This is a genomic window from Streptomyces sp. NBC_00019, assembly GCF_045041015.1.
GTDB lineage: Bacteria > Actinomycetota > Actinomycetes > Streptomycetales > Streptomycetaceae > Streptomyces.
Genome location: NZ_CP108303.1, coordinates 230,018 through 343,225, shown reverse-complemented (window position 1 = coordinate 343,225; position 113,208 = coordinate 230,018). Strand labels below are relative to the sequence as shown.

Annotated in this window: 100 protein-coding genes and 6 pseudogenes (2 of these 106 only partly in view); 57 read left to right on the top strand and 49 right to left on the bottom strand. The window is 69.4% G+C overall.

The annotated features are described in order from the left end of the window. On the bottom strand, positions 1–280 hold the 5' end (the start) of the coding sequence (locus OHU89_RS54165) for an MFS transporter (RefSeq protein WP_331737740.1). The gene continues 1,142 nt to the left of window position 1, outside the view; the window shows 280 of its 1,422 coding nt (coding positions 1–280); it begins with the start codon at positions 278–280; its stop codon lies off the left edge, out of view. A gap of 195 nt (positions 281–475) precedes the next feature. Then, the gene (locus OHU89_RS54160; protein ID WP_331737738.1) at positions 476–2,065 is read right to left on the bottom strand and encodes an AAA family ATPase; all 1,590 of its coding nucleotides are present in this window, start codon (positions 2,063–2,065) and stop codon (positions 476–478) included. Between the two features lie 188 nt (positions 2,066–2,253). Between OHU89_RS54160 and OHU89_RS54155 the strand changes: the two genes are divergently transcribed. Next, complete coding sequence (locus OHU89_RS54155; RefSeq protein ID WP_331737737.1) at positions 2,254–2,811, top strand: TetR family transcriptional regulator; 558 nt, start codon at positions 2,254–2,256, stop codon at positions 2,809–2,811. A gap of 81 nt (positions 2,812–2,892) precedes the next feature. Here OHU89_RS54155 and OHU89_RS54150 read toward each other — a convergent pair whose 3' ends face one another. Further along, on the bottom strand, positions 2,893–3,783 hold the full coding sequence (locus OHU89_RS54150) for a LysR substrate-binding domain-containing protein (RefSeq protein WP_331737736.1): 891 nt from the start codon (positions 3,781–3,783) through the stop codon (positions 2,893–2,895). Between the two features lie 117 nt (positions 3,784–3,900). On the opposite strand from OHU89_RS54150, the gene OHU89_RS54145 reads away from it, so the two are divergent. The 9 genes from OHU89_RS54145 (at position 3,901) to OHU89_RS54105 (ending at position 14,808) form a co-directional block, all read left to right on the top strand. Next, positions 3,901–5,067, top strand: coding sequence for an L-talarate/galactarate dehydratase (locus tag OHU89_RS54145; protein WP_331737735.1), 1,167 nt, complete (start codon positions 3,901–3,903; stop codon positions 5,065–5,067). 99 nt (positions 5,068–5,166) lie between these two features. After that, positions 5,167–6,114, top strand: coding sequence for a 5-dehydro-4-deoxyglucarate dehydratase (locus OHU89_RS54140; RefSeq protein ID WP_331737733.1), 948 nt, complete (start codon positions 5,167–5,169; stop codon positions 6,112–6,114). A 167-nt stretch (positions 6,115–6,281) separates the two neighbouring features. After that, positions 6,282–7,622, top strand: a complete 1,341-nt coding sequence (locus tag OHU89_RS54135) for a gluconate:H+ symporter (protein WP_331737732.1) — start codon at positions 6,282–6,284, stop codon at positions 7,620–7,622. Between the two features lie 374 nt (positions 7,623–7,996). Further along, positions 7,997–8,194 (top strand): carboxymuconolactone decarboxylase family protein, encoded by a 198-nt coding sequence (locus OHU89_RS54130; RefSeq protein ID WP_405655305.1) that lies wholly within the window; start codon positions 7,997–7,999, stop codon positions 8,192–8,194. Between the two features lie 126 nt (positions 8,195–8,320). Beyond that, positions 8,321–9,784 carry a catalase gene (locus tag OHU89_RS54125; protein WP_331737811.1) on the top strand — a complete coding sequence of 488 codons (1,464 nt, stop codon included), beginning with the start codon at positions 8,321–8,323 and terminating at the stop codon, positions 9,782–9,784. A gap of 111 nt (positions 9,785–9,895) precedes the next feature. After that, positions 9,896–10,282: an ankyrin repeat domain-containing protein gene (locus OHU89_RS54120; protein WP_331737730.1), complete on the top strand. Its 387-nt coding sequence runs from the start codon at positions 9,896–9,898 to the stop codon at positions 10,280–10,282. Positions 10,283–10,519: 237 nt separating this feature from the next. Further along, the gene (locus OHU89_RS54115; protein ID WP_331737728.1) at positions 10,520–12,241 is read left to right on the top strand and encodes a phospholipid carrier-dependent glycosyltransferase; all 1,722 of its coding nucleotides are present in this window, start codon (positions 10,520–10,522) and stop codon (positions 12,239–12,241) included. Positions 12,242–12,269: 28 nt separating this feature from the next. Beyond that, complete coding sequence (locus OHU89_RS54110) at positions 12,270–13,022, top strand: response regulator transcription factor (protein WP_331737727.1); 753 nt, start codon at positions 12,270–12,272, stop codon at positions 13,020–13,022. Next, positions 13,012–14,808 (top strand): HAMP domain-containing sensor histidine kinase, encoded by a 1,797-nt coding sequence (locus OHU89_RS54105; RefSeq protein WP_331737726.1) that lies wholly within the window; start codon positions 13,012–13,014, stop codon positions 14,806–14,808. Before OHU89_RS54110 ends, OHU89_RS54105 begins: the two co-directional genes overlap by 11 nt. Positions 14,809–14,902: 94 nt before the next feature. Here OHU89_RS54105 and OHU89_RS54100 read toward each other — a convergent pair whose 3' ends face one another. Next, on the bottom strand, positions 14,903–15,673 hold the full coding sequence (locus OHU89_RS54100; protein ID WP_331737724.1) for a glucose 1-dehydrogenase: 771 nt from the start codon (positions 15,671–15,673) through the stop codon (positions 14,903–14,905). A gap of 162 nt (positions 15,674–15,835) precedes the next feature. Beyond that, positions 15,836–16,921, bottom strand: coding sequence for a hypothetical protein (locus tag OHU89_RS54095; RefSeq protein ID WP_331737722.1), 1,086 nt, complete (start codon positions 16,919–16,921; stop codon positions 15,836–15,838). A 183-nt stretch (positions 16,922–17,104) separates the two neighbouring features. Here OHU89_RS54095 and OHU89_RS54090 point away from each other — a divergent pair, with 183 nt between their 5' ends. The 4 genes from OHU89_RS54090 to OHU89_RS54075 are packed head-to-tail and all read left to right on the top strand — an operon-like array spanning position 17,105 to position 20,715. Then, complete coding sequence (locus OHU89_RS54090; RefSeq protein WP_331737720.1) at positions 17,105–17,704, top strand: hypothetical protein; 600 nt, start codon at positions 17,105–17,107, stop codon at positions 17,702–17,704. After that, positions 17,688–18,773 (top strand): hypothetical protein, encoded by a 1,086-nt coding sequence (locus OHU89_RS54085; protein WP_331737718.1) that lies wholly within the window; start codon positions 17,688–17,690, stop codon positions 18,771–18,773. Before OHU89_RS54090 ends, OHU89_RS54085 begins: the two co-directional genes overlap by 17 nt. A gap of 11 nt (positions 18,774–18,784) precedes the next feature. Continuing rightward, a complete protein-coding gene (locus tag OHU89_RS54080; RefSeq protein ID WP_331737717.1) occupies positions 18,785–19,498 on the top strand; it encodes an ABC transporter ATP-binding protein in 714 nt (237 codons plus the stop codon). Continuing rightward, positions 19,495–20,715, top strand: a complete 1,221-nt coding sequence (locus OHU89_RS54075; protein ID WP_331737716.1) for an ABC transporter permease — start codon at positions 19,495–19,497, stop codon at positions 20,713–20,715. Before OHU89_RS54080 ends, OHU89_RS54075 begins: the two co-directional genes overlap by 4 nt. A gap of 24 nt (positions 20,716–20,739) precedes the next feature. Here the strand turns inward: OHU89_RS54075 and OHU89_RS54070 are convergent, their stop codons facing one another. The 3 genes from OHU89_RS54070 to OHU89_RS54060 all read right to left on the bottom strand — a co-directional run bounded on the left by OHU89_RS54070 (position 20,740) and on the right by OHU89_RS54060 (position 22,993). Continuing rightward, on the bottom strand, positions 20,740–21,711 hold the full coding sequence (locus OHU89_RS54070; RefSeq protein WP_331737714.1) for a quinone oxidoreductase: 972 nt from the start codon (positions 21,709–21,711) through the stop codon (positions 20,740–20,742). A 34-nt stretch (positions 21,712–21,745) separates the two neighbouring features. Beyond that, positions 21,746–22,126: a nuclear transport factor 2 family protein gene (locus OHU89_RS54065; protein WP_331737712.1), complete on the bottom strand. Its 381-nt coding sequence runs from the start codon at positions 22,124–22,126 to the stop codon at positions 21,746–21,748. 96 nt (positions 22,127–22,222) lie between these two features. Next, complete coding sequence (locus OHU89_RS54060; protein WP_331737710.1) at positions 22,223–22,993, bottom strand: glucose 1-dehydrogenase; 771 nt, start codon at positions 22,991–22,993, stop codon at positions 22,223–22,225. Between the two features lie 206 nt (positions 22,994–23,199). Between OHU89_RS54060 and OHU89_RS54055 the strand changes: the two genes are divergently transcribed. Then, a complete protein-coding gene (locus OHU89_RS54055) occupies positions 23,200–23,811 on the top strand; it encodes a helix-turn-helix domain-containing protein (protein ID WP_331737708.1) in 612 nt (203 codons plus the stop codon). A 136-nt stretch (positions 23,812–23,947) separates the two neighbouring features. Further along, complete coding sequence (locus tag OHU89_RS54050) at positions 23,948–24,727, top strand: GNAT family N-acetyltransferase (protein WP_331737706.1); 780 nt, start codon at positions 23,948–23,950, stop codon at positions 24,725–24,727. A 61-nt stretch (positions 24,728–24,788) separates the two neighbouring features. Here OHU89_RS54050 and OHU89_RS54045 read toward each other — a convergent pair whose 3' ends face one another. Continuing rightward, the gene (locus OHU89_RS54045; RefSeq protein WP_331737704.1) at positions 24,789–26,024 is read right to left on the bottom strand and encodes an epoxide hydrolase family protein; all 1,236 of its coding nucleotides are present in this window, start codon (positions 26,022–26,024) and stop codon (positions 24,789–24,791) included. A gap of 132 nt (positions 26,025–26,156) precedes the next feature. On the opposite strand from OHU89_RS54045, the gene OHU89_RS54040 reads away from it, so the two are divergent. After that, positions 26,157–27,125, top strand: a complete 969-nt coding sequence (locus OHU89_RS54040; protein WP_331737703.1) for an alpha/beta hydrolase — start codon at positions 26,157–26,159, stop codon at positions 27,123–27,125. A gap of 34 nt (positions 27,126–27,159) precedes the next feature. On the opposite strand, the gene OHU89_RS54035 is transcribed toward OHU89_RS54040, so the two are convergent. Then, a complete protein-coding gene (locus tag OHU89_RS54035) occupies positions 27,160–27,630 on the bottom strand; it encodes a nuclear transport factor 2 family protein (RefSeq protein ID WP_331737702.1) in 471 nt (156 codons plus the stop codon). Between the two features lie 172 nt (positions 27,631–27,802). Here OHU89_RS54035 and OHU89_RS54030 point away from each other — a divergent pair, with 172 nt between their 5' ends. Further along, positions 27,803–28,747 carry an NADP-dependent oxidoreductase gene (locus tag OHU89_RS54030; protein WP_331737700.1) on the top strand — a complete coding sequence of 315 codons (945 nt, stop codon included), beginning with the start codon at positions 27,803–27,805 and terminating at the stop codon, positions 28,745–28,747. Positions 28,748–28,827: 80 nt separating this feature from the next. Here the strand turns inward: OHU89_RS54030 and OHU89_RS54025 are convergent, their stop codons facing one another. After that, a complete protein-coding gene (locus OHU89_RS54025; protein ID WP_331737698.1) occupies positions 28,828–30,549 on the bottom strand; it encodes an MFS transporter in 1,722 nt (573 codons plus the stop codon). 61 nt (positions 30,550–30,610) lie between these two features. Beyond that, positions 30,611–31,060, bottom strand: a complete 450-nt coding sequence (locus OHU89_RS54020; RefSeq protein WP_331737809.1) for a MarR family transcriptional regulator — start codon at positions 31,058–31,060, stop codon at positions 30,611–30,613. Positions 31,061–31,169: 109 nt separating this feature from the next. Between OHU89_RS54020 and OHU89_RS54015 the strand changes: the two genes are divergently transcribed. Then, positions 31,170–32,114: a 2-dehydropantoate 2-reductase gene (locus OHU89_RS54015; protein ID WP_331737696.1), complete on the top strand. Its 945-nt coding sequence runs from the start codon at positions 31,170–31,172 to the stop codon at positions 32,112–32,114. Positions 32,115–32,223: 109 nt separating this feature from the next. On the opposite strand, the gene OHU89_RS54010 is transcribed toward OHU89_RS54015, so the two are convergent. After that, positions 32,224–33,891, bottom strand: a complete 1,668-nt coding sequence (locus OHU89_RS54010) for a thiamine pyrophosphate-binding protein (RefSeq protein ID WP_331737694.1) — start codon at positions 33,889–33,891, stop codon at positions 32,224–32,226. Positions 33,892–34,034: 143 nt separating this feature from the next. Between OHU89_RS54010 and OHU89_RS54005 the strand changes: the two genes are divergently transcribed. From OHU89_RS54005 to OHU89_RS53990, 4 genes are all read left to right on the top strand, one after another. Continuing rightward, positions 34,035–34,631, top strand: coding sequence for a TetR/AcrR family transcriptional regulator (locus OHU89_RS54005; RefSeq protein ID WP_331737691.1), 597 nt, complete (start codon positions 34,035–34,037; stop codon positions 34,629–34,631). Positions 34,632–34,743: 112 nt separating this feature from the next. Next, entirely contained in the window at positions 34,744–36,189 is a 1,446-nt protein-coding gene (locus OHU89_RS54000; protein ID WP_331737689.1) for an MFS transporter, read from the top strand. 104 nt (positions 36,190–36,293) lie between these two features. Next, a complete protein-coding gene (locus OHU89_RS53995) occupies positions 36,294–36,737 on the top strand; it encodes a nuclear transport factor 2 family protein (protein WP_405655295.1) in 444 nt (147 codons plus the stop codon). A gap of 61 nt (positions 36,738–36,798) precedes the next feature. Then, positions 36,799–38,028 carry an epoxide hydrolase gene (locus OHU89_RS53990; protein WP_331737684.1) on the top strand — a complete coding sequence of 410 codons (1,230 nt, stop codon included), beginning with the start codon at positions 36,799–36,801 and terminating at the stop codon, positions 38,026–38,028. 136 nt (positions 38,029–38,164) lie between these two features. Here OHU89_RS53990 and OHU89_RS53985 read toward each other — a convergent pair whose 3' ends face one another. The 3 genes from OHU89_RS53985 to OHU89_RS53975 form a co-directional block, all read right to left on the bottom strand. After that, positions 38,165–38,365 (bottom strand): hypothetical protein, encoded by a 201-nt coding sequence (locus OHU89_RS53985; protein WP_331737682.1) that lies wholly within the window; start codon positions 38,363–38,365, stop codon positions 38,165–38,167. 118 nt (positions 38,366–38,483) lie between these two features. After that, positions 38,484–39,512, bottom strand: coding sequence for an alpha/beta hydrolase (locus OHU89_RS53980; RefSeq protein WP_331737679.1), 1,029 nt, complete (start codon positions 39,510–39,512; stop codon positions 38,484–38,486). Positions 39,513–39,753: 241 nt separating this feature from the next. Beyond that, entirely contained in the window at positions 39,754–41,196 is a 1,443-nt protein-coding gene (locus tag OHU89_RS53975) for an aldehyde dehydrogenase (RefSeq protein WP_331737677.1), read from the bottom strand. Between the two features lie 257 nt (positions 41,197–41,453). Here OHU89_RS53975 and OHU89_RS53970 point away from each other — a divergent pair, with 257 nt between their 5' ends. The 8 genes from OHU89_RS53970 to ilvC all read left to right on the top strand — a co-directional run bounded on the left by OHU89_RS53970 (position 41,454) and on the right by ilvC (position 50,911). Continuing rightward, positions 41,454–44,207 (top strand): AAA family ATPase, encoded by a 2,754-nt coding sequence (locus OHU89_RS53970; RefSeq protein WP_331737675.1) that lies wholly within the window; start codon positions 41,454–41,456, stop codon positions 44,205–44,207. Between the two features lie 253 nt (positions 44,208–44,460). After that, on the top strand, positions 44,461–45,528 hold the full coding sequence (locus OHU89_RS53965; protein WP_331737673.1) for an alpha/beta hydrolase: 1,068 nt from the start codon (positions 44,461–44,463) through the stop codon (positions 45,526–45,528). A 116-nt stretch (positions 45,529–45,644) separates the two neighbouring features. Next, on the top strand, positions 45,645–46,403 hold the full coding sequence (locus OHU89_RS53960; protein WP_331737672.1) for a creatininase family protein: 759 nt from the start codon (positions 45,645–45,647) through the stop codon (positions 46,401–46,403). A gap of 231 nt (positions 46,404–46,634) precedes the next feature. Beyond that, the gene (locus OHU89_RS53955; protein ID WP_331737671.1) at positions 46,635–47,495 is read left to right on the top strand and encodes an alpha/beta hydrolase; all 861 of its coding nucleotides are present in this window, start codon (positions 46,635–46,637) and stop codon (positions 47,493–47,495) included. A 106-nt stretch (positions 47,496–47,601) separates the two neighbouring features. Continuing rightward, the gene (locus OHU89_RS53950) at positions 47,602–48,477 is read left to right on the top strand and encodes a helix-turn-helix domain-containing protein (RefSeq protein ID WP_331737669.1); all 876 of its coding nucleotides are present in this window, start codon (positions 47,602–47,604) and stop codon (positions 48,475–48,477) included. Between the two features lie 70 nt (positions 48,478–48,547). Beyond that, on the top strand, positions 48,548–49,267 hold the full coding sequence (locus OHU89_RS53945) for an alpha/beta fold hydrolase (protein ID WP_405655289.1): 720 nt from the start codon (positions 48,548–48,550) through the stop codon (positions 49,265–49,267). Further along, entirely contained in the window at positions 49,158–49,877 is a 720-nt protein-coding gene (locus tag OHU89_RS53940) for a glutamine amidotransferase-related protein (protein WP_331737668.1), read from the top strand. The genes OHU89_RS53945 and OHU89_RS53940 overlap by 110 nt, the downstream gene beginning before the upstream one ends. A gap of 35 nt (positions 49,878–49,912) precedes the next feature. Then, the gene (ilvC, locus tag OHU89_RS53935; protein ID WP_331737665.1) at positions 49,913–50,911 is read left to right on the top strand and encodes a ketol-acid reductoisomerase; all 999 of its coding nucleotides are present in this window, start codon (positions 49,913–49,915) and stop codon (positions 50,909–50,911) included. Between the two features lie 12 nt (positions 50,912–50,923). Here ilvC and OHU89_RS53930 read toward each other — a convergent pair whose 3' ends face one another. Together OHU89_RS53930 and OHU89_RS53925 are read right to left on the bottom strand one after the other, a co-directional pair. Next, positions 50,924–51,388, bottom strand: coding sequence for a hypothetical protein (locus tag OHU89_RS53930; protein ID WP_331737662.1), 465 nt, complete (start codon positions 51,386–51,388; stop codon positions 50,924–50,926). A 74-nt stretch (positions 51,389–51,462) separates the two neighbouring features. Next, the gene (locus OHU89_RS53925; protein WP_331737660.1) at positions 51,463–51,807 is read right to left on the bottom strand and encodes a hypothetical protein; all 345 of its coding nucleotides are present in this window, start codon (positions 51,805–51,807) and stop codon (positions 51,463–51,465) included. A gap of 204 nt (positions 51,808–52,011) precedes the next feature. Between OHU89_RS53925 and OHU89_RS53920 the strand changes: the two genes are divergently transcribed. After that, positions 52,012–52,584, top strand: a complete 573-nt coding sequence (locus OHU89_RS53920; RefSeq protein WP_331737658.1) for a helix-turn-helix domain-containing protein — start codon at positions 52,012–52,014, stop codon at positions 52,582–52,584. On the opposite strand, the gene OHU89_RS53915 is transcribed toward OHU89_RS53920, so the two are convergent. The 3 genes from OHU89_RS53915 to OHU89_RS53905 all read right to left on the bottom strand — a co-directional run bounded on the left by OHU89_RS53915 (position 52,578) and on the right by OHU89_RS53905 (position 56,154). After that, positions 52,578–53,573 carry a Bax inhibitor-1/YccA family protein gene (locus OHU89_RS53915; protein ID WP_405655285.1) on the bottom strand — a complete coding sequence of 332 codons (996 nt, stop codon included), beginning with the start codon at positions 53,571–53,573 and terminating at the stop codon, positions 52,578–52,580. The two genes, OHU89_RS53920 and OHU89_RS53915, sit on opposite strands and share 7 nt — an antisense overlap. Positions 53,574–53,653: 80 nt before the next feature. Beyond that, a complete protein-coding gene (locus OHU89_RS53910; RefSeq protein WP_405655338.1) occupies positions 53,654–54,394 on the bottom strand; it encodes a GNAT family N-acetyltransferase in 741 nt (246 codons plus the stop codon). Positions 54,395–54,750: 356 nt separating this feature from the next. Next, the gene (locus OHU89_RS53905; RefSeq protein WP_331737653.1) at positions 54,751–56,154 is read right to left on the bottom strand and encodes an FAD-binding oxidoreductase; all 1,404 of its coding nucleotides are present in this window, start codon (positions 56,152–56,154) and stop codon (positions 54,751–54,753) included. A gap of 367 nt (positions 56,155–56,521) precedes the next feature. Here OHU89_RS53905 and OHU89_RS53900 point away from each other — a divergent pair, with 367 nt between their 5' ends. The 3 genes from OHU89_RS53900 (at position 56,522) to OHU89_RS53890 (ending at position 60,643) form a co-directional block, all read left to right on the top strand. Next, a complete protein-coding gene (locus OHU89_RS53900; protein ID WP_331737651.1) occupies positions 56,522–59,308 on the top strand; it encodes an AAA family ATPase in 2,787 nt (928 codons plus the stop codon). A gap of 160 nt (positions 59,309–59,468) precedes the next feature. After that, complete coding sequence (locus tag OHU89_RS53895; RefSeq protein WP_331737649.1) at positions 59,469–59,957, top strand: SRPBCC family protein; 489 nt, start codon at positions 59,469–59,471, stop codon at positions 59,955–59,957. Positions 59,958–60,154: 197 nt separating this feature from the next. Then, positions 60,155–60,643 carry a TetR/AcrR family transcriptional regulator gene (locus OHU89_RS53890; RefSeq protein WP_331737807.1) on the top strand — a complete coding sequence of 163 codons (489 nt, stop codon included), beginning with the start codon at positions 60,155–60,157 and terminating at the stop codon, positions 60,641–60,643. Positions 60,644–60,665: 22 nt separating this feature from the next. On the opposite strand, the gene OHU89_RS53885 is transcribed toward OHU89_RS53890, so the two are convergent. The 8 genes and pseudogenes from OHU89_RS53885 to OHU89_RS53850 form a co-directional block, all read right to left on the bottom strand. Then, positions 60,666–61,583, bottom strand: a complete 918-nt coding sequence (locus tag OHU89_RS53885; protein ID WP_331737648.1) for a TIGR03619 family F420-dependent LLM class oxidoreductase — start codon at positions 61,581–61,583, stop codon at positions 60,666–60,668. A 10-nt stretch (positions 61,584–61,593) separates the two neighbouring features. Further along, positions 61,594–62,244: an HAD-IA family hydrolase gene (locus tag OHU89_RS53880; RefSeq protein WP_331737646.1), complete on the bottom strand. Its 651-nt coding sequence runs from the start codon at positions 62,242–62,244 to the stop codon at positions 61,594–61,596. A gap of 179 nt (positions 62,245–62,423) precedes the next feature. Next, positions 62,424–63,260, bottom strand: a complete 837-nt coding sequence (locus tag OHU89_RS53875; protein ID WP_331737643.1) for a prephenate dehydratase — start codon at positions 63,258–63,260, stop codon at positions 62,424–62,426. Then, the gene (locus OHU89_RS53870; protein WP_331737642.1) at positions 63,235–64,131 is read right to left on the bottom strand and encodes a hypothetical protein; all 897 of its coding nucleotides are present in this window, start codon (positions 64,129–64,131) and stop codon (positions 63,235–63,237) included. Before OHU89_RS53870 ends, OHU89_RS53875 begins: the two co-directional genes overlap by 26 nt. Positions 64,132–64,135: 4 nt before the next feature. Beyond that, positions 64,136–65,107, bottom strand: a complete 972-nt coding sequence (locus tag OHU89_RS53865) for an NAD(P)-dependent oxidoreductase (protein ID WP_331737640.1) — start codon at positions 65,105–65,107, stop codon at positions 64,136–64,138. 147 nt (positions 65,108–65,254) lie between these two features. Further along, positions 65,255–66,310, bottom strand: coding sequence for a class I SAM-dependent methyltransferase (locus OHU89_RS53860; protein WP_331737639.1), 1,056 nt, complete (start codon positions 66,308–66,310; stop codon positions 65,255–65,257). A gap of 172 nt (positions 66,311–66,482) precedes the next feature. Beyond that, the gene (locus OHU89_RS53855) at positions 66,483–66,779 is read right to left on the bottom strand and encodes a WhiB family transcriptional regulator (RefSeq protein WP_331737637.1); all 297 of its coding nucleotides are present in this window, start codon (positions 66,777–66,779) and stop codon (positions 66,483–66,485) included. An 83-nt stretch (positions 66,780–66,862) separates the two neighbouring features. Continuing rightward, a pseudogene (locus OHU89_RS53850) lies at positions 66,863–67,517 on the bottom strand (NAD(P)-binding protein); the annotation flags it as partial. Positions 67,518–67,831: 314 nt separating this feature from the next. Here OHU89_RS53850 and OHU89_RS53845 point away from each other — a divergent pair. Then, positions 67,832–70,588: an AAA family ATPase gene (locus OHU89_RS53845; protein WP_405655336.1), complete on the top strand. Its 2,757-nt coding sequence runs from the start codon at positions 67,832–67,834 to the stop codon at positions 70,586–70,588. An 18-nt stretch (positions 70,589–70,606) separates the two neighbouring features. Here the strand turns inward: OHU89_RS53845 and OHU89_RS53840 are convergent, their stop codons facing one another. Continuing rightward, the gene (locus OHU89_RS53840) at positions 70,607–71,413 is read right to left on the bottom strand and encodes an alpha/beta fold hydrolase (RefSeq protein WP_331737634.1); all 807 of its coding nucleotides are present in this window, start codon (positions 71,411–71,413) and stop codon (positions 70,607–70,609) included. 322 nt (positions 71,414–71,735) lie between these two features. Here OHU89_RS53840 and OHU89_RS53835 point away from each other — a divergent pair, with 322 nt between their 5' ends. Further along, positions 71,736–72,188, top strand: coding sequence for an SsgA family sporulation/cell division regulator (locus OHU89_RS53835; RefSeq protein WP_331737632.1), 453 nt, complete (start codon positions 71,736–71,738; stop codon positions 72,186–72,188). Between the two features lie 85 nt (positions 72,189–72,273). On the opposite strand, the gene OHU89_RS53830 is transcribed toward OHU89_RS53835, so the two are convergent. The 3 genes from OHU89_RS53830 to OHU89_RS53820 all read right to left on the bottom strand — a co-directional run bounded on the left by OHU89_RS53830 (position 72,274) and on the right by OHU89_RS53820 (position 74,139). Beyond that, positions 72,274–72,546, bottom strand: a complete 273-nt coding sequence (locus OHU89_RS53830) for a hypothetical protein (RefSeq protein ID WP_331737630.1) — start codon at positions 72,544–72,546, stop codon at positions 72,274–72,276. Beyond that, the gene (locus tag OHU89_RS53825; protein ID WP_331737629.1) at positions 72,519–72,998 is read right to left on the bottom strand and encodes a hypothetical protein; all 480 of its coding nucleotides are present in this window, start codon (positions 72,996–72,998) and stop codon (positions 72,519–72,521) included. The genes OHU89_RS53830 and OHU89_RS53825 overlap by 28 nt, the downstream gene beginning before the upstream one ends. Before the next feature lie 139 nt (positions 72,999–73,137). After that, positions 73,138–74,139: a M28 family peptidase gene (locus OHU89_RS53820; protein ID WP_405655278.1), complete on the bottom strand. Its 1,002-nt coding sequence runs from the start codon at positions 74,137–74,139 to the stop codon at positions 73,138–73,140. Positions 74,140–74,554: 415 nt separating this feature from the next. On the opposite strand from OHU89_RS53820, the gene OHU89_RS53815 reads away from it, so the two are divergent. The 3 genes from OHU89_RS53815 to OHU89_RS53805 all read left to right on the top strand — a co-directional run bounded on the left by OHU89_RS53815 (position 74,555) and on the right by OHU89_RS53805 (position 77,306). Then, positions 74,555–75,241, top strand: coding sequence for a transglycosylase SLT domain-containing protein (locus tag OHU89_RS53815; RefSeq protein WP_331737625.1), 687 nt, complete (start codon positions 74,555–74,557; stop codon positions 75,239–75,241). A gap of 65 nt (positions 75,242–75,306) precedes the next feature. Then, entirely contained in the window at positions 75,307–76,272 is a 966-nt protein-coding gene (locus tag OHU89_RS53810; RefSeq protein ID WP_331737622.1) for a sigma-70 family RNA polymerase sigma factor, read from the top strand. A 122-nt stretch (positions 76,273–76,394) separates the two neighbouring features. Then, the gene (locus OHU89_RS53805; RefSeq protein WP_331737621.1) at positions 76,395–77,306 is read left to right on the top strand and encodes an alpha/beta hydrolase; all 912 of its coding nucleotides are present in this window, start codon (positions 76,395–76,397) and stop codon (positions 77,304–77,306) included. A gap of 148 nt (positions 77,307–77,454) precedes the next feature. Here the strand turns inward: OHU89_RS53805 and OHU89_RS53800 are convergent, their stop codons facing one another. The 3 genes from OHU89_RS53800 to OHU89_RS53790 form a co-directional block, all read right to left on the bottom strand. After that, on the bottom strand, positions 77,455–77,835 hold the full coding sequence (locus OHU89_RS53800) for a DUF6009 family protein (protein ID WP_331737620.1): 381 nt from the start codon (positions 77,833–77,835) through the stop codon (positions 77,455–77,457). Between the two features lie 202 nt (positions 77,836–78,037). Continuing rightward, on the bottom strand, positions 78,038–79,588 hold the full coding sequence (locus tag OHU89_RS53795) for a phage/plasmid primase, P4 family (protein ID WP_331737617.1): 1,551 nt from the start codon (positions 79,586–79,588) through the stop codon (positions 78,038–78,040). Further along, positions 79,585–80,619, bottom strand: a complete 1,035-nt coding sequence (locus OHU89_RS53790) for a bifunctional DNA primase/polymerase (protein WP_331737614.1) — start codon at positions 80,617–80,619, stop codon at positions 79,585–79,587. The genes OHU89_RS53795 and OHU89_RS53790 overlap by 4 nt, the downstream gene beginning before the upstream one ends. A gap of 1,388 nt (positions 80,620–82,007) precedes the next feature. Here OHU89_RS53790 and OHU89_RS53785 point away from each other — a divergent pair. Further along, positions 82,008–82,265 (top strand): annotated as a pseudogene (locus OHU89_RS53785) (IS110 family transposase); the annotation flags it as partial. Positions 82,266–82,492: 227 nt separating this feature from the next. Here OHU89_RS53785 and OHU89_RS53780 read toward each other — a convergent pair. Beyond that, the gene (locus tag OHU89_RS53780) at positions 82,493–82,690 is read right to left on the bottom strand and encodes a zinc ribbon domain-containing protein (protein WP_405655274.1); all 198 of its coding nucleotides are present in this window, start codon (positions 82,688–82,690) and stop codon (positions 82,493–82,495) included. A 13-nt stretch (positions 82,691–82,703) separates the two neighbouring features. Here OHU89_RS53780 and OHU89_RS53775 point away from each other — a divergent pair. Next, positions 82,704–83,419 (top strand): annotated as a pseudogene (locus OHU89_RS53775) (transposase); the annotation flags it as partial. Between the two features lie 2 nt (positions 83,420–83,421). Here OHU89_RS53775 and OHU89_RS53770 read toward each other — a convergent pair. Continuing rightward, positions 83,422–83,604, bottom strand: a pseudogene (locus tag OHU89_RS53770) (hypothetical protein); the annotation flags it as partial. A 1,359-nt stretch (positions 83,605–84,963) separates the two neighbouring features. Here OHU89_RS53770 and OHU89_RS53765 point away from each other — a divergent pair. Together OHU89_RS53765 and OHU89_RS53760 are read left to right on the top strand one after the other, a co-directional pair. Then, positions 84,964–85,800, top strand: coding sequence for a hypothetical protein (locus OHU89_RS53765; protein ID WP_331737612.1), 837 nt, complete (start codon positions 84,964–84,966; stop codon positions 85,798–85,800). Next, a pseudogene (locus tag OHU89_RS53760) lies at positions 85,797–86,415 on the top strand (IS5 family transposase); the annotation flags it as partial. The gene OHU89_RS53765 and the pseudogene OHU89_RS53760, both read left to right, overlap by 4 nt. A 33-nt stretch (positions 86,416–86,448) precedes the next feature. Here the strand turns inward: OHU89_RS53760 and OHU89_RS53755 are convergent. Then, positions 86,449–87,256: pseudogene (locus OHU89_RS53755) on the bottom strand (class I SAM-dependent methyltransferase). Between the two features lie 607 nt (positions 87,257–87,863). Between OHU89_RS53755 and OHU89_RS53750 the strand changes: the two are divergent. The 5 genes from OHU89_RS53750 to OHU89_RS53730 all read left to right on the top strand — a co-directional run bounded on the left by OHU89_RS53750 (position 87,864) and on the right by OHU89_RS53730 (position 92,921). Further along, positions 87,864–89,129 (top strand): ParA family protein, encoded by a 1,266-nt coding sequence (locus tag OHU89_RS53750; protein WP_331737611.1) that lies wholly within the window; start codon positions 87,864–87,866, stop codon positions 89,127–89,129. Next, on the top strand, positions 89,126–90,307 hold the full coding sequence (locus OHU89_RS53745) for a ParB/RepB/Spo0J family partition protein (protein WP_331737610.1): 1,182 nt from the start codon (positions 89,126–89,128) through the stop codon (positions 90,305–90,307). The genes OHU89_RS53750 and OHU89_RS53745 overlap by 4 nt, the downstream gene beginning before the upstream one ends. 867 nt (positions 90,308–91,174) lie before the next feature. Next, positions 91,175–91,627 (top strand): MarR family transcriptional regulator, encoded by a 453-nt coding sequence (locus tag OHU89_RS53740; RefSeq protein ID WP_331737609.1) that lies wholly within the window; start codon positions 91,175–91,177, stop codon positions 91,625–91,627. Next, on the top strand, positions 91,624–91,935 hold the full coding sequence (locus OHU89_RS53735; RefSeq protein ID WP_331737607.1) for a replication initiation protein, RepL2: 312 nt from the start codon (positions 91,624–91,626) through the stop codon (positions 91,933–91,935). The genes OHU89_RS53740 and OHU89_RS53735 overlap by 4 nt, the downstream gene beginning before the upstream one ends. 353 nt (positions 91,936–92,288) lie before the next feature. Further along, complete coding sequence (locus tag OHU89_RS53730) at positions 92,289–92,921, top strand: peptide deformylase (RefSeq protein ID WP_331737606.1); 633 nt, start codon at positions 92,289–92,291, stop codon at positions 92,919–92,921. Positions 92,922–92,962: 41 nt separating this feature from the next. Here OHU89_RS53730 and OHU89_RS53725 read toward each other — a convergent pair whose 3' ends face one another. After that, the gene (locus OHU89_RS53725; protein WP_331737604.1) at positions 92,963–93,964 is read right to left on the bottom strand and encodes a helix-turn-helix domain-containing protein; all 1,002 of its coding nucleotides are present in this window, start codon (positions 93,962–93,964) and stop codon (positions 92,963–92,965) included. A gap of 114 nt (positions 93,965–94,078) precedes the next feature. After that, on the bottom strand, positions 94,079–97,837 hold the full coding sequence (locus OHU89_RS53720; protein ID WP_331737602.1) for a S8 family serine peptidase: 3,759 nt from the start codon (positions 97,835–97,837) through the stop codon (positions 94,079–94,081). Between the two features lie 276 nt (positions 97,838–98,113). Between OHU89_RS53720 and OHU89_RS53715 the strand changes: the two genes are divergently transcribed. Next, on the top strand, positions 98,114–98,542 hold the full coding sequence (locus tag OHU89_RS53715) for an organic hydroperoxide resistance protein (protein ID WP_331737600.1): 429 nt from the start codon (positions 98,114–98,116) through the stop codon (positions 98,540–98,542). Positions 98,543–98,638: 96 nt separating this feature from the next. Beyond that, on the top strand, positions 98,639–98,827 hold the full coding sequence (locus OHU89_RS53710) for a hypothetical protein (protein WP_331737599.1): 189 nt from the start codon (positions 98,639–98,641) through the stop codon (positions 98,825–98,827). Positions 98,828–98,902: 75 nt separating this feature from the next. On the opposite strand, the gene OHU89_RS53705 is transcribed toward OHU89_RS53710, so the two are convergent. Then, a complete protein-coding gene (locus OHU89_RS53705) occupies positions 98,903–99,805 on the bottom strand; it encodes an SGNH/GDSL hydrolase family protein (RefSeq protein WP_405655334.1) in 903 nt (300 codons plus the stop codon). A gap of 218 nt (positions 99,806–100,023) precedes the next feature. On the opposite strand from OHU89_RS53705, the gene OHU89_RS53700 reads away from it, so the two are divergent. The 3 genes from OHU89_RS53700 (at position 100,024) to OHU89_RS53690 (ending at position 102,585) form a co-directional block, all read left to right on the top strand. Next, complete coding sequence (locus OHU89_RS53700; RefSeq protein WP_331737597.1) at positions 100,024–100,470, top strand: VOC family protein; 447 nt, start codon at positions 100,024–100,026, stop codon at positions 100,468–100,470. Between the two features lie 73 nt (positions 100,471–100,543). Next, on the top strand, positions 100,544–101,989 hold the full coding sequence (locus OHU89_RS53695) for an NAD(P)/FAD-dependent oxidoreductase (RefSeq protein ID WP_331737596.1): 1,446 nt from the start codon (positions 100,544–100,546) through the stop codon (positions 101,987–101,989). After that, entirely contained in the window at positions 101,986–102,585 is a 600-nt protein-coding gene (locus OHU89_RS53690; RefSeq protein WP_331737595.1) for a GPP34 family phosphoprotein, read from the top strand. Before OHU89_RS53695 ends, OHU89_RS53690 begins: the two co-directional genes overlap by 4 nt. A 229-nt stretch (positions 102,586–102,814) precedes the next feature. Here the strand turns inward: OHU89_RS53690 and OHU89_RS53685 are convergent, their stop codons facing one another. The 4 genes from OHU89_RS53685 to OHU89_RS53670 all read right to left on the bottom strand — a co-directional run bounded on the left by OHU89_RS53685 (position 102,815) and on the right by OHU89_RS53670 (position 105,671). Further along, on the bottom strand, positions 102,815–103,363 hold the full coding sequence (locus OHU89_RS53685) for a hypothetical protein (protein ID WP_331737803.1): 549 nt from the start codon (positions 103,361–103,363) through the stop codon (positions 102,815–102,817). Positions 103,364–103,666: 303 nt separating this feature from the next. Next, positions 103,667–104,431, bottom strand: a complete 765-nt coding sequence (locus OHU89_RS53680; RefSeq protein WP_331737594.1) for an MBL fold metallo-hydrolase — start codon at positions 104,429–104,431, stop codon at positions 103,667–103,669. A 68-nt stretch (positions 104,432–104,499) separates the two neighbouring features. After that, positions 104,500–105,000, bottom strand: coding sequence for a cupin domain-containing protein (locus OHU89_RS53675; RefSeq protein WP_331737592.1), 501 nt, complete (start codon positions 104,998–105,000; stop codon positions 104,500–104,502). Positions 105,001–105,122: 122 nt separating this feature from the next. Next, a complete protein-coding gene (locus OHU89_RS53670; RefSeq protein WP_331737591.1) occupies positions 105,123–105,671 on the bottom strand; it encodes a YbaB/EbfC family nucleoid-associated protein in 549 nt (182 codons plus the stop codon). A 205-nt stretch (positions 105,672–105,876) separates the two neighbouring features. Here OHU89_RS53670 and OHU89_RS53665 point away from each other — a divergent pair, with 205 nt between their 5' ends. Beyond that, positions 105,877–106,275 carry a 6-carboxytetrahydropterin synthase gene (locus tag OHU89_RS53665; protein WP_331737589.1) on the top strand — a complete coding sequence of 133 codons (399 nt, stop codon included), beginning with the start codon at positions 105,877–105,879 and terminating at the stop codon, positions 106,273–106,275. A 13-nt stretch (positions 106,276–106,288) separates the two neighbouring features. Here the strand turns inward: OHU89_RS53665 and OHU89_RS53660 are convergent, their stop codons facing one another. After that, complete coding sequence (locus OHU89_RS53660; protein WP_331737588.1) at positions 106,289–110,383, bottom strand: discoidin domain-containing protein; 4,095 nt, start codon at positions 110,381–110,383, stop codon at positions 106,289–106,291. A 106-nt stretch (positions 110,384–110,489) separates the two neighbouring features. Here OHU89_RS53660 and OHU89_RS53655 point away from each other — a divergent pair, with 106 nt between their 5' ends. After that, positions 110,490–110,993, top strand: a complete 504-nt coding sequence (locus OHU89_RS53655) for an MEKHLA domain-containing protein (RefSeq protein WP_331737587.1) — start codon at positions 110,490–110,492, stop codon at positions 110,991–110,993. 88 nt (positions 110,994–111,081) lie between these two features. Here OHU89_RS53655 and OHU89_RS53650 read toward each other — a convergent pair whose 3' ends face one another. After that, on the bottom strand, positions 111,082–111,528 hold the full coding sequence (locus OHU89_RS53650) for a cupin domain-containing protein (protein WP_331737586.1): 447 nt from the start codon (positions 111,526–111,528) through the stop codon (positions 111,082–111,084). A 359-nt stretch (positions 111,529–111,887) separates the two neighbouring features. Between OHU89_RS53650 and OHU89_RS53645 the strand changes: the two genes are divergently transcribed. Beyond that, a complete protein-coding gene (locus OHU89_RS53645) occupies positions 111,888–112,385 on the top strand; it encodes a sigma-70 family RNA polymerase sigma factor (protein ID WP_331737584.1) in 498 nt (165 codons plus the stop codon). Positions 112,386–112,467: 82 nt separating this feature from the next. Here OHU89_RS53645 and OHU89_RS53640 read toward each other — a convergent pair whose 3' ends face one another. Beyond that, on the bottom strand, positions 112,468–113,208 hold the end of the coding sequence (locus tag OHU89_RS53640; RefSeq protein ID WP_405655263.1) for a BTAD domain-containing putative transcriptional regulator. It continues 1,338 nt past the right edge of the window; only the last 741 of its 2,079 coding nucleotides appear in the window; its start codon lies beyond the right edge, outside the window; it ends in the stop codon at positions 112,468–112,470.

Below are 113,208 nucleotides of genomic sequence, written 5' to 3'. Positions count from 1 at the left end.
CGACGACCAGGACGGGCAGGCTGGTCGCCAGCGCCGCGACCACGCTTCCGATCGTCAGGAGCAACAGGACGGCGACCAGGATGCGGCGTTTGCCCATCTGGTCGCCGAGCCGGCCGAGGATAGGAGTCAACACGGCGCTCGCCAGGAGAAACGCCGTGAGCACCCAGCTGACGCCGAGCTGGTCGGTGTGGACCTGGTCGCGCAGGGCTTCCAGCGCCGGGTTCACCATCGACTGCACCAGCGCGTAGGACACCGAGCAGACCGAGAGAATCACCAGCACTGCGCCGGCACCACGCGAGGTGGCGGAAGGGCTCGCCGTAGGGGTGCCGGAAGGGTTATAACTGGACTTCATAGTCCAATAATGGGTCCTCAAAACTGGATCGTCAAGTCCAATCTTCAGTTCGTGGCTACTCTCTCCGAACCCTCTCCGAACTCTTTCCGCGGTGAACGACCGTCGCCGGTCACCGCCGCGCTGTCACCGGATCACCGCTGGTGATACCCCGTCCAGCCGGGCCAGAGCATCACGGAGCGCGCTCCGCGACGTGACGCCCAGCACGGGGAAGATGCGGTAGAGACGGGTGCTGACGGTGCGTGGCGACAGCCGCGTTCGCGCGGCGATCTCCTCGTTCGTCATGCCGCTGGCCGCCAGGGCGGCTATCTCCCGCTCCTGCGGCGTCAGCGCCAGCGGGGCGCGCACTGACGCACGGGGCCGAGTTCCGGTGGCCCGCAGCTCGTCGCGGGCCCGGTCGGCCCCGGTTGCGAGGCCGGTCTGCACGAACCTGTGCTCCTGGCCGAGCCGGGCCACATGCCCTGCGACGACCGCCGCGTCGTCCAGTCGCCGGAGCCGGTCGGCGCGATGGCCGCTGAGCTCGGCGGCCCGGGTCAGCCAGGTCGCAGCCGTGAGGGCAGCGCCACGCCGGGTCGCCGACTCGGCCGCCGCCTCCAGGACCGCGGCCACCTCCTCGTCGGGGTCGACCGTGGCCGCCGCCAAGTGTGCGGCGCGCCGGTCGAGGTCCTCCCGGTGGGTCCGTGCCAGCGCTTGATGGGCGGCGTGGCGCTGGTTGGGGGTGGCCGACCGCACGACACTCGTGCGTACGAGGGGATGCCGGAAGGCGAGCTCGCCGGTGGCCGGTTCGTCCACCAGCAGACCGCACGCCACCGCCTCCTCGACATCGTGCATGCGGTACCGCGGGGACGGGGGCACGCCGTAGCCCGGCCCGGCTCCCGCTCCGTCGAGAGCGCCTTTCAGCAGTTCCGCGCGCACGCTGTCGGCCAAGGCCGCGATGCGCGTGCCGTAGATGTGTTGCAGTCGCGTGGGCAGTGGTTCGCCGGGCCGGCCGAGCAGCTCCTCCGGCAGGCGGTCACCGTCGTGGCCGGCGAGGTGGGCAGGCAGTTCCAGTAGCGCCAGCGGGTTGCCCTGGGCCTGGCTCAGCACGAGTCGGCGGACCTGCTTGCTCAACGCCGGGCGGTACCGGTCCAGCAGGAGCGCGGCGTCGTCCGCCGCAAGTGGGGTGACTGGTGTCTGCCTCGGCGCGACGGCAGGGAAGCGCGCAGCGACGTCGCTGCGTTCGGCCACCAGCAGCTTCATCGGGGTGCCGGACAGTCGGCGGGCCACGAATCCGCATACCGCGGCGCTGGCGTCGTCCAGCCAGTGAGCGTCGTCGAGGACCAGCAGCAGGGGCCGTTTCGACGCGGCCGACGACAGCAGGCGGAGCACCGCCAAGCCGAGGGTCATGGCTGACGGAGGTGTGCCCTCGGTCTGGCCGAAGACGGTGTCGAACTCCGCGCCGATGTCGGTGGCCGGTTGCGAGGCGTCGCAGATCAACGGGTGGAGCAGCTGGTGCAGCCCGGCGTAGGGCAGCCCGGACTCCGTCTCGACTCCCGTGGCCCGGATCACGAGGTGGCCTGCCTGGGCCGCCCTTCCTGCCGCGTAGTTCAGCAGGGTGGTCTTGCCGACTCCCGGCTCGCCAGTGAGGGCTAGGCACTCTCCCTCGCTGGCTTGTACGAACGCGGACAGCTGCGTCTGCTCACCGTCCCGGCCGACCATCGTCATGACTGATTCCACGTTCCAGCTCCCTCACCGCGGGCCCCCACGCCACGGGCCCCGTGCCGATGAGTGCTGCGGCCCTTGTCGCTGTGGGCGGGACTCGAGGTTCTGTGGCGTCTAATCAACTACCCGGTTAGTTGATTAGACTCCGGAGCAAGAGGGCTGTCAAGTAAACGGTTAGTTAGGAGCTGCGCTACGCTCGGCGCATGCAGCGCGACGCCGAAGCCACCAAGCAACGACTCATCGCGGCCGGTCGGGCCGAGTTCGCCGCGTACGGGCTCAACGGCGCCCGCGTCGACCGCATCGCCGCCGCCGCACAGTGCAACAAGGCGCAGATCTACCACTACTTCAAGAACAAGTCCGGACTGTTCGAAGCGGTATGGAACGGCCTGGTCGAGCACATCATCGCGAACCTGCCCCGCAATGCGGAGGACCTCCCCGAGGTGGCGGCACACCTGAGTGACATCTACGCCGCGTATCCGGAGTTTCCCCGGCTGATCACCTGGCAGCGCATGGAGCGGGACGAGACGATCAACGAGCAGGGAGTGGAAGACGTCCGCAACAGGAGCGCGGCCATCGCCGCGGCGCAGGCCAAGGGCGTGGTCTCCACCCGGTTCGAGGCCCGGGTGCTGCTGACCCTGGTGATTCACATCGCGATGCTGTGGGAGGCGGCCAATCCCGAGGTGTTGGCGGTGGTGGACATCAACGACCGTGAGGAGCGCCGCGAGATCGTCCGGCGGGTGACCGCCGCGCTGGTGAACTGAACCGGCCGAGCGGCTCTGGACAGGCAGCGGAGCGGCACAGTTCCGACTACAGCTACAGCTACGTGCTCGTTGCCGGCCGGTTCACGGCATCCGCTCCCGCAGACGTGCGAGCAACGCGTGCAGCGCCGGGGCGTCGTTGGTGCGGCGCCACACCAGGTCGAGTTCCACGGGTGCGGGCGTGGACAGTTCGAGCGGTTTGAAGACGACCTCGGGGTAACGCAGCTGCGCGGCGGCCTCCGGCACCAGAGCCACACCCAGTCCGACATTGACGAGCGCGAGGATGCTGTGGACCTGGCTCAGGTACTGGGAGTAGACAGGTGTGACATGGGCGGACCGGAAGACGCTGATGAGCAGTTCGTGAAAGTAGCGGGCCTCGACGGGTGAGTACATCAGCAGTTCCTGGCCCTCGAAGTCCGTGACGCGGAGCGCTCCTTGACGTCTCGTCAGTTTGTGTGCCGACGGCAACGCGGCGACCAGCCGTTCCTTCACCGCGGGTGTGGACACCAGGTCGGGGCCGATGGCCGAGGGGCGGACGAGTCCGAGGTCGAGGCTGTTGCCGGCGAGCGAGGCGAGCTGGTCCCGGGTGATCATCTCCCGCAGGACGATCTCCGCGCGGGGCATCGTCTCGCGGGCGGTGCTCAGCAGGGTGCCGAGCACGGAGTGGGCGCTGGCCGCGGTGAACCCGACGGTGATGCTGCCCGCCTCCCCCGTCGACACCTGCCGGACGGCGAGTGCGGCGTGCTCGGAGTGGCGCAGGATGCTGCGTGCCTCGGCCAGGAAGGCCCGGCCCGCGGGCGTCAGTTGCACCGATTTGTTCGTACGGTTGAGCAGCTGAGCGCCGAGGTCGTGCTCCAGCTGCCGTATCTGCCTGCTCAGCGGGGGCTGGGTCATCCTCAGCCGCTGGGCCGCGCGCGTGAAATGCAGCTCCTCCGCTACGGCCACGAAACTCGTGAGTTGCGTAAGTGTGAACAACGATGTTCTCCAGGTATCAACGTATGCAAATTTTGAGTTAGACGGGAATTCTCCGTAGTCCTAGCTTCAAGGGGCAACCAACCCTGCAAGGCACCGGAGCTTCGAGTGGTGAGTACGATGAACACGACGCCGCATGTCACACACCAGGGCGAGGCCACGCGGGACCGGATCTCCTGGCTCAAGGTGTCGTCGGTCACCCTTCCGCTGGCCACGCCGGTGAGCGACGCCAAGGTGTTGACGGGGCGCCAGACACCTATGACTGAGGTCGTCTTCCTCTTCGTCGAGGTCGGCACCGAGCAGGGCCACGAGGGTGTCGGGTTCAGCTACTCCAAGCGCGCGGGCGGCCCCGGTCAGTTCGCACACGCCAAGGAGATCGCCCCCGCCCTGATCGGCGAGGATCCCAGCGACATCGCCAGGATCTGGACGAAGCTGGTGTGGGCGGGCGCCTCGGTCGGCCGCAGCGGCCTCGCCACCCAGGCCGTCGCCGCCTTCGACATCGCCCTGTGGGACCTCAAGGCCAAGCGCGCCGGCCTGCCCCTCGCCAAGCTGCTGGGCGCCCACCGTGACTCCGTGCGCTGCTACAACACCTCCGGCGGCTTCCTGCACACGCCGACCGAGCAGGTCCTGGAGAACGCCACCGTCTCCCTGGCCGGCGGCATCGGCGGCATCAAGATCAAGGTCGGCCAGCCCGACGGCAAGGCGGACCTGCGCCGGGTGACCGCCGTACGCGAGCACCTCGGGAACGACGTGCCGTTGATGGTCGACGCCAACCAGCAGTGGGACCGGCCCACCGCGCAGCGCATGGGGCGCGCCCTGGAGGAGTTCGGTCTGGTCTGGATCGAGGAGCCGCTCGACGCGTACGACGCCCAGGGGCACGCCGCTCTCGCCGCTTCGCTGGACACGCCGGTCGCCTCGGGCGAGATGCTGGCGAGCGTGGCCGAGCACCAGGAACTGCTGCGCCACAACGCGGTGGACATCATCCAGCCGGACGCGCCCCGCATCGGCGGCATCACGCAGTTCCTCCGGCTGGCGGCGCTCGCCGAGCACCAACACCTGCAACTCGCACCCCACTTCGCCATGGAGATCCACCTGCACCTGGCCGCCGCCTATCCGCACGAGCCGTGGGTGGAGCACTTTGACTGGCTGGAGCCGCTGTTCAACGAGCGGCTCCGGATCAGCGGCGGCCGGATGCACCTGTCGTCGCGCCCCGGCCTCGGCATCACCCTCAGCGAGCAGTCCCGCGCCTGGACGCAGGCGGTGCACGAGGTGGGCACGCGGCCCTAGGCGCCGTACCAGGTGCCTCGCAGCCATTGACCAGGCATGTGCATAACCCTAACTCCATCCTCATATGTAGATGGAGTTCATATACATGGAGATAAATTCATGTCACTGAACGTGGCGGCCCAAGACGCTGCCCGACGCCTGCGGGACGGCATGGCGCGCGGTGTGCTGTCCTTCCCGCTGACCAGCTTCACAGACGACGGCAGCCTCGACCCGGACGGCTACCGCGCCTACTTGGAGGGCCAGCTGGCCACCCATCCCGGCGCGGTCTTCCCCGCCTGCGGCACGGGCGAGTTCAGCGCGCTGGACGAGGACGAGTACCGCCAGGTCGTCACGATCGCCGTGGAGGTGGCCGACGGCCGCATACCCGTCGTCGCCGGCATCGGCTACGGCTGGGCCCAGGCCCTGCGCTTCGCCCGGATCGCGGAAGAAGCCGGCGCGGACGCCGCGTTGGTACTCCCCCACTACCTGCTCAAAGCCCCGCAGGAGGGCCTGGTCGAGCAGGTGCGCCGGATCGCCACGGGCACCGGCATCCCGCTCATCGTCTACCAACGCGACCAGGTCGCCTTCAGTGTCGAGAGCCTGCACCGCATCGCGCAGCTGCCCACGGTCATCGGTCTCAAGGATGGCCACAGCGATCTGGACCGGCTCCAGCGCCTCACCCTCGCCGCCCCCGACCACCTGCTCTTCTTCAACGGTGCCGCCACCGCGGAGATCCAGGCCCGCGCCTACGCCACGGTCGGCGTCCCCGCGTACTCCTCGGCGGTCCACGCCTTCGCCCCCGAGATCGCGGACGCGTTCTTCGCCGCCCTGAAGAACGGCGACGACAGCACCGTCGACCACCTGCTGCGCGACTTCTACGTCCCCCTGGTCGAACTGCGCGACCGGGTACCGGGCTACGCGGTCTCCCTCGTCAAGGCCGCCGCCCGGCTGCGCGGCAGGCCGGTCGGCCCGGTCCGGGCCCCGCTCACCGATCCCGGCCCGCACGACCTCGGCGAGCTGGAAAAGCTCCTGGAGACGGGCCTGGCCCTGGTCGGAGCCACCCGCTGAACCACCCCCGGCGGGGCGCCCGGCGACACCTCGCCCTTCGCTGAGCCTCATACCGGCCAGGGCATCCCGCCCGGCCGTTTCGCCCCCACCTCACCACGACAGACGACCGCCGCTCGCCGGACGGGTGGCGGTCGTCATCTGCGCACAGTTCAAAGGGGAACTGATCCATGCCTCTTGTCGTCGTCGGAATCAGCGTGCTGGTCCTGCTGTTCCTCATGACCAGACTGAAACTCAACGGTCTCGTCGCTCTCCTCCTCGTGGCCGTCGGGGTCGCCCTGGTCCAGGGGATTCCGTCCGCGGAGATCGGTGACGTCCTCGGTGAGGGAGTCGGCGACCAGATCGGCGACACCCTGCTCGTCATCGGACTCGGCGCTATGCTCGGCCGCGTCATGGGCGACTCGGGCGCCGCCCAGCGCATAGCCAGCCGGCTCATCGGCGCCTTCGGCCCGCGCTACGTCCAGGTCGCCATGGTCATCACCGCCATGCTCATCGGCGTGACGATGTTCTACGAGGTCGCCTTCGTCATCATCGTGCCGGTCGCCTTCACCATCGTCCGGGTCACCCGCAAGAACCTGCTGTGGGTGGGCCTTCCGATGTCGATCGCCCTGTCCACGATGCACAGCTTCCTGCCGCCCCACCCCGGCCCCACCGCCGTCGCCGCCACCTTCCACGCATCCGTGGGCCACACCCTCCTCTACGGTCTCTTCTTCGCCGTACCCATCGGCGCGGGCATCGCGCTGGTGTGGCCGCGTCTGCCGTTCATCCGGCGGATGGACCCCACGATCCCCCAAGGGCTGGTCACCGAGAAGGTGTTCGAAGACGATGAGATGCCGGGCATGGGCTGGTCCCTGTTCGTCTCCCTGGTCCCCATCGTGCTGATCGCGGGAGCCGCCGTGGCCGACATGTCGGTCTCCGACGACAAGAACCCGGTCCTGCACGCCGTCGACTTCATCGGCTCGCCCCCCATCGCCCTGCTGCTGACCCTGTGCCTGGCCATGTGGGCCTTCGGCCCGCGCATCGGCCGCAGCTTGGAGGAGGTGAGTGCCTCCTGCGTCTCGGCGGCCAAGTCCATGGCAATGATCCTTCTGGTCATCGGCGCCGGCGGCGCCTACAAGGGGGTCCTCGTCGAGGGCGGGATCGCCGACTACATCAAGGACTTCACGGACGGCTGGAACATCTCGCCGATCATCCTGGCCTGGCTCATCGCCGCGATCCTGCGCATCGCGCTGGGGTCCGCGACGGTCGCCGTCGTCACGGCCGCCGGTGTCGTGGCCCCGCTCGTCGCGGGCAACGGCGTCCACCCCGAGCTCATGGTGCTGGCCGTCTCCTGCGGCTCCATCGCCTTCAGCCACGTCAACGACCCGGGCTTTTGGATGTTCAAGGAGTACTTCAACCTGTCGGTCCTGGACGCGATCAAGGCACGCACCACGTACACGACCGTGCTCGCGATCCTCGGCCTGGGCGGCGTACTCGCCGTCGAACACGCCCTGGACGCCCTCGCCATCTGACCCGCCTCCCCTCAAGGAAACCGATGACAGGCGGAAACCAGCCCACCGTCACCGCATTCGCCGTCTATCCCGTCGCCGGCCGGGACTCGATGGAAGTCAACTACTCGGCCGTGAACGTGTGGTGCGTTGAAATGTGTTGCACAAGACCCCTGTTCAGGCGGGCCAGGCCGGAGAGGCGGGGTTTTGTTGAACGTCTCCTCGCAGGCGCGGCCTGCCTCGGCGTCGCGTCCGTGAGCCGGCGCCGGGGGTTCGTGTCCCGGGGCGTGGCTTGCGTGCGGCGGGGCACGGTGTTTGTAGCGCCCCATGGCCGATGACGCACGCCACATCACCGCGCCGTCACAAGGACAGGGACGTCGGCGTCATGTGTTCGTCCAGTGCAACCGCACGCAGCGCCAGAGCTGCGAGTCGGCCAGCTCAGCGGCTGCGGTTTCTGCGTCGACATCCACACCAAGGAGGCGGCGGCAGCCGGTGAGACCGCGCTCACACCGAATAGGCTGCTACCACGTGTGACTCCGCCGGGTGGCGAGGGCGGATCGTTTTGGGAACATGTGTGTCCCTGGATCGCACCTTGACGTAGATATGTTCCAACATAGGATGTCTTCCGGTACGAGCCGCAGAGCTCCGTGGACGGACACCCGACTGACCAGGACCGCCATGCCTTGAACACAGGCAAGGAACCACTCACCGAGGAGCGAGCTTTGCCCGAGACCAACCAGAAGCCGTTGACGACGGCTGCCGGCGCACCGGTTCCCGACAACCAGAACTCTCTCACATCCGGTCCGCGTGGCCCGATGCTCCTACAGGACGTGTGGTTCCTGGAGAAACTCGCCCACTTCGACCGCGAAGTGATCCCGGAGCGCCGCATGCACGCCAAGGGCTCGGGCGCGTTCGGCACCTTCACGGTGACCCACGACATCACGCGGTACACAAGCGCGAAGATCTTCTCCGAGATCGGCAAGAAGACCGCCATGTTCGCCCGGTTCTCCACCGTCGCGGGCGAGCGCGGCGCCGCCGACGCCGAGCGTGACATCCGCGGCTTCGCCCTGAAGTTCTACACGGACGAGGGCAACTGGGACCTGGTCGGAAACAACACACCCGTGTTCTTCTTCCGCGACCCGCTGAAGTTCCCCGACCTCAACCACGCGGTGAAGCGCGACCCCCGCACCAACCTCCGCGACCCCGAGAACAACTGGGACTTCTGGACCCACCTCCCCGAGGCCCTGCACCAGGTCACCATCGTGATGTCCGACCGGGGCATCCCCGCCTCGTACCGGCATATGCACGGCTTCGGTTCCCACACCTACAGCCTGGTCAACGCCGAGGGCGAACGGTTCTGGGTCAAGTTCCACCACCGCACCCAGCAGGGGATCAAGAACCTCACCGATGCCGAGGCCGAGTCCCTCATCGGCAAGGACCGCGAGTCCCACCAGCGCGACCTCTTCGAGGCGATCGAGAACGGCGACCTCCCGAAGTGGAAGCTGTTCATCCAGGTCATGCCGGAAGCCGACGCGGAGAACTATCGCTTCCACCCCTTCGACCTCACCAAGATCTGGTCGAAGAAGGACTACCCGCTGATCGAGGTCGGTGAGTGGGAGCTCAACCGCAACCCCGCCAACTACTTCGCGGACGTCGAGCAGGCCGCCTTCAGCCCGGCGAACGTGGTTCCGGGCATCGGCTTCTCCCCCGACCGGATGCTGCAGGGCCGCCTCTTCTCCTACGGCGACGCCCAGCGCTACCGCCTCGGTGTGAACCACCACCAGATCCCCGTCAATGCCTCGAGGAACCCGGTGAACTCCTACCACCGCGACGGCAGCATGCGCGTCGACGGCAACCAGGGATCCGCTCCGGGCATCGAGCCCAACTCCTACGGACGCTGGCAGGAACAGCCCGCCTACCGTGAGCCGAGCCAGGCTGTGGGCGCTGTCGCCGACCGGTTCGACTTCCGTACGGACGACGACAACTACTTCGAGCAGCCTGGCAACCTGTTCCGCCTGATGAGCCCCGAGCAGCGGCAAGCCCTCTTCGAGAACACGGCACGCGCGATCAACGGCGCCTCACAGCAGACCGTAGAACGGCACATCGCCCACTGCACCCAGGCCGACCCGGCCTACGGCGAAGGCGTCCGCAAGGCGACCGAGGCCCTGGCGGCCGGCAACCTCTGACCCCGGTGGCCGGACGAAGCACGCGGGACGCCACACTCCCTGCCCGGCGTCGACAAGGAACACGTCCACGCCGGGCAGAACCCGGACACCGGGGACCAGGAGAAGGTACGTATGAACAGCGGCGGTCTGACCACTGAGCAGACCCGACGTGTCGTGACCATCGCCCTGCACCTGGCGCGGGAGGGCAACACGGATCAGCTGCTGGAGTTCGTGGCACACGGCCTCCCGGTGAACGCGAGCGACACAGCCGGCAACACCCTCCTCATGCTCGCCGCCTATCACGGCCACGCCGACACCGTGCGGGCCCTGCTCCGGCTCGGCGCCGACCCGGACCAGCGCAACGCCCGGGACCAGGCCCCCATCGCCGGCGCCCTGTTCAAGGGCGCGGACGACGTGGTGGTGGTACTGCGGCAGGCCGGCGCAGATCTGGACTCCGGCACGCCGACGGCGCGAGCCGCCGCGTCCCTGTTCGGCCGCGCCCACCTCCTGGCGAACTGATCCGCGGACACATCGGTGGCGTCGGCCTGCTGCTTCTGGCGGGCGCTTTCGCCCAAGGCGGGCCCAACGTCCTCAACCCCGCCCCGTCACCTCCGCCGAGTCGGCGACCATACCGTCGACGGCCCACCCCGCCTCCACCGCCGGGGGGGTGCCTATGCCGACTCGAAGCTCGACCCCCCCCCAGGCAGCCACTTGGCCAGGTTCCGGGGGCCCCGATCAGTGAGAGCACACCACGTGATGCAAGAGAGCGCGCCCGCGTTGGACGACGAACCTCAGCAGGCGGCACAGCCCCAGGCGGTCTCCTGGGAGCAGCGGCTGCGCCGTTTCGGGTATGTGGAGCGTTCGCATCTGTCCGTGCGGGACCGCCTGGTCGTGCCGTTTCCCGAACCCGACCCTCGGCGGTGGCGTGCGCTCGGGCTGTCCCCGGTGGCGGCGGGCCGGTTGGCGCGCTGGTCGGGATGGGGCGGGCCGCTGCTCGTGGCGTTGTTTGCCGGGGTGCCGCGCTTTTGGCGTCTGGGCAGCCCGCGGGCGGTCGTGTTCGACGAGACGTACTACGCCAAGGACGCCTGGTCCCTGCTCCGGCTGGGCTACGAGGGCACCTGGCCGGACCGTAAGATCGCCGACCCGCAGCTCCTGGCCGACCCGCAGATGATATCGCTCTCCGACACCGGGTCCTTCGTCGCGCACCCGCCGACGGGCAAGTGGGTGATCGCCCTCGGCGAGTGGATGTTCGGTCTCACTCCGTTCGGCTGGCGCTTCATGACGGCGGTCCTCGGCACGCTGTCGGTGCTGATGCTGTGCCGCATCGGACGCCGTCTGTTCCGTTCGACGCTGCTGGGCTGCCTGGCCGGGGCGCTGATGGCGGTGGACGGTCTGCACTACGTCATGAGCCGCACCGCTCTGCTCGACCTCGTCGTCATGTTCTTCGTCCTGGCGGCGTTCGGCTGCCTGCTCATCGACCGGGACCACGCACGGGCCCGGCTCGCGGCAGCCCTGCCGGCCGACCACGACGGCCGCATACGGCCGGACGCTCACGCCGGCGACCGTGCCGGGACGGGCCTACGGCCCTGGAGGCTCGCCGCCGGCCTCTTCCTGGGACTGGCGGCCTCCACCAAATGGAACGGCCTGTACTTCCTCGCCTTCTTCGTGGTCCTCACCCTGCTGTGGAACGTCGGCGCCCGCCGCGTAGCAGGGGCGCGGCATCCCTACCGCGCCGTGCTGCGCAAGGACTTCGGCTGGTCGGTGCTGTCCCTCGTTCCGGTCGCCGTCGTGACGTATCTGGTCACATGGACCGGCTGGCTCCTGTCCGACAACGGCTACGGACGCCACTGGGCGGACGGCCGCGGCGGCACCTGGTCGTGGATCCCGGGCCCGCTGCGCAGCCTGTGGCACTACGAGTACGGCGTCTACGAGTTCAACGTGGGGCTGCACACCCCGCACAAGTACGATTCGAATCCCTGGAGTTGGCTGGTCCTGGGCCGTCCTGTGCTGTTCCACTACGAATCGCCGAAACCCGGGAAGGACGGCTGCCACACGGCCGTCGACTGCTCCCAGGCGATCCTCGCCCTGGGCACACCGCTCCTGTGGTGGTCGGCCTGCTGCGCCCTCGTGTATCTGCTCTACCGGTGGGCGCTGCGCCGCGACTGGCGCTCCGGCGCCGTCCTGTGCGCGGTGGGCGCCGGTTATCTGCCCTGGTTCCTGTACCAGGACCGCACCATCTTCTCCTTCTACGCGGTCGCCTTCGTGCCGTACCTGTGCCTGGCCGTGACGATGATGCTGGGAGCACTGCCGGGTCCGCCGGGGGCAACTCACCAGCGCCGCACCCAAGGTGCGGTGGCCGCAGGTGTGCTGGTGCTGCTCATCGCCTGGAACTTCATCTACTTCTTCCCTATCTACACCGGGCAGACGATCCCGTACGCCGACTGGCACACCAGGATGTGGCTCGACACCTGGGTCTGAGCCGACCACAGGTTTCTAGGATGGACACATGTGTGCGTATGTTGTGCTCGCCGACGACGACCCCAAACAGGCCGATCTCATCCGCCGCTATCTGGAGAGAGAAGGCCATTCGGTCGGTGTCGTCCACGACGGGCGGGCCGCCCTGGACACGATCCGGCGGCGGATGCCCGATCTCGTCGTGCTGGACTGGATGATGCCCCGCACAGACGGGCTGGACGTGTGCCGGGTGCTGCGAAGGGAATCCGAAGTGCCGGTCCTGATGCTCACCGCGCGTGCGGAGGAGGACGACCTGTTGCTCGCCCTCGACCTCGGCGCGGACGACTACATGACCAAGCCCTTCAGCCCGCGCGAACTGGTCGCCCGCGTCCGTACCCTGCTGAGGCGGGCCGGCCCATCGGCCGCTCCCGGTGCCGGGGCCGCCCCGCAGGATGAACCCGTGCTCGTCGTGGGCTCGCTCGTGGTCGACCCAGCCCGGTTCGAGGTCCGGGTGGAGGGACGGCTGACCGAGTGCACTCCCGGCGAGTTCCGTGTGCTCGAGGTGCTGGCATCGGCTCCGGGCCGGGTGTTCACCCGGAAACAGATACTGGAACACCTGCACGGCATCGACCGCTATGTCACGACCCGCACGGTCGACGGCCACGTCATGAACCTGCGCCGCAAGATCGAGCGCGATCCCACCCGGCCCGAGCTGCTGCTCACGGTCTACGGCGTCGGATACAAGGCCGCCGATGTCCGTACCGTGGATCCGTCCGACGGCGAGACCGGTTCCCGTGCGAGGTGACATACCGCTGCGCAGAAGGCTGCGGTCACGGCTGCTGGGGCTGTCCGCGCTGGTCTCCCTGTGCTCGATCGTCGCGACGGCCTGGCTCGTCGTCAGCCTCACCGCCGTCGCCATCGGGCATGAGCGCGGCCAGGTCCTCGCCGACGACGCGCGGATCTACGACACCCTCGTCGGCTTCGCGGCCACGCACCCGGACTGGAGTGGCGTCGGGCCGACGATCGGGGCCCTGTCGCGGCAGACCGGCCGCCGCATCACACTGACCGACGAGGCCCGTCACCTGCTGGCGGACTCCGGGGAAGAAGGCCGTAGGCCGGCGGGATCGCTGCCCTCGACGGCGTCGGCGACCGTCGACGCGCTGGCCGTGGACACCGCACTCGCCCGCCGCGCCGGCGGCACGCTCTTTGACCGCATCGATCCGCGCGCCGTCGGCCCTTTCCGGTTGACCGGCCGGGAAAGGGCCGCAGTGGCGGCCGCGGCGTCCTGGGTCGCGACCTGTCTGCGCGCCTCAGGACCGCCGCAGGACGTCGCGGTCACACGGACGCCGAACGGGCGGACGGAGGTCGAGGTAGGAGGCCACGTCCTGGAGACGGGTGACCGCTGCGGGCTGGACGCCCTTCTCAGGCGCACCCCCACGGAGAGTAGGGCGCTCGCTCAGCTGAGCCGGCTCGTCAACGACTGCCTCACCGACCGCCATGCCCCGCCGGTGCAGCTCGCCGACGACCTGACCTGGACCCCCTCCACCGCCCGCGGCGCTCCCGACTCCCGTTCGGTGGCGACCTGTCTCTCCACTGCCCGGCGTGGCCAACTCGACCCCTACGTCGCGCCACCCGCACTGCTCTTCGCCGCCGCACCCGACCAGAAGATCACCACGTTCTTCGACCTCTCCGACGCCAACCGCATGAGGATCACCGGCGTCACCGTCGCGGTACTGCTGATCACCGTGACGGTCACCTTCGTCGCCGGCACCCGCATGGTCAGGCCGCTGCGTGCCCTGACCGGCGCGGCCCGGCGGATGGCAGAGGGCGATCAGAGCGCGCGCGTCGAGGTGGCCGGCGACGACGAGTTCGGCAGGCTCGCCGCGGCGTTCAACCTGATGTCGAGCAGGCGCCAGGAACTGGAGGAAATGCGCAGGGCGTTGATGAGCGACGTCGCCCATGAACTGCGTGCGCCGCTCAGCAACGTCCGGGGCTGGCTGGAGGCCGTCGAGGACGGCGTCGTACCCGCGGACGAGAACGTCATCTCCTCGCTGCTGGAGGAGGCGATGCTCCTTCAGCACATCATCGACGACCTGCGCGACCTCGCGGCGGCCGACGCCGGCGCGCTCGAGCTCCACCCGGAGGACGTCGACGCGGCCGCCCTGCTCGCCCAGGTGGCCCGCGCTCATCAGGGCAACGCCGGCTCCGCGGGTTTGGAGCTGCGGGTGCGGCCCGGCCAGGTGCCTTCCCTGTACGCCGATCCGGTGCGACTGCGGCAGGCGGTCGGGAACCTCGTGTCCAACGCCCTGAGGCACACGCCTGCCGGGGGCACGGTCACCCTGTCCACCCACAGGGAGGGCGCCGAGGTGGTGTTCAGCGTCGAGGACACCGGATCCGGCATCAGCGGCGAGGACCTGCCCAAGGTCTTCGACCGTTTCTGGCGGGCAGAGAAGTCACGCAGCCGGCAGAGCGGGGGAAGCGGTCTTGGCCTGTCCATCGTCCGCAAACTCGCCGAGGCGCACGGCGGCAGCGCGCACGCGTCGAGCGTGCCGGGCGAGGGGTCGGTCTTCTCGCTGAGGCTGCCCGGCTAGTGTCCTGCCCGGCGGATCAGGATCGGCTGCGGTGAGAGCTGCCTCCCGGGGCCCGCGACGCCGCCATGATCCGCCTGCCAGGTCCAGGGTGGGTTCAGGAGAGCCTGCCGCCGTCGACGCGGAGCACGGCGCCGGTGACGTAGGAGGCTCGATCGCTCAGGAGCCAGGCCGCCGCCTCGGCGATCTCTTCGGGGTTGGCGGCACGGCCCAGTGCGGTCCGGGTGTTGAGCCTGTCGATGGTGCCCGGCGACCGTTCGTCCCACTCGTACAGCATCTCGGTGAGCGTGGTGCCGGGGGCGATCGCGTTGACGCGGATGCCTTCCGGGCCGTAGGTGGCGGCGGCCGAGGCGGTGATGTGGTTGAGCGCCGCCTTCGTGGCGCCGTAGGCGGGCAGGGCAGGGTTGGGCACCAGGCTGCCGACGCTGGAGTTGTTGACGATCGCGCCTGTCCCTGCGGTGGCACGGATCGCAGCGATCTCGGCCTTCATGGCCAGCCACGGGCCCTTGAGGTTGACGGCGCAGACCTGGTCGAAGTCGGCCTCCGACAGCTGATCCATCGGTCCGGGCGGCTGGCCCATGGCGCCGTTGTTGAAGGCGATGTCGAGACGGCCGTACAGCGCGACGGCCCGGTCGACGGCGGCATGGATGCTCTGCGGGTCGGCCAGATCGCAGGTCACGTAGTCCACGGTGCCGCCGGCCGCCCGGATCTCCTCGGTGACCGCCTTGAGCTGGGACTCCGTGCGGGACGCGAGGAGGAGGCGGGCTCCTTCCCGGGCGAACAGCCGGGCCGCGGCGGCGCCGATGCCCCGCCCGGCACCGGTGACGAAGGCGACCTTGCCGCCGAGCAGGTTGGATGTGTTGTTCATGCCGACGAGCCTGCGTCTCGCCGCACACTTTGTCCAGGGATCAGCGGTACGCGGTACCTGGCTGGGCAGCCCAGCCCCGCGCACACGGGGGAGGTGGACCGGCACGGCGTCCGATGGTCGCGGAGGAGGCGTCGGCTTGTGGAGTTTGCGGCCGCCGTGCAGTCAGGTCGCGTGCTGGGCGGCCTGGTAGAGGGGGCGGGTGATCGCGGAGGTGAACTGCGGGCCGACGAGGTAGCGGCTGCAGTTGGGGGCCTCGGAGTCGTCGCAGACTCCACCTGCGGGAGTGAAGAAGGCACTGTGGGTGTTGTCGCCGACGACCGTGCCGAGGCCGGTCGCCGGGTCGAAGGCGGCGATGCGGGGACCGCCGCTGGAGCCACCGCCCATCACGCAGGCGCTGCCCCATTCGCCCCTGGGTTCGGGGAAGTCGGGCGTGCCGGGGTCCTCGCGGGTCGGCCCCGTGCAGAAGGCGAGCCGGGCGCCGGTGTACTCGGGCAGTCCCTCCCTCGCCGGGTCGGAGGCGGACCGCGGATAGCCGAACTCGTACACCTTCCGGTCGCCCGGCCGGTCGAAACCGATGCGCTGGGCGGCGCCGACCGCGTCCTGTACCTTGCGGCCCTTGCCGTCGGTGTTGAGGACCACGAACGCCTGGTCGTAGCCGTCGAACCGCAGCGAGTCGATCGCGTCGTACTGCAGCCAGGTGGCATCGGCCACGCCCAGCCTGCCGACGAACTTCCCGTACGGCGCACGGCCGTCACGGTAGCCCGGCACGAACATCACGTTCGTCGTCCACTGATTGTTCTCGCCGAGCAGGTCCGTACTGTTCACGCAGTGCCCGGCCGTCACCACGGTGCTGCGGTTGGCGCTCGTGACGACGGTGGCGGTGCAACTGGCGTCCTCGCCGTGGTCGGTGAAGAAGAGCCTGCCCACCGTCCGGCTCAGGGTGTCGGAACCGGTCCACGGCGCACCGTCCGGGCCGCTCTTCGGCGGGTTGTCGGAGGACGGCTCGGTGAGGGCCGCGATGCGCTCCGCGGTCCAGTAGTCCAGCACGGCCCGCTGTTGCGCCGCGGTGACCGCCTGCGGGTGGGTGGCGACGCCGCCTGTGCCGCCCGGAGCTGCGGCGGCGGGCCCGGCGGGCACGGACAGTGCGATGCCCGCGGCCAACGCCGCTGCTGTCAGGGCGACTTGGCGTCGCGTGTACCTGCGGGTCCAGTTCTGGCAGCCGTCTGCGCGGCTAGAAGTCTTCGGCATGGGCGGGAGCGTAGGCAGGCAAGGTCAGGATCCTGTCGGCGAACGGTGCGGACGCCGTTCCCGTCGCTGAGTCGCGGCAGCCGGTGGGGCGTCCGGTCATCGGGCGCCGGTCGAAGCCCGAACGGACCGGACCGGCAAGGGTTCCTGACGACTTCCCGACACACGGCGCGGACCATGGCGCCCATGACCCACCCCGAGAATTCCCGCCGCAGCCGTGTGCTCGGCGCGGTCGTCCTCCTGTCGGGTGCCCTCCTGCTCACCGGCTGCGGCGGTTCGGGCGGCTCCGACGGCAACGGCTCGACGCAGCGGGACGTGGCCTCCCTGCAGAGCGATGCCCCGGTCGGCAAGGCGAGTACGAGCGCCGCGCCGTCCGCCGCCGACGGCCGCCCCCAACTGCGTCTCGACAGCTCGGAGGAGGAGCGGAACCACTACTGGCACATCTACGCCACCTGTCTGAAGGACCACGGGCACAAGATGCTCCCGGTACGCGGCCCGGACTCCATCGACGACACGGACCAGAGCCCCACGGCCAAGGCCGCACAAAAGGCCTGCATCGGCAAACTCGCACTGCAGCCACCCGAGTTGGACCGGACAAGGAATCCGCACTACGACGACGACTACCGGGCGTACGTGAAATGCCTGAACCGGAAAGGGCTCAAGGTCATCGCGCTGCCCGACAACTCCGGCTGGACGTACGACGGCGACAACACGATGAGCCAGGCCCAGGAGAACCAGGTCGACAAGAGCTGCACCACGGAGGCCTTCGGTGGCAAGACGCAGTAGGGTCGCCGTCGCGCTGAGCACCCTGCTGGTCGTCGGCGCCACGGGCGCCGGCACGGTGGTGTGGAGCCACACACATGCGGGCCAGGACACCAAGGCCACCGTCCCCCTCCGGGTGCGGACGGTCACGGTCGCCAGGACCGACCTCGCCGACAGCCGCACGCTGCCGGGCACGCTCGGCTTCGGCAGATCACACGTCCTGAAGGGCACCGGCCAGGGCATCGTCACCCAGGTGCCGAAGCCGGGCGCCCGCGCGGCCAGGGGCAAGGCCCTGTACCGGATCGACGACCGGCCCGTCCCCGTCTTCTTCGGCGGCACGCCGTTCTTCCGCACCCTGGCCAAGACGGGGGTGCGCGGCAACGACGTGAGCGTGCTCGCGGACAACCTCCGGGCACTCGGCTACGACACCGGTCCCGCCGTCACCCCCGAAGGCCCCGGTGAGGGCGAGGAGTTCACCCCTGCCCTCGCCGCGGCACTCAAGCGGTGGCAGCACGACACCGGGCAGGACGCCACGGGCACCCTCGTCCCCGGCCGCGCCGCCGTCCTGCCCGGCACGGTGCGCGTCGACACGGTCGAGGCACAGCCCGGCGACGCGGCCGACGCCTCGCTGCTCACCTACACCGCGGCCGCCAAGTCCGTCACCGTGCCGGTCGAGGCCACCGACGTGGGGACCATCAAGGCCGGCAGCAAGGCGGAGGTCACCCTGCCCGACGGCAGGACGATCCGCGGCACGGTCACGACGCTCGGACGCACCGTCCAGGGCGGCACCGCACAGGACGCCACGCAGCAGGCCGGACCGGCCACCATCGACGTGAGCGTCGTACCGGACCGGGCGGCGGACGTACGACACCTGGACGCGGCGGCGGTGCAGGTCAGGTTCGACACGACCACACGCAAGGGTGTCCTCGCCGTCCCGGTGAGCGCGTTGGTCGCCCTGCGGGAGGGCGGATACGCCCTGCAACGCCCGGACGGCACTCTCATCGCGGTGACGACGGGCATGTTCGCGGGCGGTCTGGTCGAGGTCAGCGGCAAGGGACTGACCGACGGCAGCAAGGTGGTGACGGCCGCGTGAGCGCTCCTGCCATGACTCCGGCTGCCGCCGCCCGCCCCACGGACCCCGTCCTCGTCGTCGACGACGTCACCAAGCGCCACCCCGGTGGCGTCACCGCGCTGGACCACGTGTCGCTCCGCGTCGACGAGGGCGAACTCGTCGCCATCGTCGGGCCGTCCGGCTCCGGCAAGTCGACGCTGCTGCACATCATGGGCACCCTGGACCGGCCGACGACCGGCACCGTCCGCGTCGGGGGGCACGACGTGCACACCCTGGGCGACCGCCACCTCTCGGCGCTGCGGGCGCGGCTACTGGGCTTCGTCTTCCAGCACTTCCACCTCACCGACGGGCTGGACGCCACCGAGAACGTAGCCACCGGCCTGCTGTACGCGGGTGTCCCCCGCCGTAGACGACGGCCGCTGGCGCGGGAGGCGCTGGCCAGAGTGGGCCTGGAGCACCGGCACTCGCACTTTCCCCAGCAGCTGTCCGGGGGCGAGCGCCAACGGGTCGCCATCGCCCGGGCCCTGGTCAACCGGCCCGCGCTGGTGCTGGCCGACGAGCCGACGGGTGCGCTCGACGCGGCGAACGGTGAGGCCGTCCTGGATCTCCTCGTCGAACTCAACGCACAGGGCACGACCATCGCCGTCATCACTCACGACCGGGACATCGCGGCCCGTCTGCCCCGCAGGGTGGAACTGCGCGACGGCCGCATCACGACCGACGTACGCGAGGTGAGCGCCGCATGACGCGCGCAGCGAGAGACCACGGGCCGCGACCGATCCGGCTGGCGTTCACGGACATCCTCCGGCTCGGTCTGCTCGGCATCCGGACCCGGGGCCCGCGGGCCGCGCTGTCCGCGCTCGGCATCTCCATCGGCATCGCGACCCTCGTCGTCGTGACCGCCATACCCGCCTCCAGCCAGCAGGCCCTGATGAACCAACTGTCCGCGCTCGGCACGAACATGCTGCGCGTCGCCCCGCAGACGGACAGCGATCCGCCGGTGGTCCTCCCCGCCACCGCGGACGCCATGGCCGCCCGCATCGGCCCGGTGACCGACGCGAGCGCCGTCGCCAACACCCACAAGACCGTCCTGCGTTCCGACCGCGCCGACCCGGCCGACGCGTCCGGCATCAGCGTCCTGGCCGCTCGCACCAACCTGCTCGGGGCGGTCCACGGAACGGTCCGCTCAGGGGTGTTCATCTCCCCGACCACGGCACGGTTCCCGACCGTGGTCCTGGGCTTCCGCGCCGCTTCTCGCCTCGGTTTCGACCGCGTGCGCCCCGGCCAGGAGTCCGCCCAGGTCTACATCGGCGGCCACTGGTTCACCGTCATCGGCATCCTCGAGCCCCTGCCGCTCGCCCCCGACCTCGACACCGCCGTCCTGGTCGGCTGGGACGCGGCCCGCGACCGGCTCGGCTTCGACGGCCACCCCACCGTCGTCTACGTCACCGCCCGCGAGTCACAGATCGAGGCGGTGCGCGACGTGCTGCCCGCCACCGTCCATCCCCAACTGCCGGGCCTGGTCCAGGTCAGCCGTCCGTCGGACGCCCTGGCCGCCAAGCGCGCCACCGAGCAGACGTTGTCGGTTCTCCTTCTCGGACTCGCGGGTGTCGCCCTGCTCGTCGGCGGCGTCGGGGTGGCCAACACCATGGTCGTCTCGGTGCTGGAACGGCGCCGCGAGATCGGCCTGCGCCGGGCACTGGGCGCCAGTCGCCGCCAGATCCGGGGGCAGTTCCTGGCGGAGTCGGTGGCCCTGTCCGCGCTGGGCGGCTGTGCCGGAACGGCTCTCGGAGCGGCGGCGACGGCGGGGTACGCCGTGTCCCAGTCCTGGCCCGTGGTGTTCCCGCCGCTCGCCCTCGTCGCCGGCGTCCTGGGGGCGGTCACCGTCGGCATGGCCGCGGGCCTGTACCCCGCCGTACGGGCCTCCGGGCTGCCGCCGACCGAGGCGCTGGCCGCCGTCTGACGGTGCGGTGTGTCCGTGACCGGTTCAGAGGCCGGGGTCGAGCAGGAGCTTGCCCGAGGTGCGCCGCGATTCGATGTCGGCGTGTGCCTGCTCGGCGGCGCCCAGCGGGTAGCGCTCGGTGATGTCGATGCGCACCTTGCCCTCGCGGATCTTGTCGAACAGGTCGGTGGCGTGCTCGAGCAGCAGCTCCTGGTTGTGGATGTGGTCCGCGAACACCGCGTAGGTGACCCTGATGCTCTTGGGCAGGTCGAACAACCGCACCGTGGGGATGTCGCCGAGCAGTGGGCCGTAGTAGACCAGGGTCCCGACCCGTCGCAGCACCTCGGTCGAGGGCCAGAACGTGGTGGCGCCGCCGCCGTCGAAGACCGCGTGCACGCCCTCGCCGTCGGTCAGGCCCTTGACCCGGTCCACGAAGTCACCGCCCGAGGAGACGAGGACCTCGTCCGCGCCCGCCGCCTTCGCGGCCTGGACCTTCTCCTCGCGGGAGACCAGGCCGATCACCCGCACGCCGCGCAGCTTGAGCAGCTGGGTGACGATGCGGCCCACACCGCCGGCGGCGGAGTGTACGAGCGCGGTCTCACCGTCGGCCAGGGGTGCGGACTCGGTGACGAAGTGGTGCGCGGTGAGTCCCTGCATCATCGTCGCGGCGGCGATGTCGCTGGGGATGTCGTCCGGGACCGGGACGGCCTGGGCGGCGGGGACCGCGATCCTCTCGGCGTAGCTGCCGTAGGCGAAGGCCCAGGCCACCCGGTCGCCGATCGTGAAGCCGCTCACGCCCTCACCGATGGCGGTGACCCGGCCGGCGCCCTCGACCCCGGGAACGAAGGGCGGGTTGTGGGGCACCGAGAATCCGGCTCGGGTGCCGGTGTCCATGAAGTTGACACCGGAGAAATCGACGTCAACCACCAGCTCGCCCGGCCCTGGCTCGGGGTCGGGCCATTCCTTCAGCCGGAGTACTTCCGGCCCGCCCAGCTCTTCCACTACTACGGCGCGCACGGCGCGCACCTCCTTCTTCGGTGGGGTGGTCTGCTCAGGCCTGCAGCAGCGTGGAGGCGTAGGCGGGGTTGGTGTAGTCGCGCCAGGCCGCGATCTTGCCGTCGCGGAGCTCGTAGACCGCCATGTTCATCACCGGGGCGAGCTTGCCACCGGGCAGGGCGAGCCCGTGGATCTGCTCGGCGATGACGACGTCGCCGTTCACCGCCTGGTACACGGTCTCGAACTTGATCTGCGCGAAGTTCGCGAAGACTCCCTTCCACAGGGCGATGACCGCGTCGCGGCCCTCGACCGGTGAGTCGCCGTAGGCGGTGAAGACGGCGTCGTCGGCCAGGAACGGGGCGAGGGCGTCGGCGTTCTGTGTGTTGAAGGTGTCCACGAAGTCGCGGACCAGAGTGTCGTTGTCGATGACAGACATGATGAAGATCTCCATGTTCGATAGATGTTCGGTAGATACGTGTGAGGGGTTGTCGTCGGTGCCCAGCACCGGGGGTGCCGGGGCTTCGGGGACGGGTCAGCCGGCGATGACGGCGACCGCGGTCCGGCCGCCGTCCACGTCGAGCACGGTGCCGTGCACGAACGCGGACTCGTCACTGCCCAGGTAGACGGCCGCCTGGCCGATGGCCTCCGGGGTGCCGGTGCTGCCGTGCGGGGTGCCCTTCATCATCGCCTCGGCGGGGTGCGGGCCGTTCTCGTCGGGGTCGGGGGTGAGGACCACGCCGGGCGAAATGGCGTTGACCCGGATCCCGCGGCCGGCGAACTCGGCGGACCAGGAGCGGGTGAGAGCCTCCAGCGCGCCCTTGGACGCGGTGTAGGCGACACCCAGGGGAAGACCCTGCCTGACGGCCCAGGAGCCGAGGTTGATCACCGCACCGCCACCCGCCTCCGTCATATGGGGTGCGAGCTGGGCGGTGAGGAAGAACGGCGCCTTCACGTTGACGGCGAAGATGCGGTCGAAGGTCTCCTCGTCGGTGTCCAGGGTTCCGTTGGGCGGGAAGATGCCGGCGTTGTTGACCAGGATGTCGACCCGGCCGCCGAGAGCGGTGAGGGCGGCGTCGGCGAGGGCCAGGGACGCGGCGGCCGAGCCGTCGAGGGCGGCGGCGACGAAGTCGGCGCGACCACCGTCGGCACGGATCTGCTCCACGACCTCGGCACCCCGCTCGGCGTCACGGCCGGACACGACGACATGTGCGCCCTCCCTGCCGTACGCGATCGCGACCCCGCGGCCGATGTTGCTGGTGGAACCGGTGATGAGTGCGGTCTTGCCCTGCAGACGAGTGCCCATGCCGAGTCTCTCCTTAGGTTGGTGTGATGAGTGGACCGAGGCGAAGGAGGCTTACCTGACCGCCCGGTCATTTTCACTGTAGACCATAACCTGACCGTGCGGTCACGTTATTCCGGAGAAGATGACCGGGTGGTCAGATTCAGCATACGCAAAACTGACCGTACGGTCATCTTGAGGTAGGCTTCCCGTACGGAAAGGAGAGTGAGATGACGAACCCCACGGCGGGCCGACCGCTGCGCAGCGATGCCGTGCGCTCCCGGAAACTGTTGCGCGAAGCGGCCGCGTCGGCCTTCGCCGAGCAGGGCACCAACGTCTCCATCGCGCAGATCGCGGAGCGGGCCGGGATCGCGAAAGGCACCGTGTTCCGCCACTACGCGACGAAGGAGGACCTGGTCGCCGCCATCATCTGCGAGAACATCGACACACTCGTCGACATCGGTGAGCGGCTCCGGCTGTCCGCCGACGCCGGCCAGGCGCTGCGTGACTTCATGACCGCGATCCTCGAGGTCCAGGCCAGTGACCGCGCCTTCTGTGAGGTCGCCACCGGGATCGCACACGACCAGCCGGCCATTCGAGCCGGGACCGAGCGGCTCCAGGCCATCGCCGACGCACTGACCGACCGGGCCCGCCTGCAGGGTGCCGTACGACCCGATATCACCGGTCAGGACGTCATGCTGCTGGTCAGCGGCATCTATCAGACCGCCGCCCCGCTGCGGTCCACGCATCCGCAGCTGTGGCGGCGCTACCTCAGCCTGGCGTTCGACGGCATGCAGGCCGGCGACGCCGCCGACCTGCCGCCGTTCGACCCCGACCACTGAGAAGCACGGCGGGTGAAGCCGTGGCTGCCGAGGGGAGTCGTCAGCCACGGCCGGCGCGATGGCATACATGTTTCTCTCCCACAGGCCGTTTCTGCTGATGGATTGGAGACACATATGTCGAGTTACACTAACACGTATGAATAATGGAGACATGGTGTCCCGGGCCGCCGGTGCCTTTCAGGCGGCGGTCGAGGCACTCGCCGGTGCCCTTCCGAACGGCTTCGTCGAGCACGGCTCCGATGGTGCTCTGCTGGCGTTCACCCACTCGCAGATTCCCGCGCTGAACGGGATCGTGAGCGCGGCTCCCATTCCTGACAGGGCGGAGATCGCCCTGCTCGGCAAGAAGGCCGAGGAACAGGCCCGGGCCCAGAACCTCCCCTGGAGCATCCGGCTGCGTGGCGAGCCGGAAGCGGAGATCGTCGACCTCGCCGCCGCCCACGGGCTCACCACGCTCACGCGGCAGCCCTTCATGCTGCTCCCGCTCGAAGACGGCCGTCCCGGACCGGAGTTCGACGCGACGGCGTCCGTACGACCGCTGCGGGACAGCGAGTACGAGACCTTCGCCACCGTTCTCGGCGCCGCGTTCGGCGCCCCGCCCGCCATCATCACCAGCCTCTACACACCGCTTGTGCTCGGCCTGCCGTTCGTCAGCGCGTACCTCGCCGAGGTGGACGGGGTGCCCGCCGCGGCAGGGTTGGCGATCCTCTCCGAGCGCCATGTCGGCCTTGCCAACATCGGCACGCTGCCCGACTACCGGCGTCGCGGACTCGGCAGGGCGGTCACCGAGGCGATCCTGCGGGACGCACGGGCCGCCGGGGCGCACACGGCGTACCTCCACTCCGGTGACGAGACGGTGCCGTTCTTCGAGCGAGCCAGTTTCCGCACCGCGGAGTCGTGGGCTTCCTTCACGGGCTGACGGTCGGCGCATCGGCCGCCCGCACGGCGAGTTCGCTCGCCGTGCGGGCGGCCAGAACAGGTCATCGCAGCTTGCGGAAGGTCTCCCGGATGTCTCCCGTGAAGGCCTCGGCGTTCTCCCAGGCGACGAAGTGGCCGCCCTTCTCGTGCACCTTGATGTTGACCGGGTTGAGCCAGGCCCTGGTGGGACCGTTCTCGAAGGCGGCGATGCGCTCCTCGGCGGTGCGGACGTCCGGCGGATAGGCGTCGCCCAGCAGGTAGGTGAGACCGGCCGGCGGCTCGATCTGCGGCTGCCGGTCGTGCTCGGGCTTCCACGGATAGCGCAGGGAGTTCTTGTACATGCGGATGGACGAGCCGATCGACTGGGTGACCCAGTAGGTGGTCGCCTGGGTGAGGATGAAGTCGCGTGGGAACACCTCGTCGAAGTCGCCCCAGCGGTCGCTCCACTCCTTCCAGCGCTTCAGCAGCCAGGCGAGCGTCCCGACCGGCGAGTCGTTCAGCGCGTGGGTGACGACCTGCGTCTCCAGCATGTGGGTGGCGACATGGCCGGCCCGGGTCGCCTCGAAGTACAGCCAGTCCTCGCGGAACCGCTCCGTGGCGCCCTCGGGGATCTTGAACCCCTCGGTCACGTCCCAGTACTTGTCGGACTGGAAGAAGCCCGGGACGAGTTCGCCGCCATAGTGCACGCCGACCACGTGATCGGCGTACTTGTGGCCCAGCTGGCTGGTGACCAGCGCGCCGTAGTCGGAGCCGATGGCACCGTACTTCTCGAAGCCCAGGACCTCGGTCATGAGCTTGTGCATGATGTCAGCGATCTTCCAGTAGTTGAGGTCTCCCCTGCCGACCGGGGTGGACCAGGCAAAGCCGGGCAGCGACGGCACGACGAGGTCGAAGGCATCGGCCGGGTCACCGCCATGGGCGGCCGGGTCCGTCAGCGGCCCGATCAGCTTGCTGTTGAAGTCGGGCGTCCAGGGCCAGCCGTGGTGCAGGAGAACCGGCAGACGGTTCGGTCCCTTGCCCCGCACATAGATGAAGTGCACGGGTGTGCCGTCGATCTCGACCCGGTGCTGGTTGTGGGAGTTCATCCGCTGTTCCTGGGCACGCCAGTCGAACCCGTCCGCCCAGTACTCCACCAGCGGCTTGATGTACTGCGTGCTCAGACCGTAGTAGCCGGTCTCGTTGTCCAGGTCCGCGTCGAAACGCGTCGCCCTCAGACGGGTCCGCAAGTCGTCCAGGACATCCTGCGGAACGTCGATCGAATACCGCTCCAGGGAACGGCCGTTGCCGTTGTCACTCATAGCATCCGCCTTCCAGCGCTTTACACACATGTTTGCACGTCGGATCCCACACGTGTGACCGTCAGATGACTGAAGTCAGTTCCTGGATCCGTCGCGCACACTGGCAAAAACCCCGTCCGATGGAGGCCCGAGATGACCTATCGCTACGATCCCGAGATCGCCCCCTTGGTCCCGCATTTTCCCGAAGTGGACTTCAGTGACGTGGCGGAGCTGCGCAAGGTGGAGGCCGCGATCATGGAGTTCGGGACGTACAAGCCCCCCGTCCCGGTCGACACCCGTGACTTCACCGTGCCGGGCAGGCAGGGGGATCCCGAGGTCGAGGTACGTCTCTACCAGCCGGCCGACCGTGACGGGCTCCTTCCCGGCGTGGTGTACATGCACGGCGGCGGATTCGTGATCGGCAGTATCGACGCCTTCGACACCGAGACACGACGTATCGCGGCCGAAGTCGGCGCCGTGGTGCTGTCGGTGAACTACCGGCTCGCGCCGGAGCACCCCTTCCCGGCCGCTCTGAACGACTCGTACGCCGCCCTGACGTGGCTGGTCGAGCACGCGGACGAGCTGGGAGTGGATCCGCAACGCGTCGCGATCGCCGGGGAGAGCGCCGGCGCGGGCCTGGCCGCCGCCGTCGCGCTGTACGCACGTGATCACGGCGGTCCCGCCCTGCGCATGCAGTATCTGAGCATTCCGGCGCTGGACGACCGTATGGACACCCCCTCCATGAGGGAGTTCACGGACACTCCCGGATGGAAGCGGTCCAACGCCGAGGTGGCCTGGGACTTCTACCTCGGCGGCAAGGGCATTCGCGGCGGTGAGGGCGTCAGCCCGTACGCGGCGCCGGCACGTGCCGAGAGCCTCGCGGGGCTGCCGCCCACCTTCATCCTGGCCGGTGAGTTCGATCCGCTGCGCGACGAGGACCTGGCCTTCGCCCAGCGGCTGATCGCGGACGGTGTACAGACCGAGCTGCACTTCTACCCGGGCATCTGGCACGGCACGAGTCAGATGGCCCCGCAGGCCGAGGTGAGCCGGCGGATGGTAGCCGAACAACTCGCGGTACTGCGTCGTGGCCTGCGCCCGGAAGGCCCGGCCCCTCAGGACTGACGGGCCGGGCCCGCTCTCCCCGCGGGCGGTGCGCTCAGTAGGTGAAGTCCAGCCGCAGACGGGTCTGCTCGAGTTGCGCGATGTACCACGTTCCGTCGACCTTGACGAACCGGCCGTGGTAGTGGCCGTAGCCGTGCAGGCCCTTGAAGGCCAGTTCGTCCGGCTCGCCCTCCTGACGCGCGGGGACCTCCTGGCGTGTGACGATGTCCTCCATCGCCCACACACCGCGAGCGGAGGTGGCCGACTCCACGTCGATCTCGTCCGAGAAGAGGTGGTGGATGAGGATGTCATCGGGGCCGCCGGAGGAACCCACCCCTGCCTCGATCCCGTCCCGGCCCTCCATACGCAGCAGGATCGAGCCGTCCGGACGGTGCGGGGTGAAGGTGGCGTCCGGCGTGAACAGGCCGGCGAGGTCATGCCAGCGGTGCCGGTCCGCGTGGTGGACGTAGCGGGCCATGACGCGCCGGATGTCCTCGATGATGGCCAGCCGATCGACTGTGTCCATGTTTCTCACGTCCGTTCGAGATGGTGGGGCGGGGCGACACCCGGCGGTCTGCCGTAGCGGCCGTTACGTGGATATGTGTCACTTTCCCGAACTTGGAAGGACCGTCCGTCATTCCCCGCACACGTGTGAGTAAATCCACGTCCCGCCCGTATCCCCTTCCCTGGAGGGAAGCATGAAAGCAGTAGGTGTGTCCCGGTTCGGAGGTCCCGAGGCGCTCGCCGTGTTCGACCTGCCGGAGCCCCACGCAGGTCCGGGCCAGGTACGTGTACGTGTGCACGCGGCGACGGTCAACCCGGGCGACCGTTATCTGCGCAACGGCTTCGCCGATGTCAGCGCGGTGCGACCGCCTTACGTCCTGGGCGCGGAGGCGGCCGGCGTCGTCGACGAGATCGGCCCGGGGACGGTCACCGGCCTGCGCGTCGGAGACCGGGTGATGGCGGTGGTCGTACCCAACGAGCCGACCGGCGGCGCGTATGCCCAGTACCTCGCGCTGCCCGCGCGGCGCGTCGCCCTCGCGCCCGCGGGCAGCAGCCACAGTCAGGCGGCGACCCTGCCGATGAACGGGCTGACCGCCCGCCTCGCCCTGGACCTCGTCGGCCTGGCGCCGGGACAGACGGTCGCGGTCACGGGCAGCGCCGGAGCGGTCGGCGGTTATGTGGTGCAGCTGGCCAAGGCCGAGGGCCTCACCGTTGTCGCGGTCGCCGCGCCGGCCGACGAGGATCTCGTCCTCGGCCTGGGTGCCGACCTGGTGGTGGGCTGGAGCGGCGACGTCGGCCGCGGCATCCTCCAGGCCGTACCCGGCGGCGTGCACGGCCTCGTGGACACCACCGGCGTCGGTGCGGGGGCGGCTCTGGCCGTACGGGAGAACGGATCGGTCTCCAGCACCGTGGGCGGCGTCCATTCCGCGAGCCTGCGGGAGCGTTCCATCCGCAGCCGCACGGCCGTGTTCACGCAGTATCTCGACGAGGTGGCGCACCTCGACCGGCTGCGCACCCAGGTCGAGAAGGGGGAACTGACTCTGCGGGTCGCCCGGACCCTGCCCGCCGAGGAGGCCGCCGCCGCGCACCGGCTGCTGGACACCCGCGGGATCCGCGGCCGGATGGTGCTGGAGTTCTGAACGACGGCGGCCGGCCCGTGCCGTCGGGCGCACCGTGTGGTCCACGGTGCGCCCGACGGCACGGGCCGGCCGGTAACAGGTCAGGCCGCGCTGTCGCGCAGTTGCGCGAGGCTGCCCTTGGTGAGGTGCCGCGGTTCGCTGTCGGGGTCGACGAGAACGACCGTGCAGGTGGCGGCATGGGTGAGGGCGGCGGTGAAGCTGCCGTCCGTGAACTGGGCGACGGGGCCGCGCGGCGACCGGCCCACGGCGACCAGGTGGGCGTGGAGGTCCGCGGCGCGCCGGGCCAGGGCGCGGCCTGCGGCGGCGTGGTCGCCGACGCTGTTCAGGACCTGCCCCGTGGCCGTGACGCCCTGCGCGGCGAGCCGGTCGATATGGGCGACGACGGCGGCGCGCGCCTGCTCGTCGGTCTCCGTCTGCGCGGCCTGCCCCTCGATCACCGCGACCTGCTGGACGTGGACGACTTCCAGTGGGCTGCCGGTGTCCCGGGCGAGCGCGGCCGCCGCGTCGACGACGGCCGGGGCGTTGCCGTGGGCTCCTACGGCGACGACGACCGGCGCTGTGCCGGTGATGGCCGCATCGCCGACAGGGGTGAACGACGGCGTGACCGGCTCGCCTTCACCGGCGCTCTCCTCGGCACGGCGCAGCAGCCCGTGGCCGCTGGCGAGCACCGGTATGGCGAGGACGAACGTCGCGGCGCCGACGTAGAACGGCACGCTCAGGTCGGTCGCGTCGGCGATCTTCCCGGCGGCGTACGGGGCGAGGCCGCCGCCGATGAAGCGCACGAAGCCGTACGCGGACGAGGCGACCGGGCGCTCGACGGGGGCCACGAGCATGACGGCCTGGGTGGTGAGGGTGTTGTTGATCCCGAGGAACACGCCGCTGACGACGACCGCGACGATCACCGTCGTCGGGCTGTCGACGCCCGCGCCGATCACCGCCATCACGACACCCATGCCGAGCAGGTTGGCGTAGAGCACGGGGGCCGTGCCGAAGCGGGCCTGGAGGCGCGGGGCGAAGAACACGCTGAACGCGGCCACCAGCAGGCCCCAGCCGGTGAAGACCAGGCCGAGTTCATGGGCGCTGAGCTCCATGGGGTAGGGGGCGTAGCCGAGCATGGTGAAGAAGCCCCAGTTGTACAGCAGGGCCATGATGCCCATCGTCAGCAGACCGCGGTGGCGCAGTGCCTTCAGCGGGTCGAGCGGTGAGGTGCGCTGTTTCGGCTTGGGCAGGTTGGGGACGAACAGCACGGTGGCGGCCAGGGCGATCGCCATGAGGACGGCCACGCCGAAGAACGGGCCGCGCCAGCTGATGCCGCCCAACTCGCCGCCGAGCAGCGGGCCGACGGCGATCCCGAGGCCGAGCGCGGCCTCGTAGAGGATGATCGCGCCGCCGAAGCCGCCGCTCGCGGAGGCCACGATGACGGCCAGCGAGGTCGCGATGAACAGCGCGTTGCCCAGGCCCCAGCCGGCCCGGAAGCCGACGATGCCGTTGATCGAGCCGGACGTGCCGGCCAGGGCCGAGAAGACGACGATGACCGCCAGGCCTATGACGAGGGTGCGCTTGGCGCCGAAACGGCTGGAGAACCAGCCGACGAACAGCATCGCCACCGCGGTCACGATCAGGTAGCTGCTGAACAGCAGGGAGACCTGGCTCGGGGTGGCGTGGAGGTTCTCGGCCAGGGCGGGCAGGATCGGGTCGACCAGGCCGATGCCCATGAACGAGATCACACAGGCGAACGCCACGGCCCAGACGGCCTTGGGCTGCCTGAACGGGCCGGCGGCCCTTCCATGCGGTGCAGTCATGTGCGTTTGTCTCCAGCGTTGCAGGACTGTTGAGGAGGACGGGCGTGAACGCGGGGCGGGGTCAGGTGTGGGCCTGGTGGTCCTCGATGGCCCGGGCGAGGGCGGGCAGGGCGATGCGCACCGCCTGCCGCTCGGGCTCGGACAACTCCTCGATGAGCAGGTGCAGCGCGTGTGCCCGCTCCGCGCGCCGCTGCCGGAACACCTCCAGGCCGGTGTCGGTGACCTCCACCAGCACGGCCCGACCGTCGTTGTGGTCGGCGGCGCGGCGCACCAGGCCCGTGCGCTCCATACGTGTCACGAGCTGGGTCATGTTGGGCTGGGAGACCGCCTCGGATCGTGCGAGGTCGGTCAGACGGCACGGCCCCTCCCGGATGAGTCTGCCGAGCGCGGACGAGGCGGCCGTGCTGAGGCCTCCGGCGACGGAGTGGTGGCGCATGTGGCGAACCATCTGCTCCACGGCGACGATCAGGTCCTCGACCGGGACGTCGGTGTCCATAACCCGCTTATACATAGGGCTATTATGCATATACGTGTAACCTGAATCAAACACCTGTCGCCGACGCAGCCGACAGCGACATGTTCTGTCGTCATCGACACGTATGTAAGACCTGGAGCAAGCCATGACGTCTACGGAGGGCCGTGCCCGCCAATCGGTGGCCGTGATCGGCGCGGGAGCGGTCGGAGGTGTGTTCGCCTGGGCCATGCACAAGGCCGGACACGACGTCTCGCTCTGTGTGAGGACCCCGTTCGACGAGCTGGTGGTGGAGACGACCTCCGGCGGCGCGGAGCACGTGCCCGTACGCGTGGTCACCGATCTCCATGATGTGAAACCGGTGGACTGGGTACTGCTGGCGGTGAAGTCCTTCGACACCGTCGGCACCGCGCGCTGGCTCGCCGCACTGTGCGACCGGGACACCACCGTCGTCGTGCTGCAGAACGGCGTCGACCAGGCCGCCGGCGTACCCGGCCTGGCTCCGGGAACGACCGTGCTGCCGTCACTGGTGTACATCCAGGCCGAGCGTCAGGCACCGGGGCGGGTCCGTCTCGGCTACGGCAACAGCATCGACGTCCCGGCCGGGCCCGAGGCCGAACGACTGGTGCGGCTGTTCCGCGGCAGCGGGATGCAGGTACGTCCGCAGACGGATCTGACCACGGCCGCCTGGCGCAAACTCATGCTCAACGCCGCGGTGAACCCTCTGACGGCTCTCACCCTGCGCCGTATGGAAGTGATGCAGGACTCCAGGATTCTCGAGCTCGCCGCGGGCATCATGCGCGAGACGCTCGAAGTGGCCGTCGCGGTCGGGGCCGATCTCACCGAGGCCGACGTGGAGCAGACGCTGGCGTTCATGTCCGAGTTCAGCGAGGGAAACGGTACGTCGATGCTGTACGACCGGCTCGCGGGCAACGCGCTGGAATGGGAAGCGCTCAACGGGGCCGTGGTCAGGCACGCCGAGGCCCACGGGATCGACGTCCCGCTGAACCGTGCGATGACGGCCTTGCTGCACGCCCTGAGCCCCCGGAACACGACGGCCGACGGCGGCACCCAGGTGCGCCCCGCCGCGTGAACGCCCGTTCCCCGGCGCCGCCAGGGGCGCTCGTACCCGAGTCGGCGCCGGGCCGGCCGTGGTCGGCGTCGCTTCTCACTCCGTCCGAGAGCTGCCGGCCCGTTCTCCGCTACGGACGGTCGGCCTGCCGGCCGCTGATGAGCGTGGTGAGCCCGGCGAAGCAGTCGGCCACCACGCCGGGGACGACCTTGCAGTCGAGGAGCAGGACGCCTTCGGCTCCCTGAGCCTGCCAGTCACGGACCACGGCGAGGTCGTCCACGCGGCGCACCGTGGCGCTCCGGGCGCCGAGCGCACGGGCCGTCCCCGCGAAGTCGGTGTCATCGAAGAGCATGGACCCGGGGTCGGCGCCGCGGTCGCCGAACAGGACGACCTCCATGCCGTAGCCGCCGTCGTCGTAGATCACCACGAGCGCCGAGCGTCCGGTGCGCACCAGGGTCTCCAGTTCGGGCAGGCCCATGAGTGCTCCGCCGTCGCCCAGGGCGACCACGGTCGTCCGGTCCGGTCGGCCCACGGCCGCGCCGACCGCGCCCGCGAAGCCGAGGCCGATGCTCTGGAAGGCGGCGCCGGTGAAGACGTAGCCGGCCGGGTCGGGGACCGACCAGTACATGGCCGGCCAGCCCACGAAGTGGCCGCCGTCGGTGACGAGCGTGTGTGCCTCGGGCAGCAGCCCGGCCAGGCCGAGGGTCAGCGTGCGCGGATCGATCCGGCCGTCCGTGCGCGCCTCCTCGAAGGGCTCCTGCTCCCAGCCCAGGTTCGTGATCCGGTCGGCGACCTCGTCGCGCCAGGTGGACCGGGAAAGGCCGCGCGCCCGGACGCCGTCGAGGAGGGCCACGGCCACCTCAGTGGCGTCGCCGGTGACATGGAGGTCGACGCGGTCGGTAGTCGGGGCGGGTGCGGTGTCCACCTGTACGAGCACCGCCTCGGGGGCGAGCAGTCCGCCACCGGCCAGCGTCCACTGGTCGAGGCTCGCCCCGAAGGCGAGCACCACGTCGGCCTGGCCGATCAGCTCGGCGGCGCGCGGTGCGGCGAATCCGCCGCACACACCCAGCGACCAGGGGTTCCCGGCGAAGAGGCCGCCGGCCATGGCACTGGTCGCGTAGAGCGCGCCGAGCCGGTCCCCCAGTTCGGTGACGACCTTGGCGGCTCCCGAACGCCAGGCGCCCAGCCCGCCCAGGACCAGAGGCCGTTTCGCGGTGGCCAGTGCTTCCAGCGCCGCGGCCGTCCCGGTGGCATCCGCCGCCTTGCGGCTGGGTCGCTCCGGCTGCCGCTCGGCCGGCGCTTCCTCGGTGACCTGGGCCGTGATCAGGTCCTGCGGCAGGCACAGCGCCACCGGCCGCTGCTCGTCGCGTGCCCGCCGCAGTGCCCGCAGGGTGTCGGTGCGCGCCGTGGCGAGGTCGGTCAGCCGCACCACGGGTACGCCGAGGGAGTCCAGGAAGGCGTCCTGGTCGATGTCGATCCTGCGCCGCCCTGTCGAGGGCACATCGCCGCACAGCAGCAGCACACCACTGCGGTGTTTGACCGCGTCGGCCAGGCCCGTGGCGGTGTTGGTGAGTCCTGGACCGCTGCCCGTGGTGCACACGGCGACCTCACCGGTGGTCCGGTGGTAGGCGTCCGCCATGGTGATCGCGCCGCCTTCGTGACGTGCGGACAGGTACCGCACGCCGTGGCGGGTGAGACCGGCGACGGCGAGGACGTTGCCGTTGGCCACGACGCCGAAGGCGTCCCGGACGCCGTCCTCGGCGAGTGTCTGTCCGATCGCCTCGGCCAAGTTCGTCATCGTCTCGCCCCTCCACCATCCCGTTCACATGTGTTGCTCACACCGAACACGTGTGTAGCGCCGGAAGAAGTTCACGTCTGCTACGGCGAGACGTCCGCTCCATAGATGGACCAAAAGGTCCAAAGAAGTGGGATGATGGGGAGATGAACAAGGGAATGACCGCCAAGGGCAGAGCCACCCGACAGCGCATCATCGTCGCTGCCGCGATGCTGACCAGGGACAAGGGCGCCGCCGAGACGACACTCGACGACGTGCGGGCAGCCACGTCCACCAGCAAGAGCCAGCTGTTCCACTACTTTCCCGAGGGCAGGGCCGACATCCTTGCGGCCGTGGCCGAGTACGAGGCAGGGCAGGTCCTCGAGGCGCAGCAGCCGTATCTCGGAGATCTCTCCACGTGGGAGTCCTGGCAGGGGTGGCGGCAGGCGGTGCTCGACCACTACACGGAACTGGGGCAGAAGTGCCCCCTCGGCAGCCTCACCACCGAACTGGGCAAGTCCTCGCCCCAGGCCCGCTCGATCGTCACCTCCCTCTACGACGACTGGGAGGCGGCTCTCGTGCGCGGCGTGGCGGCAGTCACGTCTGACGGTGAGGACGCCGTGCGGCGCCGGGCGCGGAGCATCCTGGCGGCCGTGCAGGGGGGTGTGGTGATGCTCCAGGCGACGGGACGCACGGACTATCTCGACGCGGCCCTGACCGCGACGATCAGTCCGCTGCGGCCTGTGACCGTGGGCACAGAGTAGGCCCGATCGCAAGATTGGACTTGACGGTCCTGTTTTGGCGAGTCAAGATTGGACCATGCCATCCAATCCTGCCTCGGGGCGCTCCCCCGGCCCCGCATCCCGGACGCGCCCCTTGCGCGCAGAAGGGGCGCAGGCCTCGCTGGCGCTGCTGTCGGTCGCCTCCGTCTCGTACGCCCTGGTCCAGTCCGTGGTGAACCCCGGCCTGGAAGCGCTGCGCGATCACGTCCACACGAGCCAGCTCGGAGTGGGATGGGTGCTCACCGGCTTCCTGCTCTCGAGCGCCGTCCTGACACCCGTGCTGGGACGAGTCGGTGACCAGGTCGGCAAGCACCGCGTACTCGTAGCGGTCCTCGCGCTCCTCGCTCTCGGCAGCGTGATCGGCGCCCTCGCCACCAGCCTCCCGGTGCTCGTCCTCGCCCGCGTCCTCCAGGGCGCCGGCGGTGCCACGCTGCCCCTGGCCTTCGGCCTGGTGCGCGACCTGGTGCCCCGACGCCAGGTGGGCACCGCGGTCGGCACGATCGCCGCCGTCAGCTCCGTCGGCGGGGCACTCGGGGTACTGGTGGCTGGCCCCATCGTCTCCTCGCTGGGTGTCGCCTGGCTGTTCTGGCTCCCCGCCCTCGCCAACGGGCTCGTCGCGATCACCGTGTTCTTCTTCCTGCCGCGGTCCGGCGGCGCCACAGCGGCCGGCCGGCTGAACGTGGGTGCCACCGTGACGCTGGCCGGCACTCTGGTCCTCCTGCTGCTGCCGCTGAGCCTCGGCCAGGACTGGGGGTGGCTGTCCGGGCGGACGCTCGGCCTTCTCGCCGGGGCACTGGTGGTCGGGACGCTGTGGGTCTGGTGGGAGAACCGGTCCCGCCACCCCCTGATCGACATGCGCGTCTTCCGGATGCGCCCGGTGTGGACGGCGAACCTGGCTTCGTTCCTCTTCGGTTTCACCCTCTACTCGGTCTTCGGCTTCGTCCCGTCCTTCCTCCAGACGCCCACGGCCACCGGGTACGGGCTCGGCGAGTCGATCACCGTGTCCGGCCTGCTGTTCCTGCCGGTGACGCTCACCCAGTTCGCGAGCGGGGTCGTGACGGGTCCGCTCGCCACCCGGATACCGGCCAAGGCGCTGCTCGCCCTCGGCTCCGTACCCGTCGTGGCCGGCCTGCTGCTGCTGGCGGCCTTCCACGAAGAACCGTGGCAGATCGCTCTCGCCATGGCGATCGGCGGCATGGGATTCGGCGTCGGCCTCTCCGCACTGTCGGCGCTCGTCGTGCACGCGGTGCCCGCCGAACACACGGGTGCCGTGAGCGGAATGAACGCCAACATCCGCACCATCGGCGGTGCGGTCGGCGCGGCCGTCGTCACCACGATTCTCACCTCCACCGCGCGGGCGGGTGGATACCCGAGCGAGGGCGGCTGGGTCGCCGTGTTCCTGGTACTGGCCGTCGCCGCCGCCGTCGGACTCGCCTCGTGTCTCCTGATACCCAGCGGCCACCAGGACAACGAGCCGCACGACGTGTACATCGGCGCGGACCGGCCTGCGGAAAGCACCGCTGCGGCACCCCGTTCCTGAGCAAACGGGCGAAGGCCATGTGTCACCGACAGTCATCTGACTGACGTATGGGCAAGACACATCTGTTAGGAAATAGATACATCTCTGCTAAGGAGGGCGGATACATGGCCGCCACGACACATACCGACCTCGACCAGATCCGCGAGCTGAGGGCCCGCTACGCCCGGTACGCCGACACCCGGCAGTGGGAGAAGATGGGGGGAGTCTTCACCGACGACGCCGTCATGCGATTCCGCAACGTCGACGGCACACTCGCCAACGAGGTCACCGCCGCCGACTTCGCGAAGACCATCGGTGACCGTGTAGGAGCGGGCCAGCCCATCCATCACCTGTTCACGCACGAGGTCACGTTCACCTCGGACACCACCGCTCAAGGTGTGTGGGCCATGGAGGACCGGATCTACCACGACCGCGAGGCCCATCCCGAGGCCCCCTTCTCCTTCATGCACGGCTTCGGTCACTACCACGACACGTATCGCAAGGTCGACGGCGAGTGGCGCATCTCCGACTGCGAGCTCACCCGGCTGCGACTGCAGATCGTTCCCTGACCCGGCGCGGTCCCGACCAACGACATCACCGCACCTCACCTCACGCGAGAGAGATCCCCACATGTCCAGCAAGCCCTTCCCCCTGACCCCCACCGCCATCCACGTCCCCGACGAGGTGCTCGTCGACCTCAAGGAGCGTCTGCAGCGCACCCGTTACGCCGTGGACGCCGGCAATCGCGACTGGTACTACGGCGTGGACGGCCAGTATCTGAAGGAACTAATCGACTACTGGATCGACGGCTACGACTGGCGCAAGGCAGAAGCCGGGCTCAACGAGTACGAGCAGTACCAGGTCGAAGTCGACGGTGCGCCCATCCACTTCATGCGCAGGGCCGGTGTCGGCCCCAATCCCAAGCCGATGCTGCTCCTTCATGGCTGGCCCTGGACCGTAGCGATGTCCACCAAGGTCATCGACAAACTCGCCGATCCGGGTGCCCATGGCGGAGACCCGGCCGAGGCGTTCGACGTCATCGTCCCCTCGACGCCCGGCTTCGGCTGGTCCACGCCCCTGCCCGAGAACCCGGACATGAACTTCTGGAAGGCCGCCGACCTGTTCCACAAGCTGATGACGGAGGTCCTCGGCTATGAGAAGTACGCGGCCACCGGCTCCGACCTCGGTTCCATGGTGACCGCCCAACTCGGGCACAAGTACTACGAGTCCCTGTACGCCATCCATGTCGGCTCACCGATCCCGCTGAACATGTTCAACGGCGACCGGGCCTGGGACCTCACCGGCGGCAAGGCGATCCCCGAGGGCACGCCCGAGGAGATCCGCGCCGGGATCCTCTCCGTCCACAAGCGCTTCGTCGCCCACGTCGCCGTGCATGTCCTCGACTCCAGCACCCTCGGCCACGCGCTGAGCGACTCCCCGGCCGGCATGCTGGCCTGGATCCTCGAACGGTGGACGAACTGGAGCGACAACGACGGCGACGTCGAGAACGTCTTCAGCAAGGACGACATCCTCACCAACGCGACGATCTACTGGGCCACCAACTCGATCAGCACATCGATGCGGATGTACGCCAACGCCAACCGCTACCCGTGGACCCCGTCCCACGACCTCACCCCGCCCGTTCAGGCGCCCACCGGCATCACCCTGGTCGGCTACGAGAACCCGCCCGGCGTGACCACCGAGAACCGGGTCCTGGACTTCCTCGCCAGCCCCCGGGCGCCCTGGTTCAACCACGTCAACGTCACCGCACACCCGGACGGAGGCCACTTCGTGTTCTGGGAAGTACCGGACGCCTGGGTCGACGACGTGCGCCGCACCTTCCGCGGGCGCACCGACTGACGGTCACACCGAGCAGCGGTCACACCGGCCGAGAGCACCCAGGAGACGGCCGGGACCGGCAACAGGAAAGCCCCGCCGTAGAGTGCGGGGCTTTCGAACTATGCGCACACAAGGTGCGTTCAGGTGTGCCAGGTATCTACAGCCCCAGGTCGAGTGCGAGGCAGGAGTAGTACTTCCACGAGCCCTCGGGGTCGTACGACAACGCCTTCACCCCGCCGGACGGCGCGGCCTCGACCTCTGTGGTCATGTCCTCGAGGCGTATGCGCTCGGGGAGGCTGCCGAATCGCGCGTGTCGTACCGCCGCCTCGGCGGCTTCCGTGGTGAGCCCCTTGTTCATGACCGTGCTCCACTTCGTCGATCGTGGATGGCGTCCTGGTTGATTCCTTGGACGACTCTCAGCATGCCTTCGCTTGCGTCACCTGTCAAGGCGGTGACGAATGGCGAGTGCGGACCGGTCACCCCATGGCATCGACTTCGAGGATCGCGGCGGTGAAGGCGTCGGGCCGCTCCTGGGGGAGGTTGTGTCCGGCCCGCGGGACGACGTGGTGCTTCCAGGGCCCGGAGAAGTGGGCCGCGTAGCCGCTGCCGTCGGTCGGCGGGATGACGCCGTCGGCCTGTCCGTCCAGGGTGACGGCAGGAACGGTGATCTTCGGCAGCGCCAGCAACCGCCTCTCCAGGTCCGCGTAGCGGGGATCGCCGGGGGCCGCGGCGAGACGGTGCCGGTAGCTGTGGATCACGACGTCGACGTAGTCCGGGTTGCTCCACAGTTCCGCCGCCTGCGCGAACTCGGCCTCGGTGAACTGCCATTGGGGCGAGTTGCGGTGCCAGACGACCCGCGCCAGGTCCTCCCGGTTGCACTGGAGTCCCTTCCGCCCGCGCTCGGTGAGGAAGTAGAAGAAGTACCAGGTGCCCTCCTCGATCGCGGGCGGCAGCGGCTCCTGGGCGACGGCGAGGTTCTGGATGAGGTAGCCGTTCACGGAGACCACGCCCGTGCAGCGCTCGGGCCACAGTGCCGCGGCGACGTCACCGGCCCGTCCGCCCCAGTCGTATCCGGCGAACAGGGCCCGGGGAAGACGCAGGGCGTCCATGAAGGCGATCAGGTCCGCGCCGAGCGCCGCCTGCTCGCCGGACCGGAAGGTGTCCTCGCGGAGGAACCGGGTCTCTCCGTGGCCGCGCAGATAGGGGATGTAGCAGCGGTAGCCGCGCCGGGCGAGCGCGGGTGCCACCTCGGCGTAGGAGCCGACCGGGCTGAAGGGCCAGCCGTGCAGGAGAATCACCGGTGTGCCGTGGGCCGGTCCGACGTCGTGGTAGGCGATGTCCAGGACGTCGGTGCGGGTATGGCGCACCGGTCCCAGACCACGTGCGGTCCGCCCGGTCGGCGCCGTGTCCGTGCGTGCCGACGCCTGACCCGACCCGGTGACACCGGCGGCTCCGGTCGCCGCTGCCGCCGTCATGGCCTGGGTCAGTCTCCGCCTGCTGATCATGTCGTTTCCTCGCGTTCGATCCGGAGCGGGTGGGACGTATGCACACACACCCACCGCTCGTCACTTGTCTAACAGGTGACTAGGATTCTCGTGACAGGTGTCTCTGTCAAGGAGCCAACGCGGTGGCGCAGCGCCGGAGTTGCTTGTCGAACACGTGTGAATGGAGCTTTCGAGCCATGCCTTTCTTGGTTGACTCGGCCGATGAGCCGCACTCGGCGAGTGCGACGGCGAGAGCTCGAGCTCAGACGGTGATGGTCTTGTACTCGGTGTACGTGCCGAGGCCGACCGCGCCGTACTCGCGGCCGATGCCGCTGGCCTTGAAGCCGCCGAACGGGCCGTCGAAGGCGACGGAGGCGCCGTTGACGGTGACGGTGCCGGTGCGGATGCGACGGGCGACGGCCAGGGCGTGCTCCTCGTCGGCGGACCAGACGCCGCCGGAGAGGCCGTACTCGGAGTCGTTGGCGATGCGGACGGCGTCGTCCTCGTCGTCGTAGGCGATGACCACCAGGACCGGGCCGAAGATCTCCTCCTGTGCGATCCGCATGGAGTTGTCGACGTCGGCGAAGACGGTGGGCATGACGTAGTTGCCCTTCTCCAGGCCCTCGGGGATCTGCGGGCCGCCCGCGACCAGGCGGGCGCCCTCCTCGATGCCGAGCTGGATGTAGGTGCGGACCCGCTCCTGCTGGTCGGGGCGGATCATCGGGCCGATGAAGGTGTCCGGGTCGTTCGGGTCGCCGACCTTCAGCGACTCCACCAGGTCCTTCAGACCGGCCACGACCTCCTCGTACCGGCTGCGCGGGGCCAGGATCCTGGTCTGGGCGATGCACGACTCACCGTTGTTGAGCAGGGAGCCGAACTTCACGCCCGCGACGGCCTTCTCGATGTCGGCGTCGGGGAGGATGATCGCGGCGGACTTGCCGCCCAGCTCCAGGCTGACCCGCTTGAGCTGCTCGCCCGCGATCGAGGCGATACGGCGACCCGCCCCCGTCGAGCCGGTGAAGGCGATCTTGTCGACCTCCTGGTGCGAGATCAGGTACTCACTGGTCTCCCGGTCCGCGGGCAGGACGCTGATCACCCCCTCGGGCAGACCCACCTGCTCCAGCAGCTCGGCCAGGAAACCCATGCTCAGCGAGTTCTCCGGGGACACCTTCAGGACCACGGAGTTGCCCGCGAGCAGAGCCGGGATGATCTTCGAAGTGGCCGAGGAGAAGGGTGAGTTCCACGGGATCACCGCGGCCACGACGCCGATCGCCTCGCGGCGCACCACGCTGCGCAGCGGGGACGCCGGGTCGGAGGGTGTCAGGGTTTCCTCCCAGCCGAACTCCTCCGCCGCCTTGAGGTAGGCGTTCGCCTGCCGGGTCAAGCCAGGCTGTCCGGCGCGGGTGAACCATCCGGCCGAGCCGTTCTCCAGCGCGATCAGGTGCGCGATCTTCTCCGCGTTCTCCTCGCGCAGTGCGTTGAACCGCCGCAGGGCCGCGATGCGCTGCGCCGGCGGGGTCAGACGCCACTCGCCCGCCTCGAAGGACGCCCGTGCCGCGGCAAGCGCGCGGTCGATGTCCGCCGGTTGTGCCTGCGCGGCACGGCCGACCACCGACCGGTCGTGCGGCGAGGCGATGTCGAGCAGCTCCAGGTTGCTCGGCTCGGCCCAGGTACCTCCGATGAACAGTCGGTCGTAGGTGATCATGTGCTTTCTCTCTTCCGTGCTTCCCGTGTCTTCGGTTCGATTTGTTTGAGCGTGACACCTTAAATGTCACTTCACTGTAGCAGTTGCTATCATTAAGCGCCCACAGGAGTGGCAAGTGTGGAATCGGACTCTGGTGTGCCCGGCGTCGCGACAACTCGCCGCGAAAGCAGGGCTCCGCACACATAGGCTCAGGGCGTGCACACATGTGGCTGGTTCTGTGGTGAGGGGAGTGGGGCGCCGTGGAGTCACTCGGGACGATGATCGGCAGGGACGGCGAACGAGGGCGGCTGGCCGCGTTCGTGGCGGCCGCCGAGGGACAGGCGCTTGTCCTCAACGGGGAGACGGGCGTGGGCAAGAGCGCCTTGCTCGATCATGTCGCCCAAGTGGCGACGCAGGCAGGCCACACGGTGGTCCGGGCCGCCGGGGTCGAGGCGGAGTCCGGGCTCCCGTTCGCCGGCCTGCACCAGTTGCTCCACTCCCTGCTGCCCTCCATCGAGGGTCTGGACCAGATGCACCGCGCCGTGTTCGACACCGCCTTCGGGCGGAGCGGCGGGAAGCCGCCGTCGGTGATGTCGCTCGGCATCGCCGTCCTCGACCTGTTGTCCCTGGCCTCCTCGGCGAAGCCACTGCTGCTGGTTCTGGACGACGGCCAGTGGCTGGACGCCTCCAGCATCGCGGTGATCGGGTTCGTGGGGCGCCGACTCACCGGCAACCCGGTGAAGCTCGTGGTCGGGCTGCGCTCGGACATCGCATCGGGCTTCGACACCGCCGCCCTGCCGGAACTGCCGGTCAGGGTCTTGTCGGACACGGCCGCGCGGCAGCTTCTGGACCTGCGCCACCCGGATCTGGACACCTCTGTCCGGCGTCTGGTGCTGGACCAGGCCGGAGGAAACCCGCTGGCCCTGCTCGAACTGCCCGCCCACATCCACGTCGGTCACGCGGAACTCGCGACCGCCGGGCTTCTCGGACTGCACGATGCCTCATTGCCGCTGCCCCGGCGCCTCCAACACGTATACGGCACACGTGTCAAAGAGCTCAGCGACGACGTCCGTGAGGAGCTGCTGCGCGGTGCCCTCGACGGTGTCGGAGCGACATCCGGAACGACGCCCGCACCCGGTCTGGGGCGCTACCGCATGCGCGACGCCGACGAGGCCGTAGCGGCCGGTCTGCTGGACGTCGACCCGCTCAGCGGCGACTTCGTCTTCCGACACCCGCTGGTGCGTTCCACCGTGGTGCAGACGGCCACACCCAATCAGCGGCGCACGGCGCACGCGACCCTCGCCCAGGTGCACCGCGACGACATCGAACGGCGGGCCACACACCTGGCGGCCTCGACGGTCGACCCCGACGAACAGGTGGCGGCCGCACTGGAGGCAGCCGCGGACTCCGCGACCCGGCGCGGCGGCGCGGTGGCCGCCGTCGCCTGGCTGACCCGCGCCGCGGAACTCAGCGAGAGCCGCGAGGAACGGTCCCGCAGGCTCGGCGACGCGGCCTTCGTCGCCGGACACGCGGGGCTCTTCGACCAGGCGCAGCAGCTCATCCGGTCCGACCGGGCACCGGGCACGGACGAGTCGCCGGCCTCCGTCGTCACATCGGCCTATATGACGCTGTTCGAGGACGGAGACGTGCGGCACTCGCACCGCCAGGTGACGGCGGCCATCGAGAACCTGCGCGACCACGAACCGCACAAGCCGTCCGAGGTGCTCACACGGCTCGTGAACCTGCTGCTGGCGATCGACCAGTACGCCGGTGACCGGGCCCAGTGGGAGGAGACCCACGCGTTGCTCGGCTCACTGGGCGATCTGGCTCCGTCGCGGTCTCTGATCTACCGCGACGCGTGGGGCGACGTGGTCCGGCACGGTGCCGGCGTGGGGGAGCGGGTGGAGCGTGAGTTCGCCGACCTCGCGGACATGGAACCCTGGGACATCACCCGGCTGTCCGTCGCCGCCTACCACGTGGACACCCTCAGCCAGTACCGGTCACATCTGCAGCGCACCGTGGACCACGAGGCCGAGACGGGCTTCGCGCGCAACAGCATGACCGCGCTGCACCTGATCATGCTGGACCAGATGGCGGTCGGCGAGTGGGACGAGGCCGAACACACCGGGTCGAGCTGTCTCGAGCTGACGACAACGCACGGATACCTGTTGCTCGCTCATCACACCCGGGCGTATCTGGGTCTGGTGGCGGCGCTGCGGGGTCAGATGGTCCGGGCGCGAGAACTGCAGGCCACGGTCGATGCCTGGGCCCGGCCCCGCGGTGTCGGCTTCCTCACCCAGATCACCGAAGCCATCGGCACCACCGCCGCCCTCACCGAAGGCGACTACGAAGCCGCCTACCTCCACGCCATCGGCATCACACCCCCCGGCACCTTTACCCCCTACGCCCACCAAGCCCCCCGCACCCTCCTCGACCTCGTCGAAGCAGCCCTCCACACCGGCCGCACCGAACAAGCCCGCACCCACGCCCTCGCCGCCCAGCAGGCAAACCTCCCCCACGCCTCCCCCCGCCTTGCCCTCATCACCTACGGCGCCCTCGCCATGACCACCACCGACCCGGCCGAAGCCGACCAGATGTACCAGCGCGCCGAAACACATCCCGCCGCCGCCCACTTCCCCTACGAGCTCGCCCGCATCCGCCTCGCCCACGGCATCCGCCAACGACACACCCAAGGCCCCAAGGCCGCACGGCAGTTCCTCATCCAGGCCGTGGAGGCGTTCGAGCGGCTGGGCGCGTCCACCTGGACCGAGCGCGCCCGGGCCGAACTGAGGGCAACGGGCCTGGCCACGCGCACCACGGCCGCGCAGCTCGCCGAACTGACCTGGCAGGAACGCCGGATCGCCGATCTCGCCGCAAGTGGCCTGACCAACAGAGAGATCGGGGAACGCATGCACCTGTCCCCCCGCACCGTCAGCTCACACCTCTACCGCGTCTTCCCCAAGCTCGGCATCACCTCACGCGCCGCCCTCCGCGACGCACTGGAGAGGTTGGAGGGCGAGCAGGGGGTGTGAGCGCGCGCGGTCGCGAGGCGCTCTCTCAGTCGAATGACTGACACACGGGACATGCCGCGCACCCGGTGTCGCCCTCCGTATCTGACCGTCACATGACTGATGTGTCCGGTTTCGTTGCGGACAAGAGTATGTGCCGCCGGCCCCGCTCTTCACCGAAACCGCCATTCGTCACCTGTTTGACAGGTGACGAATGGCATGCCAGGGTTTCCAGGGCTCGGGCCTGTCACCGAATACGCACGACGGAGGGCTTCACATGATCAACAGGCGTACCTTCAGCAAGGCCGTCGGCCTGGGCACCGGCGCGGCCGCGGTCTCGCTGTCCGGCCTGCAGACCAACGCATCCGCCGCGACGGCCTCAAACACACCGAGCGGCGCTTCCGCTCCCACGGTGCCCACCATCACCCCCGGCACCCACACCGGGTTCGGCACGCTCAAGCACGTCAAGGCGGGTGTCCTGGACATCGGTTACGCCGAGGCCGGCCCGGCCCACGGCCCGGTCGTCGTTCTCCTGCACGGCTGGCCCTACGACATCCACAGCTACGTCGACGTCGCCCCGCTCCTCGCCGACCTGGGCTATCGCGTCCTCGTCCCCTATCTGCGCGGCCACGGCAGCACCCGCTTCCTGTCCCGCCACACCCCGCGAAACGCCGAGCAGTCCGCCATCGCGCTGGACATCATCGCGTTCATGGACGCTCTGAAGATCGACAAGGCCGTCCTCGCCGGCTTCGACTGGGGCTCGCGGACCGCCGACATCATCGCCGCCCTGTGGCCCGATCGCGTCAAGGCCCTTCTGTCCACCAGCGGTTACGTCATCACCGACCGCAAGATGCAGCTGGAGCCCGCCGCTCCGGCCGTCGAGCACAACTGGTGGTACCAGTGGTACTTCGCCACCGACCGCGGCAAGAAGACCATGGAGAACGAGGCCCAGCGCATCGCGCTGTGCCGCTATGTGTGGACCCTCGTCTCCCCCAACTGGAACTTCGACGACGCCACCTTCGCGCGCACCGCCGAGGCCTTCAAGAACCCCGACTACGCCGCCATCGTCCTCTACAACTACCGCTGGCGCATCGGCCTGATCGACGGCGACCGACGCTACGACCGGTACGAGAAGAAGCTGTCCGTCCAGCCCTCCATCGGCGTCCCCACCGTCACTCTCGACCCGGCTCTGGACCCCTTCACCGCACCGGGTGACGGCTCCACGTACCGCCGCTTCTTCACCGGCCCCTACCTGCACCGCACGATCGCGAACATCGGTCACAACCTGCCGCAGGAGGCGCCCACCGTCTTCGCCCAGGCCGTGGTCGACGCCGATCACCTCTGAGTCCCGGCCGCCTCTGAGCGCCGGCCACATCCAAGCGCCGCCGCTTCCAAGATCCGCACCCGCCACCGCCCCGGCGCCCCGCACACCGCGTCGGTCACGCCCAGGAGGAGTTCCTGATGAGCGAAGTCCAGTGGAACCGGCTGACCGCCGCCGAGCTACGTGCCCTCGCGGCGCGGGACGCGGTGGTGCTGCTGCCCATCGGGGCCACCGAGCAGCACGGGCCTCATCTGCCCACCGGCGTCGATGACTTCCTGGCCGCGGAGGTGTGCCACCGGGCGGCGGTGCTGGCCGCCGAGCACACCGGCGTGGTGGTGACGCCTTCCGTGCCGACGGGCCTGTCGGAGCACCACATGGCCTTCGGCGGCACCCTCACGCTCAGCCTGCCCACCCTGCACGCGCTGCTGCGTGACATCAGCCGCTCCGTGATCCGGGCGGGTTTCTCACGCATCCTGATAGTCAACGGGCACGGCGGGAACATGACCGCCCTCAACGCCCTCACGACCGAACTGACCGCGGAACTGTCGACGCCGATCGCGGTCGCCAGCTACTTCGGCATCGGACGGGACGTGGTGCGGGACACCCTGGAAACCCAGGACGGCCTCATGCACGCGTGTGAGGGCGAGACGTCCATGATGATGGCCGCCTTCCCCGAACTGATCCGTGCCGAGCACCTGGTCGAGGCGCACGGGCCGCGGATCACGCTGCCCGCGGAGTCCACCGAGCCGGTGTACATGGCCGTGCCATTCGACCGGATCACCGAGTCCGGGGTCGCGGGCGACGCCCGGGTGGCGAGCCCGGAGAAGGGTGAGCGGATGCTCGCCGGCTGCGCTGCGGCGCTGGCGGACATCATCCTGCGGGATCCGTGGGCGAAGTAGGCCGACGGGTCCGGCGCCGATGCGGTCTGCGGCGCGCGGCCGGGAAGGGCGTCGTCCCCCTTTCTGTCCGCGTCGGGTCCAGGCTCGCACGCCGGGAACCCAAACCTTTCGTCACCACCTTGACAGGTGACGTATCGCATGACAAATTCATCACCAGTCAGGGCGGTGACGACAAACCGGCAGTGCCGGCCCGCCCCACGTACCGAGAAACATTCCTGAGAGGGGTTAGTCGTGGTGAGTATCAAGGGTGGACGCAAGCAGCTGGTGACGGGTGCGGTCGCGACGGTCACGGCGGGTCTCGCGTTCGGCGCGTTCGCCCTCAGCGGCACCGCCAACGGCGCGACCGAGACCGCCGAGGCCGCCAATGCCGGGCGACACACCAAGCCGACCATCGTCCTGGAGCACGGCGCCTTCGCCGACGGCTCCAGCTGGAACGGCGTCATCACGGACCTGCGTGCCGACGGCTACCCGGTCGTCGCCGCCGCCAACCCGCTGCGCGGCCCGGCCTCCGACGCCGCCGCACTGCGCACGGTCCTCGACCACGTCAAGGGCCCGAAGATCCTCGTCGGCCACTCCTACGGCGGCAACGTCATCAGCCAGGCCGCCACCAACGACCCCGAGGTCAAGGCCCTGGTCTACGTCGCCGCCTTCCTGCCCGCCCCCGGCGAGAGCGCCCTGGAGCTCACCAACAAGTACCCGGGCTCCACCCTCCCCGGCACCCTCGACCCGGTCACCTACAAGCAGGCCGACGGCTCCACCGCCACCGACCTGTACATCCAGCAGGACAAGTTCCACCACCAGTTCGCAGCCGATGTGCCCGCCGGGCAGGCCGCCCTGATGGCCGCCGAACAGCGTCCCATCGCCCAGGCCGCCCTGGAGGAGAAGGCCACCACCGCGGCCTGGAAGGCCAAGCCCAGCTGGGACATCATCACCACCCAGGACCTCAACATCCCCCCGGCCGTCCAGCGCTTCATGGCCAAGCGCGCCCACGCGCACACCACCGAGGTCGCCGCCTCCCACTCAGTTGCCGTCTCCCACCCCCACCTGGTGGCCGACGTGATCGAGCGGGCCGCCCGCGCCACCGTCCGCTGACACCCCTCGAAGGGCGACGGGACTCCAGGTCCCGCCGCCCTCGGGCGACGCCACGGACATCGCCGGCACACCTCACACGTGTGCGGTCCGCAGGAGAATGGACGCCATGACCTCACATTCCGGCCCTCGTGCTCTCGGTGCCTTTCTCAGGGCCCGTCGGGCGCAGCTGGATCCTCGGGAGTGCGGCCTGCCGGGAAACGACTCCGCGCGCCGGGTCAAGGGGCTGCGCCGTGAGGAGGCCGCCCAGCTCGCCGAGATCAGCGTGGACTACTACACCCGCCTCGAACAGGGCCGCGTCCGCGCCTCCGCCCCCGTCCTGGCCATCCTGGCCCGAGCCCTGCGCCTCGACGACGACCAGCAGAAATACCTGTACGAACTCGCCGGCCGAACCGACGACCAACCTCGCCACCGCCGACCCGCCCAACGCCTGCGGCCGGCCATGCGCCGCCTCCTCGACCAGCTCACCTACACCCCCGCCCTCGTCCTCGGCAAACGCCTGGACATCCTGGCCTGGAACCCCGCCGCCGTCGCGCTGTACACCGACTTCGCCGCCATCCCGGCCGACCGGCGCAACTACCTGCGCCTGGTGTTCACCGACCCCGCGATCCGGGCGATGCACCAGGACTGGGCCCATGACGCCCGGGACGCGGTCGCCGCTGTGCGCATGGAGGCCGCGGCGGACCCCGACGACCCGGACCTCGCCCGTCTCGTCGGCGAACTGACCATCCAGGACACCGACTTCCGCACCTGGTGGGCCGAACACCGCGTCAACAGCGCCACCTACGGCACCAAGCACTACCGCCACCCCTTGGTCGGCGACCTCACCCTCGACTGCGACACCTGGGCCGGCGCCGACGACTCCGGACAACGCCTCATGATCCTCACCGCCCAGACCGACACCCCCTCCCACGACGCCCTGCGCATCCTCACCTCCTGGACCGCGGAGCCGGCCGAGGCCCCGGCGAGGGACAGAACTCCCTAGCAGCCCGGGCGTGTGAACCCGCACGCCGTCCCCTCTCGTGCTCTTAGGGAAGTGTGAGGAGAGGTGGCACATGCTCGCGTACGACATCCTGGGCAGCGGACCCGCTCTGGTCCTCCTGCCCGGTATCGGGGGCTCCGCGGCCGATACCTGGGAGACGCTGCTCGCCGATCTCGCGGCCGAGTACACCGTCGTGCTGGCCGACCTCCCCGGATCGGGTCGCAGTCCGCTGCCCGCCGGCCCGCTGGAGGCAGGTGCCGTGGCCGACCAGGTGGTGGCCACCGCCCACCGGGCCGGGCTGAGCGACTTCGTGATCGCCGGGACCTCGCTCGGCGCGGCCGGACGTTCGGCGGCGACCTCCTCGCAGTCGCCGCCCCCACCCTGGTCGTCGCGGCCGCAGGAGACCAGTTCGTGGCCCCGGAGCACTCGGCGGAACTCGCCCACGGCGTACCCGGCGCACGGCTGGCCGCCGTCAAGGGCGGCCACGCGGCGGCCGTCGAAGAGCCGGGGCGGACGCTGGAGATCCTCACCGGATTCCTCCGTGACGTCGTCCATCGGCCCCACCCCGGGGTCTCCCCCGCCGACGTCAGATGGCCGACGGCGTCGCGGCCACGGCTCCGGCAGACCGTTCCGGTTCCCCGCCATCCCCGCATACGTTGACCTCCACAGGAATCCGACAAGCCATGCGCGTGCATTTCGTCGTCCACGAAGCGTTCGAGGCTCCCGGGGCCTACGCCCGGTGGGCACTGGACCGGCAGCACACCGTCACCTCCTCCCGGCTCCACGCCGGTGAGAGTCTTCCGCCGGCAGCCGACGACATCGACCTGCTCATCGTGATGGGCGGCCCCCAGTCCCCGGCCACGACCACCGCCGAGTGCCCACACTTCGACGCGGTGGCGGAGTTGTCACTGATCGCCTCCTGCGCGGCGGCGGGCAAGGCCGTCGTCGGCGTCTGCCTCGGAGCACAGCTGCTCGGCGAGGCGCTCGGGGCCCCCTGTCTGCGCAGCCCGGAGCCGGAAGTCGGCTCCTTCCCCGTCACGCTCACCGAGGCCGGCCGCCGGCACCCGCTGTTCGAAGGCTTCGACGCGAGCTTCGACTCCGGGCACTGGCACCACGACATGCCCGGACTCACGGCCGACGCGAGGGTGCTGGCCACCAGCGAGGGGTGCCCCCGGCAGATCGTGGCGTACGGCAGGTTCCTGTACGGGTTCCAGTGCCACCTGGAGTTCGACCGGGACATCGTCGAAGGGCTCATCGAGTCGGCGGAGAAGGAACTCACCGCGCTCGAGGGCCGCTCCTTCGTCCAGCGGCCGGAGGTGTTGCGGCGCAACGACCACCGCGCGATGAACGAACGGCTCGAAGTGTTTCTGGACCGGCTGGTCGCCGACTACTCGGCGGCCTGACCAGTGCCCCCATCTCACACAAGGAGAACCTCCCCATGGCCAAGTTGTTCTACGACGCCGACGCCGACCTGTCGATCATCCAGGGCCGCAAGGTCGCGGTCATCGGTTACGGCAGCCAGGGCCACGCCCACGCGCTGTCGCTGCGTGACTCGGGTGTCGACGTCCGCGTGGGTCTGCACGAGGGCTCGAAGTCCAAGGCCAAGGCCGAGGAGCAGGGCCTGCGCGTGGTGACGGTGGCCGAGGCCGCCGCCGAGGCCGACGTCATCATGATCCTGGTGCCGGACCCGGTCCAGGGCGAGGTCTACGAGAAGCACATCGCCCCGAACCTGAGGGACGGTGACGCGCTGTTCTTCGGCCACGGGTTCAACGTCCGCTTCGGCTTCGTCAAGGCACCGGCCGGCGTGGATGTGTGCATGGTCGCCCCGAAGGGTCCGGGCCACCTGGTGCGCCGTCAGTACGAGGAGGGCCGCGGCGTTCCCTGTCTCGTCGCCGTCGAGCAGAACCCCACCGGGGGCGCCCTCGCGTTGGCGCTGTCGTATGCGAAGGGCATCGGCGGCACTCGCGCCGGGGTCATCGAGACGACGTTCACCGAGGAGACCGAGACCGACCTGTTCGGTGAGCAGGCCGTGCTGTGCGGCGGTACGACCGCGCTGGTGAAGGCCGGTTTCGAGACGCTGACCGAGGCGGGCTACCAGCCCGAGATCGCGTACTTCGAGTGCCTGCACGAGCTGAAGCTGATCGTCGACCTCATGTACGAGGGCGGCCTGGAGAAGATGCGCTGGTCGGTCTCGGAGACCGCCGAGTGGGGCGACTACGTCACCGGTCCCCGCATCATCACGGACGCGACCAAGGCCGAGATGAAGAAGGTCCTCGCCGAGATCCAGGACGGCACCTTCGCGCGTGAGTGGATGGCCGAGTACCACGGCGGTCTGAAGAAGTACAACGAGTACAAGAAGCAGGACTCCGAGCACCTCCTGGAGACCACCGGCAAGCAGCTGCGCAAGCTGATGAGCTGGGTCGACGAGGAGGCCTAGCCCTCACCGCCGTCAGTCGGTCAGTCGGTCCAGGACCACGGTGGCGAGGCGGAGCGCGGCGTGCAGTTCCGTCACCTCGGCGACGGTGGGACGGACGACACCGGACCAGTCGCCGCGCAGGCCCGGCCAGACCGCCAGCAGGACTTGGGCGCCCGCGAGGCCCAGACGGGCCGTGACGTCCGTCCGGCCCTCGTCCGCGGGCGTCCAGGTCAGCAGGACGCGGCCCTGCGGGATGCGGGACGGCCCGCGCAGTGGCATCCAGGTGGCCATGAGCGTGCCCTGCACCGGCGTCACGATCGCGCCCCGGACGTCCGTCGGCATGGGCGTCCGCGTCAGCGTGGACAGCTCGACGGGCACCCCGTCGACGTCGGAGCCCCGTATCAGGGTGAGAACGGGCCGCCCCGCGCTGCCGCCCTTGGCCGGCACGGCCGACGAGTGGTCACAGCGCGGTCGGCCACACCTGTCGTACCTCGTCATGGTCTCTCCCCTCGTGCCCGGTGTGCGAGCTTCGTGGCATGAAGTCTCCCGGGGGTCGGGGCGGGACACATCCGTCATCTGACTGCGGGGTACGTGACCGGCGCTGCGTCCTGTGCCACCCGCTCCAGCAGTCGTGAGGCGTCGGACAGCACGGAGTCGGCGTCCGGTGCGGGGTGCGTGGTCACCTCGTGCAGGTGGGCGAGAAGGCGGGCGAGGCGGCCGTCACCGGCGTATATCAGGGCGACGCTGCCCTCCCACAGGGTCTCGTACAGGCGGGCCGGGGTGAACTGTCCGTCTCCGGCACAGGCCACGAGAAGGCGAGCCGCGAGGGTCCGCTCCAGCGGTCCCGGGGCCCAGAGGCCCTGGTCGAGGTCCTTGGCGAGGGCGTCGGTCAGTGAGGTGAGGTGCTCATGGGGCATGGGAATGGATGGCCTTCTGCTCAGCGCGGGTCATGTGTGTCTACCACACCCCGCCGGACCACATGTCGGTGTAGGTTTCACTCAGAATACGTGTGTCACAACCGCTCCCTGCGGAGACGGCAACATGTGTGACACATCAGCCCCTGCCCGGAGCGGCAGGACGGCGCCTCATGGCATCACCACCGGAGAGAGACCGGAGCATCGATGAGATCGGACGCACAGTTCAACCGGCTGCGCATCCTCGAAGCGGCGGCAGAGGTGCTCGCCGCCCCCGGCGACACCACGCTGAAGTCCATCGCGCGCAGAGCGGGCGTGGGCCAGGGAACCCTCTATCGCCACTTCCCCACCCGGGAGTCCCTGGTGCTCGAGGTGTACGGGGAGGAGGTGGACGAGCTGGTGACCGCCGTGCCCGCCCTGCTGAGCACCCTGCGCCCGCCGCTCGCGCTGCGCGCGTGGCTGGAGCGCCTGCTGAGTGTCGGCACGCGCACACCGGAGTTCGCGGACGCCATGAGCGGGGCCACCGGCATGCTGACCAAGGAGTGCCGGCAGGCGTACCGGCCGCTGCTCGACGCCCTCGCGGCACTGTTGGACGCCAACAAGGCGGCCGGGACCATCGTGCCCGGGACGACGGCCGACGACATGCTCCTGTTGCTCGGCCCCCTGTGGCGGGTCGGCGCGGACGACGAGGCGTGCGCCAGATCGGGGCGCCTGTTCGACGTGCTCATGCGGGGGCTGTGCCCGTCGGGCGACACATGGGAGGTGACGCCCGGTCAGTAGAGTTCCTCGCCGGGGAAGAGGGTGAGCAGCCGCACGGTCTCCACGTACAGCCACGACAGGCTCAGGGTGAGCCCGAACGCGGCGAGCCAGGACCGGTCGCGGGGCACGCCGTACGTGATGCCGTCCTCGATCTTCCTGAAGTGCAGGGGCAGGAAGGACGCTGCGAGGACGACGCCCACGATGCCCACGAAGACTCCGAGGCCTGCGGGGTGCAGACCCAGGGTGTCCGGGCCCGTGAAGGGGAACAGGATCCAGTCCGCCAGGGCGAGGAAGCACAGTCCGAGCAGCGCGGCGCCGACGAAGCCGTAAAGGCGGCGGTTCACTCGCATCCAGTGCAGTTTGTAGGCGAGGAGGACTCCGGCGGAGGTCGCCATCGTCCCCAGTACGGTCTGGACGAAGACACCCGGTGAAAGGTGGCTGGAGACCGTGGCCGACAGCACGCCGAGAAACACACCCTGGAAGGCGGCGAACGTCAGCGCCAGGGTCGCGGACGGCGGTTTCCTGCGGCACTGGATCACCACCAGCGCCGCGGCGACCAGTCCCGCGCCGGCGGCGATGCCGTAGGACGCGACCGCACCGAAGGGAGCGTGCGGCAGCAGCGTCCACGACAGCGCGGCCGCCAGGGTCGTCACCGCGAGCCCCGCCAGCGCTCGGGACAGAACGTCGTCCATCGTCATCAGGTCACCGACGGAGAAGGACAGCGGAGTGGGATCGTCCGCGTAGGCCTGGTCCAGGTCTTTGCCCGTCCCGATCCGGCTCTGCGTGACGGCGATCCCCGCTCGGGGATCCCTGCTCGGGGATCCCTGGCCGCCGTCTTCTGTCCGCCGCGCCGCCTGAACTGCGGCCGGGCAAGTATCGGGTTGCTGCTCTTCAACGAACGCTGCTGCTCGACCGGTGTCACGGCAGATCCTCTTCTCCGTGTCGGCATTTCGTGTGTGTCCCGGGTGCCGACGGGCTTGCCGGAGGTGTCGGCTGCCCTCAGCCTGCATCTCCGGACAAACCATGCGCATCAGTCACTTGACGGTGGATCCGGGGCATACGTCCGAACCGCGAAGGGCAGTCATGGTCCTCAGCCCTTGAGTGCGTAGAAGTGCATCGGGGAGTTCGGCTCGAAGCCGATGCGCGGGTACACGGGTGCCCCGGCGACGGTCGCGTGCAGGGTGGCCCGGGTCAGTCCGGTGGCGCGGGCGCCCTCGTACAGTGCCTTGCGCGTCACCGCCTCGCCGTAGCCCCGGCGCTGCTGTTCGGGGTCGGTGGCGACGAGCACGACGAAGAGCCGGCCCTGTGCCTCGACCGTGGCGGCGCAGGCGACCGGGACCCCGTCCCGCAGCGCCAGGTAGGCGTACACCTCCCCCTTCCACAGCGCGGAGCCCACCAGACCGTCGCGGCCGTCCTCGAGGGGGAAGCCGTAGGCACGGGAGTTGAGGTCCGCGTAGGCCCGCAGGTGTTCGTCGGTGGTCACCCGCTGGAACGTCAGCTCCGGATGGTGAGGTTCGGGGATGGGCAGCAGGTCGCCGGCCATGCCGGTGCCGGGGAAGGCGTAGGCCAGACCCGCGCGTTCCGTCGCCTCCTCCAGTGCCGTGCGCGCCTCGTCCGCGAGCAGGTCCTCGAACAACCACAGGAAGCCCGGGTGTTCCTTGGACCGCATGATGTCCGCCGCCTGCTCCAGACGCTTCTCCAGGAGCACCGCGTCGGCCCCGACCTCGGTCAGGGTGATCGCGTTCCAGAACGCGAAGCGGCAGTCGGCCCAGCGGACGGCGACACCCGGCAGATCCCGTACGTCCGCCTCCTCGTCCCGGTCGAGCACCATGGCCCGCCAGACCGTGGACAGCTGTGCCACGGATTCGACCGCGGCCGTCAGGTCCGTCACGGCAACCCCTCACTCTTTCGTGTGTGTGAAATGTCCTGCGCTCGGTACGACGATCCCCACCGTTCGAGGTGTTCCGACACCGCCGTTCACGTCATATCCACGCCTGGTTCCGGACAGCCCCGGGCTCCCGCTCGGCCCCGCCCCCACAGCGGGTCGAAGCGGGAGCCCGGGGGACGACCGCCCGGATGCGCGCCGGGCCGAAACGGCCGCCGCGGCCCCGCCGCCGATCGACGGCGGGAACCTGCCGCTATCCACACGTATCCGGGGCGGCCACCGGTTCACTTCCGGGCCCGGAATCAGGCGGGCGTGATGTTGTGGTTGAACCGGAAGACGTTGGCCGGGTCGTAGCGCTTCTTGACCGAGACGAGCCGGTCGAACCGCTCCGCCCCGTACACCGCGCGTACTCCCTCGGTGTCGGTCGCCTCGTCCGGCGAAAGGAAGTTGACCATGTTCCGCTCCGCCGCCCAGGGCGCCAGCCCGTCCACGACCCGCGCCAGGTCGGCCCGGAGCGTGTCCGCCTGGTCCGCAGCGCCCACCGCGAACCCGAAGACGACATACGGAAGACCGCGGCTGGGCACCGAGTTGGGGAACGCCGGTGTGCGGTCGAAGGCGCCGCCGAGCGCCCGGATCTCCACGTTCGCCAGAGTGCACCCCGACTCCGCGCCGGTCAGCTCCACCAACGCCTGCGCCGTCTTCTCGGAGAACTCCTCCAGGCAGACACTGCGATCGAAGTACGGCATCGGATCCACCGGGTCCATGTGGATCTCCCCGATCGAGGTGAAGGGCTTCTCCCCCACCAGATCGATCAGCACCGGAGCGGCCGCCCGCAGCGGAGCGACCAGTTCGTCCCCGTCGGCCGCCGACCCCAGGTGGCCGATCCGCAGATGAACCACGAAGGCACCGCGCAGCGGCTCGGGCAGCGCCGGGATGTCGGGCAGGCGCTGGACGCCTATGGACGAGGTCGTCTCCTCCCCCACCGTCGGCAGCCAGGCACGCCAGGCCTGAAGCACCTCGGCCAAGTGCTCGCCCGCGAAGTAGATGCCGCCGCCGTAGAAGCGCGAAACCGGGAACACCTCGAACTCGATCTCGGTCACCACACCGAAGTTGCCCTTGCCGCCCAGCAGCGCCCAGAACAGGTCCGGTTCGCTCCGCGGTGTCACACGGCGCGATTCTCCGTCCGCCGTGACCAGATTCAGCCACCGCACGTGGTCGGCGGCATAGCCGAGCGAGCGTCCCAGCAGCGGGCTCTGGCCTCCGCCCAGCGTGTATCCGACGACGCCGACGTCCGGCGCCGAGCCCACGATCGGGGCCAGGCCGAACTCCGCCGTACGAGGCAGCACATCGCGCCAGCGCACACCTGCCTCGACCCGTACAGTGCTCTCCTGCGCGTCGACGACGATGCTCTGCATCCGCTGGGTCGTGATCAGCAGCCCGCCCTCGGCCGAGGCGACCATCTGATGGGCCGCGGACTTCACCGCGACCGGCAGCCCGTGGCGCGCGCCGAACCGGACCGCCGAGCGGACATCGGGCTCGCTGCTCGCCCCGACCACGATCGCCGGCCGGAGGCCGCAGGTCAGGTTGTACGTGGCGCACTCCGCCTCGTACCCCTCCGATCCCGGCTCCAGCACCGGGCCCGCCACGGAATTCCGCAGAGCCGTCACATCCTCCGGCCCGAAGGTCACACCTGCTGTACCGGACACGTCCGCACTCATCCTGATCACAACCTCACTCACACACAGAGCCGCAGCCTGACGCCACTGAAACGAGTCGGACACCCTCCGCCGTTCACATCGACATGTCCAAGAACGGGTAACACGTGTGCTGCCCGCGGGTGCTTCGGCGGCGCGCCGGGCGGGGGCGGGATCTCCGGCGTCGGCTCCGGGCCGCGGCCGCGCGGGCCCGACGGCCCACGTGGCCCCCGAAGTCCGTCAAGCCCACCGACATGGGCGAAATCTGGACGTCCTTTACACTGCAGTGATTGCATGGGCCGCACGGAGCCGGGTGCAGGCGCAGCCAGGCCGGCGGACGGCGCCAGGCCTCCAGACGTCAGCCGTTGGAGGCAGCTCGATGAATGACCTGGACTCGACCGTCTGTCCAGCCTCGACACGGCTGGTCGGACGCGGCCGGGACCTCGCGTTCATCCACTCCTTCTTCGGCAATTCCGAGGTCCACGGTGCGGCTCTGCTGCTCTCGGGCGAGGCGGGGGTGGGCAAGTCCGCCCTGCTCGACGCAGTGGCGACCGGTGCCGCGCACAACGGCGTCCGCGTGCTGCGCGCGGCCGGTGTGCAGTTCGAGGCGGACATCAGCTACGCCGGTCTCAACCAGCTCCTCGTGCCGCTCTTCGACGACTTCGACATCCTGGACACCGTCCACCGCGACGCCCTGCGGGTCGCCATCGGCATCGGCGGCGGTCCGGCGCCCGACCGTCTGCTGACCTCCACCGCGGTTCTTCTGCTGCTCCGGCTGATTTCCGCCCGGACACCGCTCCTGATCGTCGTCGACGACCTGCCGTGGCTGGACCGGGCGACCAACTCCGTGCTGGGCTTCGTGGCCCGGCGGCTCGTCGGCAGCCGTATCGGCTTCCTCGCGGCCTCCCGTACGGACTCCGACAGCTTCTTCGAGTCCAGCGGTCTGACCGAGCGGCGGCTGGAGCCGCTGGACGACGCTTCCTCGGCCCAGCTGCTCGCCCTCGCGCACCCCGACGTCTCCCCCGCCGTACGGCGCCGCATCGCGACCGAGGCACGCGGCAACCCGCTGGCGCTGGTGGAGCTGCCGATGGCGCTCTCCCCAGAGCAGCGCGCGACTCTGGCGGCGGTGCCCACCGTGCTGCCCCTGAGCGAGCGGTTGCAGGCGATGTTCGCCTCGCGTGTGGCCGGTCTGTCCGACCGCAGTCGGCACATGCTGCTGCTCGCGGCCCTCGACGGAACCGGTGACCTGGCCGCCGTCGAGGCCGCCGCGGCCGACCGGGCCGGTGTCGACGACCTCACGCCCGCGGTGCAGAACCGGCTGGTGACGATCTCGGCCGACAACCGACGGCTGTCCTTCCGGCATCCGCTGATCGGCTCCGCGGTGGTGGAGCTGGCGACCGCCGCCGAACGCAGACGGGCCCATCAGGCGCTCGCCGATGTGCTCGGCGACCAGCTGGAGCGCCGCGCCTGGCATCTGGGAGAGGCCACGGTGGGCCGGGACGAAACCGTCGCGGCCCTGCTGGAGGAGGCCGCGCGCCGCCGGCTGCGGCGCGGCGACGCGCTCGGCGCGGTGGCGGCGCTGACCCGTGCCGCCGGGCTCAGCCCCGCGGCGTCCGACGAGAGCCGCCGGCTGGCGGAGGCGGCCTATGTCGGCGTGGACTCCGGCGGAGAGCTGGAGGACGCCTCGCGACTGCTCGCCGGAGCCCAGGCCCATCCCACCGGGCAGCAGTCGCTGCACGCGGCGGCCGCATCCGCGTTCCTGCTGATCAACAGGGACGGTGACATCGACACCGCGTACCGGCTGCTGGTCGGGGCGATCGAGTCCGGGGAGCACGGCTACGCCGCCTCGGACGACGCCCTCATCGAGGCCCTGCACGTCCTGGTGCTGCTGTGCTGGTACGGCGGCGACCCGAAACTGTGGGAGCCGCTGCTGGGGTTCGTGGACCGGCTGACCCCCGAACCGCCCGAGCTGCTCTCTGTGCTCACGCAGACCTTCGCCGACCCGGCACGCACCGGTGCCGCGGCGCTGCCCCGCCTGACGGAGCTGATCGCGACCGTGGGGGACGACCCGACCCGTGTGATCCGCATCGGTACCGCCTCGGTCTTCCCGGAGCGGCTCGGAGACTTCCGGTGGGCCACACACCGGCTGGCGGAGCAGGGCCGCGCCGGCACCGCGCCCGTCCGCCGCCACCTGGGCGCGCTGATGCACCTGGGCCTGGACTACTTCCACCTGGGCCGGTGGGACGACGCCGCGCAGCTGGCGGCCGAGGGGCTCACCCTGTGCGAGAACCACGACTACCGGTTCTTCGCGTGGTACTTCCAGTACATCCAGGCCGCCGTGGCCGCGGCGCAGGGCGACGCGGCCACCAGTGCCGCGCTGACCGAGGAGATCGTCCGGTGGGCGATGCCCCGCGGGACCCACGGCGCACGGTTCTTCGCCTGCCACGCCAGGGCGCTGGCCGCCCTCGGCAGCGGCGACTTCGAGACCGCCTACCAGCATGCCTGCACGCTCAGCCCGCCCGGGACCGTGGCCCCCTACGTCCCGATCGCCATGTGGGGCACGATGGATCTGGTCGAGGCGGCCGTCCGGACCGGCCGGGAGAAGGAGGCCGCGGCGCACGCGGCCGCGATGCGCGCGTCCTCGATGGCCGGGCTGTCGCCCCGCCTGGAGCTGCTGGTGCTGGCCTGCGAGGCGCTGACCACGCCCGGGAAGGCGGCGCTCGCCCTCTTCGAGCGGGCGCTGGCTCTGCCCGATCCGGAACGCCGGCCCTTCGACGTGGCACGGGTGCGGCTCTATTACGGCGAACGTCTGCGGCGGCTGCGGGCCACGTCGGAGGCCCGGGAGCAGCTGTCCCGGGCCCTGGAGGCCTTCCAGCGTCTGGGGGCCAAGCCCTGGGCGGCGCGTACCGCGGCGGAGCTGCGGGCCGGCGGCCAGTCCGCGCCGGCCGCCGCCAGACCGGGAGCCGTGGCGCTGACCGCTCAGGAACTGCAGATCGCCACGCTCGCGGCGACCGGACTGACCAACAAGCAGATCGCCGAGCGGCTGTTCCTGTCCCATCGGACCATCGGCACGCACCTGTACCAGATCTATCCCAAGCTGGGCATCACCTCGCGGGCCGCGCTGCGGGACGCGCTCTCCGGACTCGACGCGAACGACGACGGCTGACCCCTGCGGACGAGGACCGACTTCGTCGTTTCCCTCAGTCATTTGACGTATGCCGGGCTCCGGGCCCCCGCGCAGAGTGGACGCGGGGATGTCCTGCAGGGCCGTCCTCTCCCCCGGTGGCCGCACCTGACGCCACCCTGCACCACGAGAGGGGACCGGAATGTCCGGTACCTCGGACAGCCATCCGGACATCCACTGGCCGTCGGGGTTCTCACCCGACCAGGCCCACAGCTTCTGCCAGGCGCAGGCCGTCGTGGACGCTCCGCCCGCCGTCGCCTTCGCACTGCTCACCGATGTCGCCCGGTGGCCGGAGTGGGTTCCGGGTATCACCGAGGTCCGGGCCGGACCGATCGCCCGGAACTTCGAGGTGTGGTTCCACGGCCACCGGTTCGAGATCTTCCTGGGAGAGCATGTGCCGCACCACCGGCTCGGCTGGTCGGGCATCGGCGCCGGTGTGCAGCTGTACCAGGCCTGGCTGCTCACCCCGGTCGAGGGCGGCACCCATGTGGTGACCGAGAACGTGGTCCGCGGCCCCGCCGCCAAGTCCCTCACCGTGTTGTCCCCGCTGTGGGCGCAGCGCCTGAACTCCCTGTGGGTCACCCAGCTCAAGAGGCTCTCGGAGACCGCCCCGGAGGATGGCGGCGCGTAACCGGCCATACGCTGTCGGCCGGAGCCCAGTGAGGGCGCCGCCTACCTATTCGCCACTCCGATGTAGCGCTTATTGGTTGGGGTTCCACGGCCGAGAGGCGTTAGACGTCTCAGGCTTCACATCCCGCCACTAGACTCGGTGCGGTGAGAGCCGACGCAGCGCGCAACCTGGAAGCCGTCCTGACCACCGGGGCACATATGCTCGCCGCCGACCCCGGCGCCAGCATCGCGAGCATCGCCGCCGAGGCAGGCGTGGACCGGCGCACCGTCTACCGCCGCTTCGCCTCCCGCGAGGACCTCCTCGCCGCTATCTACGAGGCCCGCTTGACGGCCATCGAGCACGCCATCGAAGACGCACGACTGCGCGAAGCACCCGTCGCCGTCGCCCTGCACCGCTACGTCGAGAACATCATCACCGTCAATCGCACCTGGCCCGTCGACCTCACCCGCATGCTCGCCGACGACAGCGTCCACGCGCGGCGGGACGCGTCCGTCCGCGAGGTCGACGCCTTCCTCCGCCGCGCCACCGACGAGGGCCTCCTGCGCTCCGGTCTCCCGGAGGGATGGGCGAGCGCGCTGCTGCCCCAGCTGATGCACCTCGTGTCCCGGCAGCTGCCCGAACTCACCCCCGGTCAGGCGGCGGACGTCGTCGTCGACACCTTGCTCAACGGCCTCGGGGCGGCCTGACACACACCGACGGCGATCGCCGTCAGCCGAGGCGGACTCCTTCGAGGAAGCGGCCGGCCAGGTCGACGCGCTCGGCGAGGGTGGCGGGGGTCTGCCCGAAGTCCACGAACAGTTCGTGCACGCCTGCCTCGGCGGCGGCCCGCGCGTAGTCGATGTACTGGGCGAGGGTGCCGGCCCGGGGCATCTGATCCGAGTCGGTCCTGGTGTCGGTGAGCGTCGGGTTGACGCGCAGCGCCATGCGCAGGGCGGCGGGGTCGCGGTCCGCCTCCACCGCCGCCTTCTGGATGACGTCCCACAGGGCGAGGAGCTGCGGGAGCGGCATCGCCACGGGCAGCCAGCCGCCGAGCCGCCGACCGATACGGCGCAGTCCGCCGGGTGTGAACGCCGCGAGCAGCACGGGAGGTCCGGGCCGCTGGTGCGGCTTGAGACCCACCACGGTCTCCGGGATGGTGAAGAGCTCTCCCTCGTGCGAGAAGACGTCGTGGGCCCAGTACTCCTCCAGGACGTCCAGGGTCTCGTCGAGCCGTGCGCCGCGGCCCTTCCAGGCCACGGAGACCGCGGTGTACTCGTCGGGCATCCAGCCCAGGCCGAGGCCCACGACCAGACGTCCCTGACTGAGCAGGTCGAGGGTGGTCAACGACCGGGCCAGCATGATCGGCGGCAGCCACAGGCCGTTCAGGGTGCTGGTGCCCAGGCGGACCCGTGTCGTGTGGGACGCGGCGAACGTCAGGGCGACCAGGGGGTCCATGTGGTTCTCGTAGACGCGCGGCATCTCGCCGTCGGCGCTCGGGTAGGGAGCGCCCGGTGTGTGCGGGGCGAGGACGCGGTCACCGGTCCACAGGGAGTCGTATCCCATGTCCTCCGCGGTACGGCAGACGTGCAGGAGGCCATCCGGCCGGGCGTCGGGACCGAAGGTCGGCAGGGCCAGGCCCAGTCGCATACGTATCTCCTCAGGTGGTGACCCGGCCCGGGTCCTTGTCGGTCAAGGGGATGCCGAGCAGGGTTTCCAGCGCGGCGACCGTCCGGGCGGGATCCACGGCGTGGACGGTGGCGAATCCCAGGTCCGCCGCGGGCGCCAGGTACTGCTCGGTGTCGTCCACGAACACGCATTCCTCGGCGGTCAGGCCGAGTTCGCTCAGCACGCGCCGGAAGATCACCGGTTCGGGCTTGCGCGTCCCATGGACCTCCGACAGCACCAGGGCGTCGTAGCGCTCCTCCACCTCGTGGCCGTCGTACAGGTTCCAGGGGGTCAGGCCGACGGAGTTGGAGAGGATGCCGACCTTGACCCCCGCACGGCGGGCGGCGGCCGCCGCGGCGATCACCGAGGGCTCGGGGCGCAGGTCGGCGAAGATACGGCCCATCAGGTTGTCCGGCGGGATGCCGAGAAGCCCCGCGGCCGCGTCGTTCCACTGGGTCTGGGTGAGCGCGCCGCGCTCCAGGTCCTCGGTGAGCCGGATCCCCTCGGGGTCGAGGTAGAGGCCGGTGAGCAGAGTCCCCTCGGCCAGTCCCGCGCGACGCTCGAAGGCGAGCGCGGCCGGCAGCAGAGGCGTGGTCAGCACACCACCGAAGTCGAGGACGAGGCCCATGCGGTGCGGAGTCATACTCACACCTTAAGAGGCGGCCACGGCCGGCTTTCCAGCAGGTTGCCATGTTTGTCGCCGGTCAAGCACATGTGCGGACGTCCCGCGCATGTGAACCCCCGGGGCGGGTTCTACGTTGTCCCAGTGAAGGGCTCTCCGCCACCCCGGCGACGGTGGTGGAGAGCCCGGGCTCCTCCGGGTCAGTTCTCCAGCCGGTGCGGATGCGCGGGGTACACCCCGAGGATGCGCACCTCGGTGGAGAAGAAGCGCAGCTCGTGCAGGGCGAGGGCGACGCGCTCGTCGTCGGGGTGTCCCTCGATCTCGACGTAGAAGCGGCTGGCGTTGAGCCCGGCGCCGATCTGGTAGCTCTCGATCTTGGTGAGGTTCACTCCGCTGCTGGCGAACCCGCCCAGGGCCTTGTACAGCGCGCTGGGGATGTTGCGGACGCTGAAGAACAGGCTCGTCATCGTCGGCTCCCCGGTGCGCGGGGCCAGGTCGGCGTCCCGGGACAAGACGACGAACCGTGTGGTGTTGTCCGGGTCGTCCTCGACCTCGGCCCGCAGCACCTCTAGGCCGTACAGCTCGGCTGCGGCGGGCGGGGCGAGCGCCGCGTGCCGCGGGTCGCCCAGTTCGGCCACCTCGCGCGCCGCTCCGGCCGTGTCATCGCTGACGAGGGTGCGCCAGCCGCCCTCCCGCAGCACCTTGCGGCACTGTCCCAGTGCGTGCACATGGCTGCGTACGCACTCCACCTGGTCCAGGGTCGCGCCGGCCACCGCCATCAGGTCGAAGCGGATGGCGAGGAAGTACTCGGCGACGATGAACAGCCCCGACTCCGGCAGCAGGTGGTGCACGTCGGCGACGCGTCCGGCCGCGGAGTTGTCGACCGGGATCACGGCGACATCGGCGGCGCCGAGTGTCACGGCGTCCAGGGCCTGCTCGAAGCTCGTGCAGGCCAGCTCACCGCCCTCGGGGTAGAGGGCACGCGCGGCGGTCGCCGAGTTGGATCCGGGTTCACCCTGATATGCGGCGGTCGTCACCGTGTTCAGCCTTCCTGGGGGAGGTCGTGTCGTGGGGCAGCAGCAGCTCCGTCGCGTACCTCACTTGCTGAAGTATCGGTGAACAGACCTCGATCAAGTTCACCAGGGGATGCCGGCCGGTGCCTGCGCCGGACGCCAGCGCGTGTTCGTACGCCGCGGCGACCACATGGTGGACGGCGGTCCCGGCTCGTCCGACCTGTGCGGCGAGCCGCACCTCGACGGACGCCGGCAGGCCCTGCCGGGCGGAGGGGGCATCGTGCAGGACCGCGGCCAGACTCAGCCGTTCGTCGTACAGTACGGCGGCCAGTTCGGCGGCGGCGGACGGCACCGCCGTGTCCCCTGCGCCCTTGGCACGGGCGGTCAGTACATCGGTCATGCAGCGCGCCGCTCCCAGCGCCAGGGCGGTGACCGCCGTCCAGAGGAAGGCCGCGTCCCCGGCCCGCAGCGGTTCGCCCGTCGAGTACGTGACGAAACCGGCCGGCACGTACACGTCTTCCAGGCGGAACACAGACCCGGGCGCGCCCTCGCCGTCCGGGAGCACCTTGGCGGCCACCACGAAGAGGTCGGGACCCCCGCGGCTCGCGGGGCCGAGCGGCAGCGCCAGCCAGGGGTCCGTTCCGTCGTACGAGGGACGGCGCCACTGTCCGGACAGCGTGAAGCCGCCGGGTACCGGCCGTGCCGTCGGCGCCGGGCGGTCCGCGCGGGGGACAGCGGTGGTGAGCGGCGCGGCCCAGTTCCAGGTGCGGGTCAGGGCCGGCCAGGCGGCGGCCGGGTTCACGTATCCCTCCGACTCGAAGAACGCGAACACCTGCGCGAGGTCGCTGTCGGGTCCGAGCACCGTCGGGTGATCACCGTATGTGGAGGTCGTCATGGGCCTACGCAGCCTGTTCGCCGGCTTCGGCGCCGGTCGTCGTGAGGACGACGTTGTGCAGCTCCTCGCCCCGCTGATAGCGGTGCAGCTGCCGCCGCAGGAAATCGATGGTCATCGGGGAGAAGGCGTCGGTGAACGACGCCGCGTGCGGGGTGATCAGAGCGCCGGGCAGGTTCCAGAGAGGGTGGCCGGGCGGCAGCGGTTCCGGATCGGTGACGTCGAGAGCGACCCGCAGCCGCCCCGCCCGTACCTCGCGGACCACCGCGCGGGTGTCCACGAGCTCGCCGCGGGCGACGTTCACCAGCAGCGCCCCGTCCTTCAGCGACGCCAGCGTGTCTGTGCCGAACATGCCGCGCGTCCGGTCGGTCAGGGGCGCGCAGAGCACCACCGCGTCCGCCGTGGGCAGCAGAGCGGGCAGCTCCGCCGCCCCGTGCACATGCCCGGCCGGTGTGGTGCGCGCCGTCCGGGCCACGAGAACCACCTCGCAGCGCAGCGCACCGAGCCGCGCGGCGACGGCCGCGCCGACGGCGCCGTAGCCGATGACCAGGACGCGCTTGCCGACCAGCGTGGGCCGGAGTTCGGTCCGCCACTCTCCCCGCGCCTGCTGTGCCGCGAACTGGTCGAGCCCCCGGCACAGGGCCAGCAGCAGGGTGACCGCCAGCTCGGCGGTGGCCTCACGGTGCACTCCGCGCCCGGTGGACAGCCGGGTTCCGGGGGGCATGGCACCCAGCAGCGGCAGCATGTGGTCGTAGCCGGAACTGAGCAGCTGGAGCACCTCGAGGTTGCCCATCCGCGGCAGTACGGGGCCCAGGACCCGTTCGGCACCGGGCGCCGGAATGCCGGCGATGAACCGGACGTCGCCGGGGTCGCCGGGCAGCGGGCCCGAGCCGTCCCAGTAGGCGTAGGAGAGCCCGTCAGGCAGGCCGGGGATCTGGCTTCGGCGATAGGGGAGCCAGACGGACGCGCCGTCCTTCATCGTGCATCAGCTTCTTCCCGATCTGGGTGGTTCACTCACATGTGTGGACGTGTGTGCCACAGGCCGGGGTTCACGTGACACTCGCCACTCGCGCACACTCGCTCGCCACTCGCACGTGTGTGGACCGAATCGGAACCAGCCGACCGCTCAACGCCTGACGTCGTAGATGCGGTTGGTGAGGGTCTCGACGGCGAGCTTCCAGCTGTGCAGACCCGCCTCGGCGGCAATCGCTTCGAGAGCCTCCGGGCCCGGATGATTGCCGAGCGCGTGCGGGCCGTTCTGCGCCATGGCTGCCGGCAGACAGAGAACGGCCGAGGTGGCGGCGAAGGACCTGCCGATCGGGTGGATGTTCTCCCCTGGCTCGGCCGACACGTTCGGCTCGACGACGAGACAGCTTCCGTCGTCCGCGAGGGCCTCTTCGGCGTGCCGGAGTGCGGCACCGGGATCACCGAGATCATGGAGGCAGTCGAAGAACGTGACGAGGTCGTAGCCGCCGCCGGGGAAGTCGTGCGCGGCGGCGACCTCGAACGTCACGCGATCACCGAGACCCTCCTCCTCGGCCAGCTTCCGGGCCTCTTCGACGGAGGGCTCGTGGAAGTCGAAGCCGTGAAAGCGGGACTGCGCAAACGCCTTGGCCATGAGCACGGTCGAGTGGCCGAAGCCGCACCCCACATCGGCGACCGAGGCGCCCTGCCGGAGCTTGGTCTCGACACCCTCCATGGCGGGCAGCCACTCCTGAACGAGGACCGCGTCGTATCCGGGCTTGAAGAAGGCGGCGACGCCCTCCGCCAGTTCCGGTCCGTAGTCCTGCCAGCTCACGCCGCCACCGCTCCGGTAGGCGCTCGCCAGCGCCTCTTCGGCGCCGTAGAGGGCCTTCAGCATGGTGAAGCCGCCGCCGACGTAGGTCGGCAGGGAGGGATCGGCCAGTACCGCCGCGTGCTCGTCCGGCAGAACGTACGTGTTCGCCTCGGGGTCGTGCAGTACGTAGGCGCCGGCGACCTGCGCCGCCAGCCACTCCCGGACGTACCGCTCGACGAGCCCCGCCTTCTGGGCCAGTTGGTCCGAGGTGAGCGCCCCTGCCCCCGACATCGCCCTGTACAGCCCGAGGCGGATGCCCAGAGATGTCGACACCCCCGCGAAGGCCGCCGCATTGTCGGCGACCACCCGCTCGAGAAACTCCATCACGCGCTTCTCGTCCGGCATGTGAGCGACCTTTCACCGTGGTTGTGCTGAAGCAGAACCTTTCTCAGCATCGCAACGAGTGGGGTTGCCCTCCTGGTTCACACGCCTGTAGCTCGATCACGTACGCGTCTGCCGGAGGCGCTCGCGGTGGGCGGTCGACGACCTGCACCGGTCCCTGAACCGGCCCGCGGCCTCAGCGGTCGCGCCACACGGCCGAGAATCGCTGTGCGGTGTCCTCACACGTCCGGGCCGCTCGGAAGACCTCCGCCCAGGACATCACCGCGGGCCGGCGGCGCAGCAGCGCACGGCGCTCCCGTTCGGTCATCGCGCCCCACACGCCGTACTCCTCGCGGTGGTCGAGGGCGTAGGCGAGGCATTCGAACCGTACCGGGCAGTCGAGACACACGGCTTTGGCCTTGTTCTGGGCGGTGCCCTCGACGAACATCCGGTCCGGCTGCGTCCGGCATAGCCCTCGGCCTGCCCATTCCATGCCCACCTCGCTTCCCAGCGGTGTGCCCGCCGGGCTCCGCCTCTGTGTCCATACACACATGTAGATAGACACATATGAGACTAGCCCACATGTGCGGAGTCGGCCCGGTCCTTGTACCGCAGTTCCATGGCGAGCGCGAGCCGGTCGGCGCGGGCCGGTGAGACGGTCCCGACCTGGCTGCTGCGGAGGGTGAGCCGACGGGAGTGGAGGCCCTCGCCGAGCGGAGGAGCGACGCGCCGGTCGCCGTACCAAGCTCAGGTCGATCACCGTGCCTCGGCCCTGAGCAGTTCCAGGGAGCGGGCGAGGCCCTGTTCGGTGGCGCTGGCGTGTACGACCAGGTCGCACCCCTCGCGCGGTCGCCCGGGACGGCGAATTCCACGTCGAGCGCGGCGGCGATGCCGGCCCGTGCGGGGTCGGTGTCCACCAACTGCACCCGTGCACCGGGGAACCGGGCCAGCAGGGCCGCCACCGAGCAGCCGACCATGCCGCCGCCGACCACCGCGATCCGGTCGCCGACCAGGGGCGCGGCATCCCACAGGGCGTTCACGGCGGTCTCGAGGGTGCCCGCGAGGACGGCCCGTTCGGCGGGCACGCCGTCCGGCGTCTCGGTGCCGCGGCTGACACCCGACCACAGGGTGCGCACCAGGACCTCGCCGCCCCCGGCTCCGTGGGCGTTACGTCACGTATCTCTCCGTGTCCCGGTGAGCGCACCCAGAACGCACGGGCTGAGTGGCTCATCGTGGTGCTCCTCCTGATGGTTCGACACATGTCTCGCAGCAGAAGCAACACATGCAGCCGTACAACAAGAACTTTTTCGGCCATACCGGGTGACGAAATCCCGCAGGGCCATCTAGTCTTCAGCGTGAGGTGTGAGTGACCGGTCGGCCGGCGTCCTGCTGTCGTGCATGCAGCCGCCCGACACGTAGCCGCCAGGGACGACGTACCCTCACCGTTGCGCCTGGCATGATCCGTACGCACGGACGCGAGAGCGTTCGGCGCGGGCCGGTTCAGCGGTGAAGGGAGTGGGGGCGGTGGAGTCGATCGTCGGGGCCATGGTCGGCCGGGAGAGTGAGCAGGAGGTGCTGTCGGCGTTCGTGGCGGCCTCCGGAGGGCAGGCTCTCGTCCTGCGCGGTGACGCGGGTGTGGGTAAGAGCGCCCTGCTGGACCACGTCGTCGAACTCGCGAAGGCCGAGAAACACCAGGTGATCAGGGCGGCCGGCGTCGAAGCCGAGTCGGAACTGCCGTTCGCCGGTCTGCATCAGTTCCTGTATCCGCTGCTCACCTACATCGACCAACTGGACGACGCGCATCGCGGGGTCTTCGACGTCGTCTTCGGCCGGGGCGAGGGCACACCCCCCTCGGTCATGACGCTCGGGATCGCCGTCCTCGACCTGTTCTCCCTCGCGGCGTCGCAGCAACCCCTCCTGCTGGTGCTCGACGACGGCCAGTGGCTCGACACCGCCAGCACCGAGGTGTGCGGTTTCGTGGGGCGCCGGCTGACCGGCAGCTCGGTCAAGCTCGTCGTCGGGCTGCGCTCCGAGGTGCCATCGGGCTTCGACACGGCCGCGCTGCCCGAACTGTCGGTGACCACTCTGCCGGAGAAGGTCTCCGAACACCTCCTGGACCTACGCCACCCCGGGCTCGATCCTCAGAGCCGCCGTCTGGTGCTGGACGAGGCCCAGGGCAATCCGCTGGCCCTGCTGGAACTGCCGTCCTATGTGCGCGGCGGCCAGGCGGGACGCAGTCCCGAGAACCTGTTCGGGTACACCGGCATCCCGCTGCCCCAGCGCCTGCAGCACGTGTACGACGCGCGCTTCCAGTCCCTCGGCGAGGCAGTGCGCGCCGAGCTGCTGCGCGGTGCTCTGGACGGTGTCGGATCGGGCACGGCGGCCGACCGCACCCGGGGCACGCGCTACCGCATCCGCGACGCCGACGAGGCCGCGGCCTGCGGTCTGCTGGACGTCGATCCGGTCAGCGGTGACTTCGTCTTCCGGCATCCGCTGGTGCGTTCCACCGTGGTGCAGACGGCCACACCCAACGAGCGGCGCGCGGCGCACGCGGCCCTCGCCCAGGTGCACCGCGACGACGTCGAGCGGCGGGCCACACACCTGGCGGCCTCGACGGTCGACCCGGATGAGGAGGTCGCGGCCGCACTGGAGGCGGCCGCCGAGTCCGCCACCCGACGCGGCGGCGCGGTGGCCGCCGTCGCCTGGCTGACCCGCGCCGCGGAACTCAGCGAGAGCCGCGAGGAACGGTCCAGGCGGCTGAGCAACGCGGCGCACATCGCCGGGCACTCCGGCCGACTGGACCAGGCCCGGCAGCTGGCCCGCTCGGACACCGGGGCCGACAGCAACAATTCCCAGGCCTCGGGGGTCGTGTCGGGTTATGTCGCCTCCCTCGCCGCCGCGCGGGAGGACGGAGACATGCGGTCCGCGCAGCGCCAGCTCCTCGCGGCGATCGAGAGCATGCGCGCCGACGGGGTGCGGGAGCCGAGCGAAACGCTCACGCGTTTGGTCGACCTGCTGCTGGCCGTCACGCTGTACGCGGGTGACGAGGACGCGTGGGAGCGGACTCATGAGCTCCTGGACTCACTGGGCGACCTGGTGCCCTCGCGTTCGCGCATCTACCAGGACGCCTGGAGCGACGTGGTGCGTCGCGGCGCCGGTGTACGGGAGCGGGTGGAACACGCCTACGCAGGTCTCCGCGACCTGGAGCCGTGGGACGTCGCCATGCTGGCCTTCGCCGCCTACCACGTGGACACGCTCAGCCAGTACCGGTCGCATCTGGAGCGCGCCGTGGACCGTGAGGCGGAGACGGGGGCCCTGACCAACGCCATGTCCATGCTGCACATGATCATGATGGACCAGATCTCGGTCGGCGAGTGGGACGAGGCCGAGCGCACCGGACAGCGTTGCCTGGAGCTGGCCACAACACACCGGCACACTCTGTACGTCTACCTTTCGCAGGCACAGCTGGGTCTGGTGGCCGCGTTGCGGGGCCAGGTGGACCGGGCCCGGGAGCTGCAGGCAACGGTCGATGCCTGGGCCCGGCCCCGCGGCCTGGGACTCCTCACCCAGATGACCGACGCCATCGGCACCACCGCCGCCCTCACCGAAGGCGACTACGAAGCCGCCTACCTCCACGCCATCGGCATCACACCGCCCGGCATCTTCACGCCCTGCGCCCAACAAGCGCCCCGCACCCTCCTCGACCTCGTCGAAGCAGCCCTCCACACCGGCCGTACCGAACAGGCCCGCACCCACGCCCTCGCCGCCCAACAAGCCGGCCTCCCCGACGTCTCCCCCCGCCTGGCTCTGATCACCTACGGCGCCCTCGCCATGACCACCACCGACCCGGCCGAAGCCGACCAGCTCTACCACCAAGCCGAAACCCACCCCGCCGCCGCCCACTTCCCCTACGAACACGCCCGCATCCGCCTCGCCCACGGCATCCGCCAACGACACACCCAAGGGCGGAAGGCGGCACGGCCTTCGCTGACCCTGGCCGCGGAGACCTTCGAGCGGCTGGGCGCGACGGCCTGGGCCGAGCGCGCCCGGGCCGAACTCCGTGCCGCTGGTGCGTCCACCCTCACCTCCTCGGCTCACCTAGCGGCCCTCACCTGGCAGGAGCGCCGGATCGCCGATCTCGCCGCAAGCGGCCTGACCAACAAGGAGATCGGCGAACGCATGCACCTGTCCCCCCGCACCGTCAGCTCACACCTCTACCGCGTCTTCCCCAAGCTCGGCATCACCTCACGCGCCGCCCTCCGCGACGCACTGGGCAAGATTCCCGGCGACCAGAACGTGTGACGGCGGCACGCCGAGCCGTTACGCGGGGTGGGCGCGGAGGCCGCGTTCGTCCAGCCAGCCGAGCACGTAGTCGGCGACGAATCTCCAGCCGCTGTCGATGACCAGGGAGTGCGCGCGATCCGCGAACTGCTTGAGGTCGGTCACGGCCGTGGAGTCGCCGTACTGCTTGTACACCGCGCGCGTGACGGAGTCGGGCACCAGCAGGTCCTCCTGCCCGGAGATCAGCAGGAGCGGTCCGCGGTCCGCGTTGCCGACATCCACCACGGCACGCGGACTGCGTACTGCGCCGGCATGCCCGAGGTCGGCGAGCAGACGGCGGGGCGTCGGTACGACGTAGCGCTCGAAGAGCCGGTCGGACTCCTCCGCCGCGACGGTGTTCGCGAAGGCGTGGTGAAACTGCTTCCGAGACAGGGGCACCAGCTCTTCGGGGTCGGCGTCGTCGGCCCGGCCGGGGGTCCACAACCGGGCCGGGGGGGCGGGCAGCGGGATGTCGTTGATCGGGGAGGGTGCGATGGCCACCGCGGCCCGGCCGAGGTTGGCGCCGATGAGATGCTGCGCGATGAGGCCGCCTACCGAGTGGCCGACGATCACCGGCGCGGTTTCGAATGAACGTACGATTTCTGCGTAGTGGTCTGTCAGGACGTCCAGGCCCATACCGGCGAGCGTCTCGGAAGGGTTACGCATCTCCCGGACGGTGGCCGGCTCCCCCGGCCAGCCGGGCGTGAAGGAGAGAAACCCCCGGCTGGCGAAGCGCTCCGCCCATGACTCCCAGGACAGCGCATGCAGCCAGGTGCCATGGATGAAGACGACGGGAGTGTGGTTCACGGCTGGCCCCTCCGAGCATAACGATCACCCCGCTCTCGCATGCGGGCGACCGTTCCAGGATCGTTCAGGTGCAGGTCAGGGGCGACAGTCGAATGACTTAATGTTGGCGGCCCGCAGCGCCCGCAGAGGCCGAGCGCCCCTGGGAGGGCCACCCCGGAAAGGGCGCCCCGATACGGACCGGTGTCCGTCTGGCGCATGTCCGTCACCACGACTCACTGTCGAAGTCGGCGAAGTTGGACGGTCAAGTGACTTATGTACGACGCTCCTGCAGCGACGAGGGTAGGTCGGGCCAGCTTTCGTCACGGGGAAGGACCCATCCGCCATGAGCAGCAACCAATCAGGTGTACAGGCCCGCTTGGCGTCGCACGCCCGTCCTGAGCTGATCCTGGACATCGAGCGCGTGCTGGACGTCGCCGCCCGGCAGACCATCAGGGCGGAGTTCCGGTTCGATCCCGGGGCTCCTCTGGTCGTGTCCGTGGAGCTTGTCGTCGAGGGCGGCCCGCGTGTCCTGTGGCGGATCGGCCGCGACCTCCTCCAGCAGGGGCTGTATTCGGTGAGCGGCCTCGGTGACGTCCAGATATGGCCGGCGCAGGCAGAGGACCCGGCCACCGCATGGCTTCAGCTGGCCTCCAAAGACATGGCGGCCCTGTTCGAGCTGCCCGTGCCCCCGCTGGCGGAGTGGCTGGAGTACACCTACGAGCTCGTTCCCGCCGGTCGCGAGCTCGCCGAGATCGACTGGGAGTCCGCCACCGCGGATCTGCTCCAGGGCCCCTGAAGAACGGGCACCGAACGTCGACACCGCCCCTTGCCCGGATCCCGTCGCGGGACACGGGAGGTGCCAGGCCCTCGGGGTGAACGACTCAGCGTGCGGGTCGCCGGGCCGCGACCAGTACAGGGCCGCCCGGCACCGTACTCATGCGCGCCGTATCGAAGGAGTTGCCGCCGCCACGCACCGCGGTCCACTGCCCGACGGAGCGGCGCAGCGCGTCATCGGCGACGGGATTGGTCCCTGCCACCAGCCACGCCCCCGGTACCAGGGCCTCGACGAGCCGGGGCAGAGCGGCCCGCAGCGCCTCTTCCGACAAAAACGGCGCCGGCAGCCAGATCAGTCGGTAGGTCTCCGTTCGGCGCACCTGGCAAGCCGAGGAACGATCTTCGAGGCGAGTGCGCGGCCGGTCGCGGCGGAAGCCCGTCCCTGGCCGAGCAGCACCTCGTCGGACTGCCCTGCCCAACCACCCTGTGGTGTACCGGCCACGTCGGAGACGGCGGCCGAGACAGCCTGGCGCAGCGAGCTGAGCTTCGCCTCCACCGCGCTGCGCGCTGTCGCCGGATCCGCCTGGTCCAGCGAGGGGTGGACGACGAAGCCGTCGGGGCCCCGGTGGACCAGGCCCAGGCTCTCCAGGACCGCGGTGCGCTGTGGATCGCACGCGAGCACGTCCGTGAGAGGCGCCGACAGCGCCTGCCGCTGGGTGCTCACGAGAGCGGCCATGGCCCACACGGCGGCCTCGAGAACGGCCACCGGGTTGTCGCCGAGAGACAGGGTGAGGCTCGTCGACGGGGCGGCGGGTTCGGGTGGTGCGGACATGGAACCTCCGGAGATGTGTCGCTACGACACATGTGTCGTAGCGACACGCACACATGCTGCCACAGAAAGGTGTGCGCTGCGCATCCCCGGGACCGGCATCGGCAGCTGTCGCGGCCGGGCGGCATGTTCACACCGTACGTCAGGCATCGGGCCATGAGACGGCGGTCACGGCGGTGGCCGCGGTGACGGTGGCCAGACGGTCGTAGTCGAGTGTCCTCGGCACGTCGGTCGGCCGGTGGTAGTGCGGATTGCGGAAGTTCGCGGTGTCCGTGAGCATCAGCGCGGGAATACCGCGGTTCCAGAACGGCGCGTGGTCGCTGCGCCCCAGATGGGCGGCGGGTGGCACGGCCAGTCCGATGAGCAGGCCCAGCAGGCCGTCGGGGCGCGGATCCCGCAGCAGCAGACCGGGGACCGTCACAGAAGCCGCCGCGGCGGCCCGCTTCCACACCTCGGCCGCACCCGCCGAGGATCGCCGGTGCACGACGAGGGTGAAGTCACCCCGGTAACCGCCCGCCCGGGCCTCGGCGGACGCCTCGGGGAAGATCCGCTCGAAGCCGGCGGGGAGTCGCTGCGTTCTCGGCTCGTCCACGTAGTAGCCGACCGACTCCAGGCAGATCATCCCCCGCACATCGCCGCGACGGCCCAGTTCACGGGCCGCCTGTCGGGCTCCGATCAGCCCGAGTTCCTCCATGTCGAACACGGCCAGGACGACGCGCGGAGCAACCGGTGCGGCGGACAGCAGTCGTGCCGTTTCCAGGATCACCGCCACGCCCGAGGCGTTGTCGTCCGCGCCCGGACTTCCGCTGACGCTGTCCAGATGGGCACCGACCAGCACGGCCGGCCCGTCGCCGGAGCCGGGCAGCGAGGCGATGAGGTTCGCGCCGCGCAGACGCCGGTGGAGCCGCGGTTTGAGGGCGAGTGCCCGGTGGCCGTGCCGGTCCGTCGAGCCGATCTGCCAGCGCGCGTCGAACGGCTGCCGCTCCACCAGCCAGCCCGCGGCGGTCAGTTCGTCATGGACGTAATCCTCGGCGCGCTGCATCGCCCGGGGTGCCCGCAGTCGGCTGCGCGGCTCGGCAGCGAGGAACTCCACGTGCTGCCGTAGCCGGGCGGGTTCCGGAAGCGGTTCCCGACCGTGCGTCACCGTCGAATCGTTTGTCACTGGCACTCCGATCTGTGCGGGATCAAGGATGCCGGACCAGCCAACAGGTCTTTCACCAGGGGTATTTCGCAGCAGGCACAAGTGTTCCCGATTGTCTCGTCCAATCCGTGAACCTCCCACGGCTCCAGACCCGTTGCCCCAGAGAGGAACTCCTGCGGTCAGGGTTTGATTGGCTGACCTGGCGGCAGGACGGGCGGTCGTCCTCATGCTCTTCCCCCGACGTGAGGACGACCGCTCCACCCACTACTCGGCTGACATCAGGTGTGAGTATTCACACCTGCTTCACGATTGCACCATCTGCTCCGGCCCGGCAGAGTGTTCGAACTGTCAGGCCCTGCAGGCAAGATACCTGCGGCGGTCACGGCATGAGCCTACGGACGAGCCGGAAGGAAAACGTGTGAGTCCGATTTCGGTCCGGGGATTCGCAGTGGCCTCTGCCACCGCGGTCACCGCTGTCGGAAGCGTCGTCGGCGTTGCCTCGGGCAGCACCGCGCAGACGAACGACGCCGAGGCGGCAGTAGCCGATTCGACGCTCCTCGCGGACATACCCGCGGGCCAGCAGGCCCAGGTGCAGACCGCGTCCCTGACGCAGCAGGCCAATGTCCAGGCCATCGCCGCCGACGCGAGCGCCAAGAAGGACGCCGAGGAATCGGCTCGCAAGGCTGCTGCCCAGTCGGCTGTCGAGAAGAAGGAAGCCGCCGAGAAGGCGGCGCAGGACGCCAAGGAGCGCGCCGAGGCCAAGGCCGCCGCCGCCTCCCGTGACTCCTCCAGCTTCCCCGTCCAGAGCTCGTACACCATTGCGCAGATCCAGGCGATGGCGCGCCAGATGGTGCCGAGCGGCCAGTGGACATGCTTCAGCAACATCGTGGACCACGAGTCCAGCTGGAAGTACACGGCGGTCAACGCCTCCTCCGGCGCCTACGGTCTCTTCCAGGCTCTGCCCGGCTCCAAGATGTCCTCCGTCGGCGACGACTGGCGGACCAACCCGGCCACCCAGATCAAGTGGGGCCTCAACTACATGAACAGCGTCTACGACAGCCCGTGCGACGCATGGTCGTTCTGGCAGGCCAACCACTGGTACTGAGCCCCGGGCCTCTCGGAGCGGTTAGGGTCGAGAGAAGACACGTGTCGCGGCCGGGAGGACAAGGCATGAGCGGGATACCGGGAGACACCGGGCCGGTGGAGGACGCGGCACTGACACGGGCCGCACAGGCGGGCGACGTATCAGCGCTCGCCCTGCTGCTGGAGCGACACCGGCCCGGGATGCGCGCGGTGGCGCTCAGCCTGCTGGGACCGGGCCCGGACGTGGACGACGTTATGCAGGAAGCGGCGCTGGTGGCACTGCGCCGGATCGTGGACGTACGCGATCCGGAAGCCGTGGGACCGTGGCTGCGCATGGTCGTACGGAACAGTTGCCGGACGCTGCTGCGCACCTCGCAGCGTGTCGAGCCGATGGAGTCGGTGCCGCTGCCGTCGGACGGCGGCACGCCCGAGCAGATCCTGCAGACCCATGCGCTGCGGGACTGGATCTGGGAGGCCGTCGAGGCGTTGTCCCCGACCCTTCGCCTGCCGCTCGTCCTGCGCTACTTCTCCACCGGGATCACCTCGTACCAACAGATAGCCGAAGCCTGCTCGGTTCCCGTCAGCACCGTGCGCAGCCGGCTGAGCCAGGCACGCAGCGCCCTCGCCCTGACCCTCACCGCCACCACGGCCACGGCGCACGCGGACGTGACACGCCGTACCGAAGCCAGCTGGCAGGAGGTGCGCGAGACACTGGAGGCCGCCGAGCGCGGCGAGTTCGGCAAGGTGGTCAAGGACCGCTACTCCTCCGAGGTCTCGCTGCTGACCGGAGGCCAGCGGCTGGGCGGAGCCGACCTCCTGCTGGCGGGGATGGACGGGGACCTCTCGGCGGGGGTGCGCCAGCGCCCCTTGCACGTGGTGGCCGGCCGGTCCCTGGTCGTCTGGGAAATGAAGCTGGTCAACCCGCCCGACGACCCGGACCACTGCCCGCCCGGGGTCGCCTGGATCATGTCGCTGGACGGCGGTCGCTTCGACCGGGTCTCCCTGTACCACGCAGCACGCCCCGAGGCCGCGCCCGCTCCTGTCCCGGCCTGAGTCCGCTCCCGGGCACATCCCCCCGGCAACATGACCCAGATCACATTCCGGCGATAAAACTTCTCGGATTCCGGAGCGTCTTGTCGGTGTCACTGACACCTGCGGACCTTACGGAGATCCCGATGAACACCTCCACCGACCCCCTCTCCCCCGGAATCCACTCCTTCCAAAGGGGCGGAATCGTCCAGCGGTACCACGTCCACGGCAGCGGCCCTGTGTGCGTGGCGCACTCCGGCGGACCCGGCATCTTCTGGGAGTACCTGCGCATGCCCACTCTCGAGAAGCACCTGACGATGGTCTACGTCGAGCCTGTCGGCACAGCCGAGGACAGCCGTCTCCCCTCCCACCCGCACGGTTACACCCGGGAGAGGTACAGCCGCTTCCTGCAGGTGCTGATCAACCAGCTCGGCGTGCCCCAGGTGCACCTGCTGGGGCATTCGCACGGCGCGTTCGTGGCCGCCTACCACGCCCTGCACCGTCCCGAGCAGGTGGCAGGCGTCGTGCTGTACGAGGGCGCGCCCGTCACCGGTCCTGAACACGGCGCGGAGGCGGGTCGCATGGTGGAGGCATTCGCCGCGCAGCACGCCGGCCATCCCGGCCTGCCCGATGTGCTGGCCGCGTTCGGCGCGATGTCCGCCATCTCCAGCGACGAGCAGACCGTGGCGGTCGCCCGCGGGGTGCTGCCGTCGTACTTCGCCGACTACTGGGGCAACGAAGAGCGACTGACGCCGCTCCGGGACGCGATCGGGGCCACGTACATCTCGGGCCTGGACGAGGACCTCGTACCCGATGTCATCGACGATCGCGCCGCCCTCAAGGGGCTGGAGGTACCGACTCTGGTCGTCGTGGGCCGGCACGACGTGATCTGCGGGCCCCGCTGGGCCTTCGAACTCGACGAGCTGATCCCCGACTCGCAGCTGCTGGTGCTGGAGAACAGCGGCCACATGGGGCACATCGAAGAGCCCGAGCTGTTCGCGGGCACGGTCCGTGACTTCGTCCTGCGGACCGGCGGCCAGCGGGACGGAGCCGCGTAGGCACCTCACGACGTGCGTCGGCCCGCTGCGGGCCGACGCACGTGAACCCGACGCGAGGTCTGGCTCGTCGTAGTATTGGGGACCTGTCTGCCGGGCCTGCAGGGACAAGCCCGCGAGGAGCCACGCCGGGGAATCGGTACGGGACGGGTCAGGGCGCCGACGCCACGACCACCGAGCCGGACTGTGACCGGGGAGTCTTCGCTCCCGGCTTCTTCGGGGCGATGGTGCGCGGGTCGACGGCCTCACCCGGAGCTCCCTCGCGGTACAGGCCGTCGGGAAGGCTGTCACGGTCATGAGGCAGCAGGAAGAACACCCGGCGCTTGTACAGGCCGCTGTCGGGGTCCGGAGAGGCGTCCTCGTCCAGCAGCGCGTAGCCCACCATGCGGCCGTCGCGCGCATACGGTGGCTTGGTGTTGCGCCGCCTCGTCTTGTCCAGCGCCTGACGGACGTAGTCCAGGTTTTCGAGGTTCTCCAGCCACACCACCTCGGCCTCGTGGATGAGGTCGCTCTCGGTCAACAGCGAACTCATGGCTGCAGCCCCTCCTTCGTCGGCGTGCTCCCCGACCACGGGGGGCACGCCGGACATCTGTTCGTGTCGCTCCGGCCCGCTCGCCGCCAAGTGGCGGGCCGCTCTGTGGGGGCCACCGCACGCGGGGCCTGGCCACCATCGTAGAGCGCACGACGAGACCGGTGTAGGGCACGTGCTGTGGATGGCTGACCTACGCCAGCCGTCATGCCTGCTCCAGGAGTGCGATGCCGGGGTAATACTTCCGGCCATTCGACTTGATCATGTCGGTCGGCGAGGTCACACCCACCTCCTGGCGGACGCGGTTCGCGAAGGCTCGGGGAGTCGCGGGCCGGATCCCTTCGCCGACGTTGCACCAAGAGCTGTACTCGGCGTAGAGCAGCCCCTGTTCCACCCGCAGGTCCTTTGCCGAGTCGCCGTCCCGCGTGCAACATTCGGCCAGGAAGCGGCCGATGTGGTCCTCGGTGGTGGCGTAGGCCGTCGTGGCGATACGGACCCGGTCAGGGCCCTCCAGGGGGTCTCTGGTGCGCAGATACCGCTGCGCACCCTCGATCAGCCACTGGAGGATCCCCGGGCCCTCGTCGCGGACAAGCTCGAAGGCGAGGTTGTCGATCCTGCGGCGGGCCGGGACCGTCCGGGTGAAGGGCAGCAGGCGGATGCGTCGCCAGAAGGCGAAGCCGCCGGTGGAGACCTCCGGACGGTGGTTGCCGAGCAGCCACAGGTGATGGGTAGGGGTGAACGAGAAGTAGTCCTGCCGCATACGACGGGCCTTGATCTTGTCGCCGCCCGTGAGAAGCCGCACACGTGCCTCGTCGAACTTGTCGTTCGGCTTCAGCTCGCTGCACACCACCAGGCGGCGCCCGTGCAGTTCGGTCAGCTCCGTGGAGTGCTCCGAGAAGGCTCCCCGGTCCATCAGGAAGCCCGGCGGGGCCGCGTCCGCGTAGTCGCCGAGGATCTGGATCATGATGTCGAGCAGCACGGACTTGCCGTTCTTGCCCTCACCGTGCAGGAAGGGCAGCACCTGGGCTCCGACATCGCCCGTGATGGAGTACCCCAGCAGCAGGTGCAGGAAGTCGATCATCTCCCGGCCCTCGTCGTCGTCCCCGAAGGTGTCGGCGAGGAAGCGGTGCCAGCGGGGCGTCTCCATGTCCTGCGGGGCGACGCTGGTGGCACGGGAGTGGAAGTCACGGGTGGGGTCGGGCTTGCGCAGATGCCCGTTGTTCAGGTCGACCACGCCGACGGGGGTGCACAGGGCGTAGGGGTCCCCGTCGAGCGTGTCGGGATCCACCGAGATGTCCGGGGACGCCTTCGCCTGTGTCAGGAGGGCTTTGAGGCCGGTGGTGGACAGCGTGCGCCGCTTGTGTGTCGCAAGCTCACGGTTGCTGAAGACACCGCGCGAGTCGGTGATCGGCATGTCCTCGGCCATCTCCCCCGCAGCCCACAGTGCGGCCTTCTCCCCTCCCCCGCGCTTCCACCGATAGCCGTCCCACGCGAACCAGCCCAGGCCCTCCACGTGGCGGAACTGATCGCGATGCAGCTGCACGAAGAGACGGGCGTTCCCCCGGTCGGACAGGGAGGGCGGCAGCGGGGCCGAGGTTCCTGCCACAGGGGCGGACTGGACGGCGGAAGCACCGGTGGAGCCCTGTGCGGGGAGCCGGGCGGGAGCAGGGACCAGGTCTGCGGACTGGAGGTCGAGCATCTGCTGAGCGGCAGCCTGCGGATCAAAACGCGGCGCGCCTTCGGCACTGCTGCTCATGGACGTCCTTTGAGGTGAAGAGGGCGGACGGACCCTACGGAAAGGGCGTCGTCAACGATCTTTTCATTCCGGGACTGCTGCCGGGGGCGGGCGTAGTGGGCGACACGAATAAGTCGGTCACGGATCGCGGCATGATCGAGATGTCCTGCTCCGACCAAACCACCGGCCGTGTAAGCAGCCCTGTTGAGTTTCTCCGAGAAACCGGTGCCCTCGGGGGCGGCGGCACACTCCGCGACCATGGCGATCAAAGGGTCGATGACCTGATGGGCGTCGGCCGAGCGCCTGGCGCCACGTGCCGGAGGAACGGTTGCCGCGAGGGGCACAGCGGTTATGGCCGCAGTGCGGCTCTCAATGACATGTCCAGTACGGCGTAGTTCGCCCTGAAGCCACTGCGGCAGTACGGCCGGATGCCGGACGGTCCCCTCCGCCCTGTAGACACCTTTCGGAGTACGTGTGCCCGGGGCCACGATGTAGCCGCCGTCGGCACGCACATCGACCTGCCAGGCGAGCGCCGTGCTTCGACTAGAACCGGTCGAACACCGGTAGCGGGTGGACTTTTCTGGATTCCGGTACCAGACGTGCAGGCCGCCTGTGGGCGTACGTACCCGCAACGTGCTCTCGTCCTGCGCCGGGTCCGTCTGGCCGCGATAGGCCGCTAGCAGAGCAAACGTGTCGAAGCCGGAGGCCAGGCCGTCGAGTGTCACCTGCTCGGGGATAGTGATACCGGGCAGCAGGTGTGCTCGGTCGGCGACAGATACCTGGTGGGCATCGATGTCGATCACGACGAGATCGGCAGGGCCACAGGCGACACCCACTCCGGCGGAAGGAGTGTCGGTCCACCATCGATCGACGAGGGTCGGATCGGTCGTCGCCGCGTGGAAGCCGTGGCAAGGACGTCCTGCGGGGATGCAGGGGCACGACGCCGGCTCGTGTCTGCCCCCTGAGCAGGAGGAACAGTTCCCAACAGGCGTCTTCCGGCCCGGGGACAGAGGATGGACGGGCCAGCCCTGCGCAGCACACCACCTCGCCACGGCTCCTGGGGACGCGGGCGCGACTCTGGCTGCACTCTCTCGGTTCTCACCTTCGCGCGGCACAGGAATCGTCCTCGTCACTTCTGTCTGCCCGATCACTTCACACACCTGACGTGGCGGCCGCCTCGTCAGGGACCGAAGGGACTCTGATGCGAAAGAGTGTAAGGCCCACCTTCGAAAAGGGGAGTCTGTCCAACCCGCGTGCCGTTTCTATCAGGTTCCTTGGTCCCTTGGGTCCCTTGGCCGGGGGGCTCCCCCAACCCTAGGGGCTGAAGGGACCGACGAGCAGGAGGCGTGTCTCCACCTGAGGGGCGGCGGGGCGCAGGGAGGGACGGAAAGGGGCCAGGGACCAAACGGCAGGGGCTGTGCACATGGAGTGTCGCTGGCCAGACACTGAGAATCAGTGCAGGTCAGAGGGTTATCCCTGAGGCAGGAAGGGACTGTAGGGACTCAACTTCGCCATTATGAGCTGTACTTGATATATGAGTTCGTATACGCCCGCGCGTACGAATACATCTCTATGTCTACGTCATAATTGCAGTTTTCAGTCCCTACAGTCCCTCATGGGTAGTCGAGAGTGGCTCTGACCTGCGAAGATGTCAGGGACGGAAGGTCAGGGACCAAAAGAACCAGAGTCCCTCTGAGTCCCCGCGCAAGGTCTGCTCAGCCCCTTCTGGAAGGGCCAAGGCCCTGACGGCTGCTTCTTGGTCCTGCGTAGTGGCGAGTATCGGCGTGAACCTATTCAGTCCCTGGTCTCGTTCTCTGAGTAGGCCCCGGGCGTGGCGGAGTGTGGCAGGCCTACGCAGGTACTTGATGAAGGGGTGGAGTGGTGGCTGATGGTGAGTGGAGGTCCCGCCTTTTTTCGGCTCAGGCTTTAGTCCCTGCCCGGGTGACGTCGGCGATGCTGTCGTTAGAAGGTGGGCAAGCCGGCCGGGGCGATGCCCACTTGGGTCCGCGAACGAGCCGCGGCCGCTTGTCAGGTCTGACCGTCCGGACCTGAACGGTGTCCGAGGAAAAGCTGTGCTTTTGGGTGATGAGGCAGTAGGTGACTTCGAGGATGGCTTCGTGGATGTCGGCCCTACGGGCGGCTAACAACGAGTCGCCTTGCGGCGAGGACGCTCCCATCCCGCCTTTTCCCCGACGGGATCGCGCCCCCCAGCAGGCCTGTGGGCGGTGCGCTCTGTTGCTTGGTGATCTGGTGCTCCGAGTCGGACTACCCCCGGGCGCCCGGCGAGGGCACTTGGAGCTCCCTCCTCTGGGTGCCTGCTGCGTGAGTAGCTCTTCGCTCCCCCGCTTACCGTCTTCATTTGCTCCGCAATGGGGCTTCCGGTCTCCAGGTCCGGCATGACTCCCCCTCCTGTTGTTGATGATCCGGGGGAAAGTCGGCGACCCGGCTCTCGGACACATCGATCCGCGGCGTACACCCCTCAAGGAGGGGAAGCAAACAGCCCCAACGGGCTTTTTTCCTCTCCGCGTTCGCCGCCCTGGGCGACCCGGCATCGCGGGCCTACTACGACAAGAAGATCGCTCAGGGAAAGCACCACACCCAGGCCCTGCTCTGCCTCGCCAGACGCCGGGCCGACGTCTGCTTCGCGATGCTCCGAGACGGATCCTTCTGCGAGTCCCGTCCCGCCGCGGCGACGTGAGTCCTTGTTGTCCCACGGACAGGCACATGATCAGCTTCGGAGATGGGGGCCGAGGAATCCGAGCACTTGACTTCCTCCTCCTCGTGAACGAGGGGAGTCCTACGGCTCGCGCCGTGGGGTTTTCTGTTTCGTCGCCAACTGCCTGCCCGGAGTGCTCTGTTGAGGTTTTACATCGGCTCCGCAGACCGTCGCCGCCAGCCCGGCGGTCAGAAGGTTGTTCGCCGCGTTCACGTCCCGGTACGGGCGCTGAGCGGCAGCCTCTCCCGGAGGCTGCCGCAGGCGGAGCACAGTCTGGTGGAGGGGAAGTAGCGGTCCACCGCGATCACTTCCCGCCCGTACCAGGCGGCCTTGTACTCCAGCAGGCAGCGGAACTCACGCCAGCCCGCATCCGCAATGACCCGGGCGAGCGTGCGGTTCTTGACCATGTTGCGCACGGCTCCCGGCATGACGATGCGACGGATCGCTGAGCTCTCCCCGCGCAAGGCCAAGACCGACGCGAAAGTACGCGTCATCATCGCCGATGCTGCGCACGCTGTGGGCGATTGACGGCGAGGGCGAGGCGAACGCCGAGCTGAAGATGAGCGTTGATTTCGACGACGATCCGGCCGGTGAGGCAACTCGTTTTGCCAACCGGCTTCTTGGCCTGCTGCCCCAGATCCGTAAGGCAGGCCGTCGGCGGCTGATCATTCTGCTGCGGCCGATGGCTCCGAGGATGGCCGAGCGGTAGGCCGAGGAGATCTTCACGGCGTTGGACGAGCAGACCGTGACCGCCCCCAAAACCGAGGTAGCCGCTCTGAATCGTCCCGAGCCTCGCCGCCTCGCTGACCGCCGTGCACCACCAGCCAAAACTGATGGCAGTCCACGCCTCTTTGCACGGTCCTAACCGATGCCGGGAGTCGGTGTCAGGACCGGTGCCCGCCTCCTGATCGAGGTCGGGGACGGCAGTACCTTCCGGCCGCCGGCCACCCGCAGCTCAGGGTTCCTCGATCCGCGGCGAACAGCCTCCCCGGAGAGGGAACAAGCAGCTCAAGCGAGTCTTCTTCCTATCGGCGTTTACGGCGCTCGGTGACCCTGCCTCCCAGGGCTACTACGACAAGAAGACCGCTCAGGGATCGCCCACGCCCAGGGCTGACGTCCTTCTCGCGATGCTCCGCCCCCTCAGGTCCGGACATCCGGCATCCTCCGGGCGGGATAGCACGTCCTCCGCCCGGGGCACCGGAAGCACCGTCTTCCCCTCGGAGTACTGGCACGTCCAGCCCTTCTCCGCGACAAGACCGAGGATCGCCTGCCAATCCTTCACCGAAGTCCTTGGGACACGCACGTCTGGCAGCGACCCCATAGAGTCCGGACCGAGCAGGACCTCGTGCAGCCGCTGCCAGACGCGTTCGCAGACCGAGCCGAACGCTCAACTCCCGCTCCGGACACGGGACCACAAGCGATCCACCTCATTGTGTTGGGGCGTTGTCCGGGCCGCGGTCCGCGTTTTTGTGGGGCCGACCATGCATCGACGAAGACAAGCTTGTGTCTCGCTCCACTCCCCCGGACTCGGGTCGTGGAGGCGTTGCCACTTGGAGGTGTATCCGCTGGCGGTGAGCGTCCCTGAGTAAGGGCAGGACATCGCGCAAGTTTCCCTGACGAACGGTCAGTTCAACTGGAGGAGCACGTAATGACCTCGTTCTGGCCTGAGCTGGAGCCCCGCCGTCAGCCGTGCGGGCCACTCCCCCGGCTGGGCACGAGGCTGGCCAAGCACCGCATGACTAACGTTCTGGACAGGAGGAATTTGAACTTGTTCAAATAACGGAGCATGAAGGGTTGGTCAGAGGCTGTCGTCGGTATTGCGGTGGGCTCTGCAGGGAGGGATCTATGGGCGCAGGCATCATGGTCTGGGGGCGTTCTACGCCTATGTACTGCTCATGGGACCGTTCTGCATCTTTGTTGGCTCGAGAACGTCTGAGCGCATGGGCTGGCTGATGTCCGTTCCCTTGATCTTCTTGCCGCTCGCCTTGTTGGCCGGCTTCCTGATTCCCTGAGCTCCTGAGGCTATTACGGCGTAATAGCGGTCTCGCTTGCCTGGATCTCCAAGGGCCACACCGGTGTATTGGTCGAGGGTAGAACCTGGGGTCCTCGGGTCGCTTCCGCCAGAGCAGATGGTGCGTCCCACTACTCCCCCATGGCTCTGCGATATGGCCAACGGCCTCGGAGTTGGCTGGGGCGGTGCTGTGCTGTGCACTCTGCGCTTGCTAGAGCTGGACAACGAGATCATCGCCAACTGGACATGATTGTCGGCTCGGACGACCTGCCCATCGAGGCCAGGTGTGTCCCGAGCAGGTTTCCTGCGGGAGCGCGAGCGCTCCACTCCCCCAGCCTCACGCTGCAATGACGCCTCAGCTCAGAGTCGGATGACCGGCCGGGCTACTACGGCGTAATAGTTGCCTGGCGTGCTGCCCCGGAGTGGCGGTCAGAGAGCGTGGCTGCACTGTTGAGAACTCTCCGCCGACCAGGAGGAGGCGCCGGTGCGGATCGTCTTCAGCATGGCGCGTGGCATTCAACCGCAAGCCTCATGGACCTCTGTGACACAGCACCAGCTACGCCGACGGCCTCGTATTACGACGTAATAGGTCTGGCTCGGACTGGGGTGCCCTCTAGAGAGGCTGTTTCACATTCTGTGAATCGGGGTTGAGTGGGACAGGATGCCAGCATGACGAAACGCACGCGGAGTTCGGTCCGTCCCACGAAACCGCTGCTCAAGGCATCGATGCGAATCGGTCCCCTCGATGCTTCGGCTGTTGTCGGCGAGCTGCGTCAGATGCACGAGGACGCAGAGGATCCGGACGTGGAGCGGATGCCTGCCGATGACGAACTGCTCGGGGCACTGCTGTATGCGGAGAAGCACATCCAGGCGCTACGGAGGCAGTCGCCCGAAGTGCAGCGAGCCGCAGCTCTCAAGCGAGTGCAGCTGTGGGAGTACCTGCGCGAGCAGACCGAGATCCACCAGGCTCGTGCAGTGGATGACGCACGAAGCGCAGGAGCCCAATGGATCCAACTGGCTCCCGCGATGGCAGTGGCTGCGCCGAGCGCCGCCTACAACAAGGCGAAGCGACTGAAGGCCGTCGAGCTGACCGATGAGACTCCCCGAGCGAGCCATGTGCGTCGAACCCCCGAGGCGGTTCTCAAGGCGGAACGTCGACTCGCTCTGGAGCAGGCTGCCGAACGCCGCGCTCAAGAAGCAGCACAGCGGCGACACGAACTCTTGGTGCCCGTTGCTACTCGGCTGTTGGAACAACGCGAGGCGCTGCTGCGGGACGACGACGCTGACTACTGGCTGGAGGAGATCGAGGTGGTGCTGCCTCACTGCCAGACACCGCTGCAAATGGTGAGCCTGAACCGCTATCTCGACGCAGCCCTGCGGGCCCTGACCAAACTGCAGCAGGCCACGGCCCGTTCTGTCGCGCTCACCGAAGCGGCTCGTCTGGCGCTGGACGCCGCTCTGGAACTGCAACACGGACAGATCGAGAGCGATGAGGTCGGCACTTAGAGGGCGTGTGGGAACGGATGTTGACGGCTCTGCGGGAACGCGAGCGGGCACAGCTCGGCCGTGATCCCACTCCCAGCGCGGCCGTCGTGGACAGCCAGAGCGTTCGGGCCAGTGAGCGCGGTGGCCTGCACGGCTACGACGGCGGCAAGAAGGTCAGCGGCATCAAACGCCACCTGCTTGTCGATACCCGCGGCACCGTCCTGGTGGCCTGTGTGAGCCCGGCGAGCGTCGGCGATCGGGACGGAGCCGTTGTGTTGTTCACCCGGGCTGCCGATACCTTTCCGCGTCTGCGGCATGTGTGAGCGGACCAGGGTTACCGCGGCGCCGACTTTCATGCCTGGCGCCCGGGAGACCACCGGCATCACCGTGGAGGTCGTGCAGCGCCGCGACGGAGGATTCCGCTCGACCTGAACCCGGGTGGGACAACCGCCTCCGGCAGTGCCTCTCTTCGCCGTGGTTCCGCGACGTTGGGTGGTGGAGCAGACGTTTGCCTGGCTGGGACGATGCCGCCGCCTGTCGAAGGACTACGAGTACCTGCGCGTCTGCTCGGAGAACGCCATCTACCTCACCATGGCCATGCTCCTCGTGCACCGCCTCGCAAGACCAGCCCGCTGACAGGCTTTTCAGACGCCCTCTAGCTGCTCCCCTCTATCTATTACGGCGTAATAGATAGAGGGGACTCCGAGGAGCCAGTAGCGGGGGCACCTCCAGAACGAAGAACAGGAAGCACACTGCGGTCGAGAGGTCCTGGAAGTCGTCAGGGTAGGGCTCGCGGGCGCCAGATCGGGCTGTGGCTCGCTGATAACGGTCAGGCGGAAGCCGGCCGCGGTGAAGGCGTCGGTCATCGCGTGCAGTGGCCTGCGCCAGAAGGCCATCGGGGCGGACTACCCCACCAGGTTGGCCCAGTCGTCGGTGTAGTGGGTGGTGGCCTGATAGTCGGGCCGAGGATCCTGGATCGCGTAGTCCACGAAAGGATGCTGCACAGACACGATCAGTCGGCCGGCTGACCTGAGTACCCGCCGTATCTCGGCCAGCGTCGGCCCTCAGTCCTCCAGGTAGTGCAGCACCAACGAGGCGAGGACATCGTCGAACGCACCGTCGGAGAGCGGCAGCGTTTTGTTCAGGTCGGCCACATGCAGGGCGGCGTCGGCGACCAGCCGCCGCCGTGCCAGCCCCACCATCCCGGCGCTGGAGTCGAGGCCGGTGACGAGGGCGCCCCGGTCGCGTAGCGCGGCGAACAGGGGCCGGAGCCGCAGCCGGCGTCGAGGATCTGTCGGCTGGCTACCTCACCGGCGAGGCACAGCATCGCGGGCCTCTCGTAATAGGCGTTCAGAAGGCTGGTCTCGCTCAGAGCCGAGTACGCCTCGGCGGAGCTTGCATAGTCGTTCACCCGAGCCGGGGATGCGGGCTGGGCTGGCTTTCGGCGGCAGTCATGCTGCGCTCTCCGTCTTGTCATGTCGGCGTATCGCACTGGTGTCGTCCTGGCGATCGATGTCGATTCGGAACGCTCTGGTTCCGGCGCTGTCGTCCAGGAGCTCGCCAACGAACGCGCAGGCACTACGAGGCGGCATGCCACCCGCACAGCTCATGGGTGGGACCCGCGACAGCCTTCCGCTCATCGAGCGTCACAGATCAGGGGAATGAGCACCGCCGCGCCGCTAGCTGAGCTGGGATCGGTCGATTCGTCCCGCCGGGTCGCTGGAACGCCTCAGTCACCTTCGGTCCGAGCACCGACCTTTCGTCGACGCATTCACGGCGCTCACCCTGCCAAGTAGAGGGACAGCCGGTCCAGTCGAGCTGTCGGGGGGTCTCAGACCTATTACGCCGTAATAGGTCTGAGACCCCCCGACAGCTCGACTGGACACAGTGGGGGAGAGGTTCGGGAGGCTCAACGGCTTGTGGGGAGACGCGCGGCCGGGGAGGGTGGGTGGTCCCGTGTGGCTGGTGAACCCGGCAGAGCTATTACGCCGTAATAGGGGTGTTGAGGCTCCCCCGCATCACGAAGTCGCACTAACTAACGTGTCGATGCAGCAGATGATCTACGACGTTAGTAAGGTAGCGCCATGAGTATGCCAGCCACCTCAGGCGACCGGGCCAAGGTCGTCTCCAAGCTGCCGGGATGGCTCCGGCAGAACCTCAAAGTCAGAACCGCCCAACTCGGCGTCGAGATCCAGACCGCTGTCGAGCAGGGCATGTCCGCCTGGTGTGACCTTGCCTCAGCCACGGCTTCGGTCGACACCGCTGGAGCCGAGTCGTTCTCCACTTTCCTGCCGCCCGGGCAGTGGGAGGAGTTTCGCAGCATCGCGGAGGACCGGCGTGTATCCCTGATTCAGGGTCTCGCTCAGTCAGTTCAGCTCTGGCTCGATACCAACCCCTCGCCAGATGTCCAGCGTCCGGACATCACGCGGCGCATCGTCGTCTGCAACCAGAAGGGTGGCGTAGGCAAGACCGCCATCACCGCGGGAGTGGGGGAGGCCCTTTCGGAGGACCCCAACCAGTTGTTCCCCGTGCGTGTCGCCAAGGCTCTGGTCGCCGCACTCCGGGCCGGTGACGCACAGGCCGAGGCAAGCGAATCCGACACCAACCCGCTCGACATCGAGAAGCTTCCGGGGCAAGGGCTCCGGGTTCTCCTCGTTGACTTCGATCCTCAGTGCCACCTCACCAACCAACTGGGCGCGGCCCCCCTGGCGATGAACGGTGACAGCCTCACCAACCACATGGCCGGCGACCCCAAGGGTGAGTTGAAGGATCTGATCGTCTCTGTCGACGAAGATCACTTCGGGGGACGGCTGCACCTCCTGCCCGCGTGCCATGACGCCTTCCTTCTCGACGTACGCCTGTCCGCTGTGCGTGCTCGGGAGGCGGCCCTGGAGCGGGCCCTGATGCCGCTCGAAGCCGATTACGACGTAGTCATCGTGGACTGCCCGCCCAGCCTCGGCCTCAGCATGGATGCGGCCGCCTACTACGGGCGCCGACGTGACGGTGAAGGACCGGGCCAGTCCGGAGCCCTCATCGTCGTCCAGGCCGAGGACAGCTCCGCTGACGCCTATGACCTGCTGACGAACCAGATAGAGGATCTCCGCAACGATCTCGCCCTCGACATCGACTACTTGGGCATCGTCGTCAACCTCTACGACGGCCGACGTGGATACATCGCCACGTCGTCTCTGGAGGGCTGGGTCGACATAAAGGATCCTCGAGTCGTCGGCCTCATCAACGACCTCAAGGAACAGAAGGAAGCTGTCCGCATGAAGCAGCCTCTGCTGAGCTATGCGCCCGCCTCCCAGCAGGCCGTCGCCATGCGCGCACTGGCTCGGGAGATCTCATGAGCAAGGCCGACCAGTTGGGAGCCGGACGCTTCGGAGGAAGTGCCCGGCCCGTCAGCGCCCGCCGAGCCGCCATCGGTGCCGCCACCGGTGTGCCGACCGACGGCGTGGCTCCTCCCACACGACTCCCGGTCTCGCACATCAGCCCCAACCCCGAGAACCCGCGCACCACGCTCGGGGATCTGAGCGACCTCGCTAGCAGCCTCAAGGAACACGGCCAGAAGCAGGCCATTACGGTCATGAACCGTGACGTCTACATCAAGGCCAACCCGGCGCGTGAGAAGGACCTCGACCCAGACACCACCCATGTCGTCGTAGACGGCAGCAGCCGACTGGCAGCAGCTCGCGACGCGGGCCTCACCCACCTCAACGTCATGGTCGACGATGAGCAGGGCAGTGACGGCGACGCCATCCTCGAGTCCGCACTTGTCGCGAACATCCATCGAGCCGACCTCGACCCCCTGGACGAGGCACGGGCTCTCCAACGGCTGCTCGCCATTCACGGGTCACAGGTCAAGCTCGCCAAGCGGCTGCACAAATCACAGGGTTGGGTGTCCCAGCGCCTGGCTCTGCTCAACCTGAGCCCGGAGCTCCAGGCAGTCGTGGGGGAGGAGCCGGTCGAACTCCTGCGTTCCGTCGCCAAGGAACCGCACGATCGGCAGGAAGCCGCCCTCGAAGAGCTCAAGGCCGAACGCTCGCGTAAGGATGCGGAGCGGCGGGCGCCTGCACCGGTTGCGCTCCACGAAGAGACCACTCCCGAAGTCTCCGTACCTGCCCAGGCTGTCGATGACCGGGAGACCATCCAGGAACTGCCGACTCCCGAGCCGCCGGAGATCGTTACCCCAACCCGTCCCAGTGAGCGCGAGCCTGCGAGCAGTCCTTCTCCTGGTGTCGTCGAGGCAACGCCAGTAGAAGCGGAGGTAGTTGACCTTCCGGCGGAGGATGTATCCCTCGGGCAGGGGGAGACCGTGCCTGACCCCCGGGCGGCCGACAGCTTGTCTACCGATGAGGACACAGTCAAGGCCGATTCAGCGGCTGCTCGACGACTCCCTTACGACGATGGTGCGTTCATCGCCATGCACCTCATCCAGAAGATGAGCGACACCGAGTTCGACAAGATGCTGGACATCCTGAACGAGCATCAGAGCCAGCGCGTTGGGTCGCGGACCGCCGCTTCCTGATCAACATGCCTGTGGCCGGCACGAGCACTGTCTCGTGCCGGCCACAGGCGTTTCTCGCTATTACGCAGTAATAGGTGGGGCAGGTCCCACGGGCCCCAAGTCCGGCTCTGGCCGCATCACTTGACCCGCACGACGAGACTCAGGCCCGATCCGGCTCTGCTCGTTCGGCCGCGGGTCGTCCCTCCCGGGCGAGGGGTCGGCAGCTCCTCAGCCCTGGCGGGCTTGCGGTGCCCCGACGTAGCCCCTGCCGCCTCGTTGGCCGCTTTCCCGTTGTGGTGGGTTCACAGACGATTGGCGTGGCTGAGCCCAGCGGGGCTGATCGAGGCACACGCGCGCCTGAGAGATCGTGTGCCTGTTCGTCGTGGCTGGCTTTCTGTGGTGCGGGAGCACGGGGGGAGCGCTGTTGCCGAGCGTGCAAGTCGTGGGTTCAACCCGGTGCGGGTGACGGACCGGGCAGTCGACCGACCGAAGGCCAGCAGCGAGCCAGCGGAGTGGGGGAGCGGGGGAGTGGAGTACGGCGCTGTAGTTAAAGGGGAGAGAGCGCCATCTCCAATAGGGCTCTGACCTGCGGAAATAGGGGTTTCGACCACGATCGTACGAACTGGCAGGCAGTTCCTGTGACAGCGGAGGCAGTTCAGAGGAACTGGGTACCACGTTCCTAGGACAGCGGTAGATTGACGTCACGTACATGTCTAGCCGGGCATAGAGCCTCTGTTGAAGCGGTGTGCGAGTGGTCCCTGAGGCAAGCGACACGGCCGACAGGCGGAGTTAATTGATTTCCTGCTCATGTACGTTAAGTTCATGAGTGCGGTCCGAAGGCCGCCCCCGAAGGAACACTGCGGCAATGACCCATGCACGGAGGGCCTGTTGGGAGCAGTACGCAGACTGGTCGACGCCGACACAGGCGAGCCGGTCCCCTATGCGCCGTACGCCTTCTCGGGCAGGCACACCCAGGTGGACAAAGCCAGGGTCGAGGCCATCACTGAGTCGAGGGCGTTCACGCCCAGTGAGAAGTTTCTTGTTCTGTGGTGGATCGGCGTATCTCCCGAGGGGATGGAGCCGTTGAGAGCTACGGGAGCCGACATCGCCAAGAGGGTGGGCATGTCGACGGACGCGGTCGGGAAGATCAACAGGAAGCTGACCAAGCACCGTGTCCTCGTAGTCCGTGGACGCATCGGGAACTACAACCTGTACCGCATCAGCCCTTACATTGCTTTCCATGGAACAGGCTTGGAGCAGCGCGAAGCAGTGAAAGCATGTAATCCACCAGACATCCCCGGCTTCAACGAGAACACTCCAGCACGGTGGGAGGCAAAGTGACCAGTGACGACAAGCAGCAGAATCTCAGGCTGCTGGAGGCCACGGCCGGCATGACGGCCAACCAGCGTCTCGTCGTCATGCTGTATGCCTTGCACCCGACTGATCGTTCGGGTGCCGTTCTGGAGACAGCGGCTCAGCTGGCCCAGCTGGTAGGCATGGCGCCACCCGTCTTCTCTAGAACGCGGAAACAGGTCATCGGACTTGGCTGGCTCGAGGAGACCGAGAAGATCGGGCACATCAAGTACTACCGGCTCACCCCCGGTCGGCTGGGGGAGCGGGTCGTCGTTCCTCTGCGGCGGGCCACCTGAGACGTCCTGGCGATCGCCCCTCATGTACGTCACGTCAATGAGGGGCGATCTGTGGGACGCCTTCACTGCCGTATGGGTAATGACGACCTCTCCTCGATGGGCGAGAGGGGCGGGAGCGGTGGCGTCGGGTGCGAATCTTGCAAATGGGACATAGGTTCGCTAATCGGCGCTTGGTTCGAACAGTTCGATTCTTCGCTCAGAACGATTCTCCCGCAGAGGCCCTCGTGGCGGTCAGAGCGATTTCCGCGTCGGTACGGGTTCAGAGCAGGCAGCGGCGGCATCGCGCATGTGTCCTTCCTCACTCCTTGAGTGTTTGTGTGAACCCGGTCCCGGTCCGGCTCCGGTTGTCAGACATGGGAAGCAATGAACTCACCGACAAGGTGGCTCAACTCATCGAGAAGCCCGGGCCGCTCAGCATCGTCCAGGCCGGCGATCCGGTACTCCGGCAGAAAACCGCTTCCTACGACGGGCAGCTCGACGACGACATGTTGCAGCGTCTGATCGCCAGGATGCGCGAGACGATGGAACAGATCCACGGAGCCGTCGGACTGGCCGCGCCACAGGTCGGGCTGCCGCTGCGGATCGCGGTGCTGTCGACACCCGAAGAGTTCTCCGCCCGGTTGATCGAGCGCGGGCAGCAGCCGGTGCCGTTCACGGTGTTGGTCAACCCGTCGTACAAGGCTGTCGGACGACCGCGAAGTGCGAGCTTCGAAGGGTGCCTGAGCGTGGACGGCTGGCAGGCCGTGGTGGCTCGTCCCGAGCGGATCAGGCTGACTCGCGAGGACGAGACGGGACAGCGCCATGTGGAGGAGCATGCCGGGCTCGGGGCGCGGATCATGCAGCATGAGACCGATCATCTCGACGGGACGCTCTACCTCGACCGTGCCGAGCTGCGGTCCCTGTCCACGACGGAGCAGGCAGTGATGCGGTGGAGGGCCGGCGGTCTGGCTGACGCCGCCCAGCAGCTCGGTTTCCCGCTGCCGTAACAGGCTGCTGGGGCAGGGGAGTTGACGCCGAGCGCGCTCTCTCAGAGCCAGCTGCGGCGGGCTGCTTGCCAGGCGAGCTGCATGCGTGTCCCTGCCCCGGCACGTTCCATCAGACTCTGGATGCGGCGCTGGACGGTCCTTCGACTGAGGCCCATCTGCGAGGCGATCGCTTTGTCGGCGACCCCCGCGACCAGCAGGGACAGCAGTTTGCCGTCGGCCGGTGACAGGGAGGGCTGTGTCGCGGTGTCGTCCGTGGCCAAGCCGTCGCCCGCCTCGGAGAGATGCAGGGGGACGGCGTTCTCCCAGTAGCTCTCGAACAGGGCGACCAGGGCGTCGAGCAGGCTGCTGTCCCTGACCAGCGCGGTGGTCGGCTGGTGGGGACTGCCCTGGGGGCCGCCGGGCACCAGGGGGAAGATGCCGACGGAGCGGTCGGCGATCGCGAGGCGGAGGGGCAGCCACGGGACGGCGCGGGCGACCTCACCGGCGCGCACACCCGCCACGACGTTGTCGACGGCCCCCTCGTCGTCGAAGAAGGCCTTCTCGTACAGCACGCGGTAGCGGACACCCCGGGCGAGCGCCTCGAACTCCTCCGTGTTGCTGCCGGAGGGCATGGCTACGTACTGGGCGCGACAGAACCAGAGCATTTCCTCATGGGCGTTGACCTGGATCTGTCTCAGCCGCTGACGCAGGGCCTCCGCCCCGGTGATGACCTCCAGCAGCTGCCCGGCGTCGTGGCGGCGCGCGGTCTCCCGGTACGTCTCCAGCAGCCGGTCCGCCTCCGCCCGCGCCGTGTCCAGCGCATCGGAAGTCTGTTTGATGCGGGGGATGAGGGCCACGTCCGGGGGGACGGCCCGGAACACCCGAGGTGTGCCGTCGGTGTGGCTGGCCAGCCCTTGGTGCACGAGGGAATCCAGCACACGTGTGCTGTCGACCTCGCTCACGCCGGTACGCCGGGAGATGTCGTCGGCGGTTGCTCCGTCCGATGTCACGAGGAGCCGGTAGACGGCCTCCTGCTCCGGCGGGACTCCCGCGGCTTCCAGCATCCCGAAGGCCCTTCCCGCTAGTCGTGGTGTGGACAGTCCGAGGACTGTACTCCAGGCCGCGCGGTGGTAGGGGCGAGAGGCATGTGTGGCCTCCCGCCCCGTGGGCCGTGTTGGTCAGCGGCGCTCCGCCCAGGCGCGGGAGACCGTCTGTCGGACGCTGTTGCCCGCGGCGTCGCGGGCCGTGACGCGCAGGGTCACATATGAGATGCCGCTCCCGTGGCGCGGGTGGTCCATCGTGGCCCGGAATGTGTCGTGACCACGGTCGCGTACGTTCGCCGGACGCCAGGTGCGGCCGTCGTCGTACGAGATCTCGGCCTGCACCCTCGACCCTTGCGGGGCAGGTGCGCCGTCCTGGGTGCGGAGGGTGATGTCCACGCCGTAGGACCCGGCCCGGGTGACGGTGTTGTGGGCGTCGACGGGTACGGCGTAGTCGAGTTGGAGGAGGGGTAGCGCGGTGGGCTTGTCGGTGGGGGCCGAACGGAACGACCAGGTGGTCGAGGTTGCGGTTGCGTAGTCCCAGTCGGGGGAGGTGCGTGAAGTGTTCAGCTCCAGGCGGTAGTTGGCGGGGCCAGTGGGTACCTCGACGTCGGTCCAGGCGGTGTCGAGGTCGGTGAATTTGGTTCCGTCGCGGTAGAGGGACGCTGCCACCGTGTCTCCGACCGCTTGTGTGCGGCCGGTGCCGACGCCACCGCCGTCGGCCAGGTAGCGCGACCAGTGGCCGGACTGCGAGTCCGTGAACTCGGATATGCGCAGGCGCAGTACGTTGCCCTGCCGTACGGTCGGCTCGGCGGCGCCCGCGGGGATCGACGGTCGGAGCACGGCGCCCTGCCAGGTCTCCTTCGACTCGGTGCCGGCCCGGTAGGTGCGAGGGGTGTCACGCATGCCGAGCGCGAGTGGCACGTCGGGGTCGTAGACGGTGGTGTGGTGGACGAGGTGTTGCCAGACCGTGTCACCGGCGCTGACGTACTCGGTGCGGGTGAAGCCGGTGGGGACGTAGCGGTTGTACTGGAGCCAGGCCGTCTGCTGGTAGGGGCGTCGGGCGAAGCGCTGTTCGGCGGCCCAGCCACTGCCTCCGTTGTCCGCGTACGTGGTGCGCACCGTGGCGCTGTCGCGGGCGGAGACGGTGTAGGTGACGTGCTGCGGGATCTGCTGCCTGGACACCTGCATGACGTCGTAGAGGTAGGGGCTGCGGGCCGTGCCGCGGAAGGTCACCTCGGTGGTGTGGTGGTCGATCCGTTTCAGGATCTCGGCGCCAGTGGTGGCACCGATGCGGACGACCGGCAGCGGTGAGCGGTCGCCGTCCGGACCCCAGCGGGTCCAGGGGTTGTCGTCGAAGTGGACCAGCAGGACGCCCTTGGCGCCCGCTACCGCAAGCCGTTTCAGAGCCTCGTCGGTGCCGGTGCCCTGCTCGTCGGTGAGCACCGCGAGCCGGCCTCGGACGGCGCCGGTCGCGGGGGCGGCGGCGTCGCCCGCGTCGACGGCGCGCAGGGTGGTGCCGCGGTCGCCGAAGAGGGGCGAGGCCGGCATGTAGTAGGCGTTGAGGCGGCCGGGCAGGCCCGTGGCCCGTGCCTGGAGGAGCGGGGCGACGAGCTGCCAGCGGGAGGCGAACTCGAAGGTGCCGGTGCGCACTTGAGGGGTGGGGCTGACGTAGAACCGCTTGGCTATGTCGAAGAACATGGTGCCCTGCACCAGGGCGTGGCCGTCGAGTTCGCGGTAGGTCTGGTAGCTGAGGACGCCGCGCTGTTCGGCGGGTTGTGGGGTGCGTATCTGGACCGGGACGGTGCTGCGGGCGTCCACGGTGACGGTCGTGTCCTTGGTGACCCGCACGTCCGGCAGGACGACTTCGCGCAGTTCCTGGCCGTCTTCGGCGGTGCTGAGGAAGGTGCGGCTGACCTGGTAGGTGCCTTCCTCCACCTCGGCGACGCCGTGCTCGGGGTCCGTGTAGGTCACGAAGCCGCCGGGGCCCCAGATGATCGGCTGTCCGGGGATACGGTCGCCGTGCTCGTCGTACGTCCGCACGGTCAGCCGGTGTACGGGGCCGTGCACGATCAGGCTGAGCGTAGTGTGCACGGGCGGGGCGGTGGTGCCGGAGGGGGTGCCGGTGACGTAGCCGTAGTAGGTGCCCTGGCCGGCCTTGGCCGGGTCCACGGTGAGGGGGACGGTGGCGGTGCCGTGTGCGGGAACACGTACGGAGTCCGCGAGGCGGACGGCGTCCGCAGGGGCCGGGCGGCCGGAGGTGTCCGTGAGGCGGGGTGTCAGGTCGAGGGTGACGGACTGGTCGGAGGTGTTGGTGTACGTCAGGTCGAACGTCCGTGCCGGATCGCTGAGTTGGAAGGAGCCCGTGGTGAGGCTGCCGGTTGCCGTGACCGTGCCGAGGGCCGCCGCGACGGTGCCGACGCGCCCGCCGCCCTGTTCCGTGGCCTGCTGGCCGGTGACGGTGCGGGCGGTGCTGACGAGGGCGTCCTTGAGCTGGCGGCCGGTCCAGTCGGGGTGGCGCTGGGCCACCAGGGCGGCGGCGCCCGCCACATGGGGAGTGGCCATGGAGGTGCCCGAGTAGCCCACGTAGTACTGGTCGACCACGTCGCCCTCGGTGGTGCCCGCGGCGCGGGCCGCCACGATGCCGACGCCGGGCGCTGTCACGTCCGGCTTGACCGCGCCGTCGCCGGCCCGGGGGCCGCGGCTGGAGAAGGCGGCCAGCGAGTCGTCCCGGTCGACCGCGCCCACCGTCAGCGCCGAGTCGGCGGCGCCCGGCGAGCCGACGGTGGAGGCGCCGTCCCGGCCGTTGTTCCCGGCGGCGATCACGAACAGGGTGGGGGTGGTGCGGGAGAGCGCGTCGACGGCCTGGCTCATCGCGTCGGAGCCGTCGCCTGCCTCGTTCGAGCTGAGGCTCATGCTGACGACCTTGGCGCCCTGGGCGGCCGCCCACTCCATGCCGTCGATCACCTGGGACTCGGAGCCGGAGCCGTTGTCGCCGAGGACCTTGCCGACGAGGAGGTCCGCGCCGGGGGCCACGCCCTTGCGGGTGCCGCCGGAGGCCGCGCCGCTGCCGCCGACGATGGAGGCGACGTGCGTGCCGTGGCCGTAGGGGTCGTCGGTGGTCGTACTGTCCGAGAAGTTCGCAGTCTTGACGACTCGTCCGGCCAGGTCGGGATGGGTCTGGTCGACTCCTGTGTCGAGGACCGCGACCTTGACGCCCTCGCCGTGCACACCCGTCTGCCAGACGGTCGGGGCGCCGATCTGGGCGGTGCTGCGGTCCAGGACCGCGTGTACCCGGCCGTCGAGCCATACGCGGGGGATGGCGGCCGTCTTCGACTCGGTGGCGCCGGGCGCAAGTTGGTGCCAGAACCGGCTCAGGTCGTCCTGCGCGACATGCAGCGAGCGGGCGCGGATGCTCGGCAACTCCCTTGTGGGGGAGCCCTGTTCGGCGAGGGCGGTGAGCCTGTCCGCCGTGCGTGAGGCCGCGGTGCCGGAGGTACCGACCATCAGTGGCAGCGCGTCCGTGTGCGCGTCGTCGTAGCCCTGCGCGAGCAGGGAGGTGACGTCGAACAGCGCCCGGTCCAGGCGGCCCTGGGACACCAGAGGTGAGGCGTCGGAGGGGAGCACCGTCAGGTGCCCGTCCTGTTCGAAGGTGTGGAAGACGATGCCGTCGCGTCCGGGACCGGGCCGCACCGAGGCCGTCTGCCGGCCGTCGGGGCCCTTGGCTACGGTCACGTTGTCGCCGGTGATCAGGCGGACGGTCGCCTCGCCGGACGCGGCCCAGGTCGCCGCCCTGGCGTGCGGCAGCCCTGGTGGGTCGGCGAACGACGGGGTGACCGCCGCCGCGGCCAGTGCGACGCCCGCTGTGAACGTCGCCAACAAGCGGATGTGTCTCATCGGTTCTGTGCCTCTCCCGGCGCGCTGCGTGCCGTTCATCTGCGCGACAGAATCCGACGCCCGCGAGGCAGGTGTCACTCGATACCGATGGCACAGCTGGGACATGGCACAAGGGTGACAGGTGACATGTGCAACCAACGAAGCTGTCAATCACCGGCTTGACGGGTGACGGGAATGACTGCCATGATTACGTCACCGCCTCAACTGGTGACACGAAAAGTGTCCTGGTCAGCGGGGCGCCCGAAGACCTTTCGACCCAGATGGGGAGCACCAGTCATGGCAGTCAGCTACACCGCCGTTGTCGACGTTGACGGAGAGGGCCGCAACGGCGGTCACGTCCGCTCCTCCGACGGTCTGCTGGAGACCGGCCTCGCCCTCCCCAAGGAGCTCGGCGGCGCCGGCACCGCGACCAACCCCGAGCAGCTCCTGGCCGCAGGCTGGGCCGCCTGTTTCCTCGGCGCCCTGCGCCGCGCCGCCACCGTCCGCAAGATACGGCTGACCAGTACCACCATCACCGCCGAGATCACCCTCACGCATGGCGACGACGGCGAGTTCTCCCTCTCCGCGGTCCTCAACCCCGTGCTCGGCGGTGTCGACCAGGCCACCGCCGAGGAGCTCGCGCAGGCCGCCCACCAGATCTGCCCGTACTCCAAGGCCACGCGCGACAACATCCCGGTCACCATCAACGCCAGCGCCGCCGCCTGATCCCCCCCCCCAAGACCGCGGGTCCCGTGTACCCCCTGCACGGGACCCGCCACCCCCACACGTCCGATCGAAGAGCGAGGGCAGGACATGGTCTCCATGACGCACACATATGTACGGGTCACCCCGCAGCCTCGCTCGGATCGCGACTGCGTCTCCGGCGAGCGGCCGTCCCGAGACACGGCAATCCCCGAGGACCGTGACTGGCCGACGGACACGCAGGTGTGGAACTGGGCGGAGAGCGCGGCCCTGTCGGGATACGGCCCGTCGGCCTCGAGCTTCCTCTGACGGCCTTGATGACCCGAGATGACCGGCCCGGCACCTGATCGTGCCGCGCCGGTCACCTCGCTACGAAGGGGAACGTCAGTGGCGCCTGAGGACACCCGCGACAGCGGCGGCCATCACGCTCTCACCCATGGCGTTGGGGTGCATCGGCGCGGCCGGTGTCTCAGGAGCGAAGGTCTCGATCCACCGCTCGCCGATCGGCTTGCACAGGTCATGGCCGACGGTCGGCGTGTACGTGTTCACGTACTCCGCCCCGCCGCGCCGGGCCTGCCGGGCCAGCATCGTGTTGAGCTCCTTCTCCTTGTCGCGGAGCCAGGCGAAGTCGCCCGCGGCGAGCGGCACCTTGCTGCTGGTGCAGCCCACTCCGTCCTCGGGGAAGAGGTCGGGATAGCCGACCACCACGACACGGGCGTGCGGCGCGCGGCGATGGATGCCGCGCAGCACCTGCGCGACCTTCGGTGCGGTCCGGGTGACCGCGTCCGTGACCTGGTCCGCGCCGGTGCCCGCGTAGTGGGACCGGCACGGGGCGCCCGTGGGGTCGCCAGACGTGAGATGGGCGCAGGTGCCCAGCACGGTCGAGAAGCCGATGTCGTTGCCGCCGATGGTGACGGTGACCAGGTCGGTGCCCCGGTCGAGGGCGTCGAACTGCGCCGGCACACCGTCGGCCTGCGGGGCCGTCATCGCGGCGGTGGTGGCACCCGAGCAGCTGACGTCCGTCAGCGTCGCGGACCGGGACCGCGCCACCAGCGAGGGGTAGTTCTGGTCGGAACGCTGGCAGGTCGCGTCGACCTGGGTGGGCACGAGCGGCGCGGAGGCGTACGAGTCTCCGAGGGCGACGTAATCCACCTTGTGCCGGCTCTCCGTGGCCGTGCTCGCCGCAGCCGTACCGGCCGGGGCGAGGGCACCTCCGGCGCAGAGCAGTGCGGCACCCACCGTCAGTAAGCGTCCGGCGCGGGAGGCGGGAAAGGTTCTTCTCAAGATCTGTCCTTCCGTGATCGGTCGAAGGCCTCCGCCCCGGCGCACGTTCGCGGCCGAGGGCGGAACACCCACCCTTCACACGTATTCCAAAGCCGTCAGGTGCTGTGGCTCCGGTAACGAATTGAGTCAGGTGACTGAGGCGACACATGTCGATCGCGGCCGACACTGAGAACGCAGTGCCGGCCAGCGTATGCCGAACCATCGAAAGCGAGATCACAGCCATGGACATGAAGCTCGAAGTCGTCATTCTGCCCGTCTCCGACGTGGACCGGGCCAAGGGCTTCTACGTGGAACAGCTCGGCTGGCGCCTCGACGCCGACTTCCCGATCAACGACGGCTACCGGATCGTGCAGGTGACCCCGCCCGGGTCCGAGTGCTCGATCATCTTCGGTCAGGGCCTCACCCAGCAGGAGCCGGGCACGCTCCACGGCCTCCAGCTGACCGTCACCGACATCCTCAAGGCCCAGGAGGAGCTGATTTCCTGCGGTGTGGAGGTCTCCGGCCCGTTCCGCGACGAGACCGGCGCCTTCCACCACGCCGGTGGCTCCCACCGGGTCCCCGGCCTGCACCCCGAGCGGGCCAGCTACGGCACCTTCGCCGCCTTCAAGGACCTCGACGGCAACGAGTGGTTCCTCCAGGAGGTCACCGAGCGCGCTCCCGGCCGCTGAGACCGCCCCGCCAAGGACCACGACACCCGTCCGACCGACACCCATCCGACCGGCTCCAGCCACCGGAGGACACATGACGACCGAGAACACCCGCACATACGACGTCATAGTGATCGGCGCAGGCCCGGTCGGCGAGAACGTCGCGGACCGCACCATCGCCGCGGGCCTGAGCACCGTCATCGTGGAGAGCGAACTGGCAGGCGGAGAGTGCTCGTACTGGGCCTGCGAACCCAGCAAGGCCCTGCTGCGCCCCGCCCTGCTCCGCGCCGACGCCATGCACGTCCCGGGTCTCGACCCCGCGCTCAAGAATCCGCTGGACGTCGAGGCCGTCCTGGCACACCGCAACCGTATGTCCGCCGACTGGAACGACGATGGCCAGGTCGAGTGGATCAAGTCGGCTGGCATCGACCTGCTGCGCGGCCACGGACGGCTGGCGGGCGAGCGGGAGGTGTCCGTGGAGACCCCCGAGGGTGAGACTGTCCGCCTGCGGGCCCGGCACGCCGTCGCCGTGTGCACAGGCAGCCGCGCGGCCCTGCCCCCGCTGCCCGGGATCGAGAGCCTGCGGCCCTGGACCAGCCGGGAGGCGACCAGCGCCCGGCAGCCACCGCAGCGCCTAGTGATCGTCGGCGCCGGTGTGGTGGGCGTCGAGATGGCCACTGCCTGGCAGGCCCTGGGCAGCCGGGTGACCCTGCTCGCCCGGGAGGACGGGCTGCTGCCCCGGCTGGAGCCCTTCGCGGGCGAGCTGGTCACCGAGCGGCTGCGGGAGGCCGGTGCGGACGTACGCTTCAACGTCTCCGTCGTCGGCGCGGAGCGGGCGGGCGACGGCGAGGGCGAGGTACGTGTGAGCCTGTCGGACGGTGGTGAGATCACCGCCGACGAGATCCTCTTCGCCACCGGCCGCGCCCCACGTTCGCAGGACGTCGGCCTCGACACCGTCGGACTGAAGCCGGGTGACTGGCTCGCCACCGACGACAGCCTGACCGTCACCGCTGTCCCCGGAAACTGGCTGTACGCCGTCGGCGACGTCAATCGCCGGGCTCTCTTCACCCACCAGGGCAAGTACCAGGCCCGCGTCGCCGGGTCCGTGATCGCCGCCCGCGCCCGGGGGGAGCGGCTGGTCACCGGCCGGTGGGCCCCGCACAGCAGTACGGCCGACGTTGAGGCCGTCCCCGGCGTCGTGTTCACCGACCCCGAGGTGGCCTCCGTGGGTCTGACCGTCCGTGAGGCCGAGCGCACCGGCCGGGACGTCGAGGTCGTCGACTACGAGATCGGTCACCTTGCGGGGGCCGTCCAGTACCGCCCCGACTACCGGGGCAGGGCCCGGGTCCTCATCGACCGGGACCGACAGGTCGTCGTCGGCGCCACCTTCGTCGGGCCGGGCGTCGCCGAGTTGCTGTACTCGGCCACCGTCGCCATCACTGGGGAGGTGCCGGTCGAGCGTCTCTGGCACGCCGTACCCGCGTTCCCCACCATCAGCGAGGTGTGGCTGCGCCTGCTGGAGACGAGGAGGGATTCATGACCACCGCACGCGACCTCACGATTGTCGCCCTGGGCATGCCGTCCGATCAGCCCGTGGGACAGGGAGACCTGTCCCTCGCGCTCGCGGGGGCCGAGGCCATCGATCTCCTGGAGAGCGGAGCGCTGAGCCTGGATGGCGACCGCATGGTGCCCGGTCCTCGGGTGGCGAGGGATGACCGTCTGCTGGACCAGGCGCACGCCTCGCTCACCCGGCGGAAGCCGTACGAGAAGGTCGACGCGTGGCTGTGGCGCCGTGGCAGCGACCTCGCCGCAGCCTATGCCGACGACCTGGAGCGGGCTGGGCTCCTCACTCACCCGCGGGGCCGCTTCGGGCTGCGTTCCGCGCGGACCGTCCTGGCCGACTCGCAGGCCCGCCGCAGTGCGGAGGAACGCAGGGCGTCCGGCGAGCCCGTCCTCGCCGCTCTGCTGGCGGCCGCGGGGATCGGGGAGGAGCCGGGCGAGGCCCGCGAGAGCCTCACCGGGGGCGCGGTCACCACGGTGCTGGCCGCCGTCGGCGACGCGGTGACACAGCTGGAGGCCGTACGACTTCGGCGGGACGTCGAGAACGCCGCGTTCGACAACATGTGGCGGGCGTAGGCCCCTCAGCGGGTTCTGACGCGGCGACGATGCGGGTGAACCTTTTCCCCCGGGACATCCGTGGAGGTAGGGGGAACAGAGAAAGCCCACGGAGGAACCCTTGGCACACACCCTGAGGTGCCTCACCCGTCCCGCGTGGCGGGCTGTGTCGCGCGGGGTGCACAGCGGTGCCCGTCTGGGGACCACCGCGCCCGCGGGACGAGCGGAGGTGTCAGCCGGAGCTGTCCGACTAGCCCTGGTCCACCAGGGTGTACATGACGGAACGCTGCTGCTTGTGGCGCCGGATACGTCCCTTGGCGACCAAGGACTCGAGGGTGTTCCGCACCACCTGCGGTGTGGGGTCGCGGTCCGGGTGCTTCTCGAGCAGCTCGTCCCGCAGCTCCTTCGCCAGACGCGGCTCCTCATACTGGCCGAGCAGGTCCGCCAGCAGGTCGCCGAGCAGAGGCTGATGCGACTTCCCCTTCGCGTCGGCCTTCGCCGTCTTGGCGGCCGGAGCGGACTTGGCCGACGCGGATCGTCGTGCGGGGGTTCCGACCGGAGCCCGCTTCGCCTTTGCGGCGACGGGCTCGTCCTGCAGCTGCTCGGGCAGACGGGACGCGTCCGCGAAACCCTCGTACCGCTCGGCGAGGTTGAGGATGTCCGCCAGGAGGGCTTCCTCCTGCTTCAACATCGTGATCCTCTCCGCCAGCTCCTGCTGTTTGCGGCGGTTCTCCTCCAGATCCGACGCGGCTTGTGCTACGTACCGCGATCGGAGCGTGGCGGCTGATTGGCTGGTCACACCGTTCACTCCCTCGATATGGATGACGTTGCGCATGGTACCCACGTCGGGGGTCCCGTGCGGATAAGTGTCAGCGCCAGATGGTTCGTCTGGCATGCCCACTCTTCACGATAGGCGCTGATGTGCCTGGGCATGTACCAAGTGTGGACTTTCTTCGACCTCCCGAGGGTTCGACGACGTCACTCGCACGAGGTTCCCTCCGCGCATACTGCCCGGTAAGTGTGTCGTCGAACCGTTGCCCGGCAACCCCTGGCGGGGCTCTGTGTGTGTGGGACCGTGCTGCGCCGTCCGGGGCCGGCTCCGTCACCTGGCGGCCTGCTCGCGGGCCGTCACAGCGGCCTCCTTGGCCGACCCGTGGTGCACGGGTCCGTGACCCGGCAGGACGAGACCCGCGTCCAGGCCCTCGAGCACGGTCAGGGATTCAAGAGCCCGGGCACGGTCCGTGTGGAACATGTCGGGCAGCAGCTGCGGTCCGCTGACCCGCGACGTGGGGTGCGCGGTCACCAGGGCGTCGCCGGTGATCAGGATGCCGCTGTCGGGCAGGTGGTAGACGCAGTGGCCCTTGGTGTGCCCCGGAGTGTGCACGGGCACCGGCGCACCGGGCAGGTCCAGTGCTCCCGCCGCGGGGAACGCCTGCGGCTCGCAGACCGGAACATGCGTGGTTCCGCCGGCTCGGAGGGCGTGTACGGCCCACGGGAGCACACCGGGCCGCCATGCCTGCGCGAGCACCTGGCCGACGGACACCTGGTCGAGGAAGTCGCGGCGGGCGTGCGGCACCTCCTCCTGGTGCATCAGGACGGGCACGTCGTACATGGCGCGCAGGTGCTCGGCCGCGCCGATGTGGTCGTTGTGCGCGTGTGTGACCAGGACGGCGGCCACGGAGCGTGCGTTCAGCCCGACCGCCTCCAGCGAGGCCAGCACGGCGTCGCGGTCGCCCGGGTAGCCGGTGTCGACGAGGGTGCAGCTGTCGCCGTCCTTGACGATGACCCAGTTGGTGTTGCTGCCGGACACCGCATAGACGTTGCTCTCGACGCGGACGATGTCGTCCTCACGCAGAAGGCTCGGCATGGTCGTTGTGATCCTCTCGTCGCCGGACCCCGGAAGGGGTCCGGCCGATGGATGAGGGGGCGCTCTGCCTACTTGGCGTCGCGCTGGAGATCGGCCGGAGTGGCTCCGGGCGGGCCGAGGATGACGTCGCCGAACTCCTCGGTGACAGCCTGGAACAGCCCCATGTCCCACTCGGTCTCGGTGGTGGCCAGGTGCGCGGGCGTCCCGGTGCGGCTGATGAGCTCCGCGAACCTGGCGGGAGAGGTGATGGCGAGGGTGCGCGCACCCTCGTTACCGGCCTTGATGGTGTGGGGCGTGTTCATCTTGATGGCGTAGAAGTCCCCGGACCGCAGGGTGAAGGCATCCTCACCGGACCACACCGTCAGCGAACCGGAGACGACCCAGATGCGCTCCTCGTAGCCGGTGTGCAGATGCAGCGGCGTCCCGGCGCCCGGGGGCAGGACGACATCGGACACGTCGTGCCGGCCCTCGGTGTCCTCCCCGGAGGCGAGGACCGACAGACGTAGATGCTGGCCGAGAACGAACTGACGGTCCTGGGAAACCGGCGGAGGAGAGGGGAAATCTGTCATACGTGTTACTCCTGCTCGGAGGGCGAAGGAGGTTTCTCCGGCCACAGAGTAACGTGTGAGTGGTCAAACCTGTGTGTCCGCCCTCGGTCCTGAACACATGCAATGGCCCGGACAAAATGCCGTCAGGCGGGCCCGGCGGCCCCGCCCGCACCTCTCGTCGGCTGTTCCGGCACCCCTGCACACCCGCACGTCGAGGGCCGGGAGGACTCGCTCATGTCCTCGCACACGGAGTCCCGCAGCGCCATGACGGCCTCGCGCAGTTCCGGCGGCAGGGGAGTGCTCAGCGAGGGCCTGCGGCCCCACAGCGGCCCCTGCGGCCGCGACCTCGTCGGCTCGCCCCTGGGCGCGGTTTGCGAGGGCAGCGCAGGCAGGAGGTTCGCGGCCGTCATCACGGCGCTCGCCCTGGCCGCGACCTCGGCCCGGGCCGTCGTCAGCGCCTCCAGGACGCTGGCGCCCAGCTGTGGGGCGGCCATTGCGCGGAACCGTTTGTCGACGAAGTGGATCCACGCCGCGTGGCCGTTGGCGCCCACGGTGACCTCCACGACGCCGTCCCTGGAACGCGCCGTCACCGACAGCGCCCTCATCTGTTCCCGGGCCCTGGACAGAGTTCCGTACCGCTCGGCGAAGTCGGCAAGGGCCTTCTCCAGACGGCTTCCCGGTGACGTTTCCATCGTCCTCCTCTGCCGGTGAAGCCACCCGCAGGCGGCACGCACATCCTCGCCGCATGTTCCCGAAAGGGGAAGAGGACGAGTGTGCCGGAGGGCGGCCCGGCCCAGGGCCCTCCGACACATGTTGGACACGAGAAGGCCGCGTATTTGGTTCACATGTGCGCTGGTTATGCTCCGTGCCGAGCGCACACTCCCACTTGGAGGACTCTTGTTCAGCATCACCGTACGTGACCACATGATGGTCGCCCACAGTTTCCGCGGCGAGGTCTTCGGCCCGGCCCAGCGGCTGCACGGGGCGACGTTCGTCGTGGACGCGACGTTCCGGCGCCCGGAGCTGGACGACGACAACATCGTCGTCGACATCGGTCTGGCCACCGCGGAACTCGGCAAGGTGATCGGCGAGTTCAACTACCGCAACCTCGACGACGAGGAGCGGTTCCACCAGGTGAACACCTCGACGGAGTACCTGGCCAAGGTGATCGCCGACCGCCTGGTCGAGGCGATCCACGCGGGCGCGCTGGGGGAGGGCGCCCGGGGGATCCGCGAGGTGGGCGTGACATTGCACGAGTCGCACATCGCGTGGGCCAGTTACGAGCGCGACGTGTGACCCGCACCCGCACTCAGCAACGCACGGTGACCGGGGGAGTGTTGTACCCCTCGGCCCGCAGCTTCGGCCGGCCCGAGGGCAGGGCGGACGCGGGCCACGTCAGTGTGACCGTGCGGGTCTCACCGGGCAGCAGCCACAGGTAGTTGTCGTCGTAGAGCGTCGGCAGGACACGGGCGCCGTCCTCGCCCAGCAGGGAGAGCCGGACCATCGCGGCGACCATGGACCCCCGGTTGCGGACCGTAGCGGTCGCCGTGCGCCGCTCCCCGTCGCGCGACACCTGCGTGAGAGCGGCCGACAGCCTGGCCTGCTGGACCTGGTTGAGGGCCCGCAGCGCCTCAGGGGTGCGGCAGCGCCAGTAGGTGTTGCGCGACAGGACCTGACCCCTGTCGTCCATGAGGGTCAGCCGCAGCAGGTGCAGGTTCGGCAGGTCGTCCTCGGGAGCCGCGGTGAACGCCGCCGCCGAGGACGCGGGATCCACGTCCACGCGCGCCTTCCGGGTGCCGGAGATCCGACGGCCTGACAGGTCGTACGTCTCCGCCGTGACCGTCGCGCCCTTGAGCGCCGCACGGGTGTGGTTGACCGCGATGACCTGCCACTTCACCGGGTCGGCCTGGACGTGCAGGGGTTCGCAGGCGCTCCGGCAGCCGAAGTAGGCGCCGTTGACGTCGAAGTCGTAGTCGTAGGTCTGCCAGACGGTGCTGTGCCAGGCCGGGTGGGACATCCACAGCATCAACCCGCTGGCGTTGTCCCACAGGTTGGCGTTCCAGGCCTCGAACATGGCGCGGAAGTTCTCGTAGTTGACGAACTGTGCCTTGCGTGTGAGGTCGTCCAGGTCGCGGGCCGTGCCGAGGCGGGTCTCGATGGCCGTCTTGTAGTTCTGCGGCGCCTGGTTGCCGCGCTCGCTCCAGTCGTGGTGGTACCAGGCACCGCCGATCGGCCATTCCGGCCCGTCGTCGCCGACCATGGCGCGGGTGCTGGCGGCGGTGGAGATGACGGGCATGCCGATCTCGGTGTGGAAGCCGAAGTCCTTGCTGCCGTACGTCGACGGATCGAAGTAGCGCTCCGGCTCGACCCAGCCGTAGGGGCCGCCGCCGGTGACGATGCCGCCGGCCGAGTTGTTCTGGTAGAGCACTCCCGGCACCTGGCTCTCGACCGCCTTGCGCATGCCCTCGTCGACTGCGGCCGGCGGATTGCCCTCGTTGGCGCCGCACCACACGGCCACGCTCGGGTGGATGCGGTAGCGCAGCACGGTGTCCCGGGCCACGGACAAGAACGCCTCGTGGTCCGGCGGGTTCATGCTCCAGGCGTTGGGGAAGTCGTTCCACACCAGGATGCCGTGCTCGTCGCAACTGGCGTAGAACTCCTCACGGTTGCTGCTGCCGACCCAGTTGCGGATCATCGTGAAGTTCATGGCCCGGTGCATACGCACCGCCGCGTCCATTCGCTCGGCGGGCATCCGGCGCAGCAGTTCGTCCCAGCCCCAGTTGCCGCCGCGCACCAGCACCCGTACGCCGTTGACGCTGATCTTCAGCGGATCGGGGGTGTTGGAGACGGTCGTGACATCGGTCCAGGTGTCGCCGTCGTCGGACACCTGGATGGTGTACGTCTTCGGGTACGCCTGCTCCCACAGGACCGCGACCCGGTCGAAGCGCCGGGCGGAGCCGAGGTCGACCTGGATCCACTGGTGATCCTCGTAGGAGGAGGACCAGCGGGTGCCGGGGTCGCCGTCAGTGGCGTGGGCCGCCGGGTGGTCGTCCTCCTCGCTGGAGGCGGTCGCCTGCCGGTGCAGCGCGAGGTCGGTGCCCGGCTCGGCGCTGTCGACAACCGCCAGCGACCACAGGGAGTTGCCCCAGCTGGTGTTGCGGATGCCGCAGGACAGGCGGACGTGACGGGCCGTGCGGGCCTCGAAGTCGGTCACCCGGAGGCTGGCGTCCCCGCTGTTGAAGGCCAGGGGGACGGCCGTGTTGTCCACGGACGCGGCGTCCGTCCACTGCTCGCCGTCCGCGGAGACCTGCACGACGAAGGTCCGTGCGTAGGCCTGCTCCCAGACCAGGTCGACCCGGTCGAAGGACTGCACCGAGCCGAGGTCGACGCGGATCCATTGGTCGTCGGCAAAGTCGGAGGACCAGCGGGTGTGCGAGTCGCCGTCGGTGACATGGGCGGCGCTGTGGCCGTCCTCGTCGACGCTGGAGGCCTCGGCCGGGGCGTGCAGGGCGAGGTCGGTGCCGGGGCGGGCGCTGTCGAACACCGACAGCGCCCACAGGGAGCTGCCCCAGTCGGTGGCGCGGGTGAGACAGCGGACGCGGACGTGGCGGGCGTGCCGGTCACCGACCTGGACGGTCTGGGTGCAGGCGTCGGAGGACGGGGTGAACTTCAGCGGGGTGTCGTACTCGTAGCCGAACTGCCGTATGCCGAAACGGGTGGTGCGCCGGTCGCTCTCGCCGCCGCCGGTCCGGGCGACCAGGGTGAGGTCGTGCAGGGTGGGCTCGCCCAGGCCGTTGGGCCACCACAGGTCGGGGTCCTGCACCCGCAGGGCGCTGAACGCGTCGGGGGTGAAGATGACATCGATGTCCTCGCCGGCCGGGACGGTGACTGTGCGCGAGACGCGGACGTCTCCGAAGGAGGCGGAGACGGTGGCCTCGTGGTCGGTGGAGTCGGCGTTGCGCACCGGGACGGTCAGGGTGAGCTCGGCGACCGACAGGTCCGGCAGCGCGGGCAGCACGGTGTCGACCCGCGGGTCGCCGATCACGACGTGGCCGGTCGATCGCAGCCGTACGTGGTTCCAGATACCGGCCGAGCGGTCGCGGACGGCCGGCATCCAGTCCCATCCCGAAGAGGCAAGGTACGTCGGCGAGTTGAGGTTCATCGTGTTGGCTCCGGCGTCCACCCAGGCCTCGCCCGCCGGACCCTTGTCGCCGGGGCTGCCGGGCACCGGCATGGGGGAGATCCGTACGGCGAGCGCGTTGCCGCCCGAGGCGGCCAGGAAATCGGTGATGTCGTGGGCGGAGCGGGCGAAAGGGAACGTCACCTCGCCCACTCCGTGTCCGTTGAGCCAGATCTCGGCCTGGTGGTTGACACCGTCGAACTCCAGCCAGATGTGCCGCCCCTGGCCGGTGCGCAGGCTGCGGGGCAGGTCGAAGTCCCGCCGGTACCACCAGGAGTGCCGGGACAGCGCCTCGGGGACGCGCAGGTTGTTCAGTCCCGCGACCGGGTCGGGCAGCTTTTCCTGGTCGACGAGGGAGCCAAGGACGGTGCCGGGCACGGTCGCGGGCAGCCAACGGCTGGTGTCCACGCCGGTGTGCGACAGGGCCGCGCCGTCGCCGTCCGTCCAGTCGTCCAGGGTGAGTGTCCAGCCCGACTCCAGCGGCACCGTGCCGTCGGCGGCCACGGTGAGCCGGGGTGCGTCGCCGTGGTGGAGGCCCCAGTCGGTCCAGCCGGTGGCCTTCGGGCGGTGGCCCGGGGCGGTGCCGTACACCTCGAAGCCGTTGAGGCCGAGGGGGTGGGGGCTGGAGCGCCGGTGGGCCGTCATCCGTATCCAGCGGGCCGTGACGGGCTTCTGCAGCGGGATGTCCACCACGCCGCCGGTGCCGGCCGTGGTGCGGTACGCACTGGTCCAGGAGGCGCGGTCGCGGGACGTCTCGACGACGAACTCCCTGGCGTAGCTGGAGAGAATCTCCTTGCCCGTGGTGCCCTGGCGTGGGTTTCCGCTGGTCGGCGGGGTGAACACCGGGTCGCTCGCGTCGGCCTCGAAGGTCAGCCGGACGCGGTCGACGCGGCAGTCCGTCTCCAGGTCGACCTCGATCCACTGCGGGTCGCCCGCCTCGGCACGCCATCCGGTGCCGCGCACACCCTGCGCCGGGAGCGCGTCCACCGCGAACTCGGCGGGGGCGGGCGCGTAGGCCTGCGAGGAGACCCGGACGGGGCGATGGGCGGCGATCTCACCGCGCGCGGCGGAAGCGCCGGTGCCGGTCACACTCGCGGTGCGCGGGGCGGCGTCTGCCGCCGGCGCGAGGACCGTGCCCAGGCCGAACCCGGCCAGTAGTGTCGAGCCGGTCGCGACGACGGTGCGCCGGGTGGGGTGTGACGATGGATACGACTGATCGGCCATGGGTGAGTCGTCCGCTCCCGTGATCTGACAACGTTGCCATAGGCTGTTGCCGTAAACACTCCCCTGTCAAGGGTCGTGACGATGACAAAGAAACGTGTGAACGGTGATGACATCTCCTGACGACTGCGCCACGCCGATGACCCCGCACCCGCGACCCACAGACCCCGCCTTCGCCGAACTGCTGCTCTCCAGCCATCTGCGGCTGGTGGGCGAGCCACTGTGTCCGGCGGTGCGGGACATCGGGCGGGATGCCGGGCGGTGGCTGTACGAGCAGGCTCCGTTCGGGCTGCTGGCGCATGACACGTCCGCCGATCCGCGCTTCGTCTACGCCAACAGCACGGCACAGGACTGCTTCGGCTACTCCTGGGACGAGTTCGTCGGCCTGCCGTCCCGGCTGTCGGCGTGCCCGGACGGACAGGAGGACCGGGAGGCGTTCGTGCGCGCCGTGACAGCCCACCACTTCGCCACCGGCTACCGGGGGATACGCGTCGGCAAGAGCGGGCGGCCCTTCTGGATCGAGGACGTGACCATGTGGGATCTGATGGACACGAGCGGGCGGATCCACGGCCAGGCCGCGGTGTTGCGCTCCTGGTCGCCGGTGGACAGGTGAAGGGGCCTCTGGGTCCTGTCGTACGACGAGCCCGCCATGGTGTGTCGCCGTGGCGGGCTCGTCATGTGGTGCGCAGGGGCTGGGGGACCTACTGGAAGTCGCAGCCCGGGTTGGGGGCGTCCTCCGACAGCGGGGCGCCGTGCGGCAGGACGTACAGGACGTCGAGGACGACATCGGTCGTACCGAGGTTGCGGCCGATGTGCACATGGTCCGCGCCGGACGGCTCGGTGAGGCTGCTGCCGGCCTGGTAGACGCCGTCGGACTCGCAGTCAGCGTCGAAGTGGCTGAGTGTGCCCTGTTCGACGAAGCCGTAGAGGGTTCCGTCGTGGTAGTGCCAGCCCGTGCTCTGGCCCGGGGGGATGGTGACCTGGCGGAGGATGTAGTCCTTCCCGCCGAACGTGGTCTGGGAGATGATCTTTCCCGTTACGCCCGGACCGCCAGGGGTGGCGAACGCCGTGCCTGCACCGAGGGACAGACTGACGGCGGCAGCCGCGGTCACACCCAGCCGCAGCAGGTTCTTACGCAATGTGGTCATACCTTTCAGGTGGCTGTCTCGCTTACGACTATCACACGTGTCTTCTTGGGGTGCCGGTTCAGGAGGTGAGCTCAAGGAGGCTCGGCACACGTGACATACATCGCACGGCGCGTATGTGTTTGGGGTTCGTCGAGACGGGGAATCGACGTCCCGGAGCGAAGAGTCCCTGGTGAGAGGGGTTCTCTGGGCGCGTGTGTCTGGCGGTCGCGAGCCGCGGCACTACGGCGGCACAAATGCGGCAGGTTTCTGGCACTTGCCGCTGCCTACAGTGCGCACGCGGGGGTTACATCCGGCCCCCGGTCGCCGCACGACAGAGAACCAGGATGGTTCAGAACACTATGGCTACGCCCCTCACGGCTATGTCCCGGTCCGAGCTGCTCGGCACCATCATGAGGGAACACCGGGACGGCCTTGTCTCGTACGCCGAGAAGATGCTGGGTGACCACGGACTCGCCGAGGACATCGTCCAGGAGACCATCATCCGGGCCTGGCGGAACATCGACAGACTCCTCGGGATGGAGGGGTCGGTCCGCGGCTGGCTGTTCACCGTGACCCGGCACCTGGTCATCGACTGGGTGCGCAAACCCCATGCCCGGAGGGAGGTCGTCGGAGTCACCTACAACGACCCCGTGTCGCGTACCGACAGCACTGAGGCGGTGCACGACGCCCTGGTGGCCAGGCCCTTACTGCGCCGGCTGTCTCCCGATCACCGTGCCGTGCTGGTCCACATATACCTGTGCGACCGCAGCATCCAGGAAACCGCCGGCATCCTCGGCATCCCGGCCGGCACGGTCAAGAGCCGTCACCACAACGCCCTGCGCAAGCTGCGGGGCGTTGTGCGACCCGAGGCCGCCTGAGCGCTTCGCTGGACGAACGGTGATGAACCTGCGGGCCGATGGGGGCTGGTCGCGCCGTTCCCCGCGCCCCTTACGGGGCCGTCTAGAAGCCGGTCGAGCGCAGACACATCTCCAGTGCCGAGGTTAGTTGCCGGCGGAACGTCTCGCCGCGGGGGTCGTGGCCGATGGCGCGGACGAGTTCCGGCAGCAGGTATTGCTCGGCGACGATCCAGCCGGCGGCGTCCGCGTGGTCGCCGAACTTCTGGGGCCTCACCCCTGGTCTCGGCGCTGGCAGGGTCACGCTGCTGCAGTGCGGTGCGAGCAGCGCGGTGGCGGCGTTGGCGCTGTACAGATAGTGCTCGAACATCCTGGCCAGTGCCTCGGACCGCACGGTCGGGGCATCCAGGAGCGAGCCGAGCTCTCTCGCGTAGGCGCGCAGCAGTTCGTGACAGGTGTACCGGCCGTCGGTCAGTTCGACGAGCAGGTGATGGTCCATCAGCTCGGCCACGTCCTGCCGGGTGCCGCGCCGGTCGGTGCCGGCCAGGCTGGCGGCGGCCGGCAGGGTGATGTCACGCGTGGGATGCAGGCCGAGCAGCCGGAACAGCCGCGCGGCGCTGCTGCTCAGCGCTTCGTAGGAGCGGTGGAACGAACTGCGGATGTCGGTGCGGGTGTCGCGGCTGGAGAGAACGTCGAGGCAGTCGTTGGCGTCCTGGAGTCTGGCGGCGAGCGAGGCCAGCGGGAACTGCGGCTGCACCAGGGCTCGGGTACCGGCGACGGCCAGCGCCAGCGGCAGCCCGCCGCACAGCTCCACGATCTCCTCCGCGGCAGCGTGCTCGGCTCTGGT

Coding starts and splice junctions, on each gene's coding strand:
- OHU89_RS54155 (WP_331737737.1), top strand. CDS start 2,254: ATGCAGCGCGACGCCGAAGCCACCAAGCAACGACTCATCGCGGCCGGT.
- OHU89_RS54145 (WP_331737735.1), top strand. CDS start 3,901: ATGAACACGACGCCGCATGTCACACACCAGGGCGAGGCCACGCGGGAC.
- OHU89_RS54140 (WP_331737733.1), top strand. CDS start 5,167: ATGTCACTGAACGTGGCGGCCCAAGACGCTGCCCGACGCCTGCGGGAC.
- OHU89_RS54135 (WP_331737732.1), top strand. CDS start 6,282: ATGCCTCTTGTCGTCGTCGGAATCAGCGTGCTGGTCCTGCTGTTCCTC.
- OHU89_RS54120 (WP_331737730.1), top strand. CDS start 9,896: ATGAACAGCGGCGGTCTGACCACTGAGCAGACCCGACGTGTCGTGACC.
- OHU89_RS54115 (WP_331737728.1), top strand. CDS start 10,520: ATGCAAGAGAGCGCGCCCGCGTTGGACGACGAACCTCAGCAGGCGGCA.
- OHU89_RS54110 (WP_331737727.1), top strand. CDS start 12,270: ATGTGTGCGTATGTTGTGCTCGCCGACGACGACCCCAAACAGGCCGAT.
- OHU89_RS54100 (WP_331737724.1), bottom strand. CDS start 15,673: ATGAACAACACATCCAACCTGCTCGGCGGCAAGGTCGCCTTCGTCACC.
- OHU89_RS54095 (WP_331737722.1), bottom strand. CDS start 16,921: ATGCCGAAGACTTCTAGCCGCGCAGACGGCTGCCAGAACTGGACCCGC.
- OHU89_RS54090 (WP_331737720.1), top strand. CDS start 17,105: ATGACCCACCCCGAGAATTCCCGCCGCAGCCGTGTGCTCGGCGCGGTC.
- OHU89_RS54080 (WP_331737717.1), top strand. CDS start 18,785: ATGACTCCGGCTGCCGCCGCCCGCCCCACGGACCCCGTCCTCGTCGTC.
- OHU89_RS54075 (WP_331737716.1), top strand. CDS start 19,495: ATGACGCGCGCAGCGAGAGACCACGGGCCGCGACCGATCCGGCTGGCG.
- OHU89_RS54065 (WP_331737712.1), bottom strand. CDS start 22,126: ATGTCTGTCATCGACAACGACACTCTGGTCCGCGACTTCGTGGACACC.
- OHU89_RS54060 (WP_331737710.1), bottom strand. CDS start 22,993: ATGGGCACTCGTCTGCAGGGCAAGACCGCACTCATCACCGGTTCCACC.
- OHU89_RS54055 (WP_331737708.1), top strand. CDS start 23,200: ATGACGAACCCCACGGCGGGCCGACCGCTGCGCAGCGATGCCGTGCGC.
- OHU89_RS54050 (WP_331737706.1), top strand. CDS start 23,948: ATGAATAATGGAGACATGGTGTCCCGGGCCGCCGGTGCCTTTCAGGCG.
- OHU89_RS54045 (WP_331737704.1), bottom strand. CDS start 26,024: ATGAGTGACAACGGCAACGGCCGTTCCCTGGAGCGGTATTCGATCGAC.
- OHU89_RS54040 (WP_331737703.1), top strand. CDS start 26,157: ATGACCTATCGCTACGATCCCGAGATCGCCCCCTTGGTCCCGCATTTT.
- OHU89_RS54035 (WP_331737702.1), bottom strand. CDS start 27,630: ATGGACACAGTCGATCGGCTGGCCATCATCGAGGACATCCGGCGCGTC.
- OHU89_RS54030 (WP_331737700.1), top strand. CDS start 27,803: ATGAAAGCAGTAGGTGTGTCCCGGTTCGGAGGTCCCGAGGCGCTCGCC.
- OHU89_RS54025 (WP_331737698.1), bottom strand. CDS start 30,549: ATGACTGCACCGCATGGAAGGGCCGCCGGCCCGTTCAGGCAGCCCAAG.
- OHU89_RS54020 (WP_331737809.1), bottom strand. CDS start 31,060: ATGTATAAGCGGGTTATGGACACCGACGTCCCGGTCGAGGACCTGATC.
- OHU89_RS54015 (WP_331737696.1), top strand. CDS start 31,170: ATGACGTCTACGGAGGGCCGTGCCCGCCAATCGGTGGCCGTGATCGGC.
- OHU89_RS54010 (WP_331737694.1), bottom strand. CDS start 33,891: ATGACGAACTTGGCCGAGGCGATCGGACAGACACTCGCCGAGGACGGC.
- OHU89_RS54005 (WP_331737691.1), top strand. CDS start 34,035: ATGAACAAGGGAATGACCGCCAAGGGCAGAGCCACCCGACAGCGCATC.
- OHU89_RS53995 (WP_405655295.1), top strand. CDS start 36,294: ATGGCCGCCACGACACATACCGACCTCGACCAGATCCGCGAGCTGAGG.
- OHU89_RS53990 (WP_331737684.1), top strand. CDS start 36,799: ATGTCCAGCAAGCCCTTCCCCCTGACCCCCACCGCCATCCACGTCCCC.
- OHU89_RS53985 (WP_331737682.1), bottom strand. CDS start 38,365: ATGAACAAGGGGCTCACCACGGAAGCCGCCGAGGCGGCGGTACGACAC.
- OHU89_RS53980 (WP_331737679.1), bottom strand. CDS start 39,512: ATGATCAGCAGGCGGAGACTGACCCAGGCCATGACGGCGGCAGCGGCG.
- OHU89_RS53975 (WP_331737677.1), bottom strand. CDS start 41,196: ATGATCACCTACGACCGACTGTTCATCGGAGGTACCTGGGCCGAGCCG.
- OHU89_RS53970 (WP_331737675.1), top strand. CDS start 41,454: ATGATCGGCAGGGACGGCGAACGAGGGCGGCTGGCCGCGTTCGTGGCG.
- OHU89_RS53965 (WP_331737673.1), top strand. CDS start 44,461: ATGATCAACAGGCGTACCTTCAGCAAGGCCGTCGGCCTGGGCACCGGC.
- OHU89_RS53960 (WP_331737672.1), top strand. CDS start 45,645: ATGAGCGAAGTCCAGTGGAACCGGCTGACCGCCGCCGAGCTACGTGCC.
- OHU89_RS53950 (WP_331737669.1), top strand. CDS start 47,602: ATGACCTCACATTCCGGCCCTCGTGCTCTCGGTGCCTTTCTCAGGGCC.
- OHU89_RS53945 (WP_405655289.1), top strand. CDS start 48,548: ATGCTCGCGTACGACATCCTGGGCAGCGGACCCGCTCTGGTCCTCCTG.
- OHU89_RS53940 (WP_331737668.1), top strand. CDS start 49,158: ATGCGCGTGCATTTCGTCGTCCACGAAGCGTTCGAGGCTCCCGGGGCC.
- ilvC (WP_331737665.1), top strand. CDS start 49,913: ATGGCCAAGTTGTTCTACGACGCCGACGCCGACCTGTCGATCATCCAG.
- OHU89_RS53930 (WP_331737662.1), bottom strand. CDS start 51,388: ATGACGAGGTACGACAGGTGTGGCCGACCGCGCTGTGACCACTCGTCG.
- OHU89_RS53925 (WP_331737660.1), bottom strand. CDS start 51,807: ATGCCCCATGAGCACCTCACCTCACTGACCGACGCCCTCGCCAAGGAC.
- OHU89_RS53920 (WP_331737658.1), top strand. CDS start 52,012: ATGAGATCGGACGCACAGTTCAACCGGCTGCGCATCCTCGAAGCGGCG.
- OHU89_RS53915 (WP_405655285.1), bottom strand. CDS start 53,573: ATGCAGGCTGAGGGCAGCCGACACCTCCGGCAAGCCCGTCGGCACCCG.
- OHU89_RS53910 (WP_405655338.1), bottom strand. CDS start 54,394: ATGGTGCTCGACCGGGACGAGGAGGCGGACGTACGGGATCTGCCGGGT.
- OHU89_RS53900 (WP_331737651.1), top strand. CDS start 56,522: ATGAATGACCTGGACTCGACCGTCTGTCCAGCCTCGACACGGCTGGTC.
- OHU89_RS53895 (WP_331737649.1), top strand. CDS start 59,469: ATGTCCGGTACCTCGGACAGCCATCCGGACATCCACTGGCCGTCGGGG.
- OHU89_RS53890 (WP_331737807.1), top strand. CDS start 60,155: ATGCTCGCCGCCGACCCCGGCGCCAGCATCGCGAGCATCGCCGCCGAG.
- OHU89_RS53885 (WP_331737648.1), bottom strand. CDS start 61,583: ATGCGACTGGGCCTGGCCCTGCCGACCTTCGGTCCCGACGCCCGGCCG.
- OHU89_RS53880 (WP_331737646.1), bottom strand. CDS start 62,244: ATGACTCCGCACCGCATGGGCCTCGTCCTCGACTTCGGTGGTGTGCTG.
- OHU89_RS53870 (WP_331737642.1), bottom strand. CDS start 64,131: ATGACGACCTCCACATACGGTGATCACCCGACGGTGCTCGGACCCGAC.
- OHU89_RS53865 (WP_331737640.1), bottom strand. CDS start 65,107: ATGAAGGACGGCGCGTCCGTCTGGCTCCCCTATCGCCGAAGCCAGATC.
- OHU89_RS53860 (WP_331737639.1), bottom strand. CDS start 66,310: ATGCCGGACGAGAAGCGCGTGATGGAGTTTCTCGAGCGGGTGGTCGCC.
- OHU89_RS53855 (WP_331737637.1), bottom strand. CDS start 66,779: ATGGAATGGGCAGGCCGAGGGCTATGCCGGACGCAGCCGGACCGGATG.
- OHU89_RS53845 (WP_405655336.1), top strand. CDS start 67,832: ATGGTCGGCCGGGAGAGTGAGCAGGAGGTGCTGTCGGCGTTCGTGGCG.
- OHU89_RS53835 (WP_331737632.1), top strand. CDS start 71,736: ATGAGCAGCAACCAATCAGGTGTACAGGCCCGCTTGGCGTCGCACGCC.
- OHU89_RS53825 (WP_331737629.1), bottom strand. CDS start 72,998: ATGTCCGCACCACCCGAACCCGCCGCCCCGTCGACGAGCCTCACCCTG.
- OHU89_RS53810 (WP_331737622.1), top strand. CDS start 75,307: ATGAGCGGGATACCGGGAGACACCGGGCCGGTGGAGGACGCGGCACTG.
- OHU89_RS53805 (WP_331737621.1), top strand. CDS start 76,395: ATGAACACCTCCACCGACCCCCTCTCCCCCGGAATCCACTCCTTCCAA.
- OHU89_RS53800 (WP_331737620.1), bottom strand. CDS start 77,835: ATGAGTTCGCTGTTGACCGAGAGCGACCTCATCCACGAGGCCGAGGTG.
- OHU89_RS53795 (WP_331737617.1), bottom strand. CDS start 79,588: ATGAGCAGCAGTGCCGAAGGCGCGCCGCGTTTTGATCCGCAGGCTGCC.
- OHU89_RS53780 (WP_405655274.1), bottom strand. CDS start 82,690: ATGGTCAAGAACCGCACGCTCGCCCGGGTCATTGCGGATGCGGGCTGG.
- OHU89_RS53765 (WP_331737612.1), top strand. CDS start 84,964: ATGACGAAACGCACGCGGAGTTCGGTCCGTCCCACGAAACCGCTGCTC.
- OHU89_RS53750 (WP_331737611.1), top strand. CDS start 87,864: ATGAGTATGCCAGCCACCTCAGGCGACCGGGCCAAGGTCGTCTCCAAG.
- OHU89_RS53745 (WP_331737610.1), top strand. CDS start 89,126: ATGAGCAAGGCCGACCAGTTGGGAGCCGGACGCTTCGGAGGAAGTGCC.
- OHU89_RS53730 (WP_331737606.1), top strand. CDS start 92,289: ATGGGAAGCAATGAACTCACCGACAAGGTGGCTCAACTCATCGAGAAG.
- OHU89_RS53725 (WP_331737604.1), bottom strand. CDS start 93,964: ATGCTGGAAGCCGCGGGAGTCCCGCCGGAGCAGGAGGCCGTCTACCGG.
- OHU89_RS53720 (WP_331737602.1), bottom strand. CDS start 97,837: ATGAGACACATCCGCTTGTTGGCGACGTTCACAGCGGGCGTCGCACTG.
- OHU89_RS53715 (WP_331737600.1), top strand. CDS start 98,114: ATGGCAGTCAGCTACACCGCCGTTGTCGACGTTGACGGAGAGGGCCGC.
- OHU89_RS53710 (WP_331737599.1), top strand. CDS start 98,639: ATGACGCACACATATGTACGGGTCACCCCGCAGCCTCGCTCGGATCGC.
- OHU89_RS53700 (WP_331737597.1), top strand. CDS start 100,024: ATGGACATGAAGCTCGAAGTCGTCATTCTGCCCGTCTCCGACGTGGAC.
- OHU89_RS53695 (WP_331737596.1), top strand. CDS start 100,544: ATGACGACCGAGAACACCCGCACATACGACGTCATAGTGATCGGCGCA.
- OHU89_RS53690 (WP_331737595.1), top strand. CDS start 101,986: ATGACCACCGCACGCGACCTCACGATTGTCGCCCTGGGCATGCCGTCC.
- OHU89_RS53680 (WP_331737594.1), bottom strand. CDS start 104,431: ATGCCGAGCCTTCTGCGTGAGGACGACATCGTCCGCGTCGAGAGCAAC.
- OHU89_RS53675 (WP_331737592.1), bottom strand. CDS start 105,000: ATGACAGATTTCCCCTCTCCTCCGCCGGTTTCCCAGGACCGTCAGTTC.
- OHU89_RS53670 (WP_331737591.1), bottom strand. CDS start 105,671: ATGGAAACGTCACCGGGAAGCCGTCTGGAGAAGGCCCTTGCCGACTTC.
- OHU89_RS53660 (WP_331737588.1), bottom strand. CDS start 110,383: ATGGCCGATCAGTCGTATCCATCGTCACACCCCACCCGGCGCACCGTC.
- OHU89_RS53655 (WP_331737587.1), top strand. CDS start 110,490: ATGACATCTCCTGACGACTGCGCCACGCCGATGACCCCGCACCCGCGA.
- OHU89_RS53650 (WP_331737586.1), bottom strand. CDS start 111,528: ATGACCACATTGCGTAAGAACCTGCTGCGGCTGGGTGTGACCGCGGCT.
- OHU89_RS53645 (WP_331737584.1), top strand. CDS start 111,888: ATGTCCCGGTCCGAGCTGCTCGGCACCATCATGAGGGAACACCGGGAC.